Origin of the sequence: Pararhodobacter sp. SW119 (assembly GCF_017811755.1) — a bacterium.
Classification (GTDB): Bacteria; Pseudomonadota; Alphaproteobacteria; order Rhodobacterales; family Rhodobacteraceae; genus Pararhodobacter.
In genome coordinates, this window is the sequence record NZ_JADDJF010000016.1 from 1 (window position 1) to 89,600 (window position 89,600).

87 protein-coding genes and 2 tRNA genes are annotated in these 89,600 nt (G+C 68.0%); 34 read left to right on the top strand and 55 right to left on the bottom strand.

Going from position 1 to position 89,600, the window contains the following annotated elements; genetic code table 11:
• Positions 1-216 precede the first annotated feature (216 nt).
• Both rnr and dapE read right to left on the bottom strand, forming a co-directional pair.
• A complete protein-coding gene (gene rnr, locus IM708_RS10990; RefSeq protein WP_209426574.1) occupies positions 217-2,472 on the bottom strand; it encodes a ribonuclease R in 2,256 nt (751 codons plus the stop codon).
• Between the two features lie 57 nt (positions 2,473-2,529).
• Complete coding sequence (gene dapE, locus IM708_RS10995; protein ID WP_209426575.1) at positions 2,530-3,681, bottom strand: succinyl-diaminopimelate desuccinylase; 1,152 nt, start codon at positions 3,679-3,681, stop codon at positions 2,530-2,532.
• Positions 3,682-3,942: 261 nt separating this feature from the next.
• Here dapE and IM708_RS11000 point away from each other — a divergent pair, with 261 nt between their 5' ends.
• Positions 3,943-6,177, top strand: a complete 2,235-nt coding sequence (locus IM708_RS11000) for an ATP-binding protein (RefSeq protein WP_209426576.1) — start codon at positions 3,943-3,945, stop codon at positions 6,175-6,177.
• Here the strand turns inward: IM708_RS11000 and IM708_RS11005 are convergent.
• Positions 6,102-6,932 carry a TIGR00730 family Rossman fold protein gene (locus IM708_RS11005; RefSeq protein ID WP_209426577.1) on the bottom strand — a complete coding sequence of 277 codons (831 nt, stop codon included), beginning with the start codon at positions 6,930-6,932 and terminating at the stop codon, positions 6,102-6,104. The genes IM708_RS11000 and IM708_RS11005 overlap by 76 nt on opposite strands.
• Before the next feature lie 85 nt (positions 6,933-7,017).
• On the opposite strand from IM708_RS11005, the gene dapD reads away from it, so the two are divergent.
• On the top strand, positions 7,018-7,842 hold the full coding sequence (gene dapD, locus IM708_RS11010) for a 2,3,4,5-tetrahydropyridine-2,6-dicarboxylate N-succinyltransferase (RefSeq protein ID WP_209426578.1): 825 nt from the start codon (positions 7,018-7,020) through the stop codon (positions 7,840-7,842).
• Positions 7,843-8,220: 378 nt separating this feature from the next.
• Positions 8,221-8,637 carry an Hsp20/alpha crystallin family protein gene (locus tag IM708_RS11015; RefSeq protein ID WP_209426579.1) on the top strand — a complete coding sequence of 139 codons (417 nt, stop codon included), beginning with the start codon at positions 8,221-8,223 and terminating at the stop codon, positions 8,635-8,637.
• A gap of 24 nt (positions 8,638-8,661) precedes the next feature.
• On the opposite strand, the gene IM708_RS11020 is transcribed toward IM708_RS11015, so the two are convergent.
• The 7 genes from IM708_RS11020 to IM708_RS11050 form a co-directional block, all read right to left on the bottom strand.
• A complete protein-coding gene (locus IM708_RS11020) occupies positions 8,662-8,991 on the bottom strand; it encodes a hypothetical protein (protein WP_209426580.1) in 330 nt (109 codons plus the stop codon).
• 44 nt (positions 8,992-9,035) lie between these two features.
• Positions 9,036-9,788 (bottom strand): SGNH/GDSL hydrolase family protein, encoded by a 753-nt coding sequence (locus IM708_RS11025; RefSeq protein ID WP_209426581.1) that lies wholly within the window; start codon positions 9,786-9,788, stop codon positions 9,036-9,038.
• 29 nt (positions 9,789-9,817) lie between these two features.
• Positions 9,818-10,255, bottom strand: coding sequence for a hypothetical protein (locus IM708_RS11030; protein WP_209426582.1), 438 nt, complete (start codon positions 10,253-10,255; stop codon positions 9,818-9,820).
• A 65-nt stretch (positions 10,256-10,320) separates the two neighbouring features.
• A complete protein-coding gene (locus IM708_RS11035) occupies positions 10,321-11,271 on the bottom strand; it encodes a GGDEF domain-containing protein (protein ID WP_245243128.1) in 951 nt (316 codons plus the stop codon).
• Positions 11,272-11,330: 59 nt separating this feature from the next.
• Positions 11,331-11,990 (bottom strand): heme NO-binding domain-containing protein, encoded by a 660-nt coding sequence (locus IM708_RS11040; RefSeq protein WP_209426583.1) that lies wholly within the window; start codon positions 11,988-11,990, stop codon positions 11,331-11,333.
• An 84-nt stretch (positions 11,991-12,074) separates the two neighbouring features.
• Positions 12,075-12,794, bottom strand: a complete 720-nt coding sequence (locus IM708_RS11045) for an HAD family hydrolase (RefSeq protein ID WP_209426584.1) — start codon at positions 12,792-12,794, stop codon at positions 12,075-12,077.
• 13 nt (positions 12,795-12,807) lie between these two features.
• Positions 12,808-13,086: a DUF3572 domain-containing protein gene (locus tag IM708_RS11050; RefSeq protein WP_209426585.1), complete on the bottom strand. Its 279-nt coding sequence runs from the start codon at positions 13,084-13,086 to the stop codon at positions 12,808-12,810.
• A 218-nt stretch (positions 13,087-13,304) separates the two neighbouring features.
• Here IM708_RS11050 and IM708_RS11055 point away from each other — a divergent pair, with 218 nt between their 5' ends.
• The gene (locus IM708_RS11055; protein WP_209426586.1) at positions 13,305-14,690 is read left to right on the top strand and encodes a diguanylate cyclase; all 1,386 of its coding nucleotides are present in this window, start codon (positions 13,305-13,307) and stop codon (positions 14,688-14,690) included.
• Positions 14,691-14,708: 18 nt separating this feature from the next.
• On the opposite strand, the gene IM708_RS11060 is transcribed toward IM708_RS11055, so the two are convergent.
• From IM708_RS11060 to IM708_RS11075, 4 genes are all read right to left on the bottom strand, one after another.
• Positions 14,709-15,212 carry a periplasmic heavy metal sensor gene (locus tag IM708_RS11060; protein WP_209426587.1) on the bottom strand — a complete coding sequence of 168 codons (504 nt, stop codon included), beginning with the start codon at positions 15,210-15,212 and terminating at the stop codon, positions 14,709-14,711.
• 12 nt (positions 15,213-15,224) lie between these two features.
• Positions 15,225-15,638 (bottom strand): hypothetical protein, encoded by a 414-nt coding sequence (locus IM708_RS11065; RefSeq protein ID WP_209426588.1) that lies wholly within the window; start codon positions 15,636-15,638, stop codon positions 15,225-15,227.
• A complete protein-coding gene (locus IM708_RS11070; RefSeq protein WP_209426589.1) occupies positions 15,635-16,204 on the bottom strand; it encodes an RNA polymerase sigma factor in 570 nt (189 codons plus the stop codon). Before IM708_RS11070 ends, IM708_RS11065 begins: the two co-directional genes overlap by 4 nt.
• A gap of 80 nt (positions 16,205-16,284) precedes the next feature.
• On the bottom strand, positions 16,285-16,863 hold the full coding sequence (locus IM708_RS11075) for an EF-hand domain-containing protein (protein ID WP_209426590.1): 579 nt from the start codon (positions 16,861-16,863) through the stop codon (positions 16,285-16,287).
• A 197-nt stretch (positions 16,864-17,060) separates the two neighbouring features.
• On the opposite strand from IM708_RS11075, the gene IM708_RS11080 reads away from it, so the two are divergent.
• Together IM708_RS11080 and IM708_RS11085 are read left to right on the top strand one after the other, a co-directional pair.
• Complete coding sequence (locus IM708_RS11080; RefSeq protein ID WP_209426657.1) at positions 17,061-17,432, top strand: DUF983 domain-containing protein; 372 nt, start codon at positions 17,061-17,063, stop codon at positions 17,430-17,432.
• A complete protein-coding gene (locus IM708_RS11085) occupies positions 17,429-18,130 on the top strand; it encodes an NUDIX hydrolase (protein ID WP_209426591.1) in 702 nt (233 codons plus the stop codon). Before IM708_RS11080 ends, IM708_RS11085 begins: the two co-directional genes overlap by 4 nt.
• Before the next feature lie 230 nt (positions 18,131-18,360).
• Here IM708_RS11085 and gltX read toward each other — a convergent pair whose 3' ends face one another.
• Positions 18,361-19,686 carry a glutamate--tRNA ligase gene (gene gltX / locus IM708_RS11090; protein WP_209426592.1) on the bottom strand — a complete coding sequence of 442 codons (1,326 nt, stop codon included), beginning with the start codon at positions 19,684-19,686 and terminating at the stop codon, positions 18,361-18,363.
• Between the two features lie 70 nt (positions 19,687-19,756).
• Here gltX and IM708_RS11095 point away from each other — a divergent pair, with 70 nt between their 5' ends.
• Complete coding sequence (locus IM708_RS11095; protein ID WP_209426593.1) at positions 19,757-20,164, top strand: metallopeptidase family protein; 408 nt, start codon at positions 19,757-19,759, stop codon at positions 20,162-20,164.
• Between the two features lie 111 nt (positions 20,165-20,275).
• On the opposite strand, the gene smpB is transcribed toward IM708_RS11095, so the two are convergent.
• On the bottom strand, positions 20,276-20,749 hold the full coding sequence (smpB, locus tag IM708_RS11100; RefSeq protein ID WP_209426594.1) for an SsrA-binding protein SmpB: 474 nt from the start codon (positions 20,747-20,749) through the stop codon (positions 20,276-20,278).
• A gap of 115 nt (positions 20,750-20,864) precedes the next feature.
• Between smpB and IM708_RS11105 the strand changes: the two genes are divergently transcribed.
• Positions 20,865-21,206, top strand: a complete 342-nt coding sequence (locus IM708_RS11105) for a DUF2794 domain-containing protein (protein ID WP_209426595.1) — start codon at positions 20,865-20,867, stop codon at positions 21,204-21,206.
• A 43-nt stretch (positions 21,207-21,249) separates the two neighbouring features.
• Positions 21,250-21,900 carry an RluA family pseudouridine synthase gene (locus IM708_RS11110; RefSeq protein ID WP_209426596.1) on the top strand — a complete coding sequence of 217 codons (651 nt, stop codon included), beginning with the start codon at positions 21,250-21,252 and terminating at the stop codon, positions 21,898-21,900.
• A 128-nt stretch (positions 21,901-22,028) separates the two neighbouring features.
• Here IM708_RS11110 and IM708_RS11115 read toward each other — a convergent pair whose 3' ends face one another.
• The 12 genes from IM708_RS11115 to IM708_RS11170 form a co-directional block, all read right to left on the bottom strand.
• Positions 22,029-22,493, bottom strand: a complete 465-nt coding sequence (locus IM708_RS11115) for a PTS sugar transporter subunit IIA (protein WP_209426597.1) — start codon at positions 22,491-22,493, stop codon at positions 22,029-22,031.
• Between the two features lie 101 nt (positions 22,494-22,594).
• On the bottom strand, positions 22,595-23,158 hold the full coding sequence (gene raiA / locus IM708_RS11120) for a ribosome-associated translation inhibitor RaiA (RefSeq protein ID WP_209426598.1): 564 nt from the start codon (positions 23,156-23,158) through the stop codon (positions 22,595-22,597).
• Between the two features lie 71 nt (positions 23,159-23,229).
• Positions 23,230-24,507, bottom strand: a complete 1,278-nt coding sequence (locus tag IM708_RS11125; RefSeq protein ID WP_209426599.1) for a hypothetical protein — start codon at positions 24,505-24,507, stop codon at positions 23,230-23,232.
• Positions 24,508-24,522: 15 nt separating this feature from the next.
• Complete coding sequence (gene lptB / locus IM708_RS11130; protein ID WP_209426600.1) at positions 24,523-25,263, bottom strand: LPS export ABC transporter ATP-binding protein; 741 nt, start codon at positions 25,261-25,263, stop codon at positions 24,523-24,525.
• A 3-nt stretch (positions 25,264-25,266) separates the two neighbouring features.
• The gene (locus IM708_RS11135; protein WP_209426601.1) at positions 25,267-25,794 is read right to left on the bottom strand and encodes an LptA/OstA family protein; all 528 of its coding nucleotides are present in this window, start codon (positions 25,792-25,794) and stop codon (positions 25,267-25,269) included.
• 3 nt (positions 25,795-25,797) lie between these two features.
• Positions 25,798-26,421 (bottom strand): hypothetical protein, encoded by a 624-nt coding sequence (locus tag IM708_RS11140; protein WP_209426602.1) that lies wholly within the window; start codon positions 26,419-26,421, stop codon positions 25,798-25,800.
• An 8-nt stretch (positions 26,422-26,429) separates the two neighbouring features.
• Positions 26,430-27,041 carry a ribonuclease D gene (locus tag IM708_RS11145; protein ID WP_209426603.1) on the bottom strand — a complete coding sequence of 204 codons (612 nt, stop codon included), beginning with the start codon at positions 27,039-27,041 and terminating at the stop codon, positions 26,430-26,432.
• 132 nt (positions 27,042-27,173) lie between these two features.
• Positions 27,174-28,274, bottom strand: coding sequence for a CaiB/BaiF CoA-transferase family protein (locus IM708_RS11150; protein WP_209426658.1), 1,101 nt, complete (start codon positions 28,272-28,274; stop codon positions 27,174-27,176).
• Between the two features lie 5 nt (positions 28,275-28,279).
• Positions 28,280-29,050 (bottom strand): glycerophosphodiester phosphodiesterase, encoded by a 771-nt coding sequence (locus tag IM708_RS11155; protein ID WP_209426604.1) that lies wholly within the window; start codon positions 29,048-29,050, stop codon positions 28,280-28,282.
• Between the two features lie 63 nt (positions 29,051-29,113).
• Positions 29,114-31,762 carry a histidine kinase N-terminal 7TM domain-containing protein gene (locus IM708_RS11160; protein ID WP_209426605.1) on the bottom strand — a complete coding sequence of 883 codons (2,649 nt, stop codon included), beginning with the start codon at positions 31,760-31,762 and terminating at the stop codon, positions 29,114-29,116.
• A gap of 144 nt (positions 31,763-31,906) precedes the next feature.
• A complete protein-coding gene (nagA, locus tag IM708_RS11165; protein ID WP_209426606.1) occupies positions 31,907-33,046 on the bottom strand; it encodes an N-acetylglucosamine-6-phosphate deacetylase in 1,140 nt (379 codons plus the stop codon).
• On the bottom strand, positions 33,043-33,909 hold the full coding sequence (locus IM708_RS11170) for a BadF/BadG/BcrA/BcrD ATPase family protein (RefSeq protein ID WP_209426607.1): 867 nt from the start codon (positions 33,907-33,909) through the stop codon (positions 33,043-33,045). The genes nagA and IM708_RS11170 overlap by 4 nt, the downstream gene beginning before the upstream one ends.
• A 119-nt stretch (positions 33,910-34,028) precedes the next feature.
• Here IM708_RS11170 and IM708_RS11175 point away from each other — a divergent pair, with 119 nt between their 5' ends.
• On the top strand, positions 34,029-34,925 hold the full coding sequence (locus IM708_RS11175; protein ID WP_209426608.1) for an N-acetylmuramic acid 6-phosphate etherase: 897 nt from the start codon (positions 34,029-34,031) through the stop codon (positions 34,923-34,925).
• Here IM708_RS11175 and IM708_RS11180 read toward each other — a convergent pair.
• Both IM708_RS11180 and IM708_RS11185 read right to left on the bottom strand, forming a co-directional pair.
• Positions 34,891-35,343, bottom strand: a complete 453-nt coding sequence (locus IM708_RS11180) for an ATP-binding protein (RefSeq protein ID WP_209426609.1) — start codon at positions 35,341-35,343, stop codon at positions 34,891-34,893. The genes IM708_RS11175 and IM708_RS11180 overlap by 35 nt on opposite strands.
• A 28-nt stretch (positions 35,344-35,371) precedes the next feature.
• The gene (locus tag IM708_RS11185) at positions 35,372-35,707 is read right to left on the bottom strand and encodes an STAS domain-containing protein (protein ID WP_348524961.1); all 336 of its coding nucleotides are present in this window, start codon (positions 35,705-35,707) and stop codon (positions 35,372-35,374) included.
• A gap of 84 nt (positions 35,708-35,791) precedes the next feature.
• Here IM708_RS11185 and IM708_RS11190 point away from each other — a divergent pair, with 84 nt between their 5' ends.
• Positions 35,792-36,970, top strand: coding sequence for an acetyl-CoA C-acyltransferase (locus IM708_RS11190; protein ID WP_209426611.1), 1,179 nt, complete (start codon positions 35,792-35,794; stop codon positions 36,968-36,970).
• 740 nt (positions 36,971-37,710) lie between these two features.
• On the opposite strand, the gene IM708_RS11195 is transcribed toward IM708_RS11190, so the two are convergent.
• Positions 37,711-38,931, bottom strand: coding sequence for an OsmC family protein (locus IM708_RS11195; protein ID WP_209426612.1), 1,221 nt, complete (start codon positions 38,929-38,931; stop codon positions 37,711-37,713).
• A 222-nt stretch (positions 38,932-39,153) separates the two neighbouring features.
• Here IM708_RS11195 and IM708_RS11200 point away from each other — a divergent pair.
• Positions 39,154-39,240, top strand: a tRNA-Leu gene (locus tag IM708_RS11200).
• 271 nt (positions 39,241-39,511) lie between these two features.
• Here IM708_RS11200 and IM708_RS11205 read toward each other — a convergent pair.
• Positions 39,512-39,596 (bottom strand) — tRNA-Leu (locus IM708_RS11205).
• Positions 39,597-39,820: 224 nt separating this feature from the next.
• On the opposite strand from IM708_RS11205, the gene IM708_RS21250 reads away from it, so the two are divergent.
• Genes IM708_RS21250 through IM708_RS11220 form a run of 3 tightly spaced genes read left to right on the top strand, consistent with a single transcriptional unit; the run spans position 39,821 to position 41,456 of the window.
• Positions 39,821-40,363, top strand: a complete 543-nt coding sequence (locus IM708_RS21250) for a hypothetical protein (protein WP_245243129.1) — start codon at positions 39,821-39,823, stop codon at positions 40,361-40,363.
• Between the two features lie 56 nt (positions 40,364-40,419).
• Entirely contained in the window at positions 40,420-40,998 is a 579-nt protein-coding gene (locus IM708_RS11215; protein WP_209426614.1) for a YqaA family protein, read from the top strand.
• Positions 40,995-41,456, top strand: a complete 462-nt coding sequence (locus tag IM708_RS11220) for a disulfide bond formation protein B (protein ID WP_209426615.1) — start codon at positions 40,995-40,997, stop codon at positions 41,454-41,456. Before IM708_RS11215 ends, IM708_RS11220 begins: the two co-directional genes overlap by 4 nt.
• 8 nt (positions 41,457-41,464) lie before the next feature.
• On the opposite strand, the gene IM708_RS11225 is transcribed toward IM708_RS11220, so the two are convergent.
• Complete coding sequence (locus IM708_RS11225) at positions 41,465-42,121, bottom strand: exopolysaccharide biosynthesis protein (RefSeq protein WP_209426616.1); 657 nt, start codon at positions 42,119-42,121, stop codon at positions 41,465-41,467.
• A 182-nt stretch (positions 42,122-42,303) separates the two neighbouring features.
• Between IM708_RS11225 and maiA the strand changes: the two genes are divergently transcribed.
• Together maiA and fahA are read left to right on the top strand one after the other, a co-directional pair.
• A complete protein-coding gene (gene maiA, locus IM708_RS11230; RefSeq protein ID WP_209426617.1) occupies positions 42,304-42,936 on the top strand; it encodes a maleylacetoacetate isomerase in 633 nt (210 codons plus the stop codon).
• A 13-nt stretch (positions 42,937-42,949) separates the two neighbouring features.
• Positions 42,950-44,215 carry a fumarylacetoacetase gene (gene fahA / locus IM708_RS11235; protein WP_209426618.1) on the top strand — a complete coding sequence of 422 codons (1,266 nt, stop codon included), beginning with the start codon at positions 42,950-42,952 and terminating at the stop codon, positions 44,213-44,215.
• 294 nt (positions 44,216-44,509) lie between these two features.
• Here fahA and IM708_RS11240 read toward each other — a convergent pair whose 3' ends face one another.
• Positions 44,510-45,043: a BrnA antitoxin family protein gene (locus IM708_RS11240; protein WP_209426619.1), complete on the bottom strand. Its 534-nt coding sequence runs from the start codon at positions 45,041-45,043 to the stop codon at positions 44,510-44,512.
• A gap of 269 nt (positions 45,044-45,312) precedes the next feature.
• Between IM708_RS11240 and IM708_RS11245 the strand changes: the two genes are divergently transcribed.
• From IM708_RS11245 to alr, 3 genes are all read left to right on the top strand, one after another.
• Positions 45,313-45,774 (top strand): cytochrome c, encoded by a 462-nt coding sequence (locus IM708_RS11245; RefSeq protein WP_209426620.1) that lies wholly within the window; start codon positions 45,313-45,315, stop codon positions 45,772-45,774.
• A gap of 4 nt (positions 45,775-45,778) precedes the next feature.
• On the top strand, positions 45,779-46,675 hold the full coding sequence (locus IM708_RS11250) for a cytochrome c (RefSeq protein ID WP_209426621.1): 897 nt from the start codon (positions 45,779-45,781) through the stop codon (positions 46,673-46,675).
• Positions 46,676-46,742: 67 nt separating this feature from the next.
• Positions 46,743-47,786, top strand: a complete 1,044-nt coding sequence (gene alr, locus IM708_RS11255; RefSeq protein WP_209426622.1) for an alanine racemase — start codon at positions 46,743-46,745, stop codon at positions 47,784-47,786.
• A 55-nt stretch (positions 47,787-47,841) separates the two neighbouring features.
• Here alr and IM708_RS11260 read toward each other — a convergent pair whose 3' ends face one another.
• The 4 genes from IM708_RS11260 to IM708_RS11275 form a co-directional block, all read right to left on the bottom strand.
• Complete coding sequence (locus tag IM708_RS11260; RefSeq protein WP_209426623.1) at positions 47,842-50,388, bottom strand: glycosyltransferase; 2,547 nt, start codon at positions 50,386-50,388, stop codon at positions 47,842-47,844.
• A gap of 9 nt (positions 50,389-50,397) precedes the next feature.
• Entirely contained in the window at positions 50,398-51,333 is a 936-nt protein-coding gene (locus IM708_RS11265; RefSeq protein WP_280860355.1) for a glycosyltransferase, read from the bottom strand.
• 101 nt (positions 51,334-51,434) lie between these two features.
• Positions 51,435-52,664 carry a hydantoinase/carbamoylase family amidase gene (locus IM708_RS11270; RefSeq protein WP_245243130.1) on the bottom strand — a complete coding sequence of 410 codons (1,230 nt, stop codon included), beginning with the start codon at positions 52,662-52,664 and terminating at the stop codon, positions 51,435-51,437.
• A gap of 27 nt (positions 52,665-52,691) precedes the next feature.
• Positions 52,692-53,285: a cupin domain-containing protein gene (locus IM708_RS11275; RefSeq protein WP_209426625.1), complete on the bottom strand. Its 594-nt coding sequence runs from the start codon at positions 53,283-53,285 to the stop codon at positions 52,692-52,694.
• 82 nt (positions 53,286-53,367) lie between these two features.
• Between IM708_RS11275 and gabT the strand changes: the two genes are divergently transcribed.
• Positions 53,368-54,669, top strand: a complete 1,302-nt coding sequence (gene gabT / locus IM708_RS11280; RefSeq protein WP_209426626.1) for a 4-aminobutyrate--2-oxoglutarate transaminase — start codon at positions 53,368-53,370, stop codon at positions 54,667-54,669.
• Positions 54,670-55,033: 364 nt separating this feature from the next.
• Here gabT and rsmA read toward each other — a convergent pair whose 3' ends face one another.
• From rsmA to lptF, 6 genes are read right to left on the bottom strand one after another with little or no spacing between them, the layout of a single operon-like run.
• On the bottom strand, positions 55,034-55,864 hold the full coding sequence (gene rsmA / locus IM708_RS11285) for a 16S rRNA (adenine(1518)-N(6)/adenine(1519)-N(6))-dimethyltransferase RsmA (protein WP_209426627.1): 831 nt from the start codon (positions 55,862-55,864) through the stop codon (positions 55,034-55,036).
• Positions 55,861-56,832: a 4-hydroxythreonine-4-phosphate dehydrogenase PdxA gene (gene pdxA / locus IM708_RS11290; RefSeq protein ID WP_209426660.1), complete on the bottom strand. Its 972-nt coding sequence runs from the start codon at positions 56,830-56,832 to the stop codon at positions 55,861-55,863. The genes rsmA and pdxA overlap by 4 nt, the downstream gene beginning before the upstream one ends.
• Positions 56,833-56,889: 57 nt before the next feature.
• Positions 56,890-58,191 carry a peptidylprolyl isomerase gene (locus IM708_RS11295; RefSeq protein WP_209426628.1) on the bottom strand — a complete coding sequence of 434 codons (1,302 nt, stop codon included), beginning with the start codon at positions 58,189-58,191 and terminating at the stop codon, positions 56,890-56,892.
• Between the two features lie 59 nt (positions 58,192-58,250).
• On the bottom strand, positions 58,251-60,428 hold the full coding sequence (gene lptD, locus IM708_RS11300) for an LPS assembly protein LptD (protein ID WP_209426629.1): 2,178 nt from the start codon (positions 60,426-60,428) through the stop codon (positions 58,251-58,253).
• Positions 60,428-61,528 carry an LPS export ABC transporter permease LptG gene (gene lptG / locus IM708_RS11305; RefSeq protein ID WP_209426630.1) on the bottom strand — a complete coding sequence of 367 codons (1,101 nt, stop codon included), beginning with the start codon at positions 61,526-61,528 and terminating at the stop codon, positions 60,428-60,430. The genes lptD and lptG overlap by 1 nt, the downstream gene beginning before the upstream one ends.
• Positions 61,525-62,646, bottom strand: coding sequence for an LPS export ABC transporter permease LptF (lptF, locus tag IM708_RS11310; RefSeq protein ID WP_209426631.1), 1,122 nt, complete (start codon positions 62,644-62,646; stop codon positions 61,525-61,527). The genes lptG and lptF overlap by 4 nt, the downstream gene beginning before the upstream one ends.
• Positions 62,647-62,816: 170 nt before the next feature.
• Between lptF and IM708_RS11315 the strand changes: the two genes are divergently transcribed.
• From IM708_RS11315 to IM708_RS11345, 7 genes are all read left to right on the top strand, one after another.
• Positions 62,817-64,277 carry a leucyl aminopeptidase gene (locus IM708_RS11315; protein ID WP_209426632.1) on the top strand — a complete coding sequence of 487 codons (1,461 nt, stop codon included), beginning with the start codon at positions 62,817-62,819 and terminating at the stop codon, positions 64,275-64,277.
• 7 nt (positions 64,278-64,284) lie between these two features.
• Complete coding sequence (locus tag IM708_RS11320) at positions 64,285-64,758, top strand: DNA polymerase III subunit chi (protein WP_209426633.1); 474 nt, start codon at positions 64,285-64,287, stop codon at positions 64,756-64,758.
• Between the two features lie 162 nt (positions 64,759-64,920).
• Positions 64,921-66,492 (top strand): Re/Si-specific NAD(P)(+) transhydrogenase subunit alpha, encoded by a 1,572-nt coding sequence (locus IM708_RS11325; RefSeq protein ID WP_209426634.1) that lies wholly within the window; start codon positions 64,921-64,923, stop codon positions 66,490-66,492.
• 19 nt (positions 66,493-66,511) lie between these two features.
• Positions 66,512-68,014 (top strand): NAD(P)(+) transhydrogenase (Re/Si-specific) subunit beta, encoded by a 1,503-nt coding sequence (locus tag IM708_RS11330; RefSeq protein WP_209426635.1) that lies wholly within the window; start codon positions 66,512-66,514, stop codon positions 68,012-68,014.
• 120 nt (positions 68,015-68,134) lie between these two features.
• On the top strand, positions 68,135-70,249 hold the full coding sequence (gene ligA / locus IM708_RS11335; protein ID WP_209426636.1) for an NAD-dependent DNA ligase LigA: 2,115 nt from the start codon (positions 68,135-68,137) through the stop codon (positions 70,247-70,249).
• Positions 70,246-72,336: an ATP-dependent DNA helicase RecG gene (gene recG, locus IM708_RS11340; protein ID WP_209426637.1), complete on the top strand. Its 2,091-nt coding sequence runs from the start codon at positions 70,246-70,248 to the stop codon at positions 72,334-72,336. Before ligA ends, recG begins: the two co-directional genes overlap by 4 nt.
• 85 nt (positions 72,337-72,421) lie before the next feature.
• On the top strand, positions 72,422-72,640 hold the full coding sequence (locus IM708_RS11345) for a hypothetical protein (RefSeq protein WP_209426638.1): 219 nt from the start codon (positions 72,422-72,424) through the stop codon (positions 72,638-72,640).
• Positions 72,641-72,650: 10 nt separating this feature from the next.
• Here IM708_RS11345 and IM708_RS11350 read toward each other — a convergent pair whose 3' ends face one another.
• Positions 72,651-72,983, bottom strand: a complete 333-nt coding sequence (locus IM708_RS11350; RefSeq protein ID WP_209426639.1) for a TraR/DksA C4-type zinc finger protein — start codon at positions 72,981-72,983, stop codon at positions 72,651-72,653.
• A gap of 246 nt (positions 72,984-73,229) precedes the next feature.
• On the opposite strand from IM708_RS11350, the gene IM708_RS11355 reads away from it, so the two are divergent.
• Positions 73,230-73,655, top strand: coding sequence for a TIGR01244 family sulfur transferase (locus IM708_RS11355; protein ID WP_209426640.1), 426 nt, complete (start codon positions 73,230-73,232; stop codon positions 73,653-73,655).
• Positions 73,656-73,825: 170 nt separating this feature from the next.
• On the opposite strand, the gene IM708_RS11360 is transcribed toward IM708_RS11355, so the two are convergent.
• The 5 genes from IM708_RS11360 to IM708_RS11380 form a co-directional block, all read right to left on the bottom strand.
• Positions 73,826-74,755, bottom strand: a complete 930-nt coding sequence (locus IM708_RS11360) for an ABC transporter permease (protein WP_209426641.1) — start codon at positions 74,753-74,755, stop codon at positions 73,826-73,828.
• The gene (locus IM708_RS11365; protein ID WP_209426642.1) at positions 74,748-75,755 is read right to left on the bottom strand and encodes an ABC transporter permease; all 1,008 of its coding nucleotides are present in this window, start codon (positions 75,753-75,755) and stop codon (positions 74,748-74,750) included. Before IM708_RS11365 ends, IM708_RS11360 begins: the two co-directional genes overlap by 8 nt.
• Before the next feature lie 80 nt (positions 75,756-75,835).
• A complete protein-coding gene (locus IM708_RS11370) occupies positions 75,836-77,551 on the bottom strand; it encodes a peptide ABC transporter substrate-binding protein (RefSeq protein WP_209426643.1) in 1,716 nt (571 codons plus the stop codon).
• A complete protein-coding gene (locus tag IM708_RS11375) occupies positions 77,548-78,615 on the bottom strand; it encodes an oligopeptide/dipeptide ABC transporter ATP-binding protein (RefSeq protein ID WP_209426644.1) in 1,068 nt (355 codons plus the stop codon). The genes IM708_RS11370 and IM708_RS11375 overlap by 4 nt, the downstream gene beginning before the upstream one ends.
• Positions 78,612-79,610: an ABC transporter ATP-binding protein gene (locus IM708_RS11380; RefSeq protein WP_209426645.1), complete on the bottom strand. Its 999-nt coding sequence runs from the start codon at positions 79,608-79,610 to the stop codon at positions 78,612-78,614. The genes IM708_RS11375 and IM708_RS11380 overlap by 4 nt, the downstream gene beginning before the upstream one ends.
• A 203-nt stretch (positions 79,611-79,813) precedes the next feature.
• Between IM708_RS11380 and argE the strand changes: the two genes are divergently transcribed.
• The 3 genes from argE to IM708_RS11395 all read left to right on the top strand — a co-directional run bounded on the left by argE (position 79,814) and on the right by IM708_RS11395 (position 83,615).
• Entirely contained in the window at positions 79,814-80,986 is a 1,173-nt protein-coding gene (argE, locus tag IM708_RS11385) for an acetylornithine deacetylase (RefSeq protein ID WP_209426646.1), read from the top strand.
• Between the two features lie 274 nt (positions 80,987-81,260).
• A complete protein-coding gene (locus IM708_RS11390) occupies positions 81,261-82,427 on the top strand; it encodes a M20 aminoacylase family protein (RefSeq protein ID WP_209426647.1) in 1,167 nt (388 codons plus the stop codon).
• Positions 82,428-82,451: 24 nt separating this feature from the next.
• Positions 82,452-83,615, top strand: a complete 1,164-nt coding sequence (locus IM708_RS11395; protein WP_209426648.1) for a M20 aminoacylase family protein — start codon at positions 82,452-82,454, stop codon at positions 83,613-83,615.
• 273 nt (positions 83,616-83,888) lie between these two features.
• Here IM708_RS11395 and eda read toward each other — a convergent pair whose 3' ends face one another.
• From eda to IM708_RS11420, 5 genes are all read right to left on the bottom strand, one after another.
• Positions 83,889-84,548 carry a bifunctional 4-hydroxy-2-oxoglutarate aldolase/2-dehydro-3-deoxy-phosphogluconate aldolase gene (gene eda, locus IM708_RS11400; RefSeq protein ID WP_209426649.1) on the bottom strand — a complete coding sequence of 220 codons (660 nt, stop codon included), beginning with the start codon at positions 84,546-84,548 and terminating at the stop codon, positions 83,889-83,891.
• Between the two features lie 171 nt (positions 84,549-84,719).
• The gene (locus IM708_RS11405) at positions 84,720-85,931 is read right to left on the bottom strand and encodes a serine hydrolase (RefSeq protein WP_209426650.1); all 1,212 of its coding nucleotides are present in this window, start codon (positions 85,929-85,931) and stop codon (positions 84,720-84,722) included.
• A 42-nt stretch (positions 85,932-85,973) separates the two neighbouring features.
• On the bottom strand, positions 85,974-86,261 hold the full coding sequence (locus tag IM708_RS11410; RefSeq protein ID WP_209426651.1) for a hypothetical protein: 288 nt from the start codon (positions 86,259-86,261) through the stop codon (positions 85,974-85,976).
• Positions 86,262-86,555: 294 nt separating this feature from the next.
• Positions 86,556-86,948, bottom strand: a complete 393-nt coding sequence (locus IM708_RS11415; RefSeq protein ID WP_209426652.1) for a hypothetical protein — start codon at positions 86,946-86,948, stop codon at positions 86,556-86,558.
• A gap of 41 nt (positions 86,949-86,989) precedes the next feature.
• Positions 86,990-87,625 carry a hypothetical protein gene (locus tag IM708_RS11420; RefSeq protein WP_209426653.1) on the bottom strand — a complete coding sequence of 212 codons (636 nt, stop codon included), beginning with the start codon at positions 87,623-87,625 and terminating at the stop codon, positions 86,990-86,992.
• Positions 87,626-87,776: 151 nt separating this feature from the next.
• On the opposite strand from IM708_RS11420, the gene IM708_RS11425 reads away from it, so the two are divergent.
• Both IM708_RS11425 and IM708_RS11430 read left to right on the top strand, forming a co-directional pair.
• Positions 87,777-88,541: a LytTR family DNA-binding domain-containing protein gene (locus tag IM708_RS11425; RefSeq protein ID WP_209426654.1), complete on the top strand. Its 765-nt coding sequence runs from the start codon at positions 87,777-87,779 to the stop codon at positions 88,539-88,541.
• An 878-nt stretch (positions 88,542-89,419) separates the two neighbouring features.
• A partial coding sequence (locus tag IM708_RS11430; RefSeq protein ID WP_209426655.1) for a hypothetical protein occupies positions 89,420-89,600 on the top strand: 181 nt, incomplete at its 3' end.

Genomic DNA, 89,600 nt, shown 5'->3' on the forward strand with positions numbered 1-89,600 from the left:
TGTCCGAAAATATCCCGGGGGGTGAATTGGCGCAGCCAAGAGGGGGGCAGCGCCCCCCTGACCCGCCTCGTCCAAAGCCCGAAACCGGCGGGCGCAGACCTTGCCAAATCCCTGCCGCACCGTTCGGAACTGCCATACGCTTGCCATACGCTTGCCAGCCCCTTGCCATACACTTTCCGGCACCCTGCCGGCGGGCCGTGCCGGGCGTTCCGCGCCTCAGCGTCGGCGGCGTTCCTTGCGCTGCAGCTTCGCCTTTCCGACGCGTGCCGCCCCTGGTTTGCGCGGGGTGTTGCGGCCTTTTCCGCTGCGTTTCGGCCGCGCAACGGGCGTGTCCTCGACCTCCAGAAGCTCCAGCAGCAGCCCCCCGGTCACCGGCTCGGCCGAGGCCAGCTTGACCAGGACGCGTTGCCCCAAGCCCATGGTCTGGCCGGACTTTTCCCCGGTCAGCGTCTGCGTTTCGGGGTCATGGCGGAAGTACTCGTCGCCCAGGGTGCGGATCGGCACCAGCCCGTCGGCGCCGGTTTCGTCCAGCTTCACGAAAAGCCCGAACCGCGCCACCCCGGCGATCCGGCCGGCGAAGGTCGCCCCCACCCGGTCGGCCAGGAATGCCGCCAGGTAGCGGTCCGTCGTCTCCCGCTCCGCGGCCATCGATCGGCGCTCGGTCTCGGAAATTATCTGAGCGGTTTCAGTCAGATGCTCGATGTCCCAGGCACTCAGCCCGTCCTTGCGCTTCCCCTGCGGCCAGCGATGCGCGCTGATCAGCGCCCGATGCACGATCAGGTCCGAATACCGCCGGATGGGCGAGGTGAAATGCGCGTAGTTCCGCAGCGACAACCCGAAATGCCCATAGTTTTCGGGGCTGTAGTAGGCCTGCGTCATGGCGCGCAGGGTCGACATGTTGATCAGCTCGTCGAACGGGCTGCCCTCGGCCTGCGCCAGCAGCGCGTTCAGATGCCGCGTGTGCAGCACCTGCCCCTTGGCCAGCGTGAAGCCCGAGTTGACCGCAATCTCCCGCAACGCCGCGATCTTTTCCGGGCTCGGTTCCTCGTGCACCCGAAACAGCAGCGCCGAACGGCGCTCGATCAGTTCCTCGGCCGCGGCGACATTCGCCTCGATCATGAATTCCTCGATCAGCCGGTGGGCATCCAGCCTGTCGCGAAACGCGACCGAGGCGACCTTGCCGTCCTCGGAAAGGACGATCTTGCGCTCCGGCAGGTCCAGATCCAGCGGCTGGCGTTTTTCGCGCGCCGCCACGGTGGATCTCCACGCCGCATAAAGGTCCGCCAGCATCTCTGCCAGCGGCCCGGTCGCGTCGTCGTGCCGCCCCTCGAACGCGGCCTGCGCCTGCGCGTAATGAAGCGTCGCGTGCGAGCGCATCATGCCGCGCGTGAATCGATGCGCGATCTTGTGGCCATGCGCGTCCAGCACCATCCGCACGGCCAGCACCGCCCGGTCGACGCCCTCGTGAAGGCTGCAGAGGTCGGCCGACAGCCGTTCGGGCAGCATCGGCACCACGCGGTCGGGGAAGTAGGTGGAATTGCCGCGCTTTCGCGCCTCCCGGTCCAGCTCGGAACCCGGCCGGACGTAATGCGCGACATCGGCGATCGCCACCCAGACGACGAAACCGCCGGGGTTCTTCGGGTCCTTGTCGCGGGCCGCGAAGATCGCATCGTCATGATCGCGCGCATCCGATGGGTCGATGGTGATCAGCGTCAAGTCGCGCAGATCCTCGCGCGTGTCCAGCGGGGCGGGCTCCATCGCCTCGGCTTCGGCCAGGACCTCCTCGGGAAACGCGTCGGGAATGCCATGCTGGTGAATGGCGATCAGCGAGACGGCCCTTGGCGCGGACGGATCACCCAGGACCGCGACCACCCGGGCCGGCGGCAGGCCCAGCCGGGCGGGGCCGGTCTGCTCGGCCTCGATCAACTCGCCGTCCTTGGCGTCCATCGCATCGGCGGCGGCGACGCGCCATTCCAGATTGGCGCCGCGGTCGATGGGCACGATCCGCCCGCCGTCCGAGCCGCGCCGGTAGATGCCCAGGATGCGCCGCGGACCCGCGTCCAGCTTGCGGATCAGGCGCGCCTGATAGTCGTGATCCTCGCCCCGCACGGGCAGCAGTTTCGCCAGCACGCGATCTCCGGCGCCAAGGGCCGGGTCCTCGGTGCGCGTCGTCATCAGAATGCGCGGCGCCTTGCCGTTTTCATCCGTGTTCTGGGGTTCTGCGAACAGGTCCCCGGCCGCGTCGGGGCCCAGAATGCGCAGCACGCCGACGGGGGGCAGGCGATCCGATCCGCGCCGCCGTTTCCGGCGTTCGACAAGGCCCTCCTCCTCCATCTCGGCCAGCAGGCGCTTGAGTTCCGTGCGCGCCGACCCCTTCAGCCCGAACGCCCGCCCGATTTCGCGCAGGCCCGTCGTTCCCGGGTTCTCTGCCAGCCAGTCCTGAAGCTCTGATTTTGTCGGTATGCGGCTCATGCGCTGCGGCTATCACTTCTGCTGCGCGGCGTCATCGGCTTTCTGACGCGGCGACGTTCAGGCGAAATAATCCTGCAGCAGGCGCCGATACACCGCCTTGAGTTTGTGGATGTCGGCGACCTCGGCGTATTCGTCGACCTGGTGCATGGACTTGCCGACCAGTCCGAACTCGACCACCTCGCAGTGGCGGCGGATGAAGCGGGCGTCCGACGTCCCGCCCGAGGTGGACAGGATCGGATCGACGCCGCATTCGGCCGTGACCGCCGCGGCGACGAGATCGGTGAACTCCCCCGGTTCGGTGACGAAAGGCTCGCCCGAGATGCGCGTATCGACCTGAAAGTCGATGCCGCTCGCCGCGCTCGCGGCCTGGGCTTCGGCTTTCAGCCAGTCGGCAAGGCTTGCGCCGCTGTGGTGGTCGTTGAACCGGATGTTGAGCACGGCCCGCGCAGTGGCGGGGATGACGTTCGACGCCGGGTTCCCCGTGTCGATCGTGGTCAGCGCCAGGGTGGTCGGGTGGAAACCTTCGCTCCCGCGGTCAAGTTCATGCGTCGCCAGCTTGTCGAGCAGGGCCACCAGCCCGTGCAGCGGGTTCTTCGCAAGGTGCGGGTAGGCGGAATGCCCTTGGACCCCGCGCGCGACAATCGTCGCGCTCATCGCGCCGCGGCGGCCGTTCTTGATCATCTGCCCCATGAACTCGGGGCAGGTCGGCTCGCCTACGACGCAATGCGTCATCCGCTCGCCGGTCTCCTCCATCCAGTCCAGCACGGCGACGGTCCCGTCGGTCGAGGTGCCTTCCTCGTCCCCGGTGACGGTCAGGATCACCGCCCCCTGCGGCGGGGTTTCGCGGACGAAGTCCACAGCCGCCGCGACGAAGGCTGCGACGCCCGATTTCATGTCGCACGCGCCGCGACCCCAGATGCGGCCGCCCTCGATCTCGCCGCCGAACGGATCGCGCGTCCAGTCCGCCGGATCACCGACGGGGACCACATCGGTATGCCCGTTGAACCCCAGCGCCCGGTTCGCCCCCTTCTCGCCCCAGTGCGCGAAAAGGTTCGGCACGCCCGCGCGGTCGACGCGCGTGCAGGTGAACCCCGCCGCGGCCAGTTCGGTTTCGAGGAGTTGCAGCGCCCCGCCTTCCTCCGGCGTGACCGAGGGGCAGCGGATCAGGCGGGCAGTGAGGTCGACCGGGTCGAGGGGTTCGTGCGGCATGATGGCTCCGACAGCAACAGGTGGCGGAATTGCTACCGCGCCATGCCGGTGGCAGCAAGCCGGCGACCTCTTCGCGTGTGGATTGTATCGTTGACAAGTTGGCTCGCCCGTGTTGGGAATTATAGCGGCAACGCGGGGCCCAGAGTGAAGCCAAGAGTTAAGGCTTTGCTAACACAGTCCGGCGATAACAGTGCAATCGGTCCTAAAAAACGGGAATGGCACCGGCCAGAAGGCTGACGCCGGAATGCGGCAGAGTCGACGATGACCAGCATGCAGAGTGAAACGATCACCAACGAAACGCGGCTGACGCGGATTCAGGCGCTGGTCGTCGAGATCCTGAACGACCTGTTGCGCGCGCCGATCGACGAGATCGACGACGCGATCAACCGGGCGATGGCGCGCATCGGCGTCTACTGCAAGCGTGACCGCTCCTACGTCTTCGTGCGCGACGGCGAGATCGGCCACAACACGCACGAATGGTGCGGCCCCAATGTCGAGCCAATGATAGAGCATCTGCAGGGCCTGCCGATGTCGCTTTACGGCAGCATGCTCGACGATATTTTCGCCGGCCGTCCCTTCCAGGTGCCGGATGTCAGTGTCCTCGACCCGGAAGATCCGACACGCCAGCTGCTGGAGATGCAGGGCATCCGCTCAATGGTGCTGGTGCCGATGCGCTCGGGCACCGAAACCTACGGGATGATGGGCTTCGACGGGGTCGAGCACACGCACGAATTCCTGCCGGGCGAGCTTTACCTGCTGCAATCGGTGGCGGACGTGATCTGCTCGGTCCTGCAGCGGCGCGAAAGCGATCGTGCCGCGCGCGCCGCACAGTCGGAACTTGCCGGCGAGCGCGCCTTTCTCGCCAGCATCCTCTCGACCTCTGCCATGGGCATTCTGGTGCTGGACGAGACGGGAAGCATCCTTTTTGCCAACGACGCCGCCGAAGGGGTGCTGGGCGTTCCGGTCTACAAGATGCTGGGTGCCGGCCACCTGCCCGAGAACTGGGCCTATGCCCATATCGACGGCAGCGAGTTGCAGCGAGGCGAAACCCCGTTCGAGAAGGTGATCGCCACGGGCGCCCCCGTCGTCGACCAGCGGTTCGCCCTGAATTGCCCCGACGGCGTGCGCTATTGCTCGGTTCACGCGGCACCCGTGCCGTCCAGCGAACGCCAGCATGCGCGCGTGGTCTACGCCGTGATCGACGTCACCGAACAGGTCCGTGCCGAGCGCGCGCGCGAGGCCGCGCTGGACGAGGCCCGTCGGGCCAACATCGCCAAGTCGCATTTCCTCGCCAAGATGAGCCACGAGATGCGCACGCCGCTCAACGGCGTCCTGGGCATCGCCGAGGTTCTGGGGCGCCTTGTGCAGGACCCCGATCAGAAGCGCATGATCCGGTTGATGCACGATTCCGGCTCGCTTCTGCTCAGCATCATCAACGATCTGCTCGACATGTCGAAGATCGAGGCCGACCAGCTCTCGATCGAGGTCGTGCCGTTCGACATCCTCGACCTCGCGCATCGGCTGGAAGCGGTGCACACCCTGCGTGCGTCGGAAAAGCATCTGTCCTTCGGCGTCACCGTCAAGGGGATGCAGCACGTGACCAGGCTGGGCGATCCGCACCGGCTTCTGCAGATATTGCACAACGTCATCAGCAACGCGATCAAGTTCACCGAGGAAGGCTCGGTCCATGTCGAGATCGACTGCACCGATGCCAAGCAGGTGTCGCTCAGGGTCACGGACACCGGCATCGGCATGACGCCCGAGGAACAGGTCCACGTCTTCGAGGACTTCGGCCAGGCCGACACCTCGATCGCGCGCAAGTACGGCGGAACCGGCCTCGGCATGGCGATCGTCAAGCGGCTGGTCGACATGATGGGCGGCAGGATCGAATTCAGTTCGGCGCGCGGCGAAGGGACCCGCTTCCTGATCTCGCTGCCCCTTGCGCTGCCCGATGCGAACACCACGGTTCTGCCGGTCGCCAAGGACGACGGCAGCCTGCCGGAGATCGACCTGTCCGGCATCCGTGTCCTCGCCGCCGACGACAATCGGACCAACCGGATGATCCTCAGCGCGATGATGGGCCAATTGGGGATTTCGCCGCGCATGGTCGATGGTGGGATGCAGGCGCTTGACTCGTTCGAGCGCGAGGAATTCGATGCCGTCATCCTCGACATATCGATGCCCGATATCGACGGCATCACCGTGCTGAACGAGATACGGGCGCGCGAGAAGGATCGCGGCGGGCGGCGGGTGCCGATCCTGGCCTTCACGGCCAATGCCATGGCCCATCAGGTCGAAAGCTACATGCAGGCGGGATTTGACGAATGCCTGACCAAGCCGCTGCAGCTTGATCGGTTGCGCGGCGCGCTCGGCGCCCTTTTGCCGGCCACGCGCAAGGTCGTGACCGGCCGCAAGATCGCTCAGGCGGGCGGTTCGGGCCGGTCGACGGGCCAGTCATCCATCGCGGCCAGGGCCTCCTCGGCGGTTTCGACGTAGCGAAACAGGTTCAGGTCCGACGGGCTGATCGTGCCGGCATCGGCCAGTGCCTGCCAGTTCAGGATCTTCTCCCAGAACGGGCGCCCGAACAGCAGGAACGGGATCCGCGCCATCCGCTCGGTCTGGATCAGCGTCAGCGTCTCGAACATTTCGTCCAGCGTGCCGAAGCCCCCGGGAAAGACGGTGATTGCCTCGGCTCGCATCAGGAAATGCATCTTGCGGATGGCGAAATAGTGGAAGTTCAGGCTCAGTTCCGGGGTGACGTAGCGGTTGGGCGCCTGTTCGTGCGGCAGGACGATGTTCAGTCCGATGGAGATACCGCCCGCCTCGAGCGCGCCTCGGTTGCCGGCCTCCATGACGCCGGGGCCGCCGCCGGTGCAGATCACATGCTGCTGGCAGCCGGTCTTCACGCTGCGCTCGGTGATCAGGCGTGCGAATTCCCGGGCCTGCTCGTAATAGGGCGCCAGCGCCGTCAGGCCGGCCGTCGCCCCCTCCAGTCCCGGCGCCGGGATCCGCGCACCGCCGAACATCACCACCGTCGTGGCGATCTTGCGTTCGGTCATGAGCATCTCGGGCTTGAGCAGTTCCAGCTGCAGCCGAACCGGGCGCAATTCGTGCCGCATGATGAAGTCGGGATCGTCGAAGGCAAGGCGATAGGCCGGGCTGCGGGTCTGCGGCGTGTCGGGAATGCCGTGCCAGGCGCGGACGTCGTCCTCGGCATCGGGGAAGGGGCGGAAGCGGCCCTTTTCGTTCATCTCATCGGCCTGTCTGGATTGCGTGCTCGGGGCAGCAACGCTATAGCCTGCCGCAGCGCATGACCAGAGCCGCAGGAGCCGCCAGATGACGAATGACGCCCTTGAAGCCGCCATCGAAGCCGCCTGGGAGGTGCGCGACACGATCAGCCCGGAAACCCGCGGCGACACGCGTGACGCGATCGAGGCAACGCTGGACGCGCTCGATACCGGCACGCTGCGGGTGGCCGAGAAGCGCGGCGCCGACTGGCACGTCAACCAGTGGGCCAAGAAGGCCGTGTTGCTGGGCTTTCGCCTGCACAACATGGAACCGCATCCCGGCGGGCCGCAGGGCGGCACCTGGTGGGACAAGGTCGACTCGAAATTCCGCGGCTGGACCCCGGACCAGTGGAAGGCCGCGGGCTTTCGCGCCGTGCCCAGCTGCATCGTCCGCCGGTCGGCGCATATCGCCAAGGGCGTGGTGCTGATGCCCTGCTTCGTCAACCTTGGCGCCCATGTCGACGAGGGGACGATGGTCGATACATGGGCCACGGTCGGAAGCTGCGCGCAGATCGGCAAGAACGTGCATCTGTCGGGCGGGGTCGGCATCGGCGGCGTGCTGGAGCCGATGCAGGCCGGTCCCACGATCATCGAGGATCACTGCTTCATCGGCGCGCGGTCCGAGGTGGTCGAGGGCGTGATCGTGCGCGAGGGGTCGGTGCTGGGCATGGGGGTCTTCATCGGCCAGTCGACCAAGATCGTCGATCGCGAGACCGGCAAGGTCACGTATGGCGAGGTGCCGGCGGGATCGGTGGTCGTGGCAGGCTCGATGCCGTCTTCGGGGGGCGTGCATCTTTACTGCGCGGTGATCGTGAAGCGGGTCGATGCGAAGACCCGCTCCAAGACCTCGATCAACGAGCTTCTGCGCGATTGAGGCCGGCCGAGCGTGGGCGGGGCGAATTCGTCGGTCCACGCGTGGACCGACGATGAAGCCATTGAAAACAAAAGAAACCCGAAAAAATGTTAACCGATCTCAATTGGTTCCTGAAGGTCATGCCGCAAAGGGTTCTGGGACGAAAGAAGGCAGGGCCGGCCGGGCAATCGGCCCTGTCCACACCCGGTGCCAGAAGTTTCGTTGCGGTTAACGGGCCGGATTATCTGCTTGTTTCCAAGGACTTGCCGGGGCGCACAATATTGTGCAGCGCCGTCGTCCGCGCGGTCCGGGTGGAAAAATTTGACCCGGATCAATGCGCGGCGCAGCGCGCGCGCCTATATCCGTCCCGTTCGAAGCGTCGTTCGAATGGAGGAGAACATGGTCGAGAAATCCCCGATTGGCACCTTCTGGCCGCAGCTTTACGAACCCTTCCGCCAGTTCGGCGGCAAGCTGGCCGAATGGATCGCGCCCGCATCCGAGGCGTCGTCCGCCGATGATGCCTACCGCATCACGATGGAACTTCCCGGCGTCGCCGAGGAGGATATCCACCTGACCGTCGAGAATGGCGTCATCGCCGTGCGCGGCGAGAAGAAGACCGAGCGCGAGGAAAAGGGCGACACCTGGTATTTCAGCGAACGCCAGTACGGCAGTTTCCAGCGCAGCTTCCGCGTGCCGACCGATTCCGACGAGGCGGGCGTTTCCGCCGATCTGCGGGACGGCGTGCTGACCATCACGATCCCGCGCAAGCCCCCCGCCGAGAAAAGCGGCAAGCGCGTGAAGATAAGCACGGGCTGACGCGGGGCCGGTTCCCGTCCGGCATCACTTGCCGGTAAAGGGCGTCATCTGCGCCACGATCACGGCGTTCTCATCCAGCGCGCGCTGCATCAGCGCGCGCTCGTCCGCGTCGATCTCGTCGCCCGCGGCGAGGCGTTCATCCAGCGTGCCGTGGCCGGTGACTTCGAGCGGTGCAAGATCGGCCTGCTTCAGGATCGCCACGGTTTCGCGCACCGCCTCGGCCTCGTCGATGCCGGCGGCATAGATCAGAAATCCCGCGCCGGTCGCCTTGTCCGGCAGGCCATCGCCCGCCTTGCGGCCGACCTCGACCAGTAGGGTGTAGACCTGCGGGGATCGGTTCCTTGGGGCGGGCATCGGCGCGTCGTCCTTCCTGCAGTCCTGGCGGGTTTCGGGCCGGTTCACTTGCCGGTCGCGGTGTCTTCGGATCGGCGTGACCCGCTGGGCCGGAAATCGGCACGGATCGCGGTGGCGACCGTTTCGCCCCAGTGCCGGTAGATCGCGGGCCCGGGGTGGAAGCCGTCTTCGGCCATCATCGCCGGATCGAGCAAGCTGGAGTCGAACGGCAAGTGGCGCAGATAGAGCCGGCCGCGGACATGCGCCGCGAGCTGCGCATCGAAAGCCTCGGCACGCGCGCCGAGCATCGTACGCAGGGGGTCCGGCAACAGCGGAAAGCGCCCCATCGGCGGCACGCCCGAAAGGTAGATGCGGCGAACCCCGAAACGCGCGCGCAGCAGTTCGGTCAACGCCTCTTGCCGGCTGCGCCACCGCGCCAGCGGAACCTGACGCGCGACATCGTTCACGCCCAGGGCCACCACCGCCGCGTCGAACGAGGATGGCTGGATCCGGCGCAGGTTCTCGATGGTGCTGGCGGTGGTCGCGCCGATGCGGGCGTGAAGCTGCCACTGCACCGTGAAATCCGCGGCAAGCGCCCGGCCCAGCTGCCCGGCCAGCGCCTCGTCCTGATGCGCGACGCCCACCCCGGCGGCCGATGAATCGCCCAGGACAAGCAGTCGCAGCACCGGCCCGTCGCCGACGACCCCGGCGCGGGCGCCCTCGGCTTCCGGCAAGCGGCTGGCGCGATGGCGGACGGCAAGCCCCTGCGCCAGAAACAGCGGCGACAGAAGCAACCGCAGCGCCGGATGTGCAAGCATCGACACGCGAGGGGGCGCTGCGGCGACGGCTACCAAGCTGTCTCGACCGGCGCGATGAACGCCAGTTCGCTGCCCTCGCACAGAACACGCACACCGCGATACGCGCTTTCAGCGCCGGGCTGCGTGGAAAGGGCGGGCATGGAGAGGCGCAGGTCGATCTCGCTCAGCACCATCGCGGCGGGCCCGTCGGGTGGCGTAACCTCCAGCATGACCGTCTGTACCGGCCGGGCGGAGCGATCTGTCGGCCCGGGCCGAAGTTCGGCGGCATAGCCGGCGGATGGCAGGGTGACGGTGCCGGTGACGATCAATTCGGGGCGCGCCTGCGGCCCGGGCATCGCGTTGACGAAGGCTGTCCAGTCGGCGGAGGCGATGACGGGGCAGGCCGTATCGCGGGGGGCCTGATCCTCTGGCAGGACGCAGGCGCCCAGTCCGAGCGTCAGGACGGCGGCAATCAGGGGGCGTGACATGGGACCTCCGGCAGGGTGTTGCCGCAGGATACCGGGGGCGCGTGCCGCCGGCAATGCCGCACGGATCAGGCCGCGCGCGTTTCCAGCCCGCCGTCGGTGGCCGTAAGCGTCAGCCGCCCGCGTCCCGCGGCCTTCGAGGCGTAGAGCGCACGGTCGGCATCGGAGAGCATGCGGTCCGCTTCCGGGGCGGCGTAGTGGCGAGACAGGACCGCGCCCATCGAGGTGCCGACCGAACAGGGCTGTCCGTCGAACAGGATGGGTCGTTGCAGAAGCTCCAGGATGCGCGCCGCGACACGCTCCAGCGGGGCGTAGTCGGCCAGTCCGGGAAAGAGCAGGATGAACTCGTCGCCACCGACACGCGTGACGATGTCCCCGGCCCGGACGCTGTCGCGCAGCATGCGGGCGAATTCGGTCAGCACATGATCGCCCGCGGCATGCCCCAGCGTGTCGTTGACCTGCTTGAAGCGGTCGAGGTCCAGATGCATCAGCGCGAAGTCGGCGCGCGTGGCCAGCAGGTTCGAGAGGGCGTGATCCATGCCGCGCCGGTTGCGCAGGCCGGTCAGCGAGTCGGTGATCGCCAGTTCCTCGGCGTTGCGCTTGGCGCCGTGCAGCCGGTCATTGGTCTTTTCCAGCTCGCCCATGACCGCGGCCTTGGCCTCGGCCAAATAGAGCAGTTCGATCGCCAGATCGGTCGCCGCGAAATCGGTGTCCGACAGCGCGTGGTCGCGCACCGCTTCGCGCACCGCATGCCCGAAGGAGAGATTGAGAAGGACTCCGTCCCCCCCGGCCAGCGGCACGGCGACGCCCCGCAGCGCGGTACAGGGCGGGATGCGCAGCGACAGCCGCAGCGCTGGCGCGCGCGTCAATTCGGCCGGCGCGCGGATGCGGCGGGGACGGCGCAGGTCGAAGACGCTTTCCAGCGACTTGCCGATGGAACCGCCGCCCATGATCTTCACAAGGCTCGGCCCGGCCCCGCGGATGATGCCGTCAGCCGACAGCCAGAGGTAGAGCGGCATGAGATGTCCGAGGGCCCCCGGGGCAAGGCGAAAGGACAGTGGTGTCGCCGCCCCCTCCATCATTGCGCCCCCGCGCCCGCCAGATCGAAGCGGCGACCGGCGTGAAAGTCCGGGTCGTGCACGGTGATCGACAGCAGTTCGTCCATGCGTCCCTGCACCCTTCGGTCGCCTTCGGCCCGGCGGTCGCTGTCGCGCTGAACCGGCGGTACCTGTCCGAGGTGTTCGAGCACGACGAGCGCGCCGTAATCGTCCGCTAGCGCGCGCAGCACGCCGACCATGACATGACCGAAGCCGAGAGGGCAGGCGCGGCAGCGGAGCGTGAAGTGGCCGTCGCCGACCTCGTCCAGTTCGAGTTCGGGCAGGATGAATTCCGCAACGGCCAGCCGGGTGCGCCCTGGCAGATCCTCGAGCGAATAGAGAAACTCGGTGAAGCTGCGGCCGCCGAAGCGTAGAAGCCGGCGAAGGGGTTCCACGCGGTGGTTCCAGATCAGGTAGGTTCCTAGATCCTCGAGCAGCGAATCGCGGCTTCGGTTCAGCCGGGTGCAGGCGGCAGCGATCAGGGCCTCGCTCACGGCATCGTCGTAGACGCGCATCGCCTCGAAGGTTGCCGGCCCCGACCCGTTTCCCAGACCGGCGGCGTCGGCCACGGCGGCCCACAGGTCTGCACCGAAGGAATCGGTCAGGAAGCACTGGAAAGCGCGATTGACCAGTCCATGCATGTCGCCAAATCTCCCAGCAGCGCGGCGGAACCCCGGGGGGCTGACCGGACGGTAGGTGAGAGGCGTTAAAGAATCTCCAAGCGGCTATTGCCTGGGATCGAAGCCCAGAAGGTACGGGATATGGCTGATATCCTGGCAGACCGCATCGGCATAGGGCGCGAGGTCCGCGGCCTCGGCGACGCCGGTCAGAACGGCCAGCGTCGGCATCCCGGCGGCGCGTCCTGCTTCCAGATCGTGGCGGCTGTCGCCGACCATGAGCACCTGACGCGGAAGCAGCCCGGTATGCGCGACAAAGGCAAGAAGCATGCCGGGACCCGGCTTGGCGCCATGACCGGAATCGGCGCCTACGACGAAGTCGAAATGATCCAACGCGGAGGTCAGATGCGCGCGCGCGACCGATTCGTAGTCGTTGGTCGCCAATCCGAGGCGCAGCCCCGCCGATTGGAAACGCGACAGCAGCGGGCGCAGTGGCGTCGCCTCGACCATCGGCGCGCGCGCGGCGCAGGCAGCCAGCCAGTCTGCCAGCGCCGCAACCCCGCCCGGCCGATGCGGCAGGTGCGGAGCGAGCATTTCGGCGATTTCGTCCCCGGTACCCGCGATCACCGCGCTGTCGCGGTGAAAGCGCCCCGCCTCCTGATCGAAACGCAAGACCGTCGCCAGCCTGTCGGCGAGTGCGCGATCGGGACCGGCCAGTTCGTCCAGAACCTCGCGCGCCCAGACACCCCAGCTGGCCTGAAAGTCGAAAAGCGTGCCGTCCTTGTCGAACAGAAGCCCCCGAATGCCCAGGAACACCGGCGCCGTCATCAACGCAATCCCTTCATGTCCAATGGACCTCCGCGCCGCCGGGCAGGGCCGCCCGCGCCGCGGCGGGCGTCTCGACCGGGGTTTCGAGCCCGGTGCAGCAGTCGATCAGGAGCGCCTCGTCGGACATTAGGAAGTCGAGCACGCCGAGAAGGAAAACCGGATCGTCCAGGACGTTACGCAGGGCACCCGGCGCGGTTCCCGTGGTGGTCAGGAAAGCGCCGATGCGCGCGTGATCCTCGGCCAGCCACCCGAGGACCCGGGCGGCAAAAAGTTCGGCTTGCGCCTGGGTCATTCGTCCCTCATTCGTGAATCGTTTTGCTTCCAGAGGCCGCCTGTTCCGATATCGGCGACAATACGCCGTTCCGATGGGCCGGATTTCGCCACTCGTTAACCAAGAGAAAGAAATTGTTAACCATTCGCCCCGAGAAACAGCCTAAGTTCTGATGCAAGTGCAGCCACTCCGTCGTCACAGGTCCGGACCCGATTCTATGGACCATCTCGGAAATGACCATGGTTGAAAAGATATTGATCGTCGACGACATGTCGGTCAACCGGATCATGCTGAAGGTCAAGCTCAAGGAAGCTTGCCACGACAGCATTCAGGCCGGCGACGGTGAATCCGCCCTGCGGATGGCGCGGAACGAGCAGCCCAAGCTCATCCTGCTCGACATGATGCTGCCCGACATCTCGGGGATCGAGGTGTGCCGTCGCTTGCGGGCGGATCCGGCGACCAGCCATATTCCGATCGTCATCATCACGGCCTCGACGGACCGTGCGCGCCGTCTGGAGGCCCTTCAGGCCGGCGCGGACGAGTTTCTGACGAAACCGCTGAACGAAATGATCCTGCTGGCGCGCATCCGCAGCCTGTTGCGCGCCTGCGAGACAGAGGACGAGTTGCGTCTGCGGGCGGCGACCTGCGGCGAGATGGGCTTTGCCGAGGCCGGCGGCACGTTCGAAATGCCGGATCACCTGGGACTTGTCGCGCCGGACCCGGCGACGGGGATGCAGTGGCGCGCTATGCTGTCGCCGTTCTTTTCCGGCAAGATCGACCTTCTGACGGCAAGCGACGCGCTGGCCGAGGCCGATGGTCAGCGGGTGCCCGATGTCTATGTGCTGGCCGCGGACCTGTCGGCGGCAGGGTCGGGGCTGCGGCTGGTATCCGACCTGCGCTCACGGGTGCAGAGCCGGCATTCGGCGATATGCCTGGTCTTGCCCGACGCCGTGGGCGAGGCGGCGGCCATGGCGCTTGACCTTGGCGCGACCGACCTGCTTCCGTTGCCGCTGGATCCCGAGGAGACGGCGCTGCGCCTGAAGCTGCATGCGGCGCGCAAGAAGCGGGCCGATCAGTTGCGCCGGCAGGTCCAGGATGGTCTGCGTCTGGCGGTCGCCGACCCGTTGACCGGGCTCTACAACCGTCGCTACGCACTGGCGCATCTGGAGCGGGTGGCGCAGCGCGCGCGCGAGACGGGGCGCCGCTACGCGGTGATGGTGCTCGACCTCGACCGGTTCAAGACGATCAACGACACCTTCGGGCACGCCGCCGGTGATAGCGTGCTGGAGACGGTAGCGCATCGGTTGCGCGATAATCTGCGGCCTTCCGATCTGGTCGCCCGGATCGGCGGCGAGGAGTTCCTGGTCGCGCTGCCGGACACCACGTTGGGGACCGCCCGGATCGCGGCCGAGCGGCTTTGCCGCGCGGTCCAGGCCGATCCCGTGGTTCTGCCGGACGGTCAGGATGTGCTGGTGACGATATCGGTCGGACTGGCGCTGGGGAACGACGACCCTCAATCCGGGACCGAAACCGTGCGCCAACTGATTGAGCGTGCGGACGAGGCGCTTTTCGCCGCAAAGACCGAAGGGCGCAATCAGGTCACGATTTCGGCCACCGCGGCCTGAGGGCGCTTGCGCGCCGGCTCAGCGGTGGCGTGAGCGGCGCTCGCGCCGGGCCTCGTAGCGATCGGCGACGGCGGCGCGTTCGGCCGGGTTGAGCGTGGCCAGCAGTGAAACGAAGACCGACTGCGCGTCTTCGGCGCGAAGATCCATCATCCTGCGCCGGGCGTCCAGCAGGTCCACGAAAGCCGTTGCGTCGAACTCCTCGGCGCGGAGCAGCGCCAGCATCTCGGCCTCGCGTTCCGCCATCTCGGCGTGAAACGCCTCGCGGTCGGCCGGGCGCTGCGTGCCGCGACCCTCGCGGAATTGCGCGCGCATCTCCTCGCGGCTTTTATCGGGGAGCGCCCGCCAGAGGGCGCGAAGATCCGGGCCGGCGGAGGGCGCGCCGCGGTGCTGCGGTCCCATGAAGGCGCTGCCGGCGATCAGGCCGAGAAAGAGCAGGTTCAGCGCCAGCGAGGCGATCAGCGCGAGACGCAGGAAGCGCCCCGACCGGGGAGGGGGGGCAGGCTGAAGGTCGGGTTCCGGCATTTTGCTATTCCCTCAGTTTTCTTGCAGAAGCGCCAGAAGCGGATCGATTTCAAAGCCGTCGGGGGCGTCCGCTTGCCAGTCGGCCAGATCGGGGTTGACCAGCGCGGCACCCTGCCAGAGCGCGGTGGAGAGCCCGGAAACGGAATCCGGGTCCGCCGCCCCGATCCAGACACCGGCCAGCCCCGCCGTCGCCATCCCCGCGAAGCCCGGCACACCGCCGATCGCCTGCCAGATCCGCACCAGAAAGCCGCGGCGGGGCTGAGCGACACCAGGCCTGGGCGGCGGCATTCGCGTCAGCGCGTCCGAAAGCAGGCGCGCGCGGAGCGCGTCGGACACCGGATCCGGTGCGCGCGCGGCCTCGCGGGCGAGCAGCGCGTCCAGCGCGTCGGGCTGCAGGGCAGGGGGGCGAGAATAGCGCTTGGTCATGTGTCATATCCTAGGTCGGTGCGCCGCGGTGCAAGCAGTTCGGCCAACCGGCGCTTGCCGCGCGCCGTCAGGCTTTCGACCGCTTCGACGCCGATGTCCATCTGCGCGGCGATCTCGGGGTTCGACAGCCCTTCGAGGTGGCGCAGGACGACAGCCTGCCGCTGACGGTCGGGCAGTTGCGCCAGGGCGGCATTCAGCGCGCGTCCGCGATCGGCATCGAGCATCGCCTGCAGCGGCGGCGGTGCCCCGTCGGCGGGTTCGGGAACTGAATCGAGCGCCACGCTCCGCCGGCGGCGCAGTCGGTCCGTGGCAAGGTTCATCGCCACGCGGTAGACCCATGTTCCCGGCTGCGCGGCGCCGGACTGCCAGTCGGGGGCGATCTTCCAGAGCTTCAGCATCGCTTCCTGAACCACGTCTTCGGCTTCGGTGGGGTCCGCCAGCAAGCGCTGGGCCAGACGGTAGAGCCTCGGCGCCAGGCGGTCCAGCAGGATGCGTGCCGCCTCGGGATCGCCGGTGGCATAGCGCTGCAGGAGCGCCTCGTCTGTCGGGCTGGCGGCATCGCGCATGAGGCAAGGGCGGTCCGGCGGCGAGTGGCGGAAGAGCCGCGCCGGGACCTAGCGCCCCGGCGCGGCCGACGCAAGGCGGCTCAGTCCGCGCGACGCTCCCCGCCACGTTCGGACCGTTCCTGCCAGCGCGCCTGCGCCTCGGCGAATTCCTCGGCGCTGATCGTGCCGTCGCCGTCGGCGTCGATGCGGTCGAACATCCGCTCATGCCTTTGCTCCATCGATCCGCGGTCCATGCGGCCATGCCGCCCCGGCCGCATGCCGTCATGGTGCCCGCGGCGTTCAGCCCGGTTTTCGCTCCGCTGGGCATCGCGGGAGCTGCTGCGGCGTTCGCGCCATTCGGCACGCCGTTCCTTGCGCGCCTCGGCGACGGCTTCAAGTCCGGTGCGCAGTTCCTCGGCGGTGAGCATCCCGTCACCATCGGTATCGCCGGCTTCCATGATCGCGGTGACGCGGCGATCGCGCATTTCGTCGCGTGCTGCGGCCATCCGGTCCTGCATGTAGGCGGTGAACTCGGCGCGCGACAGGGCGCCGTCGCCGTCGGTATCGGCGGCGTTGAAATCGAACGACGGCAACGCGCCGCGCATTCCGGTTGCGTGCGAGGCGGCGAGGGCGGGCGCGGCGATCAGTGCGAGCACTGCGGTGAGGGTAATCAATCGCATCTTCTTCTCCTGGATCGGCGGCGGTTGCGAGTCCGCCGCGGTTGCGATGACTGTGATACGCGCGAGTTGCGCCGTTCCGTCGCGCGGGGTCGCGCTTGACCTTCCGGGTGGTAGGCATAGAGTCGCGCCAGCCCGAAGAATGGAGATCCCGCGTGTCCCAAGCCGCATCGCAGACCGTTGACGACCGCCCGCTGGGCATGGCCCTGTCGCGCGGATGGCGCCGGCGTTGCCCCGCGTGCGGCGAAGCGTCGATGATGCACGGCTACCTGAAGGTGCGCGAGGCCTGCCCGGAGTGCGGTGAGGCCTTGCATCATCAACGCGCGGACGACGGGCCGGCCTATCTGACCATCCTGATCGTCGCGAAGGTGTCGATGGCCTTCTACATGACCGTCTTTCTTGCCTTCGAGTTTGCGCCCTGGGTGATGATCCTGCTGACCTGGTCGGTCGCGCTGGGGATGATCGCGTATCTGCTGCCACGGCTGAAGGGGGCGATCGTCGCCTTCCAGTGGGCGCGGCGCATGCATGGCTTCGAAGGGGACGAGCGCGCGGTGGCTCGCCCGGCAGGATGAGCGACGCTCCGCCGGCGCCCGACAAGGCCGCGCTGCGCGATGCCGCGACTATCGTGCTGGTGCGCGATGCGCAGACATCCGATCCGAAGGTGCTGATGGGCCAGCGCGGGGCGGGGGCGGTCTTCATGCCCAACAAGTTCGTCTTTCCCGGCGGCGCGCTGGACCCCGACGATTCCCGCATCACGCTGGACCATCCGCTAGAGCCGGCGATGCACCGGCAACTGGCCGCGATGCCGGTAACCGACGCCGCGCCCCGACCCGAGGCGATGGTCGCCGCCGCGATCCGGGAGCTTTGGGAAGAGGCGGGGCTGATGCTGGCGCGTCCCGGCGCATGGGACGGGCCGCTGCCCCAGGACTGGCGTGCCTTTGCCGAGATGGGCATGCGTCCCTCGCCGCGCGGGCTGCGCTACATCTTCCGGGCGATCACCCCCGCGGGACGGCCGCGGCGGTTCGATGCGCGCTTCTTTCTGGCCGATGCCGCGACGATCGATGCCGACCTGGACGATTTCGGACGCGCCTGCGACGAACTCAGCCATCTGCACTGGATCGAGATCGCCGAGGCGCGGCGGCTGGACCTGCCGTTCATCACCGAGGTGGTGCTGGCCGAGGCCGAGGAGGTGCTGCGCCGCGGCCTGCCGGAAAGCGTGCCGTTCTTCGACAACTCCGGTCCGGTCTCGACCTTTCGCCGGATTGCCTGAGGGCGGGCGCTACGGGTGAGGGGGGGCGCCCTTCCACCCCGTCGAGGGGTGGTCGGGCGAGCGGGCCTTCGGCCCGCCGCACGATCGCGGGCGTCGGTTGGTGGCGCTGACCAACAAGGCGGTGCGCAAATTTGCGCAATCCAGTAACCATCGGATATGATTTGACAAATATCGCGCGTTAACCGCAGCGAAACTTTCGCGCGGGCGTGACGGCGCGGCAGGTCGCGGGTTTACGCCTTGGCGGGAACCCGCTGCAGGAGGGGCATCAGCGCGGCCATGTCGGGGCCGTCGTCGCGGCCGGTCAGCGCCTTGCGCAGTGGCATGAACAGCGCCCGTCCCTTGCGCCCGGTCGCCTCCTTCACGGCGGCGGTCCAGTCGGCCCAAGCGGTGGGGCCATAGGGCGGCGGCGGCAGCAGCGCCAGCGCCTGGGCGACGAACTCGGCATCCTCGGGGGCGATGGCGGGGTCGGCGCCGTCGCGGCAGAGCCGCCACCAGTCGCCGAGATCGTCGAGCCGGGTGATGTTCTGGCGCGCGACATCCCAGAAGGCCGGCGCCAGGTCGTCGGGGATGCCGATCTCGGCGAGGCGGTCCCCCACCGCCGCGTAGGGCAGCGCCTGGACATGGGCGCGGGTCAGTGGCCACAGATCCTCGGCGTCGAACTTGGTGGGGGCGGCGCCGAACTGCGCGAGGTCGAAGCCCGCCGCGATCTCGTCGAGATCGGCGGCGAGTTCCACGGGTTGCGACGACCCGAGCCGTGCCATCAGCGACAGGAGCGCCATGCGTTCGACGCCTTGCGCGCGCAGGTCGCGCAGGGAAAGCGTGCCGAGGCGTTTCGACAGCGCCTCGCCCTGCGGGCCGGTGAGCAGGCTGTGATGGGCGAAGTCGGGCGGTGTGCCGCCCATCGCGCGGATGATCTGGATCTGCGTAGCGGTGTTGGTGACGTGGTCGTTGCCGCGCACGATATGGGTGATGCCCATGTCCATGTCGTCGACCGAGGAGGCGAAGGTGTAAAGCACCTGCCCGTCGGCGCGGATCAGCACCGGGTCGGAGACGGAGGCCGCGTCGATGGAGACCGGGCCGAGGATGCCATCGGTCCATTCGATGCGTTCCTGGTCGAGGCGGAAGCGCCAGTAGCCCTCGCGCCCCTCGGCGCGCAGTCTTTCGCGGGCGGCGTCGTCGAGCGCAAGCGCGGCGCGGTCGTAGACCGGGGGCTTGCCCATGTTGAGCTGTTTCTTGCGCTTGAGGTCCAGTTCGGTCGGCGTCTCAAAGCATTCGTAGAAGCGGCCGGCCGCGCGCAGCGTGTCCGCCATCTCGGTGTAGCGGTCGAGGCGTTCGGACTGGCGTTCGACGCGGTCCCAGTGCAGGCCCAGCCAGTCGAGATCGGCCTTGATCCCGTCGACATATTCCTCTTTCGAGCGGGCGCGATCGGTGTCATCTAGGCGCAGGACGAACTGGCCCCCGGTCTTGCGCGCGATCAGGTAGTTGAAAAGCGCGGTGCGCAGGTTGCCGATATGCAAGTAGCCGGTGGGTGAGGGGGCGAAACGGGTGACGGTCATGCGCGAACTCCTGATCGCGGCTCTTTTTCACAAGGGGCGGATTTTGTCCATGCCCCGAACGGGGTGAGTCATGGCTGACTGGAACGGTCCTTACGCGCCGAGCCTCGATGACATCGCAGCGCTGGCCGAGGCGGCGCGGGCGCGGCTGGAGGCCCCCTTCGCGGACGCGGCGGCCGGGGTCGCGGTGCAGGTGGTCGACCTCGCGCCGGACGCGATACTGGACGAGATGGAGATCGAGGATCCGTTCGAGTTGACCGGGCTTTACGACGGGGTGCCGCTGATCGAGAAATCGGCCTTCGACAGCCCGGACCGGCCCGATGTCATCTGGCTGTTCCGGCTGGCGATCCTGAACGAGTGGATCGAGCGGGGCGATGTCGCGCTGGACCACCTGGTGGCGCATATCTATGTCCACGAACTGGCCCATCACCTGGGCTGGTCGGACGACGATATCGCGGCGATCGACCGCTGGTGGGAGTGAACGGCCGGCTGCGCAATTTGCGCAGCCTATCCAAGTTCCTGACAAGAAAGACAAACGTATTTTTTGTTAACTCGATATTTACCCCGATCTCGCGGCGGGCAGAGACCGAGTTCAGCCGTGTTCCTTCAGGAGCCGGCGTTTCTGACGGTCCCAGTCGCGCTTGGCCTGGGTGGCGCGCTTGTCGACGTTCTTCTTGCCCTTGGCGATGCCGATCTTCAGCTTCACCAGCCCGCGATGGTTGAAATACATCACCAGCGGCACCAGCGTCATGCCGTCCTTGGCGGTGGCCGACCAGAGCCGCGCCAGTTCCTTGCGGGCGACCAGCAACTTGCGTTTGCGCCGTTCGTCGTGGCCCCAGGTCTTGGCCGGGGCGAAGGGGGCGATGTAGCTGTTGATCAGCCACAGCTCGCCATTCTCGACGCTGGCGTAGCTTTCGGCGATGTTCGCCTTGCCTTCGCGCAGCGACTTCACCTCGGAGCCCTGCAGCATGATCCCGCATTCGAGATCGCTCTCGATGAAGTAGTCGTACCGCGCGCGGCGGTTTTCGGCGACGATCCGGTAGTTGGGGTCGGACATCTTGGACATGCGGGCGTGATATTGCCTTGTCCGCGCCCTGTCCAGCCTGCCGCGTGCGCGGTCCTGACCGGCGATCGGGATCAGCGGGCTTGATTTGTCGCGGCGCAGCGGGCAGGTTGGCGGGATGAATGTGCAGTCCCTGGTCCCGCTGCGCTCCGCACAGACCGAGATCGTGAGCTTCGACCGACTGGAACTGGGGGTGATCCTCTCGGTCTATGGTCGTTTCGTTGCGGCGGGTTTGTGGCGCGATTACGCGATCTCCTGCCTGTCCGACCGTGCGGTCTTCGCGATCTTCCGTCGGACCGCCGAAAATCCCCTCTATCGGGTGGAGAAGACGCCGCAGTTGCGCAAGCGGCAGGGGCTCTATGCGCTGCATGGGCAGAACGGGCAGGTGCTCAAGCGCGGCGGCGATCTGCGGTCGGTGCTGTCGCCGCTGGAACGGAAGCTGCTGCGCGCGCTGGATTGAGGGAACGGTTGCCCCGCGCGCCGTTTTCGCCCATCCCGGCGGCATGAGCGAGTTCATCTATTCCCCGCCGCAGGCCGACGCGCCGATCCTGCATGTCGATGACGATCTGCTGGTGGTGGACAAGCCCGCCGGGCTGCTGAGCGTGCCGGGGCGGGGGGAGGATCGGGCGGATTGCCTGATCGCGCGGCTGCGGGCGGAGTTTCCGCAGGTGCTGCTGGTGCATCGGCTGGATCTGGACACGTCGGGGGTGATCGTCTTTGCGTTGACGCCGCAGGCGCAGGCGCATCTGGGGCGCCAGTTCGAGAACCGGCGCGTGCAGAAGCGCTATGTCGCGGTGGTGTCCGGCCGGCCGGCCGAGGCGAAGGGGCGGGTCGACCTGCCGCTGATCGTCGACTGGCCGAACCGGCCGCGCCAGAAGGTCTGCCACGAGACCGGCCGTCCCGCGCAGACCGACTGGCGCGTGCTGCGACCCGAGGGGGCGAACACCCGGTTGCGGCTGTCGCCGCTGACCGGCCGCAGCCACCAGTTGCGGGTCCACATGCTGGCGTTGGGGCATCCGATCCTCGGCGATCCGCTTTATGCCGAGGAGGAGGCGGCGGACTGGCCGAGGCTGATGCTGCATGCCGAGGAATTGCGCCTGACCCATCCGCAGACCGGTGCGCCGCTGCGGCTGCGCGCCCCGGCCCCGTTCTGAGCGGCAGCGTCCGCATGCGGACGCTTTGCCATGTCATTGATATAACGTGACGAATCGGCGCCGTTAACCGCAATGAAACTTTCGCCCGGGCGCGATTGCAGCGCGGTCGGACGGCAGGCGGGGTCCGGTCAGGCGGCCTTGGTGTCGGGGTTCGAGGTCAGGATGGCATAGAGCGTGTCCGGCGCGTCGTTGGCGCGCAGCTTGCTGCACAGCGCGTCGTCGCGCAGTCGGCGCGAGACAAGCGCCAGCGCCTTCAGATGCTCGACCCCGGCATCGCGCGGCGCGAAGAGGGCGAAGACCAGGTCGACCGGCGCGCGGTCGACCGATCCGTAATCCATCGGCTTTTCCAGCCGGATGAAAACGCCGACGACCTTGTCGAGACTGTCGAGCCGGGCATGGGGCAGCGCGACGCCGTGCCCGACGCCGGTCGGGCCCAGGCTTTCACGCTCCTGCAGGGCGTCGATGGCCTCGTCCTGGGCGATGCCGTGGACCTTGGCGGCCAGTTCGGCCAGGTCCTGGAACAGTCGCTTCTTGCTCTTGACGACGCTGTTGACGCGTATCGCCTCGGGTTTCAGCAAATTCGCCAATTCCATAGGCTACTCCATACGATTTCCAAGAGACCCGGCGTTGCGCGCGACCCTGCTTTCGAGGTGCGGCGATGCCGTCCGGTCTGGGGATGCATCACCCCTGTGATCTATTGCGGGTCGATCCAGCCGATGTTGCCGTCATCGCGGCGATAGACGACGTTCAGCCCGCCATGACGCTCGTTGCGGAAAACGAGCACATTGGCATGCGTCAGGTCCATCTGCATGACAGCCTCGCCTGCCGACAGTGCGGGAATCCGCATCTCCGTTTCGGCGATGATGATCGGTTGAAGCGAATCGGGTTCCTCGGCCTCGGTCTGGTCGGAGGCGAGGATATACGAGGGGGCACCGGCGAATTCAACCGGGCTCAGGCGTTCGCGGTGATGGTCCTTCAGCCGGCGCTTGTAGCGGCGCAGCTGCTTGTCCATCTTCTCGCAGCAGGCGTCGAAGGCGGCGTAGATCTCGGTCGCCTGGCCCTTCGCCTGCGCGGTCAGGCCCGAGGACAGGTGCACCGTGGCTTCGCAGACATGGTTGTACGCATCGCGCGAGAAGACGATGTTGGCGTCGGTCGGGCGTTGCGAGTACTTCTCCATCACGGCGCCAAGCTCGTCCTTGACCCGGGTCTGCAAGGCATCGCCGATGTCGATCTGTTTGCCGCTGATCTGGTACCGCATGGGCCTCTCCTCGGTTGTCGCGGCGCCGCCGAGTGTGAACGGGCGCCGCATTTCGGTCTGTCGTTAGCTTCCTAGCCCGCCACCCGGTCGGTCGACAGTCGCCGCCGCGTGGAGGTCGCCGGAATGCGCAGCCCCTGGCGGTATTTGGCGACAGTTCGCCGGGCGATGTCAACGCCTTCTGCGCGCAACGCTTCGGTCAGCGCGGCGTCGCTGAGCGGTCGGCCGGGGGGTTCGGCGGCGACCAGCGACAGGATGCGGCGCTGAACCGCCCGCGCCGAGACCGTGCCATCCGGGCCCGGCAAGGCCGTGGAAAAGAAATGCGAGAGCGGCCAGAGCCGGCCGTCGATATCGACCGACTTGCCGGCGACGGCGCGCCCCACGGTGGCCGGGTGCAGGCCCAGATCGCCCGCCAGTTCGGCGCGGGTGGCCGGCTTGATCGCCTGCGGGCCGCGGATGAAGAAGGCCGCCTGGTGCGTGATCAGCCAGTCGCCGATTCGCTTCAGGGTGCGGCCACGCTGGTCGAGTGCCGCGATCAGCGCGCGCGCGCGTTCCAGCAGTTCGGGCGCGAAGCCGTCCTTGCGGGCGCGCGCGACCAGCGCCTGGTCGAGCGCGATGCGGGGCAGGTGGCGGTCGCCGACATTGACCGCGAGGACGCCCGACGCGTCGCGGGTGACGATCAGGTCGGGGTGCGAAAGCAGGGTCGCGGTGTCGGTGGCGCGCACTGGGCGCGGGCTGAGCCGGCGCAGAAGCGCGGCGCGGCGCTCGGCCTCGGGGCGGTCGATGCCCAGGCGCCGTGTGATCGTCGCCCAGTCGCGGGCGGCGAAAAGCGACATCGCCGCGACCGTCGCCCCGGCCTCGGCGGGCGGCAGCCCGAGGTCGATCAGCTGCAGCTTCAGGCATTCGGCCAGATCGCGCGCGCCGATGCCCACGGGGTCGCAGGATTGCAGCGCGGCCAGGGCGGTCTGCAAGCCCGAAAGCGGGGCGCCGGTTTCCTCGGCCAGTTCGTCCAGGGTGACATCGAGGATGCCGTCCTCGCGCAGTTCCGAGACCAGAAGCAGCGCCAGCGCCTCGACCGGGGGGGCGAGATCCATCTGCGACAGCTGGCTGCGCAAGGCCTCCTGGAAGGACGATTCGCGTGCCTCGGGTTCCGGCAGGCTGGCGGCGGGGGCGGCGCCGACGGTGCCGCGGTTGCGCGGCGCCTCGTGGCGCAGGAAGGGGTTGCGCCCGGCTTCGCGCGCGATCTCCTCGGACAGGTCGCCCGGGGCCATGCGCAGGATCGACAGCGACATCCGCACGACCGGCGTGAGCGCAAGCTGCTGGGTCTGACGAAGGCCGAGGGTCTGCTTCATCGACCGCGCCGTCCGTCAGCGGAAACTGTCGCCGAGATAGACGCGGCGTACGTTCTCATCCTGCACGACCTCCGCGGGCGTACCGCTCATCAGTACGCTTCCATCGTGCAGGATATAGGCACGGTCCACGATCTCAAGCGTTTCGCGCACGTTGTGGTCGGTGATCAGCACCCCGATGCCGCGATCGCGCAGATCGCTGACCAGATGCCGGATATCGGCGACCGCGATCGGGTCGACGCCAGCGAAGGGTTCGTCGAGAAGCACGTAGCGCGGGTTGGAGGCGAGGCAGCGCGCGATCTCGGTGCGCCGCCGCTCGCCGCCCGAAAGCGCGAGTGCCGGGGCGTCGCGCAGATGGTCGATGGAAAACTCGCCCAGCAACTCCTCCAGCCGGGCGGCGCGGCGGCGGCGGTCGGGCTCGGCGATCTCGAGGATGGCCATGATGTTGCCGGCGACCGTGAGGCCGCGAAAGATCGACATCTCTTGCGGCAGGTAGCCGATGCCGAGGCGCGCGCGGCGATACATCGGCAGGCCCGTCGCATCGACGCCGTCGATGCCGACGCGGCCGGCGTCCGAGGCGACGAGCCCGGCGATGCAGTAGAAGCAGGTGGTCTTGCCCGAGCCGTTGGGTCCCAGCAGCGCCACCACCTCGCCGCGATCGAGCGTGAGTTCGACCCCGCGCAGCACCAGCCGGCTGCCGTATGCCTTGGCGAGGCCGGAGACCGTCAGCCCGGTCCGGTTGGGGGCGGCGTCCTGCATCGTTCAGTCCAGCTGGATGATGGTGCGCACACCGCCGGACATCGCCCCCGTGCCGCGCGCCAGATCGGCGCGAAAGACCTGTCCGGACAGCACGTTCGGCCCCTGAACGAAGACGACGTCGCCGCGCATCTCCAGCGTCTGCTCGGCGAGGGAATAGATGGCCTCCTCAGCCTCGACCGCTTCGGCGGGGGTGGCGAGGGTGACGCCGCCGCCGGCGATCAGGCGGTTGATCCGCGTGCGCCCGCCCTCGGCCTCGCGGCTGTATTCCAGGCGCAGGCTGTCGGCGGTCAGGACCATCTCACCCTGCTCGACCCGCACGTTGCCGCGAAAGACGCTGGCGCCGGTCGGCTGATCGACCTCCAGTTCGTCCGAGTTGATCTCCAGCGGGGCGTCGCTGAGTTGGAGTGACTGGCCCAGCCGGATCTGCGTGTCCTGCGCCACCGCCGGCGCTGCGGCCAGTAGAAGCGCCACCAGCGCGGCCGGCAGTCGGCCGAGGGGGGCAGCAAGGGTCTTGCGGGTTGCACGCGGCATCGGTCACTCCTGATCCAGCGGCTGGTATAGAAGCCTGACGCCGCCCGAGAAGACAAGACGCTGGCTGTTGGAGGCGGCGGGGTCCTGGGTGACGTGGAGCGCGCCCGCCCGCAGGTTGCCCGCGGGCGCTTCGCCCGATACCGGGCCGGGCGAGTGCAGCCAGGTCCGGTCGAGCGCGCCCTCGATCAGGGCGCTTTCCAGCGTGTAGCCGGGCGTCGCCGTGATTTCGATCGCGCCGCGCATGTCGAAGGTGCCGCTGCCGCGGTCGATGGCGCCCGAATCGGCGCGGGCGGTGACCTGGCCGCCCGATTGGTCCTCCAGCGCCAGCGTCAGTCCCGACACCTCCAGCCGCAGGACGGCATCGGGGTCGGTGCGCGCGGTCTCGGCGGTCAGGCGCAGCGCCGCGCCGCCGTCGGTCACGCCCGCGAAGCTTGCGCCCGAAACGCGCGGGTCGCGCGCGCGTTCCTCGACGTCGATCTCGGCCAGCGGGATGGCGCGGCTGGGGTCCACGGTTTCGGCCAGAAGAAAGACCATCGACAGAAGCGCCAGGGCCACCAGGGGGAGCGTCACCTTGAGTACCCAGACCAGGCGCGTGTGGCGGCGATCGAAGCGGGCGGGCGCGTCCATCGGGGCGATCAGTGCGCGAAGATGTCGGTTTCCGGCCATCCCGCGAGGTCGAGCGCCGCGCGCGCCGGCAGGAAGTCGAAACAGGCCTGGGCCAGGGCGACGCGCCCCTCGCGCGCGAGCATTCCCTCCAGCGCGGCCTTGATCCGGTGCAGGTGCAGCACGTCCGAGGCGGCGTATTCCATCTGCGCGCTGCTCAACTCGGCCGCGCCCCAGTCGGAGCTTTGCTGCTGCTTCGAGATGTCGACGCCGGCCAGTTCCGACACGAGGTATTTCAGGCCGTGACGGTCGGTATAGGTGCGCGTCAGCTTCGAGGCGATCTTGGTGCACCAGACCGGCGCGGTCAGCACGTCGAACCGCTGGAGCAGAACCGCGATGTCGAAGCGCCCGAAGTGAAAGAGCTTCAGGACATCGGGATCGCCCAGAAGCGCCGACAGGTTCGGCGCGGAGGCCCCCCCCTGGGCGATCTGCACCAGATGCGCGTCGCCATCACCGGCAGACAACTGCACCAGGCAAAGCCGGTCGCGGTGCGGGTTGAGTCCCATCGTCTCGCAGTCGATGGCGACGATCGGGCCCAGGTCCAGCCCGTCGGGCAGGTCGTTGCGGTGCAGGTGGATGCTCATGCGGTGGTCCCTGGAAGCGGCCGGTGGCGTGATAAGACGCACATAAATCAGTGTCTTAGGTTGTAAGTGGTGCTGCGGTGATAACAGCTTGTCGGGCGTGGCGCAACTGTGGGCGGCGGCCGGGTCGCGGCGTCAGCCGGGCAGGAGGCCGCGCTGGCGCAGGTCGGCCAGGACCTCGGCGCGGTGGGCGTCGCGCGTGGGGACCGGGCCGGGGGCGGGTGCTGCGCTGGCGAAGCGCGGGGCGGGGGCGGGCTCCAGCGTGCCGTCGCGTTCGATCCAGCCGGCGCGGGCGACGATGTGGGGGTCGTGCGCGGCCTCCCACGGGCTGAGGACCGGGGCGACGCAGGCGTCGCTGCCGGCGAAGAGCGCGGCCCAGTGATCGCGCGGTTGTGCGGCGAAGATCGTGGCCAGGCGTTCGGTGGCGCGCGGCCAGCCTGCCGGATCATACTGGCGGGCGAAGTCGGGATCGTCGGTCAGGCCGAGCCGGGCGAGGAATTCGGCGTAGAACTTCGCCTCGAGGCACTGGACCGACAGGAAGCCGCCGTCGGCGCAGGCGTAGCTGCGCGACCAGTGCGGGCCGTCGAGCAGGCTCTGGCCGCGCGCCTCGGTCAGCATGCCGGTGGGTGCCATCGACATCAGAAGTGCCAGCATATGCGCCGAGCCGTCGACGATGGCGGCATCGACCACGCTGCCTTCGCCGGTGCGCTGCGCGCGCAGAAGCCCGGCGAGCAGCCCCGCGACCAGATACATCGCGCCGCCGCCGATGTCGCCGACCAGCGTGGCCGGCGTGACTGGCGGCTGCCCGGGCAGGCCGGCATACCAGAGCGCGCCCGAGGCCGCGATGTAGTTCAGGTCATGCCCGGCCTGCGCGGCGCGCGGCCCGTCCTGGCCCCAGCCGGTCATCCGCCCGTAGACCAGCCGCGGATTGACCCTGTGGATCTGCTCGGGGCCGAGGCCGAGGCGTTCCATCACGCCGGGCCGGAACCCTTCGACCAGGGCGTCGGCCGAGGACAGCAGCGCGTCGATCAGCGGGCGGTCGGCGGGCGCCTTGAGGTCGAGTGCGATGGTTTTCTTGCCGCGGTTGAGGATCGATCGGTCGGGCACGCCGGGGGTCCCGGCGCCGCCGGGTCGCTGGATGCAGATCACCTCGGCGCCCTGATCGGCCAGCCACATGGCGGCGAAGGGGCCGGGGCCCAGCCCCTCGAACTCGATGATGCGCAATCCGTCCAGCATGCCGCTCATGCAGGCCTCCATTCGCCGCGACCGATCAGAAGTTCTTTCAGCAGCGTCGGCCGGTCGGTCATGATCCCGTCGACGCCCATGTCGAGCAGCCGCGTCATCTCGGCGCGGTCGTTCACCGTCCAGACCTGAACGCGGATGCCGGCGTCATGGGCGGCGCGAACGAATCGCGGCGTGACGATGGGAACCCCGCGGTAGGAGACCGGCACCTGCACCAGCGCGAAATCGCCGGGCGGCAGCGGCAGCCCCCTGCCGCGCAGCCACAACCGGGCGACCCCGGCATGGGCCGGCGACCAGATCAGGCGTGCGCCGAAGCGCGCGCGCAACCGCCGTGTCGGGGCGGCGCTGAAGGACCCGATGCAGACGCGGTCCAGCGCGCCCGATCGGCGAATGACCTCGGCCAGGGGGTCGATGACCCTGTCGGTCTTCACCTCGATCGTGAAGCAGAGCCGGGGGAAGGCGGCGAGCACCTCGGCAAGGCGCGGAATGCCCGCCCCGCCGTGCGTGCGCAACTGTGCGACCTGTGTCCAGTCGAGGGTGCGCACGGCGCGCCTGTCGCCGGTCATCCGCGCGAAGGTCGGGTCGTGATGAACGACGACCTCGCCGTCGCGGGTGGCGTGCACGTCGAGTTCGATGTGGGTGTAGCCCAGCGCCTCGGCATGGGCGAAGGCGGGCAGGGTGTTCTCCTCGACCTCGAGCGAACCGCCGCGATGCGCGATGGCAAGCGGCGGGACGTGATCGAGGAAGGCGGGTGGCGGGGCGGCACTCATGGCGCCATCATCCGCATCGCGCGGCAACTGTCGAGGCGCACGCGAACTTTTTTCAGGCGACCCTTATTGTGCGGCCGCGCTGGGCACCCCGCCTGGCCTGGCGGCGGCCGCCGGTCGCGTGACGCGCGATATCTCCTCGATCAGCCGGGTGGACTGGAAGGGCTTGCCGACATGGCCGGCAAAGCCTGCGCGGAAGTATTCGTCGACCTGATGGGTCATCACGTTGGCGGTGATCGCCAGGGCGACCGGCGCGGGCACGCCCAGATCCGCCGCCTTCGTCCGCAAGGCCGCGAGCGTCGAGAACCCGTCGAGATCGGGCATCGAGATGTCGAGAAGCACGAGCGCGAACTCCTCCGGCGCCCAGAGCGCGCGCGCGGCCTCGCCCCCCTCGACCATGGTCACGCGGGCGCCGGCGCGTTCGAGCATCAGCCCGAGGACCCGGCGGTTGACCGCGTTGTCGTCGGCGGCAAGGATCGTCAGGCCGGCCAGCGGGGCGGCAGGATCGTCCGAGGCCGACGCGCGGGGGGTGTCATGCGGGGCGGTCGTTGGGGCGGCTTCCACCTCGTCCAGCGGCAGGGTGACGATGATGCAGGTGCCGCGCACGGGTTCGGTGTCGAGGGCGATGTCGCCCTTCATCTGCTCGACCAGCGCCTTGGTGATGGTCATGCCCAGACCGGTGCCGCCGAAGCGTCGCGCGACCGTGCCGTCGCCCTGTTCGAACTCGGTGAATACCCTGTCGGCCTGTTCGGGGGTCATGCCGATGCCGGTGTCGCGCACCGCGATGCGGATGGGCGCGCCCCGTGCTGCGTCGAAGCGGACATGGACGCCGCCGGTTTCGGTGAACTTGATCGCATTGCCGACGATGTTGTGCACGACCTGAAGGATGCGATGCGGGTCGCCCTGGCGCGCGGGGGAAGCGGGGTCGGGGCCCGCCACCTCGAACGCGAGGCCCTTGTCGCGGGCGGCGGTCGCGTGCAGCGCGCGGATCCGCGTGGCGATCTGCGCAGGATCGAAGGCGACAGATTCGATCTGCATCTTGCCGGCCTCGATCTTGGACATGTCGAGGATGTCGTTGAGAATGCTCAGGAGCGTGGCGCCGCTGTCGCGGATGGTGCGCGCCATGGCGCGGGTTCCGGGTTCGTCGAGCGCGTCCTCCAGCACCTCGGCCATGCCGAGGACGCCGTTGAGTGGCGTGCGGATTTCGTGGCTCATGTTGGCGAGAAACTGGGACTTGGTGCGATTGGCGGCCTCGGCCCTGTCGCGGGCGGCCTTGAGCGAGCGTGCGGTTTCCAGCTGCTCGGTCATGTCGGCCATCGCGCAAACCACGCGCGTGCCGACCCCGTCCCGGTCGATGCGAGCGACATTGACCGAGAGCATGCGCACCGCCCCGTCGGCGCGCCGAAAGGCGAGCTGCACGCCGCGCAGGCGGGTGCCGGCGGCGAGGATCTCGCCGAAGCCGCCCTCGGGCAGCTGGTCGTCGAGGGGGACGGGCGGAAAGATCGCGGCATGGTCCATGCCCAGAAGTTCGCGCGCGGATATCCGGGTCAGCTTGCCGGCCTCGGGATTGGCGAAGATCGCGCAGCCGCCCTCATCGAAGGCGATGATCGCGGTCATCGTGGTCTGCATCAGAAGCTGCAGGTAGTCGCGTTCGGCGGCGAGCCGCGCTTCGAGGCTTTCGCGCTCGGTGACGTCGTTGAAGACCAGCACGCGACCCATCTCGGCCCGGCTGTCCAGCGGCTTTTCCATCGGCAGGATGCGCAGGTCGTAGCGGCGGTTGCCCAGGGCGAAGGTCCGCATGGGCAGGGTATCGGGCTGCAGGAGCGACTTCAGATGCGGAGCCAGTTCGGGCCAGTCCTTCAGATGCCGGGCGTCACCGGCGTCCGTGGCAAGCGCCAGCGCGGCGGGGTTTGCGCCGGCCACGCCCCCGTCGGGCGTGACGATCAGGATGGGGCCGGGCGTGTTGAGAAAGAGCACCTCGGTCGCCACGGCGCGCAGGTCGAGCATGCGGTCGGTGATGACGAACCAGGCGAAGATCATCATTGCCAGCGCATAGGCATAGGCGGTGGGATCGATGCCGGAAACTGTGAAGCGCGCGAAGATGTAGCCCAGGTTTGCCGCGATCGGGGTGATCAGGATGATGAGCCAGGCCGCGAAGAACGGCCGATGCGCCGGATGCGTGCGCAGCAGGCCGCGCACCAGAAGCGCCACGCCGGAAACGATGAAGCCATAGAGCCAGAGCGCGGCCAGCATGAAAAGCGGCCCATGATCGTAATGGACCTGGCCGGTCGGATCCCGAGGGTCGATGCCGGTCTCGGGCCCATAGAAGGCGCCGTGCCAGTCATTGGTCGCGGCCATCGCGCCGATGACGATGGGGCCGCCCAGAAGCGCCAGCCGACGGCGGCGCGAGCGCCAGCGATTGCGCGCGCGCGCATAGTCGTCGACGAAGAAGCACAGCGCGACGGGAAGGAATGCGATCCCCAGCCAGGCGACCTGCGCCCAGCGGATCTTGCACGCTTCGCCGATGACGCGGTGTTCCAGCGTCACCGCGCCGAGCCAGAAAATGGCGCCGATCAGGCTGGCGATGAAGAAGGGTTTGCCATGAAAACGCCGGTTCCAGCCGAGCCACACGGCGATCGCCGCAAGCCCCGTCAGGAATACCGCCGCGACTGTGTCGATCGGCAGGGGCGGGTTCAACTGGAAGCACTCAGCCACGGTCGAGCCCCGCCAGCGAGGTGTCAGACGCGCTACATCCGGTTGCGGCCACTGGAAAGTCTCCAACGAGATACCGCCGCACTCTAGGAGGGGGATGGTTTGCGACCGGTTACCAGATCCCGCGAAATTCGCGGGGTGCGGCGATCAGGCGACCGGCTGACCGTCCCGCCAGACCGCGCGAAGCGCCAGGTCCGGCGCCAGGTGGACGAAGTCGGCCCGGGCCCCAGGGACGAGGATGCCGCGGTCCGCGGCGCCGATCAGTTGTGCGGGCAGACGCGTGGCCATGGCCAGCGCGCGATCCGTCGGGCAGCCGAGGCGGTGCAGATGCGCCAGCGCCTGCGGCAGCGTGATGTCGGCCCCGGCGAGCGTGCCGTCGGCAAGCGTCAACCGGCCCTGAAGGCGACGGATCCGGCGGTCCCCGAGGGTGAATTCCGCCAGATCGGTGCCGGCGACGGCCATCGCGTCTGACACGAGGAACAGCCGATCCGGGCCCTTGGCGGCCAGCGCCGTGCGCAGCGCGGCATCGGCGACATGCACGCCGTCGGCGATGATGCCCGCCGAAACCGGGGCCGCCAGCGCCGCCCCGACAAGCCCCGGAGATCGGGCCGAAAGCTGGCTCATGGCGTTGAAGAGGTGGGTCACGGCACGGGCGCCAGCGGCAAACGCGGCCTCGGCGGCGTCGGCCGTGCAGTCGCTGTGACCGAGGCTGACCACCGCCCCCGCGCGGCAAAGCCGGGCGATCTGGTCGGGACTCGCGGCCTCGGGCGCGAGGGTGATCAGCAGCGCGGGCAGGGCGCGCGCCGCGGATTCGAGGGCGTGCAGATCGGCGTCTTCCATCGGCCGGATCAAAGCGGGATCGTGCGCGCCGGCCCGGCGCGGGTCCAGATGCGGCCCTTCCAGATGCAGGCCCAGGAAGCCCGGGACGCGCGCGCGGTGCGCGGCGATTGCGGCGGCGACGACCTGGGCGGTGACCGCGGGCGTGTCGGTGATCAGCGTCGGCAGGATGCCGGTGGCGCCGAGGCGGGCATGCGCGGCGCAGATGCGGGCGATCCGGTCGGCATCGGCGCCCTTGCCCAGCATGATCCCGTCGCCGCCATTGACCTGCAAGTCGATCAGGCCGGGTGCGAGGATGCCTTCGCCGAGGTCCACCAGTTGCACGCCCGCCGGCAGCGGGTTTTCGGCGCGCAGGATCGCGGCGACGCGTTCGCCTTCGACCAGCAGCGTGGCGTGTCGGCTCAGGTGCGTGCCGTCGAACAGCCGGGCGGCGCGGAAGGCCCGGATCATGCCGCGCCCAGCCGTTCGGCCCGCCAGAGCGCGCCATCGAGGATGGAACCGCGCGGGCTGACCAGCGGCCAGCGCCCGCCGGCCGGGCCGAGGCGCGCGGCGATGACCGGACCCACCCCCCCCATCAGGGCGACCGGCAGAAGGCGGTCTTCGGGTTGCAGGCGGTCGATCGCGCGGATGACCCAGGCGGTTGCCGTGTCCAGCACGTCCGCGGCGACGGGACAGCCCTGGGCGGCGTTTTCGATCACCAGCGGGGCCATCGCGGCGAAATTGGTGGGCCGGGAATCGCGGGCGAAGATCATCATCGCGCCCGGATCGGCGAAGCGCGCCCAGAGTGCCGCGGTCAGCGGGCCGGCGGGTCCCAGACCGTCGCGCGCGTAGAGCGCTCGGCGCATCGCTTCGCGCCCGATCCAGGCGCCGCTGGCCTCATCCCCCAGCTGGAACCCGTAGCCGCCCACCCGCTGCATCTGACCGGACAGCTGTCGCGCAAAGACCGAGCCGGTGCCAAGCGCGGCGATGATTCCGTCGTCGCCTTCGAAGGCGCCCGAGAGCGCCAGATCGACGTCGCCCACGACCGCCACCCTTGGCAGGTCGAGGGCCGCGACGATGCGGGGGCCCGCCCCGATTTCGACCGCGCCGGCGATGCCCAGGACCGCCTGTACCTCGGCGTGCCCTGCGGCCATTGCCTGCGCCTCGGCCAAGGTCTCGGCGACCAGGGCGCGGATCGTGGCGATGGCGCCGTCGGGGTCGGTATGGACATTGGCGGGACCGGCGCGATGTTCCGCCGTCGTGCGCCCGTCGGACAGGCGCGCCCGCGCGCGACATCCCGTTCCACCCCCATCCAGCCCGAGGAAGATTTTCATGCGGTTCCCTTTCGCGGCACCCATAGCAAGCCGGCACCGGGCCGGAAAGCCCGTTGACAGTACTGGCCGGGCGCGGTTCGCTGCCATTGACCGGATGCAATCAGGAAGGGCACCGCGCGATGAGCGAAGCCGCAGATCCGCGCTACCGCGACCTCGATCTCTGGGACGACCGGACCGCGCTTGCCGCGATGTGGGAGGGACAGTTGGCCGCGGTCGCCGCGATCGGTCCCGCCCTGCCGGATATCGCCGCCGGCGTCGCCGCGATTGCCGACCGGCTCGCCCGCGGGGGGCGGTTGTTCTACGCCGGTGCCGGGACCTCCATCCGCATCGCGGTGCAGGACGGCACCGAACTGGGCCCGACCTTCGACTGGCCCGAGGCGCGCACGGGCTATCTGATCGCCGGCGGGGAGGGCGCGCTGCGCGAAGCCGTGGAGGGTGCCGAAGACGACGCCACGGATGCCGCGGCGCAGGTCGTCGGCGCGGCGATCGGACCGCCGGATGCGGTGATCGGGATTGCAGCCAGCGGCCGGACGCCGTTCACCGTCGCCGCGGTGCGCGCAGCGCGCGCGGCCGGTGCGCTGACCGTCGGCATTGCCGGGACCGCGAAAGCCCCGCTGCTGGAGGTCGCCGAGCACGCGATCTGCCTTGGCACTGGACCCGAGGTGCTGGCCGGCTCGACGCGGATGAAGGCGGGGACGGCGCAGAAGGTCGCGCTCAACCTGATCTCCACGCAGGTCATGATGCGGCTGGGGCGCGTGCATGGCGGACTGATGGTCGACATGCGCCCCGCCAACGCCAAGCTGCGCACCCGCGCGAATGCCATGGTGCAGCAACTGTCGGGGGTGGATGCCGCGCAGGCGGAGGCCGCGTTGCAGACCGTCGGCAGGAGGGTCAAGCCCGCGGTGCTGGTCGCGTTAGGGCTGAGCCCCGCGGACGCGCGCCGCGCGCTGGCCGAGAGCGACGACGTCCTGCGCCGCGCGCTCAGTCAAGTCCCGAGAAGGGAACCCGACAACTGAGCACGTTCCAGGCGCCCTCGCGCCGGTAGCGCAGATCGGTGGTCAGGCAGCGGATGATGTGCCAGCCGAAGCCGCCCTCCGGCAACTCGAGCGGCGGCTCCATTTCCGGCAACGGGGGATCGGGCGGATAGCCGATGGGGGCCTCGCGCCCCTGATCGCGCAGCATGCAATCCAGCCCGTCGCGTCCGATCGTGACGGTCAGGTCGACCGGGCCTTCGGTGCCGGCATAGGCATGCTCCACGATGTTGTTCATCGCCTCGGCCAGGATCAGTTCGGCGTTGGCCACGTCGTCCTCGGACAGCCCCGCGGCGGCCAGTGCCTCGGTCACGTGGACCAGTGTCTCGCGCGTGGCCTTGTCGCCCGAGGTGAATCGGCGACGGATGGGGCCGGCCGCGCCTGCCTGTTCACGATCCGTCATCGCAGGGGACCCCTGGGCGACCATTGTCTCAGCCTGCCGCCTTCAGCGCACCGGGAACGGTTTCATGAATGGTGAAGATGCTGTCCATCCGCGTCAGGCGGAAGACCTTGGCCACCGACGGCGTCAGCCCGGCCAGTTGCAGCGGGCGCTCGGGGCCGAGCAGTTTCAGGACGGCCACCACGGCTCCCAACCCGCTGCTGTCCAGAAAGGTGACCTTCGACAGATCGAGGATGATCGGATTGCCCGGCGCGTCGACCGCGGCGCGCACGGCTTCCTTGAATTCGATGGCGACGGCGGCGTCGATGCGCGCCTCATTGACGCGGATCACCAGCCCCGTGGGGTTGAGTGTTGCGGAGATGTCCACGATTTCCCCTCGCATTCCGTCCGGTTTCGTGGTGAGCCTAGAGGCTGATCGTTTCGAAATCGTTCATGAACGGAAGGTGGCAGCATGCAAGAGGTGGTGATCATCGGCGCAGCGCGGACCCCGATGGGCGGGTTCCAGGGTGTTTTTGCGGGCGTGCCGGCGGCAGAACTGGGCGGCCAGGCGATTGCCGCGGCGCTGAAGGGCGCGGGGGTTTCGGCCGAACGGGTCGAGGAACTGGTGATGGGCTGCGTGTTGCCTGCCGGGCAGGGACAGGCGCCGGCGCGGCAGGCGGGCTTCATCGCCGGGCTGGGCGAGGGGGTGCCGGCGACGACGCTCAACAAGATGTGCGGCTCGGGGATGAAGGCGGCGATGGTGGTCGCCGACCAGATCGCGCTGGGCCGGGTCGGTATCGCGGTCGCCGGCGGCATGGAAAGCATGACCGAGGCGCCGTATCTGCTGCCGGAGATGCGCGGCGGCGCACGGATCGGGCATCAACAGGTGGTCGACCACATGTTCCTCGACGGGCTGGAGGATGCCTATGACAAGGGCCGCCTGATGGGCACCTTCGCCGAGGATTGCGCCGAGGCCTTCCAGTTCACCCGCGAAGCGCAGGACGACTACGCGCTGCGTTCGCTCTCGAACGCGCTGGAGGCGACGGAAAGCGGCGCGTTCGAGCACGAGGTCGCGCCGGTGACGGTGAAGGGGCGCAAGGGTGAAGTCGTTGTTTCCGTTGACGAACAGCCGCAAAGCGCGCGGCCCGAGAAGATCCCGACGCTGAAGCCCGCCTTTCGCAAGGACGGCACGGTGACGGCCGCCAATGCCTCGTCGATCTCGGACGGGGCGGCGGCGCTGGTGCTGGCCTCGCGCGCCGCCGCCGAGGCCGCGGGCGCGCCGATCCGGGCGGTGATCCGGGGGCATGCAAGCCACGCGCAGGCGCCGGGCTGGTTCACCACCGCCCCCGTGCCCGCTGCCCGCAAGCTGCTGGATTCGCTAGGCTGGTCGGTCTCGGACGTGGACCTCTGGGAGGTCAACGAGGCCTTCGCGGTGGTCCCCATGGCCTTCATGCACGAGATGGGGATCGCGCGCGAGAAGATGAACGTGAACGGCGGGGCCTGCGCGCTGGGCCATCCCATCGGGGCCTCGGGGGCGCGGATCATGGTGACGCTGCTGAACGCGCTGGAAAAGCGCGGGCTGCGGCGCGGCGTGGCGGCGATCTGCATCGGTGGCGGCGAGGGCACGGCGATTGCGATCGAGCGCGTCTGAGGGCGCGGAAATCCCGCGGACAGCGCTGCCGGAAAGCGTATGGCAAGGGGCTGGCAAGCGTATGGCAAGCGTATGGCAGTTCCGAACGCTGCGGCAGGGTTTTGGTAACGCATGAGCCCAAGGTGTTCGGGCTTTGGGTGAAGCGCAGAAAGGGGGGCGCTGCCCCCCTTTTGGCTGCGCCAATTCACCCCCCGGGATACTTTCGGACAGGAAAAGTCCGAGGCAGGAAGGGCCAGACCACCCTTTACGGCATGGCCTCTTTTCGCCGCGCGCGAAGCGTGCGGCGCCCGGCCCAACGCGAGGAAGGTTGCACGCGCAGCGTGCAGCTTGACGAGGGGCGGGAGAACTCCCGTCGCCTTGGGCGCAGGGCCGGTCTGCGGCGGCGTCGATCGGTGCGTTGGGGCGGGAATTCCCGGAGGGCGTGGTCGGTCTCAGGCCGCCGCAGGAAGCGGATGGGGGATCGATCGCGACCCGTGGACAGCGCGCAGCGCAGCCGCTGGTATCGGCATTCTCGGACGACCAGCGGGGTTGTGGTCCAGTTGATCGCGTCGCAAGCCCTGCCGCCGGCAAGCCTTGGCGAGCTCGCAAGTCTTGGCACAAGGCAGAGCGTGGCGAGGGTGTCGCGGACGGGCGGCCGCTATGGGGTCGGAAGGGCTCCGCTACGGTCTGTGCCGTCGCGGCGTGTCCCGCGCGCCGCACCGGCGCGGGCAGGGGCCGGCGGGGAAGGTCACGGTCCCGCCTCAGCCGGCCAGTTCGGTCTCGATCCGCGCCTGGGCTTCCAGCGTGCGGTGGACCGGGCATCTGTCGGCGATGCGCAGCAGGTCGGCACGGTCCTCGGCGGAGAGATCGCCTTCGAGCCGGATGCGGCGGGTGAAGACGTCGATCCGGGCGCCGGGGTTTTCGCAATCGGCACAATCCTCGGCGTGGCGCCTGTCGTGCGAGACGTCGCAGGCGACATGCGCCAGTGCCAGTTCCTTGCGCCTCGCGTAGATCCGCAGCGTCATGGTGGTGCAGGCCCCCAGCGCCGCGGCGAGGTACTGGTAGGGGCTGGGTCCGCGGTCGGTGCCGCCCATCGCGGCTGGCTCGTCGGCGACCAGCGCATGCCGGCCCTCGACGCTGATGTCCTGGCGGAAGCCGCCGCCCTCGGCCTCGGCCACGCGCACCACGCCTTCGGGGGCGTCGGCGGGGGCGGGTGGATCGGCGAGGTCCAGGTAGTGCGTCGACCAGGCGGCGATCACCCCGGCGGCGTAGTCGGCGTCACGCTCGGCGGTGATCAGGTGGTCGGCGGCGTCGAGGGCGACGAAGCTCTTGGGGTGTTTCGCCGCCGCGAAGATCCGTCGCGCGTTGTCGATCCCGACGATCGCGTCGCGCGGCGCGTGCAGCACCAGAAGCGCGGCCTTCAGCCGGCCCAGCGCCTCGGTCAGCTTCGCTTCGCGCACGTCCTCGACGAAGTCGCGGCGGATGGTGAAGTCGCGCCCGGCCAGGCTGACCGTCGCTTCGCCGGTCTCGGCGATGGTGTCGAGCGCGGCGCCGAAGTTGCCCAGAACATGCGCCGGGTCGGCGGGCGCGTTCAGCGTCGCCACCGCGCGCACGCCGGCGATGCCCGGCGCCGCCGCCAGCACCGCCGCGCCGCCCAGCGAATGGCCGATCAGCAGTTGCGGGGCCAGGCCGTTCTCGGCCATCCAGGCCGCCGCCGCCCCGAGATCGGCGATGTTCGACGAGAAATCGGTGTTGGCGAACTCGCCCCCGGAATGGCCGAGCCCGGTAAAGTCGAAGCGCATCGTGGCGATGCTGCGCGCGGCCAGGGCGCCGGCGATGCGGCGCGCGGCGGCGATGTCCTTGGAACAGGTGAAGCAATGCGCGAAGAGAGCGGCGGCGCGCACCGCCCCCTCCGGCCGGTCGAGCCGGGCGGCCAGCATCGTGCCGCCGGCTCCGGCGAATTCGATCCTCTCGCTGCGCATCGCGAAACCTCCACTGGACCGCGGCCGAGTAAACCCGCGCCGGGGGGACATGTCCACCGGGCAACCGCCGCTTGCACCGCAACGCGACGCGCCCCCCCCCGCGGTCACCGGGCGCCTGCGCGGAGGTGCCGCCGCGCGGTGGCAACCCGGCACGCGACCGCGGTGCTTTTTCCCCTTCACAAGCCCCGGGTGAACGTCTATGAGCAGGCCACCAATTCGAGTGCGGTCGTGGCGGAATTGGTAGACGCGCAGCGTTGAGGTCGCTGTGGGGTAACTCCCGTGGAAGTTCGAGTCTTCTCGACCGCACCAATCTTCCACCTTACGCGTTGAACGCCAATTCGTTGGGCGTGGTCAACGGCTTGTGGTTGAACCTGACGAAGGGCGATCAAGGTGACCCCGTGCGACCGGCTTTCCTGGCGTTGGGTTGCCCGGCCTGGCCGTTTGTTAGCGGCTCTTCCTGGTTGGGCAGCGTCGCTACACTAGCCCGCCGGACACCATCCGCCCTCCAGCCGAGCGCCGGCATCCCCCGGGGAGGGACGAAAGCCTGAAGTGCCGGAGGGACAGGGCCGCGCGGGCGGCTTGGTGCGGGCGGTGGGACTCGAACCCACACGTCTTTTGGACAAAGGTGTTTGAGACCTTCGCGTCTACCGTTCCGCCACGCCCGCGGGAGGGTAGGCGCAGATATGGCACAGTCCGCGGGGGCTGTCACGACCCCTCGAGCGTCCTCGGAATACAGCTCTGTCGGACGCTTCTGGAAATCACGGCGCCGCCGTGTCTGCCTTGCCGGGTCGCCGGCACCGGCGACGGCGCGTCCCGGCCCGCGCGCAGATAGCACTTGCCTTGTAGCGAAAGCCTGCGAACACTCGGCCGGCCTTGCAGGGGGATGGCGATGAGACCGGACCGTGAACCGAAGAAGCGTATCGTCAGCGATTTCGCGGCGCAGCTGGCGCGTGCCGGTGCGCCGTTGCCGACCTTCGGGCAGGTGTCGGCGGGCACCGACGCCTCGCGCCAGTTGATCGGCTACCATTTCGACGATCCGAGCGAGATGATGGTGACTCTTTTCGTTCGGATCGGTCTCATCGCCAACCGGGATCGAACTGCTATTCACTGGCGACGTCGATCGCTGGGGCGTTGGCATCGACAAGATCCGCTATTCGGTAACGACCGCCGGGTCGGAGCCAACCGACCCGACCGTGCCGATCCCGCTGCCCGCGACGGGGTGGCTCTTGATCGCCGCCTTCGGGGGGGTGGCGGCGATGCACCGCCGCCGCAAGGCCGCCTGAGAGGTCCGTTCCTGCTGCCTTGCCAGTCACCTGTCGTGCCGGTTCAGCCCGCCCCGCATCCTGCCGGGGTGGGTTACGCCTTTCCGGCGGGCCGACGCGCGCCGCGCCCGCCGACACGCCGTCACCATCCGTTAAGCACACGCGCATAACGCTTGACGCTGCATCGGCCGCCGTCTAGCCGGGGCCTGATTGTCAGGAGTTTCGCGTGATCCGGGCGCTTTACGATTGGACGTTGTCGCTGGCCGCCCATCCCCGCGCGCTCTGGGCGCTGGCCTTCGTCGCCTTCATCGAATCCTCGGTCTTTCCCATCCCGCCCGATGTGCTGATGATCGCCATGATCATTGCCACGCCCACGCGCGCGTTTCTCATCGCCGGGGTCGCCATGGTGGCCTCGGTCGCAGGCGGAATGCTGGGCTACGCCATCGGCGCCTTCGCCTTCGAGACGGTGGGCTACCCGGCGCTGTCGGCTTTGGGCAAGGGCCCGGCGGTCGAGGCGTTCAACACCCGCTTCAACGACTTCGGCTTCTGGTCGGTGCTGATCGCGGGACTCACGCCCTTTCCCTACAAGGTCATCACCATCATGTCGGGCTGGACCGGCCTGCCGCTGATGACCTTCGTCGTCACCTCGATCATCGCGCGCGGGCTGCGCTTCTTCATCGTCGCAGCACTGCTGTGGAAGTTCGGCGCACCGATTCGTGACTTCATCGAAAAGCGGCTCGGCTTGATGTTCACGCTCTTCGTCGTATTGCTGATCGGCGGTTTCTACGTCCTGAGGTACCTGTGACCCGCACCACCCTGGCCCTTGCCGCGGCGCTTGGTTCCGCCTTCCTGCTGATCGCGGCGCTGGTCTTCCAGTACGGCTTCGGCATGGCGCCCTGCGCGCTTTGCATCTGGCAGCGCTGGCCGCATCTGGCGGCGGTGGTGCTGGGCGGGCTGGCGCTGGCCGCGCCTGCGCTGCCGGTGCTGCTGGCGGGGGCGGCGGCTGCGGCCACCTCGGGCGGGATCGGCGTCTACCACACGGGGGTGGAGCGCGGCTGGTTCGACGGCCCCTCCGCCTGTTCGGGCGGGGGCGGGGTGACGGGACAGTCCATCGACGATCTTCTGAACTTCGAGCAGTCCTTCCAGGTCGTGCGCTGCGACGAGGTGCCGTGGGAAATGCTGGGCCTGTCGATGGCCAGTTGGAACGCGGCGGCCTCCTTCGCGCTGGCGGGTGTCTGGCTGATTGCCGCCGCCCGGCGCTGAACGCGCGTTCAGCTCAGCGCCGCCCAGGCCAGCGTCGGCAGGCCCAGGCTGACCGCGCCGCCCAGCGTCAGCAGCAGCCCGTCGCGCATCAGCAGCCCCGCTGCCAGGAACGAGATCGCCAGCCCGGCGAGCGAGCCGCTCATCGGCACGAATTCCATCAACGGCATGCAGAGCGCGATGACCAGCACCATGCCCAGCGGCAGGGTGGCCAGCGGCCCCTCGGCCAGCGCGCGCAGGCGTGGGCGGAACCAGCGGTCGGCGCGCGCCACCGGGCCGGACAGATACGCCGAGGCCGCGGCCAGCCGTTTCGCCGCGATGCGTCGATCGCCCATCCAGCGCGGCAGCCAGAGCGTGCGCCGCCCGGCCAGGATCTGCACCGCGACCAGCGCGATGAAGATCCCCATCAGCGAGGTCATCCCCGGAAGCGCGCTGAGCGGCGAGACCAGGATCAGCGCCGGGAAGAGCAAGAGCGCGAAGAACGAATCCCGCCCCAGCCGCTCGACCAGCGCCGCCAGCGTCACCTCCCCGTCCTCCGCCCGCTCCTGCGCAAGTTCGCCGATCTGCGCGACGACACGCGACAGCTTCCCGCGCGCGTCCCCGGTCGGGTCCGCATCGGCGCGCGGCGGGCCGCGCTCCTCTGGCGGTTGCGGAAAGGGTGCTGGCATGCGCAGTCCGGGCTGACGGGGTTGCCGCCTTGATCTGGCGGCGCGCGCGCGACTTTCAAGGCCGCCGGCTCTACGACCAGCGGGGGCGGGCCTTGCGCCCCCGGCCCTGCGGACTATCCTGCGGGACGCAGTTTCGCGCGGCCGGGCGCGCCGGGACGGGACGGGGACGGGACGGAGGCGACATGAAACTTCACACCTACTGGCGGTCCTCGGCGGCCTATCGCGTGCGCATCGCGCTCAACCTCAAGGGGCTCGAGTGCGAGCAGGTCTTCGTCTCGCTGATCGCGGGCGAGCAGGCGCAGCCGGGCTACCTGGCGCTGAACCCGCAGGGCCTCTTGCCGGCGCTGGAGTTCGACGACGGCAGCGTCCTCAGCCAGTCGCTGGCGATCCTCGACTGGCTGGAGGCCGCGCATCCCCGCCCGCCGCTGCTGCCCGCCGACCCGCTGTCCCGCGCCCGGGTGCTGGAGATCGCGCATGTGATCGCCATGGACATCCACCCGGTCAACAACCTGCGCGTGCTCGGCGCGCTGGGCGCGCGCTTCGGCGCCGATGCCGCGGCCAGGCGCGACTGGATGCAGCACTGGATGCGCCTCGGCTTCGACGCGATTGAGCCGCGCCTGCCCGGCACCCGCTACGCGCTCTCCGACGCGGGGCCGGGGCTTGCGGATTGCTGCCTGATCCCGCAGGTGTACAATGCACGCCGATGGGGGCTGGATCTGACCCCCTGGCCGAACATTTCCGCGGTCGAGGGGGCCTGCCTCGACCTTCCCGCCTTCGCCGCGGCCGCGCCCGAGGCGCAGCCCGACGCAAGCTGACAAAGGAGTCGCCATGCCGCTGCTGTCGTCCTGGATCGAGGCCGCCAACGATCCCGCCTGTCCCTTCCCGCTCAACAACCTGCCCTGCGGGGTCTTCTCGGTGGCCGGCGGGCCGCGCCACTGCGGCGTGGCCATCGGCGACCAGGTGCTCGACGTCACCGCCATGGAACGCGCCGGGCTGATCTCGCTCGCCGACCGGGCGGTGCTGGACCGGCCCGAATGGAACGCCGTCATGGCGCTGGGCCCGGCCGCCTGGACGCGGTTGCGCAACCTGCTTTTCGGCTTCCTGCGCGCGGGATCGGACCTGCACAGTAGCGTCTCGCGCTACCTGCATCCGCTCTCGGCGGTGGAACTGCACCTGCCGTTCTCGGTGACCGAGTTCACCGATTTCTACGCCTCGCACCACCACGCGCAGAACGTCGGCACGATGTTCCGCGGGGCCGAGAATGCGCTGCCGCCGAACTGGCGGCACCTGCCCATCGGCTACAACGGGCGCGCCTCCTCGGTCGTCGTGTCGGGCACCGACCTGCACCGCCCCTGGGGCCAGCTGAAGGGGCCGAACGACGCCGCGCCCCGCTTCGCCCCCTGCGAGCGCTTCGATTTCGAACTGGAGATGGGCGCCGTCGTCGGCACCCCCTCGCGCCTGGGCCGCCCGGTGACGGTGGCGCAGGCCGATGCGATGATCTTCGGCTATGTGCTGCTCAACGACTGGTCGGCGCGCGACATCCAGGCCTGGGAATACCAGCCGCTGGGCCCCTTCCAGGCCAAGGCGACGGCGACCACGATCAGCCCCTGGATCGTGACCCGCGCCGCGCTCGACCCGTTCCGCGTCGCCGCGCCCGAGCGCGAGCCCGAGTTGCTACCCTATCTGCACGAGCCCGGCCCCATGAACTACGACATCGAGCTCGAGGTCGAACTGACCCCGCAGGGCGGCGCGCCGGTGGTGATCACCCGCACGAACTACCGCGAGATGTACTATTCCGCCGCCCAGCAACTGGCCCATCACACCACCGCCGGCGCGCCGATGCGCCCCGGCGACCTGCTGGGATCTGGCACCGTCTCGGGGCCCGAGCGCGACAACCGCGGCTCGCTTCTGGAACTCGCCTGGGGCGGCAAGGAGCCGCTGGACCTCGGCGGCGGCGTCACCCGCAGCTTCCTCGAGGACAACGACCGCCTGACGCTGCGCGGCTGGGCCAGGGCCGAGGATTACACCATCGGCTTCGGCGAGTGTTCCGGCATCCTGCGCCCGGCCATCGCGCCGCCCTGGCCGGTGGACTGACGCCGCCGCCGGAACCCGCCCTCCGGCCGGCGGGCGACCGGGTCGCGCCCGCACCACGGCCCACCCACCCGCCCCCGTGGCGCGGGCGCGACCCGTCCCGACGCCGATCAGGTTTCCCGCGCCCCGGGACCCTGGCGCTGCGCCGGACCCCGGGGCCGGGGCCCGCAGGGCCACGGGCGGGGGCGGGCAGCCCCCGGCGCGGCGCGCCCCCTCGATGGGGGCAAGCCGCGCACGCCCTTGTCTCGAGGATGCGCCCATCGAGGGGACACCGCGCGGTTGACCCCGCGGCCCGCGCTACTTCGTGAATTCCGCCACCACATCCGGCCTCAGCGCGCGCAATTCCGGCGGCAGGTCCAGGGCGATCTCTTCGTCCAGCAGCCAGGCGCACTTTTGCCGCAGCGCCAGTTCCTCGCGCCGGTCGACGCGGCCCTGGGCCATCCGCTCGTTCTGCCGGGTGATGCGCAGGAAGAATTTATGCGCCTCGGTGTAGTAGCGCTCCAGCCGGGCCGGGCGGTAGACCACGGACTCGGGCCCGTTCAGCGCCCGCGACAGTCGCGCCAGCATGAAGGCCCGCAGCACCTGGTTGATCCGGCCGTGGAAATTGATCCCCATCAGCCGGAAGAAGCGCACCACGTCCTCGTCCAGCCGGATGGTCATCTTGGTGCGCCGCGGCTCGGGCGCGGCCTGGGCGACCGCCTGCCACTCCTCGGGGATGAACCCGCCCTCGCGCAGGCCGCGGTTCAGCGCGCGCTCCAGATCCTTCATCGTGTCGGCGAGGTGGTGATAATGCGCGCGTTCGGCGGCGACGGCCTTGGTCATCCGGGTCATTCGAAGTCCTGCTCGGCAGAGGGTGCAGCGGTTTGCGACGGGTATGCCCGCCGCGCCTTTCCATATGGTGAGCGCAGCGTTCGGAACTGCCATACGCTTGCCATACGCTTGCCAGCCACTTGCCATACGCTTTCCGGCACCCTTGCCAGCCCGCCGCAAGCGCCGTTTTCTCGCCCCCACCGCGTCTTCACGATCCTGTGACGCGCCCAGCCCCGGCTTCCATTGTCACCCCGGCGCGGTAAGCTTTCCCCAGCCAACGGGAGAAAGCCATGCATCGTCCACTGATCGCCGCCGCCCTTGCCACCAGCCTCTGCGCGCCCTTCGCAGCCCACGCGAACGAGGCCGGGGAAGCCGCTGTAAAGGCAAGACAATCCCTGATGACGCTGATCGCCTACAACCTCGGCCCGATGGCCCAGATGGCGCAGGGACGCGTCGATTACGACGCCGAGGTTGCGCAGGCCGCCGCCGACAATCTCTACACTCTCACCCGCCACTCGCAGGAACGGCTCTGGCCCGAGGGCACGGCCCACGGCATCTTCGAGGGCACCGCCGCCCGCCCCGAGATCTGGCAGAACCTCGAAGAATTCTCCAATCTTTACGCGACCTTGCAAGGCGCAGCTGCCACGATGCAGGGAGCCGCTGGCGACGGACTGCAGGCGCTGCAGGGCGCGCTGGGCGATGTCGGCGGCGCGTGCCGGTCCTGCCACGACGACTTCCGCGTATCAGACTGAGGGCATGCGACGTATAGGCTGGCTCGTCCTCATCGCCGCAAGTCTCGGTGCGCTCCTCTGGTGGCTTGCCCGCCCCTCCGACCTGCCCGACGCGACCCGCGCCGCCCTTGATGCCCACAGGCCCGATCCCGCGCACGGTGAACGGATCTTCTGGGCCACCGGCTGCGCCGGCTGCCACGCCCCCCCCGACCTCGACTCCGGGGCCCCGCCCGAGGCACGCCTCGTCCTTTCCGGCGGCCGCCGCCTCGAAAGCCCCTTCGGCACCTTCGTCGCCCCCAATGTCTCGCCCGACCCGGTCAACGGGATCGGCGACTGGAGCCTGCATGATTTCGCCCGCGCCATGCTGCGCGGCGTGTCACCGGAGGGCGCGCACTACTATCCCGCCTTTCCCTATACCAGCTACCTGCGCGCCCGACCCGAGGATGTCGCCGACCTCTGGGCGTTCTGGCAGACGCTGCCGGCGGTCGAAACGCCCTCCGCGGCGCATGAGCTGCCCTTTCCATTCACTATCCGAAGTGGCTTGGGGATATGGAAGTTCCTGAACATGAACGAGGATTTCGTTTTCCCCGGGGATGGTGCGGCCCCGGTCATGCGCGGCCGGTACCTGGTTGAAGCCCTGGGCCACTGCGCCGAATGCCATACGCCGCGGAACCTGGCGGGTGGGCTCGACGTCGGGCGCTGGATGGCGGGGGCGCCAAACCCGTCCGGCGACGGGCGCATCCCGCGCATCCCGGATCCGAGCTGGTCAGCCGAGGATATCGAGGCCTACCTGTTCAGCGGGTTCACCCCCGATTTCGACGTGGTTGGGGGATCGATGGCCGATGTCGTGCAGCACATGGCCCAGCTTCCCGCTGAAGATCGCGCCGCAATCGCCGCCTATCTGCGCGCACTGGTGGAGTGATCGCCCCGGACCGAACAGAGCGGCGAAGGCGACTTGACTTGCCCATCGCGCAATGGCCAAAGGCGTCATGGGTGCCGCGCGTCTGACAATCGATCTCGACTCCATCGCCGCCAACTGGGAGCGTCTGGCCGAACGCTCCGCCGGCGCTGCCGGCGTGACGATCAAGGCGGACGCCTATGGGTTGGGTGCCGCGCCCGTCGCGCGCCGCCTCGCCCGATCCGGCGCCCGCCAGTTCTTCGTTGCCCTGGCGGAAGAGGGCGCAGCGATCCGGCAGGCTGTCGGGGCCAGCGCAGAAATATTCATTTATTCCGGACACATGGAAGGTGATGCTCAGACCATACGTAACCTTGGCCTGATCCCTCTCGTGAACTCCGCCGAACAACTCGCCCGGCATCTGGAGGCGTTGCCGGGTCTTCCTTTCGGTATCCAGCTCGATTCAGGGATGAACCGGCTAGGGATGGAGCCGGCGGAATGGGCGGCGGTGCGCGATCTGGCGCTGCGGGCGCAACCGCGCCTGCTCCTCTCGCATCTCGCCTGTTCCGATGAACCCGATCACCCGATGAATGCGGCGCAGCTTCGCAGTTTCACGCAAATGACCGAGGGTTGCGACGTCCCGCGCTCGTTGTCGGCGACCGGCGGCATCCTGCTTGGACCGGACTATCACTTCGACCTCACCCGCCCGGGGATCGGCGTCTACGGTGGCGCGCCCTTTAGCGAGGCTTATCCGGTCGTGACCCTTGATTTGCCGGTGATCCAGGTGCGCGATCTGGCCGCCGGAGAACCCGTGGGGTATGGCTGCACCTGGACTGCGTCCGCGCCTACACGCGTGGCGACGCTTGGGGCGGGCTATGCCGACGGCATTCTGCGATATCTCTCAAATCGCGCAACGCTTTGGGCAGGCAGCGTTCCTTGCCCCCTCGTAGGGCGCGTTTCGATGGATCTGGTGACGGTCGATGTGACCCATCTAGCGGATATTCCGGACTCGATGGAGCTGCTCGGCGCGCATCAGGGCATCGACGATCTGGCGGATGCCGCCGGGACCATCGGTTACGAGATCCTGTCCGCGCTTGGTGCGCGTTATCGCCGACGATACCTCGGTCAGCGTCCCTGATATTTTTCCTTTTCATCGGGGCTGCGGACGTCGCGGGCAGACGGAGCAATCTCGGTTACCTTGCGCGCGTCGCGCGGAGGACTTTGGCCACGCGTTCTGCAAGGCACTCCGGGGTGCGCTCGTCCTTCTCGAAGGGCACCGGGATGCCGTTTGCGGCGTTGCGCACGGCCTCTCCCTGCGCGCCGAGGTCGAACGCGAGCGTGGGCAGGCCGGTGGCAAGGCATTCATGCACCGTGTAGGAAAATGTCTCGGGCCAGATTGAAGGGATCAGCCAATGGGTTACCCCGTAGCGCGCGGCCAGGTGGGGGATATCCTCGATCGCGTAGATGCCGTGCACCGGCACATCGTCGGCGAGCGGATACCCCGGCGCGATGCGTCCGATCAGCGCAAGGCTGGCATCCTGTTCGGCGTGCATCTTCCTTGAAAGCGCGGAAAGGACGGCGGCGCCTTTCTGCGGACCGATCGCCCCCAGCACCCCGAGGACGATACGCCCGTCCTTCGGCGCTGTAAGCCGGGGTATCGCGTGCGGAAGCGCATGGGGGTTGAAGTGGAGGCGATCCTTCGCCTTGGGATAGACGCTTTCAACGATCCGCGCGCTCTCCCGAGAAAAGACTATCAGGCGATCGGAGGCGTCGATCACGCGACCCCATGCAGCGCGCCAGTCGGCCAGTGACATCGTGCTTCCATCCGCGCGCCGATACTGATGAGCCGGGTCGTCGGAATCGATCGGCGGAATCCCGCGATAGATCCCGTCATGATCCAGAAGCGTGTAGGAGGGGCTGAGGGGGAGGAAGTCATGGAAAAGGATGTCGAGTGCGGCGCCGTCGGACAATCGCAACAGAAGGTCCGGTATGTCACCAAGGTCCGGGTCGCCGACAGCGCAGGAATAGACGATCCGTCGCTTGCGCAGGGGCGTCAGCAAACGCACGGCGAGATCGATATCGTCGCTGTTGCCGATCACCCTGCCCAGCGGCGTATCCAGCTCCAGCCGATACCGCCAGGCCCCGCCGAGTCGCAGGACGAGGGAGACGGTTTCGGAGCGCACGCGATCCTGCAGGTAGTTCTCGGCGCCGCCGCCCAACGAGTGCGCGATATGGATCGGGATCCTGTCGATCGTTCTCAGGCTGTCCGCCCAGGCTAAGGCAGTGACCAAGCGTGGGGTAATGAGCGGGTCGTCGCGGATGAAGTCCTGCACGATGCGATCGTAGCCAGGATAGCGCTCTGAAATGATGGCGTTGTTTTTCTGGACAAGCGCCAGTTTGCTGGGGCCGAAGCTGGCGCCGCCACGGTGTTCGACGAAAAGGTTCGGCACAGCCACATGTCGCCCGCCCTTCGCCACTGCGCGCCGGCACCAATCGACCTCTTCTCCATAGCCGCGACCGAAAACCGGGTCGAAGCCGCCGAGGCGCTGCAACCATTCGCGCTGCACGGCGATGCAGAACCCGACACCCGTGGGTGTGACGACTTGCGGCGATGTTTTGGCGATCCGTTCGCGCAGGGTGACATCGATTGCGTCCAGTTGTCCTGGCTCCAGAGCGGCGCGCGCGCAGATCACCGGGGCAGTGTAGATTTCCGCGTCGTTGGATAGCGGCGTCGTCGTGGCGATCGAGGGATCGCCGAGCGGCGCGACAAGCCTGCTCGCCCATCTCGGCGGTACCATCGCATCGCTGTTGAGCAGAATGACGGGGCCGCTGTCGTGCTGAGCCGCCGCGAAGCCGCGATTGACCGAACCGATAAATCCCAGGTTGGTCTCGTTCTCACGCAGTTCAATCTTGTCTGCGTCCGGGTGTCTGGCAACCCAATCGCGCAGCCATGGCCGTACGCGAGGGTCGGTGGACTGGTCCTCGATCAAGATCAGCCGAAACGGAAGGTCCGTATGGGCCATGACACGATCAAGCATTTCTGCCAGCAATTCGAACGCGTTGAAGACTGGAATGATGACGGTGATCATCTCGGGCGGAGGAGAAGGCGACGCGGTTCGATCGGCGGGCTCAAGGAATCGAGGGTCCAGCATCGCTTCGGACTCGGTCTGTCCCAAGCGAAGGGCCGTCTTTATACGCCGGGGCAGGTCGGGATCATTGCGCAACAAACCCTTCGCGATAATCGGAAGCAGCGGGACTGCGTCGCGCCAGAAGCGCAGCTTCAGCCGGCGCTCGGCCAGATACCTTGCTCGCGTGACATGCAGCTCGACGCGTATCGATTCAGTCTTTTCCTCGACGCCCTCAAGCTCCAGCAGCAGCGGACCTTCCTCGAACGGTAGACTGGCGCGGAAGCCGACATGCTTGTCGCACCCGAGAGCGGCGGCCACATCGTCGCGTTCTTCTCGTGGTTGGCGCCAGATCTGCGTTCTGCCCAGGCGAATTCCAATCCCCGACGCGAGCGTCCAACCGCGCAGATGAAGTCGGCCTTGGTGCAAGCGGACCGCTTCCAGATAACCCAGCGTAGCGTTGTTGCCGTCCGCAAGTCGGCATCCCGGCAGGGTCAGGTCCAGGTGATGGTCCTTGTAGTAGGCGCGCAACCACCGATACCGGGACAGCTGATATCGCGCCTTGTCGCGCCAGACATGCAATCGGTTCGCGGGCGGATCGGTGAAGAAACTCATAGCGCGCCCTTACAGCTTGCCGATCGCAGCGGCCAGATGGATCAGGGCTGTCTCGGCGGAAGACTGTCGGTGGACACCGAATTCGCGCATCAGCTGCAACCTGGTCAGGGGTGTGGCGCTGGGCCAACGGCGCGCGAATTCCTCGGCCACGGGTGTCAGCGGCACATTCGCTGCATTCAGCGCGGCCATGTTCGCAGCGATCCAGTCACGCAACCTGCCATCCAGCAGGGACGCAAGGCGCGCGCTGCGCGCCTGATGGGTAGACCGAATGCCCATCGCGTTCGTGTCGTGCTGACGATAGTCTAGCACGACGTTTCCATCGGCCACGATCCGGGCGTCGCACGCGGCGAATAGCAGGTAGAGCCACCAGTCATGATGCGGCACGGCCTGAACACCGGCGCGACGCACGATCTGCACGGCGGCTCGATTCATCGTCAGGGTGTGACCTGACAGGATGTTCTGCACCACGGCATTCGCAAAAGACGGCCCGCGTGCCCATCGCGCTGACAGGATTTCTCCGCGCGTTTCGATGTCGACGACCCGGTATCGTGCGGCCCAGGCGCAGGGGCTGTCGGCCGATTGGCGCAGAACCTGCAGCGCGCTCGAAAGCTTGTGCGGGAACCAGACGTCGTCCTGATCGGCCAAGGCCACGATGCCCGCGGGCAGCTCTGGATGGCACAGAAGCTGAAGGAAATTTGCTGCGCTTCCTTTCTGCGGACCTTTCAGGATGCGCGCGACGCGCCCGGGATGGCGGTTGGCAAATTCCGCGAGCACGGCGTGTGTACCATCGATCGATCCGTCATCACTGACCCACAGGGACCAGTCCTGGTGGCTCTGACCCAACAGCGAGTCGAGTTGTGCCGGCAGCCAGCGCGCGCCGTTCAAGGTGCACATGAGGATGCTGACATGCTCGCGCGGGGGGCAAGACGAATGCACGGTCACCATGATCGAAGGTTATGGCAGCCCCCAAGCGACACGGCAACGCGACGAAATCGGGTCGCGATCACGCACGCGGTCGGCATGAACCGAAGCCTTGAGTTGCTGTCTCACCGGGTGTTTGCGAGGCGTCCTGCCGCGTCAGCGAGTGCCTCGAGTGCAACACAAAGATCTTCGCGCCGGGTATCTTCATTCGGATTATGGCTGATGCCACCGATCGACGGCGCGAACAGCATCGCTGTCGGCAAGACCCGCGCCACGTTCGACGCATCGTGCAGCGCGCCCGAAGGCATTGACCGCCAGCGACCCGGCGCGACGGTCTCGGCCGCGACTTCAAGCGCGTGCTGCAGGCGCGGGTCCATCGGCACGGGTTCCACCGGCGATCCCCGCGTCGCCTGCAGGATCAGCCCGCGCTCGCTTGCCACCTGCCGGGCGAGCGTGTGAGCCGCAGCTGCCATCGCGTCCAGCCGAGATACCTCTGCATCGCGTATCTGCACCGTAAAGCTGGCCGCGCCGGGTACGATCGAATTGGCATTCGGTTCAACGACGATCCGGCCCAGGGTCCAGACGGTGCGTTCACTGACCATCGGCGCAAAGACCTCGTTCAGGGCGACGGAATAGGACGCAAACCCCTGCAACGCATCGCGGCGAAGCTGCATCGGCGTGGTCCCGGCGTGATTGGCTTCGCCCTCGAAGCGGAAACTCCATTGCCGCACACCGACGATGGCTCCGACCACACCCAAGGCTTCGCCGGCGCTGTCCAGCACGGGTCCCTGCTCGATATGCGGTTCGATATACGCCGTGAATCGATCAGGCGATACGCTGCCAAGTGGACCGATATCCTTCGCGCGCTCTCGCGCCGTCGCGAAGGTTATGGGATCGTCCAGTGCGTCCTCGTCAAGGCAGGCATCGGCTTCCGCCAAGCTCAACTGTCCGGTCCAGACCGAACTGCCTGTGAGTCTGCCGAAGCGTCCCTCCTCGTCCTGGAAAGAGACGACGGCGAATGGCGGGCCACCATTTGCTTGCGCTGCACGCGCCAGTTCCAGCCCACACGCGACCCCCCAGATCCCGTCGAGCCACCCACCCAGCGGCTGCGTGTCGCTGTGCGAGCCGACCAGCAGGCACGGGCCGTCACCTGGCGGCAGGCCGAAAAGATTGCCGCAAGGATCGACGATGACCTCCAGACCGGCCGCCTGCATCTGATCGGCCAGCCACTTGCGCGCGGCGATGTCGGGATCGGAAAAGGCCCGTCGCGCGACGCCCGTTCCCTGACCCCCGATGGTGCGCAGGTGATCCAGATCCGAAAGCATGCGGGCGGGATCGACGTGAATACGGGTCATGAAACCTCCAGGTCGTCAGCGAAGCCGTCACAGATACGGCGGAGTGCAGGCCGAGACCACGACGGCCTCTTCCTCGTGCGGGTTTCGAAAGCGATGCGGCAAGGTCGAGTTGAACAGATAGCTGTCACCGGCGCGCAGAATCTCGGTCCGCTCACCGACCGTCAGTTCGATCGCGCCCGAGATCACGACGCCGCCTTCGGATCCCGGATGGTCCAGCCGCGCACGCCCGGTATCGGCGCCGGGCTCATAACGCTCATAGAGGATCTGCAGATTGTGCGCCCGGGCGTCGCCAACCTGCGCCAGATGAATTCGCCCCGTGCGCCCCGGCGCCGCACCTGGCAGAAGCGAGGATAGGTCGCGCAACTCTTCCGGACGGAACACGATGGCCTCGGTCACCGGGCGGTCGGGCTCGAAAAACTCCGCCAGTGTTACGCCCAATCCGCCTAGAATCCTGCGCAGGCTCGCGACCGAGGGGCTGGAACGGTTGGTTTCGATCATCGCGACCTGGCCATGCGGCACGCCGGAAAGCTCGGCCAGGCGGCGCTGCGACAGGGCCGCGGCCTGCCGCATCGACCGCAGACGGGCCCCGACATCGAAGTCGCCATTCTGGAAACCGCTCATCCGTTCGTCCATGGTAAGGAATCGCTTGCTCATGATATTGAGCGGGACTAGGAAGGAAAGCGGAAAAGTCCAGGAGACGACCATGACTGCTACGTCCGAACTTCAGGCCCGCAAGACCGCCGCCGTATCGCGCGGCGTTGCGACCCGCAACATCTATGCCGTCCGTGCCGAGAACGCCGAGCTTTGGGACGCCGAGGGCCGCCGCTATCTCGATTTCGCGGTTGGGATCGCGGTGAACAACACTGGGCATCGCCACCCAAAGGTAATGGCGGCCGTTGCGGAGCAGGCGCAGGCCTTCACGCATACCTGTTTCCACGTCGCGCCCTACGAAAGCTACATCCGTCTGGCGGAGCGTTTGAACGAAATCACGCCGGGCGACTTTCCGAAGAAGACGATGCTGGTGTCTTCGGGCGCCGAGGCGGTGGAGAACGCGATCAAGATGGCGCGCGCGCATACCGGGCGGTCGGGCGTGATCGCCTTTACCGGGGCGTTCCATGGCCGCACGCTTCTGGGGATGGCGCTGACCGGCAAGGTCATGCCCTACAAGAAGAGCTTTGGCGCCATGCCGGCCGAGGTCGTGCATGCCCCGTTCCCCAACGAGTTCCACGGCATCAGCGAGGCCGAGGCGCTGCGCACGCTGGAGGGTATGTTCGCCTCGACCGTCGATCCCGAGCGGATCGCGGCGATGATCGTCGAGCCGGTGCAGGGCGAGGGCGGGTTCAACATCGCCCCCGCGGGCTTCCTGCGCGCGCTGCGCGAGATCTGCGACAAATACGGGATCGTGCTGATCGCGGACGAGGTGCAGGCGGGCATGGCGCGGACCGGCACGATGTTCGGTTTCGATCACTCCGGCGTCGTGCCGGACGTGGTCACCATGGCCAAGGGGCTGGCGGGCGGGTTCCCGCTGTCGGCGGTCACGGGTCGGGCCGAGATCGTCGACGCGCCGCATCCGGGCGGGGTCGGCGGCACCTATGGCGGCAACCCGATCGCGGTGGCGGCGAGTCATGCGGTGCTCGACGTGATCAAGGAAGAGGATCTGTGCCAGCGCGCGGCCGAGATCGGTGAGAAGATCCGGGCGCGGCTTTCGGCGATTGCCGAGCGGCAGGGGATGGAGTGCATCGGCGATGTTCGTGGCTTGGGTGCTATGAACGCGTTCGAATTGGTCAAGGACCGTTCGAGCCGCGCGCCGGATGCGGAACTGACCGCCGCGATCGTGGCCGAGGCCGAGGCGCGCGGGTTGATCCTGCTGTCCTGCGGGACCCGCTACAACGTGATCCGCCTGCTGCCGCCGCTGACCATCCCGTGGGACCAGTTGGACGAGGCGCTGGACATGATCGAGGCCTCGGTCGAGGCGGCCGTGCAGAAGACTGCCGCCGCGGCCTGAGCCGGACGAATGCAGGAAGATTGCGGCGGGGGCATGTCCCCCGCCGCGTTCGTTTGCGGGGTGAGAGTGCCGACGGTTTTCCGCGAGCTCGCCGGACCGAGCGGCGAGCGACGGGTGTTTTTCAGGACTCGCTGATCCTGCCCGGTGGGGTGATGGGATGGCTTCGGTGGGCAGTGTCCAAATTTGGACAATTTGACAACCCACTCATATAATTCGGAAAAAGTTGTGATGTTAACCTCATTGAAACTTTCTCAAAAAGGGTCGTCGGCACGGGTTTCAAGCGACACAAACCGTCGGTCCGCACCGGCAAGCCAAGGCGCGGGGGGAGAGCCAGGTTTCGTTCCGCCAACGGTTCTGCCGATCGTCAGGTGAGGTCGCGGGCGAGCGCGCAGAAGGCTTCGAGACCGATTTCCTCGGCCCGCGCGGTGGGCGGGATGCCCAGCCGTTCCAGCCGCGCCTCGATCTGCGGATCGAGGCCGCGCAGGCTGGCGCGCAGCATCTTACGGCGCTGGTTGAAGGCGGCGGCGACGACGCGTTCCAGCACCTTCGCGTCAGCGGGAAACCGCGGCGCCGGCAGCGCGGTCAGGTGGACCACGGCCGAGGCCACCTTGGGCGGGGGCGTGAAGGCGGACGGGGGAAGGGTAAGCACGATCCGCGCCTCGCACCGCCACTGCGCCAGCAGGGCGAGCCGACCGTAGGCCTTGCCGCCCGGTTTTGCCACGATCCGCTCGGCGACTTCGCGCTGGAACATCAGTGTGAGGCTTTCCCAGAACGGCGGCCAGTCGCGCGGGGTGAGCCAGCGCACCAGAAGCTCGGTGCCGACGTTGTAGGGCAGATTCGCCACCACCTTGATCGGCGGGTTGAGGTGCGCGAGCGGGTCGATCTTCAGCGCGTCGCCCTGCAGGACGGTCAGCCGGCCGGGGTGAGCCGCGGCAATCTCGGCCAGCGCCGGCAGGCAGCGGGGATCCTTCTCGATCGCCAGGACGTGGCGCGCGCCCTCGGCCAGAAGGCCGCGCGTCAACCCGCCGGGGCCGGGGCCGACCTCCAGCACGTCTGATTGCGTCAAATCACCCGCGGCGCGGGCGATGCGGGCCGTCAGGTTCAGATCCAGAAGGAAGTTCTGCCCCAGCGCCTTGCGCGCACGCAGATCGTGCCGCGCGATGACGTCGCGCAGGGGCGGAAGGCTGTCGATCACCGCGTCGCCCGGCGCGCGGCCATGCTGGCGGCCATGCCAACGGCGGCGCGCAGGCTTGACGGGTCGGCGACACCGGTGCCGGCAATGTCGAAGGCGGTGCCGTGATCGGGCGAGGTGCGCACGAAGGGCAGTCCCAGCGTGACGTTGACCCCGCCGGCAAAATCGATGGTCTTGATCGGGATGAGCGCCTGATCGTGATACATGCATATCGCCGCGTCGTAGCGACTCCGGGCCTCCGGGTGGAACATCGTGTCGGCGGGCAGGGGGCCGGCCAGATCGAACCCCTCGGCGCGCAGTTCCTCGAGCAGCGGGATGATCAGCGCGCCCTCCTCGGCGCCCATCACGCCGCCTTCGCCGGCATGCGGGTTCAGACCTGCAACGGCGATGCGCGGCGCCCGCACCCCGAAGTCGCGGACCAGCCCGGCATGGGTCAGGCGGATCGTGCGCGCAAGGCCCTCGCGGGTCAGCGCCTGCGGGACGGCGGCCAGCGGAATGTGGATCGTCGCGGGCACGACGCGCAATTCGGGGCAGGCGAGCATCATCACGACGTCGCAGCCGCCGGCGAGATGGGCCAGAAACTCGGTATGGCCGGGAAAGGCGAAGCGCGCCCCTTCGACCAGCGCGCGCTTGTTGATCGGGCAGGTGACAAGGCCGGCCGCCGCGCCGCCGACAACCAGTCCGACGGCGCGTTCGATCACCGCGATGACGGCGGCCGCATTGGCAGGATCGGGGCGGCCCGCGCGTACCGGCGCGGGAAAGTCGTGGCGCAGGACGGGCAGGGTGCCTGCGGGAAGCGCCGTCGCCTCGGCGGGCGCGCTGATTTCGTGCCAGGGGGTACCGGCCGGCAAATGCGTCGGATCACCGATCCAGGCGAAGGGCGCTTCGTCCAGACGCGCCAGCTTGGCCGCGATTTCAGGCCCGATCCCTGCGGGGTCGCCGCAGGTCATCACCAGAACGGGAGGCGCCATAGCCGGCGGATCGGGCGGGATCGGGGCGGGCGACATCGGCGGGGGCGCCTCGCGGGATCAGGGCGTGCGGATTTCGGCCTCTGCGCGCAGGGTTTGCAGCCAGACCTCGGCCCGGCGTTCGATCTGCTGGCCGAAGACCGCGAAACGCGCCTGTTCGCGCGTCGGTTGCGGATCGGCGACGAAGCGGCGGGCGCAAAGCTGCAGGACGATCAGTTGGCCGTTGTCGACCAGATTGGCGGAAATCTCTCCCGGATCAAGGCGCGCGAGTTCCGTCGCCAGGCCGGTCGACAGCTGCGGTTGGCGCAGCGTCACGGTCTCGACGGCCTCCATCGGCAGGGTCGGGGCCAGGTCGCCGATCACCGGGCCGAAATCCGCGCAGCGTTCGGCGCGGATACGCAACTCGGCGACGCGGGTCAGGTTCGCCTCGGTCCGCCCGCCGGGGAGGGTGGCGCGGCGGAACTCCAACTCGATCTGGCCGGGCGGCACGTTGCGGGTTTCGCGCTTGGCGCGAAGCTGGAAGATGGCAAACGCGCCGGGCACGTCGACCGGTCCGATGATCTGGCCGGGCACGGCGGTTTCGAACTGCGCTGCGATCGGTTCGGGCAGGCTGCGCAGGGGCAGCCAGTTGTCGACCCGGCCGCCCGCCTGTCCGGACGGGGCCGCCGAAACCTCGCGCGCGGCGAGCGCGAATTCTTCCAAAGTGTCGATTTCAAGGATCTGGGGGATCAGTTGCTGGACGATCTCCGCGAACTGCGGGTCGGCGGGCAGGAAGATCTCGGAGATCAGGATCTCTGGCACCGGGCGCACATTCTCGACCGACAGGGCGCGGTCGATCTGCGGCTCGGTCACCACGATTTCGGGGCCGAAGCGGCCCTGCACCAACTCGCGCCACACGATGCCGGCGTGGACGAATTCGCGGAAGGTTTCCTGCGACACCCCGGCCTGCTGCAACCGGGACAGGAATTCCGGCGTGGAAAGCTCGACGCGGCTGGCGAATTCCGCCATCCCTTCGGTGATCTGCTCGGGGGTCGCGCGCAGTCCGAAACGGCGCCCGACCTGCAGTTGCAGCCGATCCTCGATCAGACGCTCGCGCGCGATGGTGCGCACGTCCGGACCGCCGCCGCCGATGAACTCCAGAAATCGGCTGCGCTGGTCGATCTCGTGGAAGGTGATGGCGTCGTCGTTGACCCAGACCGCCGCCGAGAAGGGCGACTGCGCGGTGGCGGGCGCGGTGAGCGCGGCGCACAGCGCCAGCGGCAGGGCGCGTCTGAACAGGCGCCTGAGACCGGTGATCCAGGGGCGGCCCTGGGCGGCCGGCATCGGGCGGGTCGGGGCGGGGCGGGGGGTCGTCAGGGGCATTCGCAACGGTCCGTCTGCTTCCTCGTCCTGACCGGGGCGCGTGGCCCCGGCAACTGAATTCATGTCGCGCAGCTCCGGCCGGAACCTGCCGCGCTTCGTCCACCGATGCCCAGCAGCTCGATCCGAAGATCGAAGCGCGTCGACGGCGTCACATTAGTGGAGGTTGCGAAGCGACGCGAGAGGGAAAGATCGACAAGCAGGCATTCGTTGCGGAATTCCAACCCCGCGCGGGCGACACCGAAGCGCGATTGCTGGAAGTCGTAGCTTCCGCCGACCCGACCGGCCCAGCCCGAAGTGAAGCGATGACCGACATCAACGGTCCAGTCGCGCAGATCGTCGGGGCGGTCCTCGAAGTCGCTGGCCGGAAGACGCAGCAAGGCGGTGCTGATCTCGGTCCGCCGGTTGGACCAGGACAGGCGCGCCTCGCCCCGGTCGAGGCCGCCGTCGGGGTCGACAAGCGCGCGGACGCCGAAGGACAACCCCTCGGGCAGGGAGAGTCGCGCCGCGACCAGCCAGTTCGACTGACGGTCACCGAGGGCCTGGCGCGTGCCGGGCGGAAAGCCCGCGTAGGAGTCGCGCCGCCAGATGCGTCCGACGAGGGTGTCCAGCGACCATCCGTCCGGGTCGAAGCGCGACCATTGCAGGCCCAGATTGACGCGCGTGCCGTCGTCGCGCGCATCATGGCCCCAGTACCGGTCCAGCGCGAAGAGGTTGCCCGCGTCGAATTCGGGCATGCGGTTGTCGTCGTTGGGCAGCGCGACGTCTCGCTGATGGCTGGCCACGACCTGTGCGATGGGCTGAATCACATGCCGGCCCCCCCGCGCATCGACGGCCGACCAAGGCCAGCGCAGTTCGATCATCGCCTGCGCCGCATGGCGGGTGAGCGGATCGGGAAAGCGCGGATCGCCGTCGACCCTGACGTGATCCAGCCGCCCTTGCGCGGCGCCGGTCATCAGCACGCCGCCGGCAAGAAACCATTGCCGCCGCCATTCGGCCTGCGCATGGAGTCGGAGGAGCGCGCGGGCGGGATATTCGCTGGGAACCGAGGCATCGGCGGCGGCACGGCCGTGGGCCTGCGCGCCGAAATCCAGGTTCAGCGCGCCGCCGATGGGCAGATGCGCCAGCCCGATCCGTTCCTGCCAGCGCATCTGCAGAGCGGCGCGCGGCAACCGCCGGTTCCGGTCGATCTGGCGCAGCGAATAGAAGCCGAGCGCGCGCGCGCGGATCGCCTGATCGCGTCGGATCCGTTCGAGCGTGACATCGGAGGTCAGCCGGGCGCCGGGGACCACGTCGTAATCCTCCAGATAGTCGCGGTCGCTGCCGGCCAGAATGTCGAAACGGAGCGTGAAGTCCTGCGGAAGCTGGAACTGGCCGCGGGTGAACAGATGGCCGCGGGTCCGCCCGGGGCGTAGCCGGTCGCGGGCAACCTGCCCGCCGATTTCCAGTCCTCCGCGGGCGAAGGCCTGCCGGTAGCGGAACGACAGGGCAACCAGCCGGTCGGTCGTCAGCGTCGGGGCAAGCGTGATGTCCCGCTGCGCGTCGAGCGGGATGAAATAGGGCAGGGTCGCGCCGTAACCGAGCCGGCTGGAGGCGCGAAATCGCGGAACGAGAAAGCCCCGCGCACGGGTCTGGGTCGGATCGGGCAGGCGAAGCGATGGCAGATAGACCAGCGGAACGCCGGCAAAGCGAAACTGCGCGCCTTCGAAGCGCAATTCGCGCTGCGCCTGATCGTGGGTGACACGGGCTGCGCGGATTTCCCACAGCGGTGTCGGATTCTCGGCGCAGACCGAACAGGAGGAGGCGATGACCGCGTCCATCTGCGTCAGGTTGGCGTCGCGCCGGCGCAATTCGGCGGCGGCGATCTGCATCTGCCGGTCAAGCACGAGCCGCGCGGATCGGACGATCCCGTCACGCAGGTTGGCCGAGAGTTCGGCTTCGTCGGCCAGAAAGATGCGGTCCGGCCCGTCCTGCATCACGATCGGCCCGGAAATCTGCAGCTGTCGGGTGCGCGGATCGTACCCGATACGGCTTGCGGTCAGACGGATCGAGCCATGCCAGACCTCGACCGAGCCCTCGGCGATCAGTCGCCCGGCGGGATCGACCTCGACCCGGTCAGCGGTCAGCGTCGCCGGTGACTGGGCATAGGCAGGCACCGCCGGAAGCAGCAGAACAAGCGACAGAACGGCCGCGGCAAGATGCGTCCCGAGCCCCGCGATCTGCCACCATGCGCGCTGCACTAGCCGTCCTCCAGGTGCAGCAGAATCCCCAGCGCCAGCAGGATCGTCGCGAAAGGTGGCGTCCAGACCGCAAGCAGGAGGGGAATCTGCCCGTTCTCTCCCAGAACCTGCGCGAAGTTGCGCAGAAAGAACAGGGCAAATCCGGCGATCACGGTCAGCAGGATGCGCCCGCCCGCGCCGCCCGCGCGGCTGTGGCGCAGGCAAAGCACGGTGCCGACCAGCATCATCCCCGCCATCATGATTGGCAGCGCGAGTTCACTCTGCAGTTGCACGCGCAGGGACCGCGTGGCCAGACCGGCGCGCTCGAGCGCCGAGATGAACTCGGGCAGGGCCCAGACCGAGATCGTGCCTTCGCGGGCGAAACTGTCGCGGATCCTCTCGGGCGTGAGGTCGGTCGGCAGGTCGAGGCGCGGCTGGGACTGTGCCTCGCGCTCGGGATTGGGGGCGGTCAGATCCCAGCGCTTGGCGTCCTGCAAAAACCAGCTTCCCGAGCCGAGTCGTGCGTGCGCCGCCTCGATCCGGACCACGGGGGCGCCGGTGTCCCGGTCGAAGGCGATGAAGCCCGTATTTCGGAAGGTGAGCCCGTCGGGTCCGACCGATTCGGCACGGATGACCGTCTGTCCCAGGCTGTCGCCCTGGCGCAGCCAGATCCCGCTGCTGCCCACGGCGAACTGCAGCGTCAGGTCGGGTGCGGTCATCGCCTGGGTCTGCGCCTGGTAGAGCCGGGCAGCCGCCGCCACGACCGGGTTGAGCGCGGCCACGATCAGGGCGCCGAAAAGAACGGTCGCCAGGACGGGTTCAAGAAGCGTTCGCAAGGCCGAACGCCCCGCCGCGCGGATCACGATCAGTTCGGACGAGCGCGCGAGGGCCAGGAACAGGGCCATCGCCGAAAGGATCGTCAGCAACGGCAGCACCTGGTAGAACGTCGTGGGCACGCGCAGCGCCGCAAGCCAGAGGATATGCCGCAACTCCGTCTCGCCGCCACCGAAGCGGCGCATCATCTCGACCAGTTCGAAGAGGAATAGGATGCCGAGGAAGACCGAGGCGATGATGCCGAAGGTGCCCGCCAGCCGACGCGTCAGGTAAAGGCCGAGCGTCATGTCGGGCCTGCCACGGCACGAGCTTTCGCCTGCCGACCCGAGGCGCGGAGCAGAAGGACGAAGCCGGCAAGGATGCCCAGCCCGATCGGGACCGCGCCCAACCAGGACAATGCCACCGAGCGCATGGCCTGGCCCGCCGCGGCATTGATCAGAAGTTGCATCAGCGCCAGCGTGACGACCGCCAGCACGATGGGTTTCCACGCCCCCAGTCGGTTGAAACCGCCCGCGATCAGCGCGGCGAAGCCGATCAGCGCGGCGGCGACCGCGGTAAAGGGCTCGACGAAGCGCGACACAAGCTCGAAGCGAACCTGCGCCGGCGTGGCGCGCGTTTCGTCCAGCAGGTCGGGCGTCGGGGCGAACAGTTCGGCTGTCGACAACTCCTCGATCCGGCGCTGGCGCCCGGCAGGGCCGATCAGCCCGCTCAGGTCATAGGTGAAATCCGCGAAGGTCGTCACCGCCAGACGCCCGGTCTGCGCGCCCAGCATCTGCGCGTATCCGTCGATCATCACCAGTTTCGGCCCCGTCTGTTCGGGCACGATCAGCGCTGTCCGCGCGGTGTAGTCGACCCGTTGCGCCATGGTTCGCGCGTCGGACAGATAGACCCCGCGCATGACACCGTCCGGCGTGATCTCGGCGACGTAGAGGGTGATGCCCTCGGTCGGGTGGTGAAAGACGCCATCCTGAAGAAGACCCGCCGTCACGTTCTCGGCGATCTCGGCCTGACGCTGGGCAAGTTGCGCGCGCGCGCCGGGCACCAGGAAATGCGCCAGCACCATCAGGAACGCGGCGACGATCAGCCCGAAGATCAGCACCGGCCGTGCCAGGCGAAAGGGTGAGACACCCGCCGCTTGCAGCACGGTGACCTCGCTCGCGCGGATCAGCTGAACGGTGACGTAGGTCGCCGCGACGAAGGCCGCGATGGGCAGGACCGTGCGGATCAGCATCGGCAGGCTGAGCGCCGTGAACTCGAGAAACACGATCATCGGCTGGCCGTCGCTGATCAGCCGGTCGAACAACCGCACCGCACGATTGACCCAGTAGACCGAGACCAGGACCAGCGAAAAGAAGCCGAAGACCCACAGCAGCTGCGACAGGATGTACCGATCTAGCCGCCCCACGATGTCGTCCCTCTGCTTCGGCGATTGCCGGGCACGATATACCGGATCGGCGCGCGGGAACAACGCCCCCTGCCGCCCTCTGGTCAAGGCGGGGTGTGCCGGGTAGGGTCCGCGCGAATACGCGAGACTGGTCGGCCCGCGCGCCGCCCATCGACAAGGAGAGACCTTTCATGCCGCTCGTTCCGATGACATTTGTCAAAGCCGAAAACGACACAAAGGCGCTGGCCGCACATGCCGGCCGCGTCGTCGTTTTCGCCGATGCCGAGCCCGACACGGTGGCGCGCCGGGTAGACCGGCTGACCAAGGGCGCCATCAAGCGCGCGATCGAAAGCCCCGCCTGGAAGAAGATCAAGCCGGGGCAGGGGCTTGAGCTGGCTTTCCCGGCCGGGATGGCGGCGTCCGCGGTGCAGTTGATCCGGCTTCCGAAGCGCGCCAAGCCGGATGCCTTGCGCAAGGCTGGCGCGACAATCGGCAAGGCCCTGGGCGAAGAGGGCGCGCTGGTCGCAGCGGCGGCGGTCAAGGGGGCCGAGTATCTGGCCGAGGGGGTGGCGCTTCGCGCCTATCAGTTCGCCCGCAAGGCCGAGGCCCCCAAGGCGCAGGGCGAGGTGACAGTGGCCTGCGCCGACCCGGACGCGGTCAAGGCCGCCTCGGCCGATCTGCTGGCGACCGCGGACGGCGTGCATTTCACCCGCGATCTGGTCAACGAACCCGCGAACATCCTCACCACCACCGAATTCGCCGAGCGCTGCGTCGCGATGCGCGAGCTCGGCCTGGAAGTCGAGGTTCTCGAAGAGCCGGAACTGGAAAAGCTGGGCATGCGCGCGCTGCTGGCAGTGGGGCAGGGTTCGGACAGCCCGTCGAAGGTCGTGGTGATGCGCTGGCAGGGGGGCGGATCGGAAAAGCCCTTCGCGCTGATCGGAAAGGGCGTCGTGTTCGATACGGGCGGGATCTCGATCAAGTCCGCCAGCGGCATGGAAGACATGGTGATGGACATGGGCGGCGCGGGCGTCGTTGCCGGCGCGATGCGCGCCCTGGCCGGGCGCAAGGCGAAGGCCAATGTCGTGGGCGTGATCGGCCTGGTCGAGAACATGCCCGACGGTCGCGCGCAGCGGCCGGGCGACGTGGTGACCTCGATGAAGGGCGACACGATCGAGGTGATTAATACCGATGCCGAGGGGCGCTTGGTGCTGGCCGATATCATGTGGTACGCGCAGGATCGGTTCGAGCCGGTCGGCATGGTCGATCTGGCAACCCTGACCGGCGCGATCATCGTCGGGCTGGGGCACGAAAAAGCCGGCGTCTTCGCCAATGACGACGCGCTGTGCGACGGGTTCCTCAAGGCCGCGGCCGATACCGAGGAAGGCGCCTGGCGCATGCCGCTCGATCCGGCCTATGACGAACTCATCAAGTCGCGTGTCGCCGACATGAAGAACGTCGGCGGACGCACCGCCGGGTCTGTCACCGCGGCGCAGTTCCTGCAGCGCTTCGTGAAGGAGGGCACGCCTTGGGTGCACCTGGACATTGCCGGGGTTGCCTTTCACAGCAAGGATACCGCCTTTGCACCGAAGGGCGCGACCGGCTGGGGCGTGCGCGCGCTCGACGCGCTGGTACGCGCAAAGTTCGAGGGCTGATGCGGGCATGGCGGTCGCGCGCTTCTACCATCTGACCCGCGACCCGCCCGAAGCGCTGTTGCCGGCGCTGATCGGCAAGGCGCTGGAACAGGGGCTGCGCGTCGCTGTCAGGGGGCGCGATCTCGCGCGGCTGGAGGCGCTGGATCTTGCGCTTTGGCGCGCCGAGGGTTTTCTGCCGCATGGTCTTTGCGGCGGTCCGCACGATGCCGATCAGCCGGTGCTGCTTTGCCACGAGGAGACGCCCGCGCCCGAGCTTCCGAACAGCCCCCGCTGTCTGATCACGCTCGAGGCGACCAGCGTGGGAAAGGACGAGGCAGAGGCGCTGGAACGGCTCTGCATCGTGTTCGATGGCACCGACGAGGCCGCGGTCACGGCAGCCCGGGTGCAGTGGCGCGAACTGACCGCCGCCGGGGTCGCCGCCGAATACTGGAACAGGGAATCCGGCCGCTGGACATGCCAGTCGCGCCATCCGGCGGCGTAAAGGTCGAAACCTGCCCCTCCCGTTCCCGTCTGTCGCAATTCAGCCGCGCGTGGGGGCCTGTCGCTGCACACAAACTTGTTTAGCCGACCGTCGCGCGCTAAGCACACGCAGCATGGGGAGCGATGGCGGGTATCGCCCGCCCGGTAACATGGGGGACGACGCGTGAAGATTGGCGCACCGAAAGAGGTGATGCCCGGCGAGAACCGGGTGGCGATGACGCCGGAGTCGGCAGTCCAGTTGCAGAAATTGGGACATGAGTGCCTGATCGAGGCCGGTGCCGGCGCGGCGGCCGGCTTCGAGGATGCGGCCTACGAAGCTGCGGGCGTCAAGCTCGTTCCCGACGCCGACGCGCTCTGGTCCGGGGCCGACGTCATCGTCAAGGTGCGCGAACCCGTCGCCGACGAGCTGGCGCGGTTGAAGGCCGGCAAGACACTGATTTCGTTCTTCTGGCCCGCGCAGAATGCCGAGATGCTGGAGCAGGCGAAAGACACCGGCGCAAGCATCATCGCCATCGACATGGTGCCGCGCATCAGCCGGGCGCAGAAGATGGACGCGCTGTCGTCGATGGCCAATATCGCCGGCTATCGCGCGGTGATCGAGGCGGGCAACAACTTCGGCCGCTTCTTCACCGGCCAGGTGACTGCCGCCGGCAAGATCCCGCCCGCGCGGGTGCTGGTCGTCGGTGCGGGCGTCGCCGGGCTGGCTGCGATCGGCACTTCGACAAGCCTTGGCGCGATCACCATGGCCTTCGATGTGCGCCCCGAAGTGGCCGAGCAGATCGAATCGATGGGCGCGGAGTTCGTCTTCCTCGAGTTCGAGGAGTCGCAGGACGGTGCTGCCACCGGCGGCTATGCCGCGCCGTCGAGCCCCGAATTCCGCGAAAAGCAGCTGGAGAAATTCCGCGAACTGGCGCCCGAGGTGGACATCGTCATCACCACCGCGCTGATCCCCGGCCGACCCGCGCCGAAGCTCTGGACCGAGGACATGGTCAAGGCGATGAAGCGCGGCTCGGTGATCGTCGATCTGGCCGCCGAGAAGGGCGGCAACTGCGACCTCACGAAGCCTGACGAGAAGATCGTCACCGACAACGGCGTCACCATCATCGGCTATACCGATTTCCCCAGCCGGATGGCGACGCAGTCCTCGACGCTCTATTCCAACAACATCCGGCACATGATCACCGACCTGACGCCCAAGAAGGACGGGGTGATCGCGCACAACATGGAGGATGACGTGATCCGCGGCGCCACCGTCGCGCATGCGGGCGAGGTCACCTTCCCGCCGCCGCCGCCCAAGGTAAAGGCGATCGCGGCCCAGAAACCCAAGCCAAAGCCCAAGGAACTGACGACGGCGGAGATTCGCGGGAATGAGGTTACCGCCTTCCGCGCCGAGACGAAGCGCCAGGTCATCTTGCTGGCGGTCGCCGGCGCGGCGGTGATGGCGGTGGGGCTGGTCGCACCTGAAAGCTTCATGCGCAACTTCATCATATTCGTGCTGGCGGTCTTCGTCGGCTTCCAGGTGATCTGGAACGTCGCGCACAGCCTGCACACACCCTTGATGGCGGTGACCAATGCCATCTCCTCGATCATCATCCTGGGCGCGCTGATGCAGATCGGCTCGACCTCCATGCTGATCACCATCATGGCGGCCTTGGGCATCCTGATGGCGGCGGTGAACATCTTCGGCGGTTTCATGGTGACACGGCGCATGCTCGCCATGTTCCAGAAGTCCTGAGCGGGCAGGAGACGGATTGATGGATTTCGGTTTCACCATGGCCGCCTACGCGGTTGCGACAGTCCTTTTCGTGCTGGCGCTGGGCGGGCTTTCGAACCAGGAAAAGGCCAAGCGCGCGGTCTGGTACGGCATCGTCGGCATGGGTGTCGCGGTGCTGGCGACGATGGTCGGCCCGGGCAGCGGGTTGTGGGTGCTCTCGATCATCCTCATCGTGCTGGGGGGGCTGGTGGGCTGGCAGCTTGCCACGCGGGTCAAGATGACCCAGATGCCCGAACTGGTCGCGATCATGCACAGCCTCGTCGGGCTGGCGGCGGTCTTCGTCGGCCTGAACGCGCATCTGGAGATCGGACGCGTCGCCCAGGCCTTCGCCGAGGCAGCACTTCCCTTCCCCCAGCCCCAGGGCCCGATGTCGCTGGCCGCCTACGACCTCTGGCTGGGCCTGACCGACTTCGCCATGATCATCGGCCGCAAGACGGCGGTCGAGGTGACGATCCTGCGCATCGAGCTGATGCTGGGCATCTGGATCGGCGCGGTCACCTTCACCGGCTCGGTCGTGGCCTACGGCAAGCTGGCGGGCCGGATCAACAGCGCGCCGCAGCAGCTGCCCGGCGGGCATATGCTGAATGCCGGCGCGGCCGTTCTGTCGGTCGTTTTCGCGGGCCTCTATCTGACCTTTGCCGAAAACGGCTTCGCAGCGATCCTGATGCTTCTGGCCCTGACGGCGCTGGCGCTTTTCATCGGCTATCACCTGATCATGGGCATCGGCGGGGCCGACATGCCGGTCGTGGTGTCGATGCTCAACTCCTATTCGGGCTGGGCGGCGGCGGCGATCGGCTTCTCCTTGGGCAACGAGTTGCTGATCGTGGTCGGCGCGCTGGTGGGCGCGTCGGGGGCGATCCTGAGCTACATCATGTGCAAGGCGATGAACCGCTCCTTCGTCAGCGTGATCCTCGGCGGCTTTGGCGGTACCAGCGGCCCGGCGATGGAGATCGAGGGCGAGCAGATCGCGATCGACGCCGACGGCGTTGCCGCGGCGCTGAACGAGGCGGATTCGGTCGTCATCGTGCCGGGCTACGGCATGGCGGTGGCGCAGGCGCAGCAGTCGGTGTCGGAACTGACCCGCAAGCTGCGAGCGCGGGGCAAGAACGTGCGCTTCGCGATCCACCCGGTCGCCGGTCGACTGCCCGGGCACATGAACGTGCTTCTGGCCGAGGCGAAGGTGCCCTACGACATCGTGCTCGAGATGGACGAGATCAACGACGACTTCCCGACGACGGACGTCGCCATCGTCATCGGCTCGAACGACATCGTCAATCCGGCGGCGCAGGACGATCCGAACAGCCCCATCGCCGGCATGCCGGTGCTGGAGGTCTGGCGCGCCAAGCAGGTATTCGTCAGCAAGCGCGGTCAGGGCACGGGCTATTCGGGCATCGAGAACCCGCTTTTCTTCAAGGAGAATACGCGGATGTTCTACGGCGACGCCAAGAAGTCCCTCGACGCGTTGCTGCCGCTGATCGACTGAGCCGGTCCGCAACCCGGCCAGCGCGCCCTCGTCGGTGGGCGCGCTGGCCTCTCCGTCCGCTTGTGGCTGGACCTCGCCTGGCGCCGCGCCTATCACATGGAAAAACCGCGGGTGAGGCGCATGGAAGGGGATCGTCCGGTCGAAAAGCTGTCCGAGGCCGAGGCGCAGGCCGAACTGGATCGGCTGGCCGGCCTGCTGGACAAGGCGAACCGCGCCTATTACCAGGCCGACGCCCCGGTGATGGCGGATGCGGAATTTGACGCGCTCAAGCGCCGCAACGCCGCGATCGAGGCGCGCTTTCCGGCCCTCAAACGCGCCGACAGCCCGACCGAACAGGTCGGCGCGCCGCCGGCCGAGGGGTTCGGCAAGATCCGCCATACGGTGCGGATGCTCTCGCTCGCAAATGCCTTCGACGCGGACGACCTGCGCGAATTCGACGCCCGCATCCGGCGCTACCTGGGGCTGAAGGACGATGCGCCGCTGGCCTTCACCGCGGAGCCGAAGATCGACGGGCTGTCGCTCTCGCTGCGCTACGAGGCGGGCAGGCTGATCCATGCCGCCACCCGCGGCGATGGCGAGACCGGCGAGGACGTGACCGCCAATGCCGCGACCATCGACGATATCCCGCAACGGCTGAGCGGCGCGCCCGACCTGCTGGAGGTGCGCGGCGAGGTCTACATGCGTCACGCCGATTTCCAGGCGCTGAACGCGCGGGCGGCGGAGACCGGCAAGCGCACGTTCGCCAATCCGCGCAACGCCGCCGCCGGATCGCTGCGCCAACTCGACCCCGAGATCACGCGCGCCCGTCCGCTCAGCTTCTTCGCCTATTCCTGGGGCGCGCTTTCCGAGGCCCTGGGCGAGACGCAGATGGACGCGCTCGAACGATTGCGCCGGCTCGGCTTCAGCATCAATCCGCTGACCCGCCTCTGCGACGGCCTCGACGAGATGCTGGCGCAGTACCGCGAGATCGAAGCGCGGCGCGCCGATCTGGGCTACGACATCGACGGCGTGGTCTACAAGGTGAACGACCTTAGCCTGCAGGGGCGCCTCGGCTTTCGGTCGACGACGCCGCGCTGGGCCATCGCCCACAAGTTCGCCGCCGAAACCGCCTGGACGGTGATCGAGGGGATCGACATCCAGGTCGGCCGCACCGGCGCGCTTTCACCCGTCGCGCGCCTTCGGCCGATCAATGTCGGCGGGGTGTTGGTCTCGAACGCCACCCTGCACAACGAGGATTACATCCAGGGTCGCGATTCGAAGGGTGCGCCGATCCGCGAGGGGCGCGACATCCGCATCGGCGACCGGGTGCAGGTTTACCGGGCGGGCGACGTGATCCCGAAGGTGGCTGACGTGGACCTCTCGGCGCGCCCGACCGACGCCCGGCTCTTCGCCTTCCCCGAGAGCTGCCCCGAATGCGGCTCTCCGGCGGTGCGCGAGCCGGGCGATTCGGTGCGCCGCTGCACCGGCGGGCTTATCTGCCCGGCGCAGGCGATGGAACGGCTGAAGCATTTCGTGTCGCGCAACGCCTTCGACATCGAAGGGCTGGGCGCGAAACAGGTCGAGGCCTTCTATCACGACGACCAGTTGCCGATCCGCACCCCCGCCGACATCTTCACGCTCGAAGCCCGCGACCGGCAGAACGTCACCAAGCTGCGAAATCGCTCGGGCTGGGGCGAGACTTCGGCGCACAACCTCTTCCGCGCCATCGACGAACGCCGGCGCATCCCGCTTCACCGGATGATCTTTGCCCTCGGCATCCGGCACGTGGGCGAAACGGCGGCGCAGCTTCTGGCGCGGCATTTCGGCACCTGGCACGCGTTCGAGACCTGCCTCACCGGACCGTCCGAAGCGGCGATTTCGGAACTGACCGCGATCAACGGTGTCGGCCCGGTCATGGCGCAATCGCTGATCGACACCTTCGCCAACGCCGCCGAGCGCCGCGCCATCGACGATCTGGCGACGCATCTGGAGATCCAGGATGCCGAGGCGCCGCAGGTCAAGGACAGCGAGATCGCGGGCCTGACGCTGGTCTTCACCGGCACGCTGACGCGCATGACCCGGGCCGAAGCCAAGGCCCGGGCCGAGGCGCTGGGCGCGAAGGTCGCGGGCTCGGTCTCGGCGAAAACCGACCTTCTGATCGCGGGCGAAGGCGCCGGATCGAAGGCCACCAAGGCCGAGGCGCTGGGCGTGCGGGTGATCGACGAGGATGCCTGGCTGGACCTGATCGGCGCATGACCGGCCGGCCCGAAGCCCTGTTCCCGCTCTTCGCCACGCTCGAAGGGTTGGAAGGTGTGGGACCGAAGACCGCGCAACTGCTGGCCGGCCTCGACATCGAGAAACCGCGGGATCTGCTGTTCCTGCTGCCGCATTCGGGCATCGACCGCCGCCTGCGCCAATCGATCCGCGATGTCACGCCACCCACCGCGGTCACCGTCGAGGTCGAGATCGGCAATCACCTGCCGCCGCGCCAGCGGGGCCGGCCCTACCGCGTGCTAGTTCGCGATGCGCGGCAGGAGTTTCAGCTGGTCTTCTTCCATGCCCGCGGCGATTACCTGCAGAAGCTGCTGCCGACCGGCCAGCGGCGGCTGATCTCGGGCAAGGTCGAACTGTTCGACGGAGTCGCGCAGATCGTCCATCCCGACCACGTCCTGCGCCCGGAGGAGGCCGCGACCCTGCCGGCGTTCGAACCCGTCTACCCGCTGACCGCCGGTGTCACGCAGCGGCAGGTGCAGAAGGCCGTCGCCGGCGCGCTGGACCGCCGACCCGACCTGCCGGAATGGATCGATCCCACGCTGAAGGCGCAGCGCGGCTGGCCCGACTGGGCCGCAGCGCTGGCGGCGGCGCACGCACCTAGCGGGATGGCCGATCTGTCGCCGTCCGCGCCCGCCCGCGAACGGCTGGCGTATGACGAACTCTTCGCACATCAGTTGACGCTGGCGCTGGCACGGGCGCGCGCGCGGCGCAAGCCGGGGGTCGCCACGGCCGGCGACGGGCGGCTGGTAGGCAAGGTGCTGGCTGGACTGCCCTACGCCCCGACCGGCGCGCAGGCCCGCGCGATCGCCCAGATCGCGGCCGACATGGCCGCGAACGCGCGGATGAACCGGCTGCTGCAGGGCGATGTCGGCTCGGGCAAGACGCTGGTGGCGATGGCGGCGTTGCTGACCGCGGTCGAGGGGGGCGGGCAGGGGGTGTTGATGGCGCCCACGGAAATCCTCGCCCGCCAGCATGCCGAGGGGATCGCGCCGATGGCGGCGGCGGCGGGCGTGCGGGTCGCGTTACTGACCGGCCGCGACAAGGGGCGCGAGCGGAGCAAGAGACTGTCGGACCTGGCCGCGGGCTTCATCGACATCCTGATCGGCACGCATGCGGTGTTCCAGCGCGATGTCGAATTCCGCGACCTGCGGCTGGCGGTGATCGACGAACAGCACCGCTTCGGCGTCGCGCAGCGCATGGCGCTGGGGGAAAAGGGGCACCGCGTCGACGTGCTGGTGATGACCGCGACCCCCATCCCGCGCAGCCTGGCGCTGGCGCAGTATGGCGACATGGATGTCTCGCTTCTGGACGAAAAGCCGCCGGGGCGGCAGCCGGTCGTCACCTCGCTCGCCGCCACCGAGCGGATGGAGGAGGTGGTCGCGCGGCTGAAGGCGCAGGTGGCCGAAGGGCGGCAGGCCTATTGGGTCTGCCCGCTGGTCGAGGAATCCGAAACCGTGACCCTGACCGCTGCGCAATCGCGCTTTGAGGCGTTGCGCGCGGCACTGGGCGAGGGGGTGGTGGGCCTGGTCCACGGCCAGCTGCCCCCCGCCGACAAGGACGTCGCGATGGCCGACTTCGTTGCCGGCCGGACCCGGGTCCTGGTTGCGACGACGGTGATCGAGGTGGGCGTGAACGTGCCGAACGCGACGATCATGATCATCGAGCGCGCCGAAAGCTTCGGGCTGGCGCAGCTTCACCAGTTGCGCGGACGCGTCGGGCGCGGGACCGGGGCCTCGACCTGCCTTTTGCTCTACGATGCGCCGCTGGGCGACGCGGCGGCGCGCCGGCTGAAGCTGATGCGCGAGACGGATGACGGCTTTCGTATCGCCGAGGAGGATCTCGCGCTGCGCGGCGCCGGCGACATGATCGGCACCGCCCAATCCGGCCTGCCGCGATTTCGCCTTGCGGACCTGGAACGCCAGGCCGGCCTGATGGAAGTCGCGCAAAGCGACGCGCGCAAGCTGCTGGTCGACGATCCGTCGCTTGCGGGGACGCGCGGGCAGGCCGCGCGTGTGCTCCTGTGGCTGATGGAACAGGATCGCGCCATTCGTCTTCTGCAGGTCGGCTGACCGCTGCGGCGAAGCGACGGGGCCGCATGTCTTCACCCGGCGGCGGCGAGCCGCTAGAAAAGGACCGGAACGGAAGGACCGCGCGATGGAATCACTACTGATCGGTGCCGGTGTGCTGGTGACGCTGCTTGGGGTCGCCGGCCTGGTCGCGTCGGGCGTCTATGCGCTGCGGTTGCGCAAGGCCGGGCACGATGACGCCACGATGCGCGCGAAGTTGCGCCGCGGTGTGCTGCTGAACCTGGCGGCGCTCTTCTGCTCGGTGATCGGGTTGATGCTGGTGATCCTCGGCATCGCGTTTTCCTGAGGTCGCGGCCTCAGGTGGCACAATTGCTGCAGAAGGGCGTCGCCGGCAGCAGGTCCAGCCGGGCGTCGGCGATCCGGTCCCCGCATTTCGTGCAATAGCCGTATTCGCCTTCGTCCAGGCGTTTCAGCGCGGCGTGGATCATGCGGATCTCCTGCTTGCCTTCCTCGCCCATGGAGGTCAGCATCTCGTCGTTCTCGCGCTCGGTGGCGAGTTCCTCCCAGTCCTTGGCCTGATGTGACATCAGTTCACTCTCGATCCCTTGCAGACGGGCGTCGAGTTCGGAAAGCCGCGCCTCCAGTTGGGTGCGGCGTCGGTCAAGCTCTGCCTGGGGGATGTCGGTCATGTTGTGCTTCCTTCGTTGTTGCGCCTTGAGGCTGGCACCAGTGTACGGGCCGGACCATGATTCATGTCAAGGCTTCGTTGATGCGGCCGGCCGGTAGCTTGCGGCAACTCGGGACCCCGGATCGCGGGTTCCGGACGCCGGGCCGGCTTTCCACGATCCCGGATCGGGACTATGGTTGCGCGCGGTTGCGAGGCCCTGCATCGACGCAGGAGAGTCGCCAGACAGAGCGCAGAGGATAGAACCGAAATGGACATACGCCCGTTGGATTCCAACTACGCGGTCACCCCGCAGATCACGCCCGAGGATATCCCGGATATCGCCGCGGCGGGCTTCGACACCGTGATCTGCAACCGGCCCGACGGCGAGAACCCGCCCGACCTGAACGCCGAGACCCTGCGCCCGAAGATCGAGGCGGCGGGCATGAAGCTGGTGGTCAACCCGATCGTCGGCGGCGCGCTGAACATGGAGAACGTGGCGGCGCAGAAGGCGGCGATCGAGGGGGGCGGCAAGGTCCTCGCCTATTGCGCCTCGGGAAACCGGTCGTCGATCGCCTGGGCGCTCGCGCTTGCCGGAACCCGCCCGACCGAGGAACTGGTCGCGGCGGGCGAGAAATACGGCTACCAGACCCCGCAGTTCCGCGATCTGATCGAGAAGCTGGCGCGCGAGGGCTAGGTTGCGGACCGGACGCAGTCATCGCCGCGCGCGCCAAAAATTCGTCCGAAAAGGCATGTTGAGCCTGCCGGTCCAAGCGTGGACCGGACGCCAACGTGTTGATCTTCCTGCCAAACGCTACCGGCGTTAACCGAAAATAAAGCATCGGGCGCCGCCCCGCGGGCGCCGGGTCAGCGGCCCCGGATGCGCGGGTCAAGCGCGTCGCGCAGCCCGTCGCCGATGTAGTTCACACTGAGCACGGTGAGCGAGATGAACACCCCCGGCCAGACGACGCGCGCCGGGTACTGCTCGATCCAGTCGCGCCCGTCATAGAGGATGCGCCCCCAGGTCGGGAAATCCGGCGGGAAGCCGAGGCCTAGGAACGACAGCGCCGATTCGGTGATGATCGCCGAGGCGATGCCCAGCGTCGCCGAGACCATGATCGGCGACATCACGTTGGGCAGGATGTGGCGGGTGTTGATGCGCCGTGACGGCGTCCCGATGGACCGCGCCGCAAGCACGAACTCACGCTCCTTCAGGGCCAGGACATCGCCGCGCACGATCCGCGCGGTCTGCATCCAGCTGGTGATGGCGATGGCCACCACGATCAGCACGAACACCCCCATCGCCTGTCCGAACACCCCTTCGAGCACGTCACGAAACAGCGCCACCAGGATCAGCAGAAGCGGCAGCAGCGGCAGCGCCAGAAACAGGTCGGTGGTGCGCATCAGCGGCGCGTCGAGCGCGCGGAAATAGCCGGCCAGCACCCCTATCAGCGTACCGACCAGAAGCCCCAGAAGCATCGCGGTCATGCCGACGGCGACCGACACGCGGCCTCCGTACATCATCCGCGCCAGGATATCGCGGCCAAGCTGGTCGGTCCCCATCGGATGCGTCCAGCTGCTGCCCTGGTTGCGCGAGCGGATATCGATATGCCCGGGATCGAACGACCAGAGCCAGGGACCGACGGTCACGAACAGGATGATCGAGACGAAGACGATCATCCCCACCATGGCGCCCTTGTGGGTCTTGAACTGGTCCCAGACGTCCCACCACTGGTTGCGCGGCGGACGCAGGTCGTGGATGTCCTCGGCGGCGGGCGCGGGGGCGGCATCAGTCATAGCGGATCCTCGGGTCGAGAATGCCGTAGAGAACATCGGCGATCAGGTTGAAGAACACGATCAGGATCGCGAAGATGAAGGTGATCGTCTGGACCATGGGCCAGTCGCTGGCGTAGATCGCGCGGATCAGCGCGTCGCCCAGCCCGTTCACGCGGAAGATCTGCTCGGTGATGATGGCGCCGGTGAAGACCGTGGGAATGCCGATGGCGATCACGGTGACGACCGGGATCATCGAGTTGCGCAACACATGCACCATCACCACGGTCTGTTCGCGCATGCCCTTGGCGCGGGCGGTGCGCACGTAGTCCTGGTTCAGGTTGTCCAGCATCGAGGCGCGCATGAAGCGGCTGATCTGGCTGGCGTTGTAGAGCGCCAGAACCGCGACCGGCATGACGATCTGGCTGACCTGGCGGACGAAGCTGTCCCAGTCGGTCACGCTCAGCGTCGTGTCGTACATCGACGGGAACCAGCCCAGCCAGACCGAGAAGATCAGGATGAAGACGACGCCCGTAAAGAAGGTCGGCACCGAGAAGCCGACCATCGACACGAATGTCCCGACCTGGTCGAACCAGGAATACTGCCGATAGGCCGAAATCACCCCGATCGGCAGGGCGATCAGGATGCCGAAGACATAGCCCAGTCCCACCACCCACAGCGTTTGCGGAATCCGCTGGACGATGATGTCGCCGACCGGCGAGCGCGTCTGCCAGGACAAGATGCGCGGCCCGTCCGGGGCGATGTCCCAGCCGGTGGCGCCGGCGATCATGTGCAGCGGCTCGTTGATGACCATCATCTGGAGCCACTTGACGTAGCGGATCAGCACCGGCTCGCCCAGGCCAAGCGCGGCGCGGATCTCCTCGCGGATCTCCATGGGGATCGTCAGCGGCAGGCTCGACGTCGGATCGCCCGGTGCCATGTCGAGCATCAGGAAGACGACCAGACTGATGATCAGGACGGTCGGAACGGCGAAGGCAAGGCGCCGCAGCGTGTAGGTTAACATCGATCAGCCCCTGCGGATTGGGCAGTGGTCGGGAAAAAGGGCCCGCCCCGGCAGGACCGGGGCGGGCGATCAGGCGCGGATCACTCCTCGATCCGGTACCACTCGGCCTGGTTCCAGTGCTCGGAGTCCCAGACGTTGAGGACGACACCGCCCAGCGTGTTCGCCTTGGCCGAAACCCGGCCGCGCGCGACCAGCGGCAGATGGGCATAGTCCTGCACGAAGATGTCGTTGAGCTGGATCACCAGTTCCTGACGCCGTGCCGGTTCGGGCTCGCGGTTCAGTTCGGCCCAGAGCGCGTCATACTCCTCGTTGCAGTAGCGGTTGATGTTCTGGCCCTGCCACTGCGTCTCGGGGCGGGGTTCGCGGCCGCAGCGACGCTGCTCCAGGTGCGGCGTCGGATCGGTCCCCTCGAAGAGCGAGGCGTACATCTCGACGTCAGCCCAGAACTTCACGTAGGTATCCGGGCTCGACGGGTCGGACCCGAAGAACACGCTGGCGTCGATGTTGCGCAGCTGTGCTTCCACCCCGATCTCGCGCCACCACTGCTGGATCAGCGCCTGGAAGTCCTGACGCACCGCGTTGGTCGAGGTCTGGAACAGAAGCTCCAGCCGCTCGCCGTCCTTCACGCGGATGCCGTCCGACCCGCGTTCCCAGCCGGCTTCGTCCAGAAGCGCGTTGGCGCGGTCGATGTCCTGCACCAGGCAGTCGTCGTTGTTCGGAGACACCATGGCAGGGGGCGCGACGATGAAGTTGCAGGCCGGCCGCCCGGTTGGCCCGTAACCGATCTCGGTCAGCAACTCGCGGTCGATGGCGCGGGAAAGCGCCTCGCGCACGCGGATGTCGGTCAGGATCGGGTGCGGATGCATCCGGGTGCCACGCTCGTCATCGGGCAGGTCGGGCGACGGATCGGTGAAGTTGATCTCGATCCGCTCCATCAGCGGGCCGAAATCGACCAGCAGTTCGCCCCGCCCGCCGGCCTCCATCTGCGCGATCACCTCGGGGGCGAGCTGCAGGTTCCAGGCATAGTCCATCTCGCCGGTCTGGAAGACCGCGCGCGCCGCACCGGTCGCGTCGCCGCCGCCGGCCCAGGTGATGGTCTCGAAATAGGGCTGGTTGGCGACGCGGTAGTTTTCGTTCATGACGAACTCGACCACGTCGTTGGGCCGCAGGTTGGCGACCTTGTAGGGGCCGGTGCCGATCGGGGCGAAGTTCTGATCGGTGCATTCCGGCGCCCGCGCGCCCATGCAGTTTTCGAACTGCGCCCGCTGGATGATCGGGGAACCCGCGCCGACGAAGGGCAGGTAGGGGTTGGGCGTCGCATCCTCGAAGGTGATGCGGATCGTGTGGTCGTCCACGGCCTCGACGCTCTCGATCCCGGCGAAGCGGTCGCGATAGGCGCAGCCGCCTTCCGGGTGGGTGCAGTATTCATAGGTGAAGACCACATCGCCGGCGGTGACGTCGGTCCCGTCGGACCACACCAGCCCCTCCTTCAGGCGCCAGGTGATGGACATCAGATCCTCGGCGACGCCGCCGTTGTCCAGCGTCGGGATCTCCTCGGCCAGCCAGGCGACCAGCTGCCCTTCGTTGTCGAACCGCGCCAGCGGCTCCAGCACGATCGAGGCGGCGTTCATCTCCTTCGTGCCGCCCGACAGGAACGGGTTCATCGTCGAAACCGCCTGCCAGTAGATCACGTTGAGGTGCCCGCTCGAGCCCCGCTCGCGTTCTTGCGCCGTTGCCAGCGCCGGGACAAGCGCCAGTGCAGCGACCGCCCCCATCAATGCCGTTCTGCGTTTCATGCATTCTCTCCTTGTTGGATATGCTCGGACCTCGTCGTGGCGCCGGTTGAACCCGCGCTCGTGGTTATATTGTGCCGGGTGGCGTCGTGCAGGTGACACGCCACGAACCGCCCGGGCGCGACCTCCTGGAACGCGGGGTCGATCCGGTGGCAGATCTCCATCACCTTCGGGCAGCGGGTGCAGAAGTTGCACCCTTCCGGCGGGTTGGACGGCGAGGGCACGTCACCCGTCAGGATGATCCGCTCGACCTTCTCTTCCAGCCAGGGGTCCGGCTCCGGCACGGCCGACAGCAGGGCCTCGGTATAGGGATGCAGCGGCGACTGGTAGAGCGCGTCGCGCGGGGCGAGCTCGACGACCTTGCCCAGGTACATCACCGCCACCCGGTCGGCGATGTGCTTGACCATGCTCAGGTCGTGGCTGATGAACATGTAGGTCAGGCCGAACCGCTCCTGCAACTCCTCCAGCAGGTTGACGACCTGCGCCTGGATGGACACGTCCAGCGCGGCGATGGGTTCGTCGCAGACGATGAACTTCGGGTTCAGGGCCAGCGCGCGCGCGATCCCGATCCGCTGGCGCTGCCCGCCGGAAAACGCGTGCGGATAGCGATTGGCGAAATTGCGGTTCAGGCCGACCGCGTCCATCAGCTCGTAGACCCGCTCCAACCGCTCCTTGCCGGTCAGCTTGCCGTGTTCCTCCAGCGGTTCGGCGATGATCGAGGCGACCGTCATGCGGGGATTCAGGCACGCCTGCGGGTCCTGAAAGACCATCTGCATCATCGGCCGCAGCTTGCGCAACTGCGCCTGGCTCAGGTGCGAGATGTCCCGCCCGTCGATCGTAACCGACCCTTCGGTGATATCGTAGAGCCGAAGCACCGCGCGACCGCAGGTTGACTTGCCGCAGCCCGACTCGCCGACGATGCCCAGGGTTTCCCCCTCGTAGATATCGAACGAAACGCCATCCACCGCCTTGACCGCACCGACCTGGCGGCGCAGCAGCCCGCCGAGGATCGGGAAATGCATCTTGAGGTTCTTCACCTCGACCAGTTTCTTGCGCCCGTTGCTCATACCGGCTGGCCCGTCCGGTGGTCCCAGAAACACGCGGTGTCGTGGTTTTTGCCGATATCGCGCCGCGGGGGATTCTGCCGGTGGCAACGGTCGAAGGCATGGTCGCAGCGGGCGCGGAACGGGCAGGCGGCAGGGTGCGCGCCCAGCATCGGCGGCTGCCCCTCGATCACGCGCAGCTTGTCCTCGCGCGGTTCGCGCAGCTTCGGCACGGTCCTGAGCAGCGCGCGGGTGTAGGGATGGGCGGGGTCGGCGAAGATCTCGCGCACCGGCCCGTGTTCCACCACCTGGCCGCCATACATCACCATCACCCGGTCGGCGATGCCGGCGATGACGCCCAGGTCGTGCGTGATCCAGATGATCGCCATGCCAAGGCGCTGGCGCAGTTCCTTGACCAGTTCGATGATCTGCGCCTGGATGGTCACGTCCAGCGCCGTCGTCGGCTCGTCGGCGATCAGCACCTTGGGGTCGCAGGCGAGCGCGATGGCGATCATCACCCGCTGCCGCATCCCTCCCGAGAACTGGTGCGGAAAGTCCTTCAGCCGCCGCTCGGCATCGGGAATGCCGACCAGTTCCAGAAGCTCGGTGGCCCGCGCCCGCGCCCGCTTGCGATCCATGCCCATGTGCTTGCGCAACGGCTCGATGATCTGGAAACCGACCGTGAAGACCGGGTTCAGGCTGGTCATCGGGTCCTGAAAGACAAAACCCACTTCGCGCCCGCGGACCCTGCGCAACCCCTCCGGCGTGGCCTTCAGCAGGTCGCGCCCGGCCAGCATGACCTCGCCCTCGCGCACCTCGGCGGGGGGCGATGGCAGCAGTCCCAGAAGTGACATCATCGTGACCGACTTGCCCGAACCGGATTCGCCCACGACGCCCAGCAGTTCCCCGGGTTTCAGGCTGAAACTGACCGAGTTCACTGCATGGATATCGCCGGCGCGCGTGTGGAACACGGTCTTCAGGTTCTTGACATCAAGAACGGGCACGGCCCCATCGGGCATACATCCCTCCCCAGGGAAAAGTTGTTGTCTTGCGCCCGTTTTCGGGTTCGCGTTGGCGCCACCTTTACAACAAACGCGCGACCCGGCAAGACAAAATCCCGAGGGGGACTGTCGGCATTGCGCCGACGCCGCCCCGACTGCCCGGTTCTTGCGCATCGCGCGCGGCCCCCGGGCAACGCGCCGGCCTACCAGAGGAGAGATCGATGCCCAGCCCCGAAGTCCTGTCGCCGCGCGCCATTCTGGAACGTCTTGTCGCCTTTCCCACGATCAGCGCCGACAGCAACCTGCCGCTGATCGACTGGGTCGCGGACTACCTTGCCGGGAATGGCATCGCCTCGACCCGCGTTCCCTCGCCCTGCGGCATGAAGGCGCATATTTTCGCCCAGACCGGCCCGGCGGTCCCCGGCGGCGTGGTGCTGTCGGGACACAGCGACGTCGTCCCGGTGGAGGGGCAGGCCTGGACCACCGACCCCTGGACGCTGACCGAGAAGGACGGCGCCCTCTACGGTCGCGGCACCTGCGACATGAAGGGGTTCGTCGCCCTGTCGATCGCCGCGATGGTCAAGGCCGCGCAGATGCCCCTCGCGCGCCCGCTGCAACTGGCGCTCTCCTATGATGAGGAGGTGGGCTGCATGGCGGTCGCCGACCTGGTCGAGGCGATGGTCGGCGCGCTGCCGCGGGCGGCGGCGGTCATCGTCGGCGAGCCGTCGATGATGAAGCTCGTGACCGGCCACAAGGGGGGCTTGGGCTACCGCGCGCAGGTGCGCGGCCATGCCGTCCATTCCTCGCGCCAGCCCCACGGCGTCAACGCGGTGATGGAAGGGGCGCGCCTGATCGACTGGGCCAACCGCTGCAACGCCGAAAACGCCGCCCGCCCGCCCTCGCCCGAGGCTGCGGCCTTCGACCCCCCCTTCACCACCATCAACGTCGGCCGCATCAGCGGCGGGACCGCGCACAACATCACCGCGCAGGATTGCTGGTTCGACCTGACCTTCCGCGTCGTCCCCGGCGAAGCGCCCGAGGACTGGGCCGCCCGCGCCAATGCCGAGGCCGCGCGCATCTCCGCCGGCATGCAGGCCATCCAGCCCGAGAGCGGCATCACGCTTGAGCAGGTCTTCCACGCCCCGGCCCTGACCCCCGAGGTCGGTGGCCCCGCCGAGGCGATGGTCCGCCGGCTGACCGGCGACAACGCCCGCCACGTCGTCAGCTACGGCACCGAGGGCGGGCAGTTCCAGGCCCGCGGCTACTCGGTCGTCGTCTGCGGCCCGGGCGACATCGCCCAGGCCCACCAACCCGACGAGTTCGTCACCCTCGCGCAGTTCGCCGCCGCCGAGACGTTCCTCGATCGCCTGCTCGATGATCTCTGCGCGCCCTGACACCGGCGGCGACAGGGGCCTGGCCGCTTCACGCGGGCCGTGCCAGAAGTTTCATTGCGGTTAACGGCGCCGATTCCGTGTTTTGATGCAATGCCTTGCGGAATGGTCCGCATGCGGACCGACGCCCGTTTCGACACCGTTTCCCACGTCCGTGCAAAGGCGCGCGCCATACAGGCCTCGGCCTGCGCCGACCGGACGCCCGATCCCGGCCCCTTGCCCTCGCGTTCGGTTCGCGCGAATACACAGCCGAAGCATCCGCAGCGGAGCCCGCGTCATGCCCGTCAAGAACCGATTTGCCGACCTGCATCCCGCCTTGACGGCGCTGCGGCATGATTTCCACCAGCACCCGGAATTGCTCTACGATGTCCACCGCACCGCCGGCATCGTCGCCGCGAAGCTGCGCGAATTCGGCTGCGACGAGGTCGTGGAAGGCGTCGGGCGCACCGGCGTCGTCGGCGTGATCCGCGGGCGCGCCACCGCCTCGGGCCACGTCGTCGGCCTGCGCGCCGACATGGACGCCCTGCCCATTCACGAGGTCACCGGTGCGCCCCATGCCTCGAAGACGCCCGGCAAGATGCACGCCTGCGGCCATGACGGGCACACGGTGATGCTGCTCGGCGCGGCCCAGTACCTGGCCGAGACGCGCAATTTCGATGGCACCGCCGTGGTCATCTTCCAGCCCGCCGAGGAGGGCGGCGCCGGCGGCCTCGCGATGGTCGAGGATGGCATGATGGACCGCTTCGGCATCCACGAGGTTTACGGCCTGCACAACATGCCGGGCATCCCCGCCGGCCAGTTCGCCATTCGCGAGGGCGCCATGCTCGCCTCTGCCGACGAGTTCACGATCACCGTCACCGGCCGCGGCGGCCATGCCGGCATGCCGCACCGGGCCATCGACACGACCCTGGTCGCCAGCCACATCGTCGTCGCGCTCCAGTCCATCGTGTCGCGCAATGCCGACCCGCTGGGCTCCATCGTCGTGACCGTGGGCAGTTTCCATACCGACAGCACGGCCTCGAACGTGATCGCGCATGCCGCGAAGCTCCAGGGAACCGTGCGCTGCCTCGAACCCGGCCTGCGCGACCTGGCCGAGGAACGGGTGAAGGCGCTGGCGACCGGCACCGCCATGGCCTACGGCGCCAGCGCCGAGGTGCATTACGAACGCGGCTATCCGGTGACCATGAACACGCCCGAGAATACCGAGTTCGCCGCCGCGGCTGCCACCGCCGTCTCCGGGCATGTCGACCGCGAGGTGCGCCCGATCATGCCCGCCGAGGATTTCTCGTTCATGCTCGAAGCGCGCCCCGGCGCCTACATCTTCCTCGGCAATGGCGACAGCGCCCAGTGCCACCACCCCGCCTACGACTTCAACGACACGATCATCCCCGCCGGCAGCAGCTGGTTCGCCACGCTGGCCGAACAGCGCATGCCCATCGCCTGATCCGACGCCCGAAAAGGAGCCTTCATGCCCGTCAAGAACCGCTTTGCCGAACTGCTGCCCGAGATCACCGCCTGGCGCCGCGACTTTCACGAAAACCCGGAGCTCCTCTACGAGGTGCACCGTACCGCCGGCATCGTCGCCGAAAAGCTGCGCGAATTCGGCTGCGACGAGGTGGTCGAAGGGATCGGCCGGACGGGTGTCGTGGCCGTCATCCGCGGCCGCCAGAACGACTCGGGCAAGGTGATCGGTCTGCGCGCCGACATGGACGCCCTGCCGATCAACGAAACCACCGGCGCCGCTCACGCGTCGAAGACGCCGGGCGCGATGCATGCCTGCGGCCATGACGGTCACACCGCCATGCTTCTGGGCGCCGCGAAATACCTGGCCGAGACGCGCAACTTCGACGGCACCGCCGTCATCATCTTCCAGCCCGCCGAGGAGGGCGGCGCCGGCGCGCGCGCGATGTGCGAGGACGGCATGCTGGAGCGTTTCGGCATTCAGGAAGTCTACGGGATGCACAACATGCCGGGCTTCCCGGTCGGCCATTTCGCCATCCGCGAGGGGGCCTTCTTTGCCGCCACCGACACTTTCCGGATCAAGCTCGAAGGCAAGGGCGGTCACGCCGCGAAACCGCAAGAGACCGTGGATACGACCGTCGTCGCCGCGCAACTCGTGACCGCATTGCAGACGGTCGCCAGCCGCAACCATGACCCGGTCAAGAACCTCGTGGTCTCCGTCACCTCGTTCCGCACCGAGTCCGAGGCGTTCAACGTCATCCCGCAGCGCGTCGAACTCAAGGGCACGGTCCGGACCATGGACCCCGAGACGCGCGCGCTGGCCGAAACCCGAATCAAGGCGCTCGCGACTGGCGTCGCCGGGGCCTTCGGCGCGACCGCGCAGGTCGACTACATGCGCGGCTACCCGGTGATGGTGAACGCGCCGGAACAGACCGCCTTCGCCGCCGAAGTGGCGACCAAGGTCTCGGGCGGTTGCCAGACCGCGCCGCTGGTCATGGGCGGCGAGGACTTCGCCTTCATGCTCGAGGAACGCCCCGGCGCCTACATCCTTGTCGGCAACGGCAATACCGCGCAGGTCCACCACCCCGACTACGACTTCGACGACGACGCCATCCCCGCCGGCTGCAGCTGGTGGGCCGAGATCGTCGAGCAGCGCATGCCCGCCGCCTGACCGGGAGCCCGCCAGCCGTTGCGACGACGACCGGCGCTCGGCGGCCCTGCAGGGATCGCGTGGCCGCGTGGGCTTGCGGTCCCCGGCCGGGTTGTGCATCGCCGGCGCCGCCTTTCCGGGCCGTGCAAGCATTCCGGTGTTAAAACTGCCCGCGCCGCGCCGTGACGCGCGGTGCGCAGAAAGTTTCATTGAGGTTAATTTTGAAAAATTCTATCGCTCTATCAGCCACTTGCGAGCGTGCTCACGCGTGAGCACTTCTCGCTCCGCCGTCGATCACACTGCTCTGTCGACCGACCGGCGCAACCCCGCCGCTTCCTTCGCGCGCGCCGTGATCCCCGCCCAGTCGCCGGCGGCAAGCGCGGCCTGCGGCGCGATCCATGACCCCCCGACGCAGACCACGTTCGGCAGCGCCAGATAGTCCGGCGCCGTGTCGGGGCCGATGCCCCCCGTGGGGCAGAACCGCGCGCGCGGCAGCGGGCCGGCAAGCGAGGCCAGCATCTTCCTGCCCCCCGCCGCCTCCGCCGGAAAGAACTTGATCATGCTGAACCCCTGCTCCAGCAGGTGCATCACCTCGCTCGCCGTCGCAGCACCCGGCATCAGCGGCAGGCCCTGCGCGACGCAGGCCGCGATCAGCCCGGGCGTCGTCCCCGGCGCCACGGCAAACTCCGCCCCCGCCGCCTTCGCCCGCGCCGCGTCATGCGCGCTCAGGACCGTCCCCGCGCCGACGCGCGCGCCGGGAACCCGCATCATCGCCGCGATCGCCGCCAAGGCCGCCGGGGTGCGCAGCGTGACCTCCAGCACCGGCATCCCCCCCGCGACCAGCGCCGCGGCCAGCGGCGCGGCATCCTCGGCGTCCTCGATCACCAGGACCGGGATCACCGGGCAAAGGCGGCTCAGAGCCAGCACGGCGTGGCTTTGCAGGGCAGGGGTCATGTGCGGGCTCCGGTTGCAGCGGTCACCTGCCCCTAGCCCAGTCGCTCTGCCCGGGCAACTGAGAAACCGGGACAGGGGTGGTGTTTCCGGCGTCCGTGAAAGAAAGCTTCTTTCTCCCGGTCGACAAAAGAGGCGCCACACTCCCAACCATCGCGCCACTGACTGCAGGCGTCACGACTCGCCCGCAACCGCCCGTGCGATGGCGCGGAAGACGACGACGCTTTCGTGGTCGTTCTCGTCGAAGTCCGGATCGGCGCTGGTCTTGACGATGACGACCTCGCGCAAGGGGTCGATGTAGATGTATTGCCCCCAGACCCCGATGGCGGTGAAATCGCCCTGCGGGTTTTCCGGTATCCACCACTTGTAGCCGTAGCCGAAGGTCCAGCTGGAGGCCGAGTTGTCGCCCGGTTGCAGATGCGCGGCCTCCGGCGTGACCGAGGCGTCGACCCAGACGGCTGGGATGATCTGCCGACCGTCGCGCGCGCCGCCTTCCAGGTAAAGCCGGCCGAAGCGGGCATAGTCGCGCAAGGTGGCGTTCAGGCAGCAGAGCGCGAATTCCTGGCCCTGGCGGTCGGTGCTCCAGAAGGCGTCACGCTCGGCCCCCAGCGGACCCCAGAGCCGGCTTTCCAGATACTCGGCCACGGGCATCCCCGTCGCGCCCTCCAGCACCAGCCCCAGCGCCATCGTGTCGGAACTGACGTAGTCATTGAACGTGCCGGGATCGCGGGTGCTTTCCAGCCCGGCCAGCATGTCGACCTGCGGCTGGCCCATCGCCATGGCGCGGATGAAGAGCATGTTGATGTCGGACATCGCGCGCGCGTAGTCTTCGTCGAAGTCCACCCCCGAGGACATGGTCAGCGCATCCTCGATCGGCACCGCGCCATAGGCGGTCCCGTCGAGGTCCGGGACATAACCGCCGATCGGATCGCGGAGGCTGGCGATATGCCCCTCCTCCAGCGCGATGCCGATCAGCGCCGAGATCACCGATTTCGCCATCGACCACGAGGTGAAGGGCGAGGTCTCGTCGGCGCCCAGCCGATACTCCTCATGCGTGATCGCGCCCCGGTGGACGACCAGCAGGCCGGTCGTCTCGGTACGGTCGAGAAATGCGTCGAGGTCATGGTCTGCTCCCGCGAAGGCGTAGGTGTCGGGCAGCGGTCGCGGGTCGTAGTCGAACGCCCACACCGGGCCCGAGCGCGCCACCGGGCGGGACGGAAAGACCCGATCCATGTCGCGGAAGTTCTCGACCCGGTAGTCCTCGGCAAACAGAGTGATCCCGGCCCAGTAGGGGCTTTGCCGCAGCCAGAAGAAACCGGCGAGGATCAGCAGCGCGAGTATGCCGAGGGTCCAGGCGGTGATGCGGAAAAGCCGGTTGGTGAACATGAGAAGTCTCCTTTTGGTGAGGGGGTCGGCAGCAGCGGCCCGTCAGTCGCCTTCGGTCAGTTGCGCGGCAAGGAACGCGACCACCGCCGCGTTGAACCGACGCTGGAACGCCACACGGTCGAAGCCAGCCGGATCGGTGCAGGCCAGTTCCCAGATGCGCGGGTTTGCCGCTTCCACCGCTGGGTCGCAGGGTGGGCGAAAGGCAAAATGGCCGGCGCTCGCGACCCGGTACGCCTTGGACGGCGCGGTCAGTGCGGCGGCCAGCGGTGCGACATTGCCGGCATGCGGGACGCGCACATCCTCGGCCCCGCCCCAGAGCTGCAGGGCCACGTCCAGAGCCGCAACCTGGCTGGGGTCGAAGCTGAAGCCGAAGCCGGGTGCGGCGGCGACGACAGCCCGGAGTGCCGGGATCGGCGCTGGAAAGTCGCCCGCCCCCCGCGACGACCGCCTCGACCATGCCGGTTCGACAGGCGAATTCCTCGGGCGCCTCGGCGCAATGTGCCGCAATACGCGACAGCGACACCCGGGCGCCGGCGGCGGCGAGCGCGCTGTGGCCGCCGGCCGAAAAACCAAACGCGCCGATCTGGTCGGCATCGACATGCGGGGCCTGATCCCAGTGGGCGGTCATGTGATCCACCACCCGCGCCAGATGCCGCGGGCGCTTGGTGATCCACCGTTCGGGGGCGCAGTCTCGTCGCCGTCGGAATTGCCCGGATGGTTGGGCGCAACGGCGACCATTCCAGCGCGCGCGAGCCCCGCGTGCCCGCCGAACCAGCCACCATCGCCATGCGATATGACGACAACCGGCAGGCCTTCGCCCGCGACCGGGACATCATACGCCAGACCTTGATCATAGCGGGTGTTCGACGCCTCGGGCACGGGCGAGTTGGTCGGATACCAGACCGCGGCCTCAATTGCCGGCTCGGTTCCCGTCGCCGGAATCTCGACGAATTGGAAGCCAGAGGCGAGAGCCGGTGCTGCGGTCAGTGAAAGTGCGACAGCGAGGCGAAAGATCATGACAAAATCCTCTGGATATGGCGAGAAGCGTCGCGGCGCGATCAGGCGCTTGCCGCGTGGCGCAGGATGCGCGCGTTCCACCAGAAAATCAAAGGCGTGATCAGTGCGGTCGGGCCCAGCCATGTGACGAGGTCGGGCAGGAAGTTCAGGTTGACGACCATGGCGGCGGTGATCGTGGCGACGGTACCGGCCACCATCCGCGTCAGGTGACGCGAAATGCGTGCTTTGCCGGTGACCGGCCCGGCGCGCCAGTCCCGCCAGTCCGACAGCGCCATCGTCAGCCCGATCGAGCCGAAGACCAGCAGGATCACCGGCTGCGCGCCACCTGCGCCTGCGAGACCCAGCGCGCCCAGGCCCAGCAACGCCGCGCCCGTCAGCGTCATGGCGACGCCGGCCAGATGGTCGATCCATTGCGGCTGGCCCTCGCGCAGCAGCGCCGCGCGCCAGCCGGTGAACACCAGGTAGAAGCTGAAGATGCCGATGACGAGCAGAAACAGGTTTGGCCGCTTCGCGACCAGAACGAAGGTCGTCAGCGTCACTGCCAGCATGGCCAGCACGTAGACCTGACCCGCGCGCCTGTGCCAGGTCGCGCCCTTCGTCGTGCCGAGTGCGATGCCCGCCGCGCCGAGCGCCGTGAAACCCGCGGCGATATGCAGCAAAAGGGTCATCTCGATCATCGTCATGCCTCCGTCCTGGGTCTCATGCGGGCCATCGCGGACAGAGATGCGGCAGGCCGGCCCCACGCTCAACGGAAGCTTCGGGAAAGGCTGGGGAAATGCGTGAACGGCGTGTTAGGGTGCATTCGCGATGCGTGAACGGATACATGACATGGGGCAGCGGCTGGCAGGGCCGGTTGTTCTGGGGGCGGTGCTAGGCCTGATCGGGCCGTTCGGCACCTACGAGATGCTGCCGACGCTGCCGCGACTGACCTACTGGCTGGCCATCGTCGCGCTCAACTGGCTGCTTTGCGACATTGCAATCCGTCGGGTCGACGACGTCGTGCCCGAGGACATTTCGCTGCGCCGCATTCTCGTACCGCTTTTCGGCGCGGTGCTTGTCTCGTTGCCGGCTACCGGAGTTGTCGCCATTGCAGGCGGGGTTTCCGGCATCGGCTGGCCGGAAAGCATTCTGTCGCTCTACTGGAAGGTCGCCCTCCTCCTCGTCGCGATCTCCTTGCCAGTCTACACGTTCGCAGACCTGCGCGAAGTGGCAGAAAGCGCAGCTCGCTCACCAGGCTCCGCGCCACAAGATACCGGAGAAAGCGGTGAAGCGGCGACTGGCCTTGCGCTCTTCCTGGCTCGCCTTGCGCGCCCGCTCGAGGGCCGCCTCCTGTGCCTTGAAATGCAGGACCACTACCTGGTCGTCCATACCACCGAAGGCAGTGATCTGATCCTTTGCCGGATGGAGGACGCAGCACGCGAGCTTGGCGCTCTCGGCCTCCGCGTGCATCGGTCCTGGTGGGTGGCCGCGAATGCCGTCGAGGCTGTCGAACGCGACGGCCAGCGCCTGATGTTGCGCCTTTCTGACGATCGCCGCGTTCCGGTCGGCCGCACCTATCGCGAGAGTCTCAAGACCGAGGGCTGGCTGGGCTGAAGGCGCGCAGCAATCGCACTGGCCTGAGTGGGAGTGAAAGTTTCTATCGGGTCAAATCCGAAACCTGCCGTGGAAAGGATTCGCAAAGATTCAGGAACTGTAGTTCGGGCTTTCGCGAGTGATCTGCACGTCGTGGGCGTGGCTATGTGCCTATATAAATAAGGTATTCAAAGCGCCTTTTTCATCTGTGCTTCATCTGTGAACTCCGACGTCAACGCGGCGCGCGCGTCGTTCCACTCCCTGTGAACAGCCGTGTCGCTGAGGCGGAAGTCGGTATTGCAGTGCTTCTGGATTTCGGGCCACCACTCCAAATTTTTCAGCACACGGCGCTCTGCCGCCGTTCATTTCCGGTCATGCCACAATTCCGGACGCGCGATCACCCTATATCGCGTCCATATTCGATGTTGTCGAGCGATTCTGCACATCGCCAGACCGCGCCAAACTGCTAAAAGGACTGAATCACTACCGAAAGCACCTTCACTCGGGCGGTTTTGTTTGCGGGTATCAGTGGATTAACGGCAGCTTCGTTGAGAATGTTGAAAAGCTCAGAAGGCGCAGCCCGAGTGATATTGATGTCGTAACACTGTTTAACCGCCCACTTAAATATCAGGCCGACCCCAAATCCTGGGCCGCGGATTACGAAGGGCACTTATTCGCAAAGTATTCGACACGAGCGCGATGAAGCCCGTGTATAAGTGCGACACCTACCGCAATTGAGCTTGATGCAAGCTCTCGAGCCCTCGTCCGGAATTCGACATACTGGTTCGGACTTTTCTCCGACATGCGAGATACGGCCACAAAAAAAATAATTGAAATTCCCCTTGCAGTGGACGTCATGGAGTTCAACGCGGTCGATCTGGCATTAGGGGGTAAGTTCAATGTCTGACCTCCAAAGAATGGCAGAGCCCGAAAGGCAAAAGGCGGAGCTCAAAGCTCTTGCTAAGGAGGCCGAGTCTGACGGCGACGTTGTTGGGCGGCTGAGCTTCAAGTCAAGGCTGAATATCGTAGCTACGGAACATGAAGTGCTGAGAGCGACAGATACTCGCGTCGCGGAAGTGA

What these genes read in the sequence shown, in the direction of transcription:
- argE (WP_209426646.1), top strand. Translation starts at nt 79,814, where the DNA reads ATGCCCAGCCCCGAAGTCCTGTCGCCGCGCGCCATTCTGGAACGTCTT.
- IM708_RS11270 (WP_245243130.1), bottom strand. Translation starts at nt 52,664, where the DNA reads ATGACCCGTATTCACGTCGATCCCGCCCGCATGCTTTCGGATCTGGAT.
- IM708_RS11170 (WP_209426607.1), bottom strand. Translation starts at nt 33,909, where the DNA reads ATGAAAATCTTCCTCGGGCTGGATGGGGGTGGAACGGGATGTCGCGCG.
- fahA (WP_209426618.1), top strand. Translation starts at nt 42,950, where the DNA reads ATGCCGCTGCTGTCGTCCTGGATCGAGGCCGCCAACGATCCCGCCTGT.
- pdxA (WP_209426660.1), bottom strand. Translation starts at nt 56,832, where the DNA reads ATGGCGCCTCCCGTTCTGGTGATGACCTGCGGCGACCCCGCAGGGATC.
- IM708_RS11045 (WP_209426584.1), bottom strand. Translation starts at nt 12,794, where the DNA reads ATGACGGCGCCGGTGTTCCTGGGCATTCGGGGGCTTCTGTTCGACAAG.
- dapE (WP_209426575.1), bottom strand. Translation starts at nt 3,681, where the DNA reads ATGCCGCACGAACCCCTCGACCCGGTCGACCTCACTGCCCGCCTGATC.
- IM708_RS11015 (WP_209426579.1), top strand. Translation starts at nt 8,221, where the DNA reads ATGGTCGAGAAATCCCCGATTGGCACCTTCTGGCCGCAGCTTTACGAA.
- IM708_RS11275 (WP_209426625.1), bottom strand. Translation starts at nt 53,285, where the DNA reads ATGAGCGGTTTCCAGAATGGCGACTTCGATGTCGGGGCCCGTCTGCGG.
- IM708_RS11180 (WP_209426609.1), bottom strand. Translation starts at nt 35,343, where the DNA reads ATGACGGATCGTGAACAGGCAGGCGCGGCCGGCCCCATCCGTCGCCGA.
- IM708_RS11115 (WP_209426597.1), bottom strand. Translation starts at nt 22,493, where the DNA reads ATGGAATTGGCGAATTTGCTGAAACCCGAGGCGATACGCGTCAACAGC.
- IM708_RS11240 (WP_209426619.1), bottom strand. Translation starts at nt 45,043, where the DNA reads ATGACCCGGATGACCAAGGCCGTCGCCGCCGAACGCGCGCATTATCAC.
- IM708_RS11260 (WP_209426623.1), bottom strand. Translation starts at nt 50,388, where the DNA reads ATGAGTTTCTTCACCGATCCGCCCGCGAACCGATTGCATGTCTGGCGC.
- IM708_RS11265 (WP_280860355.1), bottom strand. Translation starts at nt 51,333, where the DNA reads ATGGTGACCGTGCATTCGTCTTGCCCCCCGCGCGAGCATGTCAGCATC.
- IM708_RS11075 (WP_209426590.1), bottom strand. Translation starts at nt 16,863, where the DNA reads ATGCGATTGATTACCCTCACCGCAGTGCTCGCACTGATCGCCGCGCCC.
- smpB (WP_209426594.1), bottom strand. Translation starts at nt 20,749, where the DNA reads ATGTCCAAGATGTCCGACCCCAACTACCGGATCGTCGCCGAAAACCGC.
- IM708_RS21250 (WP_245243129.1), top strand. Translation starts at nt 39,821, where the DNA reads ATGAGACCGGACCGTGAACCGAAGAAGCGTATCGTCAGCGATTTCGCG.
- IM708_RS11345 (WP_209426638.1), top strand. Translation starts at nt 72,422, where the DNA reads ATGGAATCACTACTGATCGGTGCCGGTGTGCTGGTGACGCTGCTTGGG.
- IM708_RS11420 (WP_209426653.1), bottom strand. Translation starts at nt 87,625, where the DNA reads ATGATCGAGATGACCCTTTTGCTGCATATCGCCGCGGGTTTCACGGCG.
- alr (WP_209426622.1), top strand. Translation starts at nt 46,743, where the DNA reads ATGGGTGCCGCGCGTCTGACAATCGATCTCGACTCCATCGCCGCCAAC.
- IM708_RS11360 (WP_209426641.1), bottom strand. Translation starts at nt 74,755, where the DNA reads ATGACTGATGCCGCCCCCGCGCCCGCCGCCGAGGACATCCACGACCTG.
- IM708_RS11135 (WP_209426601.1), bottom strand. Translation starts at nt 25,794, where the DNA reads ATGCCGCGTGCAACCCGCAAGACCCTTGCTGCCCCCCTCGGCCGACTG.
- IM708_RS11330 (WP_209426635.1), top strand. Translation starts at nt 66,512, where the DNA reads ATGGATTTCGGTTTCACCATGGCCGCCTACGCGGTTGCGACAGTCCTT.
- IM708_RS11195 (WP_209426612.1), bottom strand. Translation starts at nt 38,931, where the DNA reads ATGCGCAGCGAGAGGATCGAATTCGCCGGAGCCGGCGGCACGATGCTG.
- IM708_RS11380 (WP_209426645.1), bottom strand. Translation starts at nt 79,610, where the DNA reads ATGCCCGATGGGGCCGTGCCCGTTCTTGATGTCAAGAACCTGAAGACC.
- IM708_RS11035 (WP_245243128.1), bottom strand. Translation starts at nt 11,271, where the DNA reads ATGCCGCTCTACCTCTGGCTGTCGGCTGACGGCATCATCCGCGGGGCC.
- IM708_RS11065 (WP_209426588.1), bottom strand. Translation starts at nt 15,638, where the DNA reads ATGACCAAGCGCTATTCTCGCCCCCCTGCCCTGCAGCCCGACGCGCTG.
- IM708_RS11140 (WP_209426602.1), bottom strand. Translation starts at nt 26,421, where the DNA reads ATGGACGCGCCCGCCCGCTTCGATCGCCGCCACACGCGCCTGGTCTGG.
- IM708_RS11055 (WP_209426586.1), top strand. Translation starts at nt 13,305, where the DNA reads ATGGTTGAAAAGATATTGATCGTCGACGACATGTCGGTCAACCGGATC.
- IM708_RS11415 (WP_209426652.1), bottom strand. Translation starts at nt 86,948, where the DNA reads ATGATCTTTCGCCTCGCTGTCGCACTTTCACTGACCGCAGCACCGGCT.
- IM708_RS11375 (WP_209426644.1), bottom strand. Translation starts at nt 78,615, where the DNA reads ATGAGCAACGGGCGCAAGAAACTGGTCGAGGTGAAGAACCTCAAGATG.
- IM708_RS11295 (WP_209426628.1), bottom strand. Translation starts at nt 58,191, where the DNA reads ATGCCCCTGACGACCCCCCGCCCCGCCCCGACCCGCCCGATGCCGGCC.
- IM708_RS11350 (WP_209426639.1), bottom strand. Translation starts at nt 72,983, where the DNA reads ATGACCGACATCCCCCAGGCAGAGCTTGACCGACGCCGCACCCAACTG.
- gabT (WP_209426626.1), top strand. Translation starts at nt 53,368, where the DNA reads ATGACTGCTACGTCCGAACTTCAGGCCCGCAAGACCGCCGCCGTATCG.
- IM708_RS11370 (WP_209426643.1), bottom strand. Translation starts at nt 77,551, where the DNA reads ATGAAACGCAGAACGGCATTGATGGGGGCGGTCGCTGCACTGGCGCTT.
- nagA (WP_209426606.1), bottom strand. Translation starts at nt 33,046, where the DNA reads ATGATCCGGGCCTTCCGCGCCGCCCGGCTGTTCGACGGCACGCACCTG.
- IM708_RS11225 (WP_209426616.1), bottom strand. Translation starts at nt 42,121, where the DNA reads ATGCCAGCACCCTTTCCGCAACCGCCAGAGGAGCGCGGCCCGCCGCGC.
- IM708_RS11145 (WP_209426603.1), bottom strand. Translation starts at nt 27,041, where the DNA reads ATGAGCATCCACCTGCACCGCAACGACCTGCCCGACGGGCTGGACCTG.
- IM708_RS11000 (WP_209426576.1), top strand. Translation starts at nt 3,943, where the DNA reads ATGACCAGCATGCAGAGTGAAACGATCACCAACGAAACGCGGCTGACG.
- IM708_RS11030 (WP_209426582.1), bottom strand. Translation starts at nt 10,255, where the DNA reads ATGTCACGCCCCCTGATTGCCGCCGTCCTGACGCTCGGACTGGGCGCC.
- IM708_RS11190 (WP_209426611.1), top strand. Translation starts at nt 35,792, where the DNA reads ATGCAAGAGGTGGTGATCATCGGCGCAGCGCGGACCCCGATGGGCGGG.
- IM708_RS11080 (WP_209426657.1), top strand. Translation starts at nt 17,061, where the DNA reads ATGGCCCTGTCGCGCGGATGGCGCCGGCGTTGCCCCGCGTGCGGCGAA.
- IM708_RS11395 (WP_209426648.1), top strand. Translation starts at nt 82,452, where the DNA reads ATGCCCGTCAAGAACCGCTTTGCCGAACTGCTGCCCGAGATCACCGCC.
- IM708_RS11405 (WP_209426650.1), bottom strand. Translation starts at nt 85,931, where the DNA reads ATGTTCACCAACCGGCTTTTCCGCATCACCGCCTGGACCCTCGGCATA.
- IM708_RS11105 (WP_209426595.1), top strand. Translation starts at nt 20,865, where the DNA reads ATGAATGTGCAGTCCCTGGTCCCGCTGCGCTCCGCACAGACCGAGATC.
- IM708_RS11125 (WP_209426599.1), bottom strand. Translation starts at nt 24,507, where the DNA reads ATGAAGCAGACCCTCGGCCTTCGTCAGACCCAGCAGCTTGCGCTCACG.
- IM708_RS11355 (WP_209426640.1), top strand. Translation starts at nt 73,230, where the DNA reads ATGGACATACGCCCGTTGGATTCCAACTACGCGGTCACCCCGCAGATC.
- dapD (WP_209426578.1), top strand. Translation starts at nt 7,018, where the DNA reads ATGACGAATGACGCCCTTGAAGCCGCCATCGAAGCCGCCTGGGAGGTG.
- IM708_RS11150 (WP_209426658.1), bottom strand. Translation starts at nt 28,274, where the DNA reads ATGCTGGACGGATTGCGCATCATCGAGTTCGAGGGGCTGGGCCCCGGC.
- IM708_RS11005 (WP_209426577.1), bottom strand. Translation starts at nt 6,932, where the DNA reads ATGAACGAAAAGGGCCGCTTCCGCCCCTTCCCCGATGCCGAGGACGAC.
- IM708_RS11095 (WP_209426593.1), top strand. Translation starts at nt 19,757, where the DNA reads ATGGCTGACTGGAACGGTCCTTACGCGCCGAGCCTCGATGACATCGCA.
- IM708_RS11050 (WP_209426585.1), bottom strand. Translation starts at nt 13,086, where the DNA reads ATGACCCAGGCGCAAGCCGAACTTTTTGCCGCCCGGGTCCTCGGGTGG.
- IM708_RS11365 (WP_209426642.1), bottom strand. Translation starts at nt 75,755, where the DNA reads ATGTTAACCTACACGCTGCGGCGCCTTGCCTTCGCCGTTCCGACCGTC.
- IM708_RS11070 (WP_209426589.1), bottom strand. Translation starts at nt 16,204, where the DNA reads ATGCGCGATGCCGCCAGCCCGACAGACGAGGCGCTCCTGCAGCGCTAT.
- gltX (WP_209426592.1), bottom strand. Translation starts at nt 19,686, where the DNA reads ATGACCGTCACCCGTTTCGCCCCCTCACCCACCGGCTACTTGCATATC.
- IM708_RS11425 (WP_209426654.1), top strand. Translation starts at nt 87,777, where the DNA reads ATGGGGCAGCGGCTGGCAGGGCCGGTTGTTCTGGGGGCGGTGCTAGGC.
- lptG (WP_209426630.1), bottom strand. Translation starts at nt 61,528, where the DNA reads ATGACGCTCGGCCTTTACCTGACGCGTCGGCTGGCGGGCACCTTCGGC.
- IM708_RS11040 (WP_209426583.1), bottom strand. Translation starts at nt 11,990, where the DNA reads ATGCATGGACTGGTCAATCGCGCTTTCCAGTGCTTCCTGACCGATTCC.
- maiA (WP_209426617.1), top strand. Translation starts at nt 42,304, where the DNA reads ATGAAACTTCACACCTACTGGCGGTCCTCGGCGGCCTATCGCGTGCGC.
- IM708_RS11175 (WP_209426608.1), top strand. Translation starts at nt 34,029, where the DNA reads ATGAGCGAAGCCGCAGATCCGCGCTACCGCGACCTCGATCTCTGGGAC.
- ligA (WP_209426636.1), top strand. Translation starts at nt 68,135, where the DNA reads ATGGAAGGGGATCGTCCGGTCGAAAAGCTGTCCGAGGCCGAGGCGCAG.
- rnr (WP_209426574.1), bottom strand. Translation starts at nt 2,472, where the DNA reads ATGAGCCGCATACCGACAAAATCAGAGCTTCAGGACTGGCTGGCAGAG.
- IM708_RS11020 (WP_209426580.1), bottom strand. Translation starts at nt 8,991, where the DNA reads ATGCCCGCCCCAAGGAACCGATCCCCGCAGGTCTACACCCTACTGGTC.
- recG (WP_209426637.1), top strand. Translation starts at nt 70,246, where the DNA reads ATGACCGGCCGGCCCGAAGCCCTGTTCCCGCTCTTCGCCACGCTCGAA.
- IM708_RS11390 (WP_209426647.1), top strand. Translation starts at nt 81,261, where the DNA reads ATGCCCGTCAAGAACCGATTTGCCGACCTGCATCCCGCCTTGACGGCG.
- IM708_RS11315 (WP_209426632.1), top strand. Translation starts at nt 62,817, where the DNA reads ATGCCGCTCGTTCCGATGACATTTGTCAAAGCCGAAAACGACACAAAG.
- eda (WP_209426649.1), bottom strand. Translation starts at nt 84,548, where the DNA reads ATGACCCCTGCCCTGCAAAGCCACGCCGTGCTGGCTCTGAGCCGCCTT.
- lptB (WP_209426600.1), bottom strand. Translation starts at nt 25,263, where the DNA reads ATGCAGGACGCCGCCCCCAACCGGACCGGGCTGACGGTCTCCGGCCTC.
- raiA (WP_209426598.1), bottom strand. Translation starts at nt 23,158, where the DNA reads ATGCGGTACCAGATCAGCGGCAAACAGATCGACATCGGCGATGCCTTG.
- IM708_RS11025 (WP_209426581.1), bottom strand. Translation starts at nt 9,788, where the DNA reads ATGCTTGCACATCCGGCGCTGCGGTTGCTTCTGTCGCCGCTGTTTCTG.
- IM708_RS11245 (WP_209426620.1), top strand. Translation starts at nt 45,313, where the DNA reads ATGCATCGTCCACTGATCGCCGCCGCCCTTGCCACCAGCCTCTGCGCG.
- IM708_RS11060 (WP_209426587.1), bottom strand. Translation starts at nt 15,212, where the DNA reads ATGCCGGAACCCGACCTTCAGCCTGCCCCCCCTCCCCGGTCGGGGCGC.
- IM708_RS11320 (WP_209426633.1), top strand. Translation starts at nt 64,285, where the DNA reads ATGGCGGTCGCGCGCTTCTACCATCTGACCCGCGACCCGCCCGAAGCG.
- IM708_RS11085 (WP_209426591.1), top strand. Translation starts at nt 17,429, where the DNA reads ATGAGCGACGCTCCGCCGGCGCCCGACAAGGCCGCGCTGCGCGATGCC.
- IM708_RS11250 (WP_209426621.1), top strand. Translation starts at nt 45,779, where the DNA reads ATGCGACGTATAGGCTGGCTCGTCCTCATCGCCGCAAGTCTCGGTGCG.
- IM708_RS11155 (WP_209426604.1), bottom strand. Translation starts at nt 29,050, where the DNA reads ATGAGTGCCGCCCCGCCACCCGCCTTCCTCGATCACGTCCCGCCGCTT.
- IM708_RS11110 (WP_209426596.1), top strand. Translation starts at nt 21,250, where the DNA reads ATGAGCGAGTTCATCTATTCCCCGCCGCAGGCCGACGCGCCGATCCTG.